This is a genomic window from Ruegeria sp. CF3, assembly GCF_056537365.1.
This window is the reverse complement of the sequence record NZ_JBQFRK010000001.1, coordinates 900,770-1,013,646: the sequence shown is the minus strand read 5'-3', so window position 1 is coordinate 1,013,646 and position 112,877 is coordinate 900,770. Positions and strand designations below refer to the sequence as shown.

Here is a 112,877-nt window from a genome sequence, read left to right as displayed (position 1 = left end):
CCGTATCCTGATCATGGATGAACCCACAGCAGCGCTTGGGCCGCATGAAACTCAGATGGTGGCGGATCTGATCCACCAGCTAAAGGCGCAAGGCATCGGGATATTTCTGATCGATCACGACGTGCATGCCGTCATGGAACTGTGCGACCGCGCATCGGTCATGAAGAACGGAAAACTGGTTGGGACGGTCGATATCTCAGACGTGACTGACGACGATCTTTTGTCGATGATCATTCTCGGCAAGCAGCCAGCACAAAAAGCAGAGTAGGGGGCAGAAATGCCAAGTGGATTTTTTGAAGGGATCGAGAAGGTCCAGTTTGAAGGCGTGGACAGCAAGAACCCGTTGGCCTTTCGTCACTACGACCCGGATGAAATCATTATGGGCAAGCGTATGGAGGACCATCTGCGGTTTGCTGTGGCCTGGTGGCATTCATTCGCGTGGGAGGGCGGAGACCCCTTTGGTGGACCTACGTTCGAACGCCCATGGTATCCTCAGGACGATATGGACCGGGCCCGTCAGAAGGCAGATATTGCGTTCGAATTGTTTGAGCTTTTGGGGCAGCCATTCTTTTGCTGGCACGACGCTGACATCCGGCCCGAACAGGGAAATTTTGTCGATAACCTGCGCACATTGGAAGATATCACCGATTATATCGGTGAAAAGATGCAGGTGTCTGGCACCAAGCTGCTTTGGGGCACGGCCAATATGTTCAGCCATCGTCGCTGGATGTCTGGTGCCAGTACCAATCCTGATCCCGACGTTTTTGCGTTTGCAGCTGCGACAGTGAAATCCTGCATGGATGCGACCCATAAGCTCGGCGGAGAAAACTACGTTCTATGGGGTGGCCGAGAAGGCTATGAAACCCTGTTGAACACGGATTTGAAAACCGAGTTGGACCACATGGGCCGTTTCTTGAACATGGTCGTTGAATACAAACACAAGATTGGGTTCAAAGGAACTATTCTCGTGGAGCCCAAGCCTCAGGAGCCGTCCAAACACCAATACGACTACGACGCCGCGACTTGTATTGGGTTTCTCAGGAAGTACGGGTTGGAGGACGAGGTCAAGTTGAACCTCGAGCAGGGGCATGCGATCCTGGCCGGACACAGTTTCGAGCATGAAATTGCGGTCGCCGCTGCCGAAGGGATGCTTGGCTCGATCGACATGAACCGAAACGATTACCAATCCGGATGGGATACGGACCAGTTCCCGAATAACACGCCAGAGGTTGCTTTGGCATATTACTACATCCTGAAAGCTGGTGGCTTTACAACTGGGGGCACAAATTTTGACGCCAAAATTCGTCGGCAATCGCTTGATGCAAAAGATCTTGTTGCAGCCCATGTCGGCGGAATGGATATTTGTGCACGGGGCTTGAAAGCTGCGGCTGCTATGGTTGAAGACGGTGGCTTGGAGGACGCGCTGACGGAACGGTATTCCGGTTGGAACACTCCGGAAGCAGTTTCTATGTTGGGTAGCAGTCTGGAAGAGATTTCTGCCCGGGTTCTACAGGAAAATACCAACCCGAAACCACAATCTGGGCGTCAGGAGATTCTGGAGAATTATGTGAACAGGTTTGTGTGACCAAGGAAAACTGCAATCGGGGAACTGTCAAAAGAATCTTGTCAGAAGAACTTTGCTTGGGCGGGGTAAGGGTGTTGCGTAGCTTTCGCCCATGACCAGACCTGCATCTTTCAATTACTATAATAACCGGTTCTGAGATCATCCGCTTGACCGTGATGCTGTACATCCGATTTCCGATCTCACTTCGGAATGCCGTAGATCTGTTGCACGAGCGAGGCATCGACCTGAGTCACGAAACCTACTGCTACAGTTGGAACAGGTTCGGTCCGATGTTTGCCTCTGAGATCCGAAGAAAGCGGATGCAACAACTGCGCGCACTCTCGATATGGAAGTGGCACGCCGACGAGATTTTGTGAAGGTGAATGGTAAGAGACATTGCCTCTGGCGGGTTGTTGATCACGAAGGTGAGGTGCTGGAAACCGTTGTCACCAAATGCCGAAACGAGTAGCCGCTTATTTCGGGATCAAGATCAGTGGTTTTGGGACTGGGTAAACAGCCTACTGTATTCAATGCAGTGATCAGTCACCATTTGGTGCGAACAAAGGATTACAGCGGGCATTGACGCTCAGCTATCGTCGGACAAGCGCCAGATGTCTTGCTCTCCAAACCCACGGATTGTTCGCGCGCCGACATTCTCAAGGTCAAACTGATCTTTGAGGACCTGCGCGACTTCGTCCTGGACTGAAATCTGCATCGGGTCAGAGAATTCCTGAAGTCTGGAGGCCAGATTCACAGCCGGACCAAAGATATCGTACACATACTTCTGGATGCCAACGACCGACCCGACGACCGATCCCGTGGCCAGTCCAATTCTGCACCGCCACTGATGCGGATGGCTCAGGTTTCGGCGGGTCAAATAGCGTACGAAACGAATGGCTGTGTTTGCAATTGCCTTGGCGTGATCCGGAGTCGGATCGGGCAGGCCTGCGACGGTGATATATGCGTCTCCAATCGTCTTGATCCGTTCGCAACCGAATTGCTCACCTATGCGATCGAACGCGCTGTAGATATCATTCAGTTCGGTGACCGTGACGCTTGGGTCCTGCGAGGCGACCATATCCGTGAACCCCACGAAATCGAGCATCAGGACGGAGACGGGATCATAGAGTTGTGGCGTGACCACGCCGAAAGTCTTGTACTCTTCGTAGACCGACCGGGGCATCAGATTTAGCAGCAGTTTTTCAACCTGCTCCTTTTCCCGCTTCAACTCGCGGGTGTTCCGTTCCACCATCATCGAATAGGAGTCGATCATGGACTCCAGCTCTTTGATGCGGGTGATGTTCTGACATACCAGAACCAGCACATCGTCATGCGCGACCGTGAAATCGAGTGCGATCACCAGTGTGCGGCGTTTCTTTTTGAACGTGATTTCTGATGTATGTCGCCCGGTGCCGGACAGGCTTGTTTGCACTGTGTCGATATCCAGATCAGGAAAGAGCTGCTGCAATTGGTCTGAAGGGCCATCGGCACTGAACCACTCGTCAAACGTATCATTGCGGAACCCAAACTTCAGCGATTGACGGTCCAGTAGGGCAACGCCCACACCAATCGCGCGAAGGAGCTGTTCATTGATGGCTTCGATGGTCATGATTTATCCAACAATCAAGGGGCGACGTTTACTGAATTCCGCGACAACGATATCGATGTCCTCGGCATCCACGCCGTGTCTTTGCAAAGCGTCACGGAGCACGACCTCCAATTCGTCGAAATGGTCATCGGTAATTTCGAGATGAGAGTGTAACTGGCGCAGTTGATTGTCGGTGTAGGAGGCCGGACCACCAAGGAGCGACGCTATGAACTTGGTCTGATGGTCGACCATGCGGCTCATATCCACGTTGTCGAAGAAGGGTCCAACCTCGTCATTGTCCAGCAGGATGTCATAGAACGAGAACACGATCTTGCTGATCTGTGAAAACCCACCGTATTTTTCATAAAGTGTGCGCTCGGCCATAACAAAATCCCCCTTAAACAAACTAATACCAAGAAAATGGTGGATCGACTACACCGGGTAATCTTCATCGTTCTTTGACGGTTGGGTCAAAGAACGATGAGCCAGTGATTCACGATCTCAGCCACGCTGCATGACAATTTCAGCGTACTCGGATGAGATGCAAAGTGTGTCATTGCCTGAGATATCGAACTTCTCGATCAGGGCCATGATATCGCGCTGCAGCGCCTCTTGTCCCGGTGCGTCCAGTGCATCGAAGGCCTTTTGCATCGGACCATAGAAAGTCCGAAAATACTCTAGGAAGTGTTCGGCTGAACGGTAGCGGAACATGAAGTTCTTGCGTCGGAACGAAACGATGGTGCTGTGCGATCCGAAGGAATCTTCAATCCAGTCCCGGCTGCCCCACAAAGCCGGAGAGCTTACGCCAGCAGGTGGAGGCACATGTTTACCGATTGTTTTGAACAGAAGGCCGATGAAGCTGTCCGGCGTCCAGTTGGCCAGACCAATCTTGCCGCCGCTTTTGACGACCCGTTGCAGCTCTGCTGCTGATTGTTGTTGGTTCGGTGTGAACATCACGCCGAACGTCGAAACCACCGCGTCGCAGGATTGATCATCGAAAGGCAGGTTTTCGGCGTCGGCAACCTTGTAGGTCACGAACAGACCTTCCGCTTTGGCGCGCTGGCTGCTGGCGTCCAGCAGGGCTTCTACATAGTCGGTCGATGTAACATCACAAAAGCGCCGGGCGAAGGCCAGCGTGGCATTACCATTCCCGGCGGCGATATCCAGTACCTTGGAACCGGGCATCAGATCCATGCTTTCAGCCAGTTCTTCACCCGTAATTTGAAGGGTGACACCCACTTTGCTGTAGTCGCCGGAGCCCCAGGCGACGTTTTGCTTTGCTTTGATTGCCGCAAAGTCTGTGGTGGCGTTGATCGATGTTTGAATACCCATGATATTGCTCCTTTTTGATGTGGCAGTGGTTTGATGAAGGCCGCATTGCTAAATGCGGCCCCGGTCAGGCAGCTTGACGTTCTGGCCAGCTGACAGTTTCAACGGGCCGCTCCACATTGGCCACGTGTTCGAAAATCCTTGCGTTGATCCATTCGGGCTGGAAGACCGGCGCCATATGGCCCAGCTCGGGCAGCAACGCGATCCGCGCATTGGGCAAAGCCTTCGCGATCTCGACCGAGACGTGCTGCGCAATCTCAGGTGACTCCAAACCAGTCATTACCAACGTCGGTATTTCAAGCTTGGACAGGTCCTTCAGTTGCCAGGTTTCAGCAAAACCTTTTGCAAAATCAGACATGACTGATGGGATCATCCCAATGAACCGGTCCTGGGCCTGCGCGGGCAGCGAGTTCCAAAACCCCTTCTCGTTCCAGAAATCCAAAAAGTGATGCATACCAGCAGCGGCATCGCCATCCGCTGCTGCGGCGCTCACCACACCCGCGAGAAGCTGGATTTGCCCGAACAGTTTCTTGCTGGCATCATTGCCAGCCTGCAGAAAATGAAAGGCTGCAGGCTCATATACCGTCAGGCTTTTGACAAGATCAGGACGCATCAACGCGACCTTGATGGCGACGCCTCCGCCGTTGGAATGCCCAACCAGATGCACGGGGCGTCCCAGCGCTTCGATTTCGCGGATTACCGGTATGGCAGAAAACGCCGCACCGTTTTGAGAGTTATCTCCAGTCAACGGGCTACGACCGTACCCGGGAAGATCAACAGCGTGAACACTAAAGCGACCTTCCAGATCCGCCGCCAGTTGGATCCATTGCCCACTATTGGACGCCGAAGAATGCAACGCAAAAATAGGTGCGTTAATCATTTCAGTAGTTCTAAAAGAAATAGTCATCGTTCTTACCCAATCGCACTTAAGATGGGCAATAACTGACCTTTCTATGTTTCATTGTGATGTCTGGAAGCGGTGCCAAGTGTTTCAGTTGTTGCTCTGTGAAGCAGGTCACACAACTTGCTATCTGGCTCAAAAACAAACAGGTTTATCGGCCTGTACTTGGCTGAGTTGGCACCTATTGAAACAATTGAAACACGCGATGCTGATTTTGAAATGGCATTGAAACAATGGTATCCTAAAAATTCAGGATGACGATGGGCATGGCGAACGAATTTGAAGAAATCGAGAAGGCGCGGGACCTTCTTCGTGATGCGATCGAATCTCTCAAAGAAGGGTTCGCCCTCTATGATGATGATCGCCGCCTTGTCCTGTTCAATCAACGATATGCCGAGATGAACAAGGGGGTTGCCGACCTGCTGCAACCCGGACTGGACTGGGAAATCCTGATGCGCGAGACGGCGCGCCGGGGAATTTACGCCGAAGCCATCGGCAATGAACAGCAGTGGGTTTCGGACCGGTTGGCTAATGGGGTCGAGTTCATCCAAGACTTTGAGCTGATGGAAACGGATGGGCGCACCTATCTGGTTTCTGTTCATCCCACCAAGTTCGGCGGATTTGTCGTCACGCGTGAGGATATCACCGAACGCAAACAAGCCGAGGTCGAAGAGCGCGACGGGGATCTATTGATCCGAAAGGTGCTGGATGCCAGTTCTGCTATCGTAACTATGGCGCGGATTGGTGATGGTCAGATACTGTATCGCACGCCTGCTGCGCTGCAGATGTTCGGACCTTCCAAATCTGCAAAACAGCATTATCAAAAGCCGGAAGAGCGCGCGGATTTTGTAACCCAGCTTTTGGCCGATGGTCGTGTCGATGACTACAAGCTCGACTTGATTAATGCGGCTGGCAAAACCTTCCCTGCGTCGATTTCGTCTCAATTGATCGATTACAAAGGCGAAGAAGTCATCGTGACCAGCGTGATCGATCTAACCGTCCAGAAAGAGGCTGATGCCTTGATCCGTCAGGTCATGGAGGCTTATCCAGCAGCCATCAACATGACGCATGCCGACACCGGCGAGGTGCTGTTTGCTACGCCCGAGATAAAGGCGCTGTTTGGTGATGCAGAAAGTTCGAAATCCTACTATGCGGATCCGAATGAGCGCGAACGGTACCTGAAAGACCTCCGGCAAGCGGGGGCGCTTAAGGATCGGCGTATGGAGTTCGTCGATGCAAGCGGACGAAAGTTCTGGGGGGCGGATTCTTCACGGCTGATCGAGTTCAATGGTGAAGAAGTAATCGTTTCCAATACCCGCGATCTGACCGATGAATTGGCCATTGAGGCTGAGCTTGAAAAGCAACGAGAGCTGCTGTTCCAGAACGAAAAGATGTCTGCGCTTGGCGAACTACTCGCCGGTGTGGCGCATGAGCTTAACAATCCATTGTCGGTTGTTGTGGGTCATTCGTTGATGTTGAAGGAAGAAATTTCCGACCCCGATCTCGGTGTCAGGATTGAAAAAATCGGCAATGCTGCAGAACGCTGCGCGAAGATTGTAAAGACCTTTCTGGCGATGGCGCGTCAGCAGCCCAGCAAGATCGAGCAGGTTGATGTTCCCAGCCTGATCGAAACAGCTGCGGATGTCGCCGGGTACGGTAGCTCATCAGGTGAAATTCGCATTGAGCAAAGTGTGCCAGCAGACCTGCCTGCAGTTGCCGGGGATGCGGACCAGCTTACGCAAGTCGTCTTGAATCTTATCATCAATGCCGAGCAGGCCATGACCGCATCCGGCATCGGCGACCAGATCATGCTGTCTGCCGAGGTCAAGCCTGCCATCGGAATGGTTGAGATCACGGTTCAGGACAATGGCCCCGGTATCCCCAAAGCCATACGCGCACGTATCTTCGAGCCGTTCTTCACCACAAAAGAAGTGGGTGACGGCACCGGGATTGGGCTTGCTTTCTGTCACCGGATCATTCTGTCCCATGGCGGTCAGATCAGGCTTGATCAGGCCGCAGTGTCCGGCACCTGCTTCCGGATAACTCTGCCCGTCGCAAAGATGCAAAATGATGTGGCTGAAGAAAAACCCGAACCCGCCGCGAATTTTGCCAAGCACCGTGCATTGGTCGTGGATGATGAGGTCGAAGTGGGTGAGATCAATGCCGAGATACTGCGGAAGGACGGCTTTCACGTTGATTTCGTTACCTCAGGGGAAGAGGCGCTCAGGCAACTGCAGTCCGCCAACTACGATGTATTCCTAAGTGATATGAACATGCCCGGTGTTGACGGACGCAAGATTTATGAGGCGCTGGTGGCGCGTTTTCCGAAAATGCTGACCCGGACAGCATACATCACCGGGGACACCATGGGTGAAAGCTCATTGGGACTGCTGAAGGAATCCGGTCTGCCCTATCTGGAAAAACCCGTCTCGCCTTCGGAACTGAGAATACTTGTCGGAAAGCTGCTCGCCGATCAGAAGGATCAAACTGATGAATGACCAGAAAACCCATATCCTGGTTTGCGATGACGAGATCGACGTGCGCGAGATGCTTCAGGAATATCTGAGCAAACGCGGGTACGAGGTTTCTGCAGCCGCTGGCGGAGAAGAGCTCCGGTCTGTCATCTCCTCTCGTGCTGTTGATGTCATGATCATGGATATCAATATGCCAAAGGAAGACGGTCTTTCGATCCTCAGATCGCTTCGTCCTGAAAACACGACGCCCGTGATCATGTTGACTGCAGCAGGCGATGTAGTGGACCGGATCATCGGGCTTGAGATGGGGGCAGATGACTATCTTGGAAAGCCGGTTGATCTTCGGGAACTGGAAGCGCGGATCAAGGCCCTATTACGCCGAGGGGCCATAAACGAAAGTCTGCCCGCAGATGCCTCCGAAGGCAATTTGGCCCTTTTTGGCGACTACACGCTGGATAAAGAGGCAGCCAAACTTCTTGCGCCGGATGGATCCGAGGTCCCGCTAACGGCGATGGAGTATAGTCTGCTCAAGGTGTTTGCTGAAAACAAAGGGCGTGTTTTGAACCGTGATCAGTTGCTAGAACAAGCGCACGACCGGTCCTGGGATCCGTTCGATCGCAGCATTGATATCAGAATATCCAGACTGCGCCGGAAGCTTGAAACCAACCCGGAAAAGCCGGAAATCATCAGAACCGTGCGGGGTATAGGTTATGTCTATGATCCCAAATAGGGTTTGCCGTTCCGGACGAACACATTGCGAGAAGCACCGTGGAAACCAAGCTCGTCACGACCATAATTGCTGACATTTCTGACAGCACTCCGTTCTACGAAGAAATGGGGGACGATCAGGCGCAGCAGTTGATTCAGTTTGAAATCGATCGATTGCGTGAGGTTCTACTAGGGTTTGGCGGAGTTCCTGTGGGGCAGAAAGGCGATGACGTCTTGTCCTATTTCAAGGAACCCGAAGCCGCCGTAAACGCGGTTGTAGAGATGATTCAGAAACCGCCCGGAACATTATTGTCGGTCCACGCGGGTGTTCATCAAGGTCCTGTTGTTATTGGCGATAATGGGATATTTGGCGAAACAGTTAATCTGACCGCACGTTTGGCGGCGGCGGCCAATCCGGGTGAAGCTTGCGTCAGCGAAAGCGTCGCCAAGGATCTAAGCCCCGAAAGTCTCCAGATGCTCACCCCAATCGGATCGCTTCGCCTGAAAGGTGTGAGTGAACCGGTCAAAGCCTATTCAATCGTGGCCTCAACGGACGGGTTAAGCACCGTGATGCATCTGCCGACGCAGACGGCCAGCGGATCTGAGGGCATGCAACAGAATGAAAGCTTTGCGCTCATTCTTTATCACGACGATCATACCTGGCGGTGTCGGGAAGGCGGGGAGCTAACGATCGGCAGATCCAGTCAATGCGATGTCATCCTGCCTGAGCCGTGGGTTTCGCGACTGCATGCGGTACTCAGCATGAAAGGCGGGAAGCTGATGCTGGCGGATCGCAGTTCGTCGGGAACTTACGTACAATTCGAGAATGCGCGTGAAATCCAGCTTAAGCGCGAGAACATAATGCTGGCCGATAGCGGGCTGATATCGCCTGCACTATCAATTTTGCACTCTGATGCGCGCCCATTAGAGTTTGAGGTCGTCCGCCGATAAACGACGTGGCACGCCTGAATTCTGGCTTCTGTGGTGAAAGTCTCAGAAAGAAACTCGCGATTGTGCTAGAATCGGCACCAATTGCGTATTTCAACCAAGATTGGGAGGGAATGATGTCATTGAATACTTCAGGAAACCAGCTTCGTCAGGGCGCTCTGATCCTGGGTGCAGCTACACTCTTGTTTGGTGCTGATGCAACTGCCCAGTCAGCGATGCCCAATGCCTGCCCTGTGGATGGATGTGAGGTGCAGATTGTATCGGTCGCCAAAGAGGGCGACGAACTGCTTGTAAACTACGATGCGAATTTCACTCCGGACGTATCGAAGAACCATTTCCATACATGGTGGGGCGAAAGCTATTCCGTTGAGCAAGTCGGCAGAAATGCCCAAAGCGAATTCAATGCCGTTCAGGGCAGGTGGCATCGGCACGATGATTACCCAAGCTATGTGACGAAGGAGGCGGCCTCGACATCGGCGCGCGAGGGAGGGACGACACTGTGCGTTACTGCTGCCGATAGGGACCACAACATATTGGATGCGACCAAGTATCATTGCGTGGATGTGCAAGAGCACCTCTGAAGCGCCAAGAATATCATGACTTTTCCCGCGTTCATCGGCCGTTACGCTGTTGACCGTGAAATCGCGAGCGGTGGGTTCGCGGCGGTTGTCCTTGCGCGGGATGACGAGTTGGAGGTTCCGGTAACCCTCAAGATTCTGCACGCCAACCTTGCGACCAATGACAAAGTCATCACCCATTTTCTCGAAGAAGCCCGTCTGTTGCGGCGCATTCGATCTCCGCGCGTTGTCTCCGTGCATGACGTGGGGCGTTTGGAGGACGGGCGGCCCTATTTTGTCATGGACTACGCGGATCGCGGCACATTGGCCGACCGACTAAAGCGTCTAAGCCCCGCTGCTTTGGCCAAACGCGAAGGTGTGGAAATACTGATTGATGCAATGGCAGATGGCTTGTCTGCGGTTCACGACGCGAATGTCGTGCATCGGGACGTCAAACCCGCAAATGTCCTTCTGCAACGAGTGAAGCGGTCCAAAGACGATAACAGCACGACGGTTTCTGATGCTTTGGTCGGCCTAGACGAGAGGGTTTTCCTGGCGGATCTCGGTATTGCGAAGGATTTAGCGATCGGTGTGACCGGCGCGACCATGATGGCTGGGACACCGCTCTACCAAGCGCCAGAACAAGCTGAGCACGGGCAACCCGTGACGCCGATGACCGACATCTATTCGGCTAGCGCGCTGATGTGGCATGTCCTGACGGGAAAGGCGCCGCCGCCATTCCATCGCGTTACCGAGTATCTTTCCAGCCTGCCGGAAATGTGGCGCGATTGCATTGAGCACGGGATGGCAATGGACCCGCAGGCGCGTTTTCTGGATATGGTGTCCTGGCGCAGTGCAATGAATGAGGCGTTGGATCGTGACCGGCGAGAGGCCGCATCCGAAGCGGTGACGCAGATATCGGAAAGTAGGGTGGAATGCCCCTACAAAGGGCTCGCCGCGTTCCAGCCAGAGGATTCCGACTATTTCTTTGGACGCGAGGATCTTGTTGAGGAACTTGTGACCCGGCTTCAACAGAGCCGGATATTGGTTCTGGGTGGCTCATCCGGCAGTGGTAAATCATCCGTTCTGCGAGCAGGGCTGCTGCCAGCGATCGCTGCCAACGCGATATCCGGTAGCGAAAACTGGCGCGTTTGTGTTTTTACCCCCGGGCGCGATCCAATGACCGATTTGTACTTTCAACTCATCGGCGACAATTCTCACCTTACGGCTCAGGTCTCGCTCAACGACTTCATCGCCTATCCGAGTGCGGCGCGCCGTTTGGCCACCGCGAATGAAGGAGAGTTGTTGATCTGCATTGATCAGTTCGAAGAACTGTTCACGCTGGTCAAACATGAACGCAGAAGCAAGTTCATCGAAGCCTTGTCAGCTATGACAGACCCCGCAGATAGCCGTGTTCGTATCGTGCTGACAATCCGTGCGGACTTTTATGCATCCTGTGCAGAGATACCGTGGCTTGCGGATCGAATCTCGGAAAACCAGTTTTTGGTTGGGCCGATGACACGGCCCGAGCTGCGCCGCGCAATCAGCGAACCGGCACATGCAGCTGGTTTGCACATGGACAGGTCCCTTATTGATGCGATCGTTGATGAGGCCGGGCGCGAAGCGGGTTCGCTCCCGCTGGTGGCGCATTCTCTGTATGAAACATGGAGCCGACGTAAAGGTGCGGTCATGTCTCTGGACGGCTACCGTCAGTCCGGTGGTGTCACAGGGGCAATCAGCCAGACAGCAGAGACACTTTTTACAGACGTTTTTGACAAAGTTCAGCAAGAGGCAACCCGGCGGCTATTCTTGCGTCTGGTTACGCCCGGCGAGGGGACACCGGACACACGGCGGTTGTTGCCGATCGATGAGATCGAGCGCGACTCGGACCCGGACACAACGCGGCGGGTCGTTGAAGCTTTGACAGATGCGCGGTTGCTGACGCTGGATGACAAAAATGTTCAGATTGCGCATGAGGCGCTGCTGCGTACATGGCCGCGACTTAATTCATGGATCGAAGAAAGCCGCGATGATCTGCGCATGCGTCAGCGTATTCAGCATGATGCTGCAGAGTGGGATGTTGAAAATCGCGAGCCCGATTTACTTTATCGCGGCACAAGGTTGTTGTCGGCTGAAGAATGGTCGGTGAAGAACCAGAATATCCTCGGTGCGTTAGAGCGGGAATTTCTGGGCGCTGCACGAGACGCGCGTGACCAAGCGCAGGCTGCATCCAAGATGCGCCGGCGTCGGCGTCGACGTATCAATCAAGTTGCCGTTGCTGCCCTTGCCTTGCTGGCCATTGGCGCAACGGTTTCGTCTTTCTTGGCTATCCGCGCGTCCAACCTTGCCGAAAGCAACAGACAGATGGCAGTTGCCGCAACAGCTGAAGCCAATGAAAGGTTCGCAAGGGCGCTAGGCGCTGCGGCGAACGGGTTATCGGATACAGATCCCTTGCTTGCCCTGTCACTCAGCGCCGAAGCGATTGTCCGAGCCGAAACTGCCGGTTCGACATCAGAAGCGCGGGCGGCGATGCTGATGGCTCGGCAAAATTTGGGTGAGGGTGGGCTTGTCCCATTGGGCAGCCCGTTTACGGTTGGTGACGCGCAGACGATGGCTATTGATGCATCCGGTACGCGTGTTGCGGTTGGATTGCGTGATGGGCGCATCGTGGTTCATAGGGCTGAATCCGGCGGAGCGGTTATTGCTGAACTGGTGGGGCATTCCGGCGGGATAAGGGATGTTGCATTCTCTCCCGATGGAGAGTTGCTGGTTTCAGCGGCAACGGATGGGGATGTCCGCCTTTGGAATGTTGGTTCGGCCAGATACGGCCCGATCACGACACTGTTTTCTGGCAATGACGTCGCATTTGGCGTGGCCTTTGATTCCACCGGCAAGCGTATCGCGTCGGCGACCGGTGACGGGACCGTTCGCCTCTGGAACGTTTCCAATGGAATGCAAATTGGAGAGCCATTGGCGAAAATGCCGCTGGGCTTCAAAAAGGTCGCGTTTTCGCCCGTTTCAGAAGGACTTGTTGCCGGAAATGTCGATGGTGGCATATTCGGCTGGGTCGACGCAAAGGCTACGCCTGCATTTCCGCCGATACCGGGCGGTCCGCTGGGGCCTGACCCCGATCACCTGTCCTTCAGCCGCGACGGGAGAACATTCGCGGTAGCCCATACGAACGGGAAGGTCACGACGATTGGTTTTCCGGATGGTTCTCCGATTGTTGATCGTTTTTCAGATAGTACCGACATCGTAGCAGCAGCATTTACCGCGCCGGACAATCTGCTGGTAGGGGCAGGGGCAGACGGAACGCTGCGATTGGAAAATTCAAACATGGAACGTGTTGGCGACGTGGTGCAAGCGCACAGTCAGAGGGTTGTGGACCTTGAAGTCGCCCAAAATGCCCCGTTGCTGGCGACTTTGGGCCGGGATCAGCAGGTACGTCTCTGGCGGATTGGAACCGACCCCGGCAGCAAAGACACGCTTGTTTTGCAGAACGGGGCAAAGGCGCTGGGCATCGCTTATACGCCGGATGCAAAGTCTATAGCCATCGGTGACAGTGAGGGGAACATCTGGGTCTGGAAGATGGAGGCTTCCATGAAACCCATGCAGCTGAAGGGGCATGAAAGCCAGGTGTGGGCGATCTCTTTCTCGCTGGATGGCAAAACCATGGTGACTGGTGATCGCGAAGGCGGCTTGAAAATCTGGGACACGGCTGCCATGCGGCTGAAAAATCAACTCGATCTGGGGCAGGCTCCCGTCTGGTCGATCATGCCGGGGTCAGGTCCCGAGGTCTTTGTGGCGACAGGAGATGGAGTGCTGCAAATCGATATCTCAGAGGCTGATTTGGTCAAGAGCTTTGCGCCAGCTGACATTCAGGCAAATCGTGTCGCCGTCTCTGAAGATGGCAGCATGCTGGCAGCGGCCTCGGTGGATGGTAAGGTCTATATTTGGTCGATTGGCGACGGTCAGTTGATCAGAGTGATTGAAGCTGATGACAACACGCTTTGGAGTGTTGCTTTCAGTCGTGATGGCACACAGGCTGCAACTGCTTCCAGCGATGAGGTGGTCAAGGTGTGGGATGTTGAAACCGGCGAAGAGCTTGCCGCTTATGGTGGCCATAAGGGTGGGGCGACAGATGTTGCCTTTTTGGCGGATGAGGCAACCTTGGTGGCAATCGACCGATCTGGGGAACTGCATTGGTGGGATACCGCGACGCACCGTCGGCTCATGCCTGTCGAAAAGATTCATGCAGGCCCGACCTGGCGTATCGCGCTTGCACCTGACGGACATTCTTTTGCGACAACCAGCGAAGCCGGTGATGTTCGGGTTTGGGACAGGTTGAGCTTAGAGATCGCATGTGCGTTGGGCAGTCCAACCTTTGATGAAGGGCGCAGGGTTCAGTATTTGGGAAGCGATGAGCCAACAACGACCTGTGATGCCTTCGCGAATTGATCACATGGCGAGTATTGAAAAGCACGGACGGGCGCTTGGATTTGAAGCGGAACTAAGCAGGCGTGATCAGATTATGGTCGGTTCACAACGAAATCCGGCATGATTTGCGCCTGTGTGATTGCGTCAACGACGTCATGCCCTGCGAAAAAACCGTACCCCGAAATCAAGGCCGAGGCGATTCCGGCAGCATGGGCCCCCAATATGTCGGTATGCAAGCTGTCGCCAACCATAAGCACGCGAGTTTTATCGACCCGGCCAAGTCGCTTGAAAGCCAAGTCAAAAATATTCTCAAATGGTTTGCCGAAGAATTCGGGTACAACGCCGGTTCGGTCGGCAAGACGGTGCGCGAACAGACCGGGTTCGTTTGAAAATCCGTGCTCGCGTGGTGCGACTATGTCCGGATTTCCAACCAATACCGGACGCGGGCGTTTTAGCAGGGCTGCTTCCAAATGGGCCTGACGTGCCTCGGACCAGACGGCTGAGCCGATCATCAGAAACCCCTCAACCGAGTCATAGGGCTCGGGATCGTCATCGAGATAAGTCAGGTTCAAATCTTCCAGGTCGCGAAGGCCGGTGCTGGGTGTTGCCATCAAACCCCAATGCAGCGCGCGTTGACCGCCTAGCTCAGCCAGCAGTGTTGCGCGGCTTGTGATGATATCCTCTGACGCAAAATCATATCCCAGCCGGGCGTATTTCTCGACGAGCGCCGCATGAGGGTGACCAGCTGCATTCGAGACGACCAGAACACGTTTACCCATGGCTTTGAGCTGATCAATCCGCACGGCTGTACCGGGAATCGCAGTCTCGCCGATATTGAGGACACCGAACGCATCCAGAAGGAATACATCGAAGCCTTCAGCAATATCCATCAAAGTGTTCGCATGCTGATAGGATTGAACAGCCGGTTCAGCAGCCGGAAGTCGATGCCGAACGGCCTCGTAGGCGTCGAAAGCCTCTTGGGTCGTGAAGCGGCTCAAATAATTGCCCCTCGTACTTTGGCAGACACCCATTCGCTGATCATGACGGCAATCAGAATGACGATCAGGATAAGGCTGACCTGCGGCCATGCCAGAACGTTCAGCGACGCCGACAACTGCAGCCCGATGCCGCCTGCGCCTACGAGGCCAAGAACCGTAGACTCGCGAATATTGATGTCCCAGCGGAATACGGCGATCCCGGCAAAGGCGGGCAATATTTGCGGGACGATACCATATGCCATGACCTGCCAGCGGGATGCGCCGGTGGCGGTGATGGCTTCGACTTGGGTGTGATCAATTTCCTCGATGGCTTCATAGAGAAGCTTGGCGCAGAAGCCGATCGAACGAATGGCTATGGCGATAACACCTGCGAATACTCCGGGTCCAATGATTGCGATTAACAAAAGCGCCCAGATCAACGAGTTGATCGAGCGGGTTGAGACGATGATCAGTAACGCGATGGGGCGGATGAACACGGCCGATGGCGTGGTGTTGCGGGCGGCCAGAAAGGCGACCGGTACGGCAAGGAACAGCGCAATGATCGTACCAAGTGTGGCGATGTTCAGCGTGTCCCAGATCGGGCGGCCTAACTGCGTGATGTAGTCCCACTTTGGTGGTGTCGCGCGGGTCCAGATATCGTTCGCGATCCGGGGTGCGTCCCACACAAAGAACCATGTCGTCGAGGCCGAGATGATCTGCCAGCAGTAGACAAAGACCGCCACACCCAACAGCCAGCAAAACCAACGCACAAGGCTTTGACCGGTCGTGCGTCTGCGCCAGATTTGCGTACCTTCATGTTCAAGCACTGGCATTACTGGACCCTCGCGCGGATGATACCCGAGAGGTATTCGAGCGCCATGACGATCCCGATGATCAGGATCAGAATGGCTGCCGCAGTGTCATACTCATAGCGGTCAAACGCCGTATTCAGCGTTGCCCCAATGCCGCCGGCCCCCACAAGCCCAAGAATTGCACTTTCGCGAAAGTTGATATCGATCCTGTACATCGACAGCCCGACCAGTCGCGGCATGACCTGTGGCTGCACGCCGTAGTTGATCCATTGCATCCATCGCGCGCCCGAGGCTTTGATCGCCTCGGCCTGCACTTTGTCCATGGCCTCGATGTCTTCAGCCAAGAGCTTGGACAGGAAACCGATAGTGGCGAAGGACAGTGTCAGGAAGCCGGCCAAAGGTCCGAACCCAAAGATGGCAACCAGAAGAATGGCGACGATGATCTCTTGCAGGGCGCGGCTGATCGCAACAATGCCTCGGCAGATCACATAGACCGGGAGAGGCGCAATATTGCGTGCAGCGCCCAGTCCGATCGGGATCGATATCAGGATGCCCACCACCGACGCTGCAACCGTCATCACGATGCTCTCAAGAAGACCGCTCCAGATATCACTCCAGCGCGATATGAAATCCGGGCTTGTGAAAGCAAGGACAAAAGCCCAACCGCGATCCAAGCCTTCATAAACCCGGCCCCAATCCACCTCGATGGTCATAAATGCCGCAATCAGATAGGCGACGAATCCAACGATCAAGGTCCAGCGCAGTAAGGCGTTTTTGACGAAGGCCGGTTTCCGCCAGCCTTTGCCCAGCAGGTCATCAAGTTCGGGATGGCTCATTCCGCGGCCTCGATCTCTTCGTCGTCTTCAACTTTCTCTATGGTCGCTTCCCAGTCTTCTTCGCCATAGATTTCGGTCAACTTGTCAGGCGTAAGCCCAGAGGGGAGGCCGTCAAATACGATTTCACCAAAGCGTAGGCCAACGACGCGCGGTACGAACATTTGCGCAAGGGCCACGTCATGAATGTTGATTATCGCGGCTAATCCGCGTTCCTGACACAGCTCGGTAATCAAGCGCATGATCTGACGGCTGGTTTTTGGGTCCAGTGAGGCGGTCGGTTCATCGACCAGCAGAAGCTTGGGATTTTGGATTAGCGCCCGGCATATTCCAACCCGCTGACGCTGACCACCTGACAGTTCGTCCGCGCGTTTGTCGGCCATATGCAACAGACCCACGCGATCCAGCAGGCGGAATGCTTCATCCACGTCAGACTGGGGGTAACGTCGCAGGAAGCTCCGCCAAAACCCAACATATCCCAGCCGTCCCGACAGTACATTTTCCATGACGGTCAGGCGTTCAACCAGTGCGTATTCCTGAAAGATCATCCCCATTTCACGACGTGCTTTCCGCAGCGCGCCCGAGCCGAGTTTGACTAGGTCCATGTCGTCCAGCAGAACCTCGCCACTTGTGGGTTCAACCAAACGGTTAATGCAGCGGATCATGGTGGATTTGCCAGCACCAGAAGGCCCGATCAGCGCCAGAACCTGGCCCTTTGGCACATCTAGATCGATCGCCTTCAGGGCCTGATCGCCGGTTTTATAAGTTTTTGTAAGCTTTTGAAGCCGCAGCATTTATGCCCCCGGTTCGGGTGGTAACGGGCCCCGCAGGGCCCGTTGGATGTAGTATCGACTACTGGCAGGCGTAGGAAACGCCGTTGGCCGCGTCGATCTTGCGGATGACGTCCCAGAACTCCTGATAGGTCATCTCAAGGAACTGACCTTCATTCGATTTCGAGAACTCGGCCTCAAGCGTCGTTCCCTCCCAGTCGAAGCTGAAGAAGGCATTGCGGATTTTCTCCTGTAGCTCCGGCGTCAGGTTGTACACGGTTCCAAAGCCTGTCGTCGGGAAGGTCTGCGACTTGTAGATCGTGATGACGTCGTCTTCGTTGATAACATCGCGCGAGATCATCCGCGATTTGACCGAATTAGCGATCGAGGCAGCCAGATAGTCCTTGTTTGCGACACCCAGGATCGAGTTGTCGTGTTTGCCCGAATAAACCGGCTCAAAATCGCGTTCGGGAAGCAGATCAAAATCGCTTTTCAGGATCGCCGAGGGCGCTTTGAAGCCCGAGTTCGAAGTAGGAGAAGTAAAGGCCAATTGCTTGCCCTTGATATCCTCAACCTTTTCGATGCCTGAACCGGGATAGGTGATGATCTCCATCTCGTATCCGAAGTTTCCGTCTTTCGACGCCATGATCGTGAAGGGCCTGAATCCGGCGCAGTTCACGGCCAACGGGTTTGAACCGGTATTGAAGCCCGCAATATGCAGACGCCCCGAACGCATGGCCTCAATCTGGGCCGCGTTGTTCTGAACTGGAAAGAAAACAACGTCTTTGCCAGTTTCCGCTTTCAGATGATCAAGAAAGTCTGACCAAGCAGTTTTGTATACGGCAGGGTCTTCAACCGGGGTGTAGGCAAAGATCAGAGTATCAGGATCAATCTGATCGGCAGGATCAGCGGGGATATCCGCGATCAGATCGCCATCGGCATCACAGAACCGCGCATCCAGATCACCGCGCGGGCAGTCTTGCGCCGAAGCCGTGCCCGACAGTGACAAGAGCGCGATTGCGGAAGCTCCGATCAGTAGTTTGATATCAAATTTCATTTCTTCCTCCCAGTCATGCGTGGCTTTTCTGTCCACGGTTTGTCGTTCTTTGTAAGGACTGCTCAGCGACAAGAATCTTCACCCCGGCGTCGTTGATCGCGCCAAGCAAATCCCCTGTTGGTTGGGTATCAGTTACGATTGAATTCAGCCCGTCAAGGTCGCCCACACGGGTCAAACCTTTGCGGTCGAATTTCTCGGACCCGATCAGAAGATGTCGCGTCGCGGCGCGTGCCAGCATCATCCGTTTGACGGTTGCGAAACCGCGCACGGTCTCTGACGGCCCTTCTTCTGACAGGCCGGACGCGCCAATCATGCAGCGATCGACGTTGAAACGAGACAGGAAATCCAGTGTATCTGTCCCGATCGTGGCGGACTCGGCGGTCAGATATTCGCCTGGGCATAGAATGACTTCAACGGGTGCGTGACCAAGGGTCATGGCCACCGGTATCGAATTCGTAATTGCCGTGCAGTGAATGCCCCGATACGCCAACATACGGGCCATCTCGATCGTGGTTGAGCCGGAATCGATCATCACCGTCTCGCCTTCCTGAATCAGGTCAGCTGCGCATTTGCCGATCTTTTCACGCTCATCAAGGCGGGCGTGGGTGCGCTCATCCAGACTTGGATAACGTCCTTGTATCGGGGCAGAGGCACCGCCATGCGCCCGCGAGATCAGCCCATCATCAGCTAGGGCATCAAAATCCCTGCGCACCGTTTCCGCCGAAACATTGAAACGCTGCGCCAATTCGCTGATCCGGACGTGCGGGCGAAGCTTCAATTCCAACAATATCTCACGGCGGCGGTCGGATTTCTTGAACCGACTCTGGCCCTTGTTGGTTTTCTTATCGCGCGTTTCCGCTTTGGGCATCTGGCAATCCGACTCGGTTTCAATCTCACTTTTGTGGCGTTTCAGTCGTTTTGCAACAATTTCTGTTGCAAAGCCCACGATTCATTGTGAGACTTCAAAGAACTGTTTCTATTTCGAGGCGTAGCAATCGAAGTGCACCGGCGTTCTGGATGTAGCCACCTTGTTCAACAGCACGTATGTGTTGCCATTGCCCTTTGCGTAGTGCCAGAGCCAAGAGCGCGCGCATGAGCAAGACCGAATTCACAGATCAGATCGGTGCGCTTCCAGTGCGATGGGACAAGTCCGACAAGCTGCGGGTTCTCATGGTCACTTCGCGTGACCGGGGGCGGTGGGTCATCCCCAAAGGTTGGATGATGGATGGTAAGAAGCCTTGGCATGCCGCTGAAATCGAAGCTTTGGAAGAGGCCGGAGCGGTTGGCTTTATCTCCAAGAAATCGATCGGGTGCTTTCACTATGACAAGCGATACGAGGGTAAAAGCAGCGTGCCTTGCCGCGTAACGCTTTATCCGTTGATTGTGGAACGGCTCAAACGCCGTTGGAAGGAACGCGACGAACGCAAGCGCCACTGGTTCTCACCTGCCAAGGCGGCAAAGCTTGTCGAAGAGAAAGAACTGGCGCGTTTGTTAAAGAGCCTGTCAGATAATCAAGAGACGTTGGCTGTTATCGAAAAATTGCGAAAGGCCGCATGAGGAAGGGCATATAAGAGCCGGGAAATCCGGACGCAGTGAACTTAAAGGGAGAGAAATCAATGAAGAAATTTACATCCACAACGTTGGGATCGCTTATTGCCCTTGCCGCATCGATGTCAGCGGCACAGGCTGACAAGTTGACACTTTATTGTTCTGCGCAAGAGGATTGGTGCCAGCTTATGGCGCGCAGTTTTGAGGACGCGACCGGCATCGACGTTAATATGACCCGTAAATCCTCGGGTGAGACATTTGCTCAGATCCGTGCAGAAAGCTCCAACCCAAAGGGTGACGTTTGGTGGGGCGGAACGGGGGATCCGCATCTGCAGGCCGCAGAAGAGGGCCTGACGATGGAATACATGTCGCCGATGCGTGACCAGCTTCATGATTGGGCGATTTCTCAGGCGGAAAGCGCGGGTAACAAGACCATCGGCATCTATTCAGGTGCGCTTGGTTACGGCTACAATGCCGATCTTGTCGCCGCGAACAACCTTCCCGAACCTGCTTGCTGGAAGGACCTTCTGAAGCCCGAGTACAAGGGGCACGTTCAGATGGCGAACCCGAACTCATCAGGTACGGCCTACACGACCCTGGCCTCGATGGTGCAAATCTTCGGCGAGGACGAAGGATTTGAGTTCATGAAGGGGCTGCATTCGAACATCAACCAATACACCAAGTCAGGCTCGGCACCGATCAAGGCTGCTGGTCGAGGCGAGAATACAATTGGTATCGTTTTCATGCATGACGCAGTAAAGCAGGCGGTATCGGGTTTCCCGATCAAAGTCGTCGCGCCATGTGAAGGTACTGGTTACGAGATCGGTTCGATGTCGATCATCGAAGGCGCGCGCAACGAAGATGAGGCCAAAAAGTTCTATGACTGGGCATTGTCGCCCGAGGCGCAGAACCTCGCCCTTCAGGTAAATGCCTTCCAAGTGCCGTCAAACAAAGGTGCTGAAACTTCGGAAAGCGCGCCTGACATGAGCCAGATCAAGCTGATCGACTATGACTTCAAGAAATACGGCTCGTCGGATGAGCGCAAGCGCTTGCTGCAGAAATGGGACGAAGAGGTTTCGGTACTGCCGCAGTAAATGACTGACGACACGACAAAAACGACCCATCCGGTTCTGATCTTCTGGGTCATCGCCGGGTGGGTCGGATTCTGCCTGCTGCCGTGGTACATGGTTGACGGTGGCCTGTGGTCGTTCGATTGGCTGCTGGACGGCTACCCTTTCGACGAAGATTATGCGCCTGCTGCCTTTCTAATCGGGCAGGGTGAAAAGCTGTGGCTTGCTCCGCTTCTTATTGCACTCCTGCTGCCACTTCTGGTGTTAAGACGCGCCAAATCAGATCCGCTTCATGCGCGCATTCTGATCCTGTCAGGGGCACTGGGCTTCGGCTGGCTGATCGCACAAGGGTTCAGCATCGGAATCCGAGGCTACAATTTCGATTGGCTGGAAGCCTTGTTCGGAGAGCTCGGTGATCGGCAATTCGGCATGGGCTATGGCGCGATGATCTGCGCGTCGAGTTTTCTGTTCCTTCTGACCCAGGGTGTCGCCGCACGTGGGGCGATTAACGGAGACGTCTTCGTGGTCAGCGCCATCGGTGGTGTGATCACCATCGTCACCGCGTTTGTATTCTTTCCTATCGCCAAGATGCTGTTCGCTGCCTTTGTGACGGAAGAGGGCGCGTACTCCATCGCAGTGTTCTTCTCGAAATTCTTTGACGACCGGCTTTGGGGGCTGGGATGTTTCTGGGGCGCACGATGCGGGGCGGCATGGAACTCACTGTTTCTGGCCATCCTCGTCGGCTTCATCACCACTGCGCTCGGCTTGTGCTTTGCGCTTGTCGTGACCCGCTCGGGCTTTCGGTACAAGCGCGCGTTGCGCGCACTGACGGTTCTGCCGATTATCACGCCACCGTTCGTGATCGGCCTAGCGCTGATCCTGCTGTTTGGATTGTCGGGTTCAGTAACGCAGTTCTTTGCCGAATTAATCGGCACCCAACCCACTCGCTGGCTGTATGGCATGCCGGGTGTTCTGATTGCTCAGACTTTGGCATTTACACCCATCGCCTTCCTTGTGCTGATTGGCGTCGTTGAAGGGGTGTCTCCCTCGATGGAAGAAGCGGCCCAGACATTGCGCGCGAATAGATGGCAGACGTTCAAAACCGTGTCCCTACCGTTAATGCGCCCTGGCCTTGCCAATGCTTTCCTTCTGGGCTTCATCGAAAGCATGGCCGATTTCGGCAACCCACTTGTGTTAGGTGGCAATTTCGATGTGCTGTCGACCGAGATTTTCTTTGCAATTGTTGGTGCGCAATATGATCAGGGTCGCGCTGCGGTTCTGGCCATGGTGTTGTTGTTCTTCACGCTTTCTGCCTTTTACGCGCAGCGAGCCTGGCTGGGTAAGAAAAGCTACACCACAGTCACGGGCAAAGGTGACGCTGGCGTACATCCATTGATGCCAACCGGCCTTTCCATCCCGGTGCTAACCGTCGCCCTTGGCTGGGCCGTGTTTACCATCGTCGTCTACGCCATGATCGTCTACGGCAGTGTGGTCGAGCTGTGGGGGGTCAACAATTCCCTGACGTTCAAGCACTACGTAACTGCCTTCTCGGTTCGGTTCGAGGCGGAAGGAATTCGCTGGACAGGGGCCGCATGGGACAGTTTCTGGACCACCATAACAATCGCCGCAATCGCCGCGCCGCTTACGGCTGCAGTTGGGCTCGTGACGGCCTATCTACTAACCCGGCAGAGTTTCGCAGGCAAAGATGCTTTTGAGTTCGGCACCATGCTGTCCTTTGCCATCCCTGGCACGGTGATCGGCGTCAGCTACATTCTCGCCTTCAACGTGCCACCGATCGAGATCACGGGAACCGGTGTCATCCTTGTTGTCAGCTTCATCTTCCGCAATATGCCGGTCGGTGTCCGAGCCGGCATCGCCAGCATGTCGCAACTGGATCGCAGTCTTGACGAGTCATCTCTGACCCTCGGGGCAAATTCGTGGCAGACTTTCCGGCGGATCATCCTACCACTACTGCGCCCGGCAATTCTTGCGGCGCTTGTGTACAGCTTCGTGCGGGCCATGACGGCGATTTCGGCCGTGATCTTTCTGGTCAGCGCGGAATATGACATGGCGACCAGCTATATCATCGGGCGGGTCGAGAATAACGACTATGGTCTCGCCATCGCCTATTCCACCACACTGATCTTTGTGATGCTGTCAGTGGTTGCCCTGATGCAGCTGATCGTGGGTCGGACCAAGATCGGGCGACGAATGACGCAGTCGCGGACCAATGTTTAGGAGAGTTTGACATGAGCCTGCAGTCCAAAGCCGCGCCGGTTCGGTTCGAGTCCGTGACAAAGATGTTCGGCAAGGATGTCGTTGCCGTCGACAATATTGACCTGAATGTCGATGCAGGAAAACTGGTCACGCTGTTGGGCCCGTCAGGCTGCGGCAAGACGACGACGCTGAGGATGATCGCAGGGCTCGAAATGGCCACCTCAGGAAAGATCACCATCGGGGATCGCGATGTGACCAAACTGCCCGCGACGGACCGCGACGTATCCATGGTGTTCCAGTCTTATGCGCTGTTTCCTCATATGAGCGTGCTTGAGAACGTGATGTATGGCCTCACGTTCTCGGGCTTTGCTAAAGACGAGGCCCGCCGCCGCGCGCTGGACGGTTTGGAGCTGGTTGGCCTGAAAGGTTTTGACAGCCGCCTCCCGTCAGAACTGTCTGGCGGACAGCAGCAGCGCGTCGCTGTAGCGCGGGCCTTGGTGTTGGAACCGCAGGTGTTGCTGTTCGATGAACCGCTATCCAACCTTGATGCGAAGTTGCGCCGTCAGGTGCGCGAGGACATTCGGGCCATTCAGCAAGACCTTGGCCTGACCGTCGTCTACGTGACACACGATCAGGAAGAGGCTCTGGCAGTATCGGACGAAATCGTCGTGATGCGGAATGCCGCGATCGCCCAGATTGGCACGCCACGTCAGCTTTATGATGCACCGAACGATCGCTTCGTTGCGGATTTTATTGGCGAGGCCAACCTGTTGGCTTGCCAGATCATCTCTGTCGACGGCGACATGGCCACCATTGAGATCGAAGGCTATCGCCATACCTTGCCTTCCCGCGGCTTGCCTAAAGGGTCTGCGACCGTTGCCATCCGACCCTCCCGGCTTGTGATCGGTGCCGCGCAGGGGGTTGCGGCGACCGTCTCAAAGGCCACCTATGTGGGCGTCCGCATGGAGTACACTCTGACCGGAGCGTTCGGGCAGGTCTTTGCGGTTCATGACGATGTCGATGCTCCGCTTGAGCCGGGTACAGAAGTACGGATGGCCTTCGCCGAGAAAGGTCCGGTCCTTTTGCCCGAATAGATGCCCAATCTTCTGATCATCACGCACCCTGAGGTCATCATCGACCCGAACATCCCTATTCAGGACTGGGGGCTTAGCGCGATAGGTCGCCATCGGGCTGCGGCCTTTGCAGCCAGCGAGATTTTTGCACATGTCACTCACCTATGGGCTAGCACCGAGCAAAAGGCCCGCGAGACTGCCGACATCCTTGCCGCGCCACGAAACCTGCCGACAAAACAAGATGCCGCACTTGGCGAGAATGATCGAAGCGCCACCGGTTTTCTGCCGCGTGACCGGTTCGAAGCTGCCGCTGACGCATTTTTTGCCCACCCCAACACCAGTTTTCGCGGCTGGGAAACTGCCGTTGCCGCCCAGCGGCGGATAAACCAAGCAGTAACTTCAATTATCGAAACGCATGATGGCAGTGACCTCGCCATCGTTACCCATGGGGCCGTCGGGACCCTTCTGTGGTGCTCCTTGTCGGGCCACCCCATTGATCGGAGGTATGATCAGCCCGGGCAAGGCCATTATTGGCAAGCCGATCTAACGGACCTCAAACCGCTGAGCGGATGGCGCTCAATCGACTAGATTGTCAGGCCTGCCATGCGTTCTCAGAGATTTCACGCAAAGTATCAAACACATCCGGAGTACCAGCGATCACCCGACCGCCGTTGCGGATCATTGCGCCTGCGTCCTGATCTTCGACCACGCCGCCTGCTTCCGCAATCATCAATTGACCAGCCAGACAATCCCAGGCGTTCATATGTTCTTCGACATAGCCAAGCAGCCGGCCCGCTGCGACATAGGCCAGTGACAGCGCGCCACTGGCGTTTCTGTGAAACATGGCCCCACGCTCGATCAGGTTCGCGACGATTGGAACAATGTTACGGTTATCCACCCGGTTCGAATAACCCACTGCCACCGTTCCTTGATGCAGCGCAACACCCGAAGCGACCCTCATTGGCGCATCATTCAGTGTTGCCCCGCCTCCGCGCGAGGCTACGAAGGTCTCATTGATATTTGGGTCATGGATTACACCGATCTCGGTATTTTCCTCAGCGACGCCCGCCAGAACGATGGTCCAGGCCGGAATGCCATTGACGAAATTCGTGGTGCCATCGATTGGATCGATCACCCAGTCAAATCCGCTTGAACCTTGTGTTTCACCATGCTCTTCGCCAAATATGCCATCGTTGGGCCAAGCCTCGGCGATCCTCTGGCGGATGAAGGTTTCGACATTCCGGTCTGCCTCGCTGACCCAATCCTGTGCGCCTTTTTGATCGACGATCAAACCGCCTCGGTCGGAGAAATATCTGGAGGCGATTGTGCCAGCTTCCTTGCAGATCGCGATCGCGAAGTCTTTGCGTTCTTTGAGGTAATCCATTGGGAATCCAAATCATATCTGTTGTTGGCCAAAACTGTGCAGGCTTGGTGATGGAATGGCAAATACCAAATGCTGGTGAACTCGGTCCGGGGCAGCCATTGACAGGCGTGCCTTCAACCGCATTTCACGTCTTCAAAACGGGGCGCGCAGGTTTCGTGCTAAACACGATGCTGCAAGAATACGTCGCCGGGAACGATTGTAGCATTGAAGAAAATGGTAGCCCGTAGGGGAATCGAACCCCTCTTTCCAGGTTGAAAACCTGGCGTCCTAACCGATAGACGAACGGGCCATTTAGACCAGACAAGCACAAGTGGTAGCCCGTAGGGGAATCGAACCCCTCTTTCCAGGTTGAAAACCTGGCGTCCTAACCGATAGACGAACGGGCCACGCTGGCTTGTGGAGGGCCTTTTACGGTTTACCTTCCCCCCCCGCAAGACGAAAAACGCAAGGCTGTGAAACTTTTTTGGCCGTTCCTGAGCGGCGTTGAAACGGTTGTCAGACAGCTTCTGCCGCGTCTTCCAGCCGCAGCTGCACGCTCTGTCGTCCGCCCCAGGTATTCACCTCAAGCCGACCCGCGAAATGGAACCGCGCACCGCCGTGATTAGACAGGCGATCCCCCAACGGGCCGTCGAACGCGCCAAAGGCGATGGCATCCAGTCCGCCAGACATTCCATCCGAAAGTGACAGCTTCAAATGTGTTTCGCCCACGCGTTTAGCAAAGCGCACTTGCAGATCAGGCAGCGCATAGCGCGGGGCAGGGGCACCGGCCCCGAAAGGACCCGCTTTCTCTACCTGTTCGATCAGATCGACTGTCGCGGCCCCGGGCATCAGCGCCCCGTCCAGTTTCAAGTCGGCGGGACCGCCTTGGCCTGCACCCTGCTTGGCCAGAAGCTCGGACAGGCGCGACATTGCAGGCTCCAACTGATCACGCATCACCGTGAGACCGGCCGCCATCTTGTGGCCACCACCCTTGACCAGCAGCCCTTCGGCAGCCAGTCGCTGGATCGACGCGCCCAGATCAACGCCCGAGATCGACCTGCCTGAACCTTTGCCCTCATCCCCGTCGAACCCGATCACGATAGCGGGCCGGTTTGCCGACTCTTTCAGCCGCGAAGCAACGATACCTACCACCCCGGGATGCCAACCGTCGCCTGCGGCCCAGACCAGCGGCGCATCCAACCCACGGTCCTCGGCTTGCGCCAAAGCCGCCGCGCGGACCGCGTTTTCGATCTCGCGCCGTTCCGAATTCAGGGCATCCAGCCGCTCGGATAAGGCTTCGGCCTCAGTGATCGAGTCCGTGCTCAGCAGCCGCGCGCCAAGATCAGCCTGACCAATGCGACCGCCAGCATTGACGCGCGGCCCCAGCAGAAACCCCAGATGATAGCTGTTGGGCGCGGTATCCATGCGCGCCACGTCTGACAACGCGACCAAGCCGGGCCTTTGCCTTTGGGTCATCACTTTCAGACCCTGTCGAACCAGCGCCCGGTTGGCGTCGATCAATGGCGCAACATCTGCCACCGTGGCCAGCGCCACCAGATCGAGCATTGCCATCAGATCCGGCCCCTTGGCCCCGGCCTCACGCAACTGACGACCTGCCTCGACCAACATCAGGAACACCACCGCAGCAGCGCAGAGATAGCCTAGATCGCCGCTTTCGTCCTGTCGGTTCGGGTTCACCACGGCGACGCAATCCGGCAGGGTTTCTGCACCCAAATGGTGATCCAAAACGATCACATCCGCACCCTTCGCCGCCGCGATAGGTTCGTGGCTCAGCGTTCCGCAATCCACGCAGATGATCAGGTCATGGCTAGCCGCCAGTTCCTGCATTGCAGGTACATTTGGCCCATAGCCTTCATCAATCCGGTCGGGCACATAAAGCGTCGCGGCAAGCCCCATCTGGCGCAGCCACACCAACAACAACGCAGCCGAACTGCCCCCGTCCACATCATAGTCAGCAAACACTGCGATCTTTTGGCGCTTGCGCACAGCCTGTAGAAACCGGGCTGCAGCGACGTCCATATCTTTCATCGATCGCGGGTCGGGCAGCAGTTCCTTCAACTTGGGTTCCAGGAAACCGGCGGCCTCCATCACCGGTACACCGCGCCGTGCCAAAACCTGACAGACGGCGCGAGGCAGATCTGTCTGCTGCGCCATCATTTCTGCTGACCGCTCGACCTCAATCCCCGGTCCGATCCAGCGTCGCCCCGTCAGAGATTGCTCTACGCCCAGAAATGCCACATCTCACCTCATGCACTAAGGCCGGACCCCTGGGGATCCGGCCTCTTGGTCTTTTATGAATACTCTTGCTGAAGGCGCTGGCGCAAGCCGCTATGCTTCGTTGTGTGGCCACATCGGCGTGCGGTAGGACATCCGCCGCACCGAGCCCGTTTTTGATCGCATGAGCAGCGTCGTTGTTTCAACCCAACCCGGTTCCCGCTTGATGCGCGGCAGCAGTGAACCTCCGGTGACCCCAGTAGCAGCAAAGATTACATCCGCCGTTACCATCTCGTCGCGCGCATAAACACGGTCCAGATCTGTGATGCCCGCCTTGGCCGCCCGGCCACGTTCGTCGTCATTACGGAACAACAGGCGGCCAAAGATCTGACCGCCCATGCATTTCAGCGCGGCTGCGGCAAGCACACCCTCGGGCGCGCCACCTTGACCCATATACATGTCGATGCCGGTCACTTCGCTTTCGGCGCAATGCATCACACCTGCGACGTCGCCATCTGTGATCAGGCGGATCGACGCACCGGTATCGCGGACTTCAGCAATCATCGCTTCGTGGCGAGGACGCTCCAATATGCATACGGTAATATCCGCAGGCTCGCAGCCTTTGGCCTTGGCCAGCGCTTCAACTCGCTCGCGCGGGCTCATGTCCAAGCTTACGACACCTTCGGGAAAGCCCGGACCAATGGCCAGTTTGTCCATGTATACGTCCGGAGCGTGTAGCATTGAGCCGCGCGGGCCCATGGCAATGACGGTCAGCGCGTTGGGCATGTCCTTGGCGGTCAGGGTTGTGCCTTCAAGCGGGTCCAGCGCAATGTCTACGCCCGGGCCGTTACCAGTGCCAACCTCTTCGCCGATATAGAGCATCGGTGCTTCATCACGCTCGCCCTCACCAATGACAACGACACCCTCAATGTCCAGAAGGTTCAGTTGTTCACGCATAGCGTTGACGGCAGCCTGATCGGCAGCTTTCTCATCACCCCGGCCAACCAGAGAGGCGGACGCCAGCGCGGCCTGTTCTGCCACCCGTGCAAGGCCCAGAGACAGCAGGCGGTCGTTGAAATCGATCTTGGCAGCGTTCATCTTCGCATATCCTTTGGTCAGCTAAGGCGTTTTATCCGGCATAGCCTGCGCGCAGCATAGGCCGCAAGGGGTCAGACTTGTTCGATACGCAGGGCGACGGGTTCTCCGGCCACCACATCGGTGGCGCGCAGGCCATCCAGTGCATGGTCCAGCGTCGCCCGCGTGGTTTTGTGGGTCACGATCAGCACGGGCGCTGTGCTTTCTGTGTGCCCATACTGCCGCATCCGGTCGATCGAGACTCCAGCATCGCCCAGAATCGCCGCGACCTTTGCCAGAGCGCCGGGCTTGTCCAGAAGACCGAGCCGCAGATAGTAGGGTGCAGGTAAGCCAGTAACGGCGGAGGCTGCGTCTTGCAGGGTCGTCGCGGGGCGGCCAAATGTCGGTATATGCAGGCCTCGCGCCAGATCGCAGACGTCGCCCATCACTGCGCTGGCGGTGGGGCCTTCGCCAGCACCGGGGCCACGCAGAACGATTTGTTCAACTGCGTCCCCATCCAGCACAACCATGTTTGTTCCGCCTTCCAACTGACCTAGCGGAGAATTGCTCGGCACTAGACAGGGTTGCATCCGCTGTTCCAGTCCGCGCGCCGTTCGCTGTGCTACACCCAACAGCTTGATGCGATACCCCATGTCGTGGGCCTGATGGATGTCATCGAGGCTAATATGCTGAATGCCCTCGATCTCGATCCCATCGAAATTCGGCTTGGTGCCAAAGGCAATCGAAGACAGCAGCGCCAGTTTGTGCGCCGCGTCGATGCCGCCAACATCCAGATTGGGATCAGCTTCAAGATAGCCAAGCTGCGCGCATTCCTCGAACAGGGCGTTATAGCCCAACTCCTGCGATTGCATCCGGGTCAGAATATAGTTGCAGGTACCGTTCATGACGCCCATGACACGCGTGATCTCGTTACCCGCCAGTCCTTCGGTCAGAGATTTGATTACCGGGATACCACCCGCGACAGCCGCTTCGAAGCGAATTACACGCCCTGCGGCCTCAGCCAATTCCGCCAATTCCTGCCCGTGAATCGCCAGCAGCGCCTTGTTTGCGGTGACGACATCCTTGCCACTGGTCAGCGCCGCCTCGACCGAAGCTTTCGCGGGGCCGTTCTCGCCGCCCATCAGTTCGACAAAAACATCGATGTCTTCGCGTTTGGCCAATGCAACGGGATCGGTTTCCCATGCATAATCCGACAGGTTTACGCCACGGTCCTTGCTGGCATCACGGGCCGAAACTGCGGTGATCTCGATGCGACGCCCGGTGCGGGCGTGCAACAAATCGGCATGACGACGCACAATTTTGACCACACCCACGCCAACGGTTCCCAATCCGGCAATTCCAAGCCTCAGCGCCTGTGTCATTCCCTTGGGTCCTTTCTGCTCGCAATACCGCCCGCGATGGCGAAGTGTCCTTTGCGGGCTGCCTTAGCGGGTTCGAGGCAGGGGTGCAATCCGTCTAATCTTTTGGAGCTAGTGGCGTGGCCGAAATCCTAGTTAATCTCGGCATTCTGCAGCGCTTCGGCCTTTTCCGCCAACGCTTCGCTGCGTGCTGTCAGGTCTTCTTCTACCTCTTCCGCTTCGCTGATTGGATCGGTCGGAGGACCGAGGGCGGGATCTAAAGCAACAAGCTTGGGGTAGGGTGCCTTGCGCAATGCGGCGGTTTCGCTGCCTTCCAACTCAGGGATATTTGCGCAGCCGGCGGTGACCAGCACAAAGAGAATGGGCAGCAAAAGCTTCATCGCAGTCCTTCGGGTCGCAGCGTGTATCCCGTCATGCACGTTTTGTCGGAATGGTTCAAGCGGGGTTCTATCTGAACGTCTGTTCAGATACGATCGAAGCATGGCGCGTACACAAGGTTCTCATTCCGATATCACCGGCCCCCGTATTCGCGAGGCCGCACTGGGGCTGTTTGCCCGTCATGGCTATGCTGCGGTTTCAATGCGGCAGATCGCAGGCGAGGTGGGGGTGCAGGCTGGGGCACTCTATAATTACACGCCCGACAAGCAGAGCCTGCTGTTTCGGCTGATGCGCGATCACATGCAGGATCTGATGGCCGCCTATGACGATCTCGACCGGTTTGATAATCCACAAGATGCGTTGCGTCAGTTTGTCGGGTTCCACATCCGTTTTCACCTGCAGCGTCCCGACGAGGTGTTCATCGCTTATATGGAGCTGCGCAATCTGAACCCCGAAAATTTTGCCGAAATCGAGGCCCTGCGCCGCCGCTACGAGGACTCGTTAGAGCATATTCTGCGTAACGGGCAGCAATCGGGTCAATTTTCGGTCTCCGATACCAAGATCGCCACATTAGCGGTGATTGCCATGCTGAATGGTGTGATCACTTGGTATCGCAGCGGTGGCCGCCTGTCGCTGGATGAGGTCGAGCAGGTGTACTGGGACATGGTCCGCAAAGCGGTTACCGCCTGACCAGCCCTTAGTGGGCCGGGCGGATGAACGTTCCGTTCCGCAACTCCCGAAACGCTTGCTGTAATTCTGCCTGCGTATTCATCACGATCGGGCCATGCCACGCCACGGGTTCATCGATCGGAGCGCCCGAGATCAAAAGAAACCGTACACCCTCGGGCCCGGCCTGAACCGTGATTTCGTCTCCGGTCCCGAACCGAACCAACGTCCTGTCTCCTGACATGTCGCGGATGTTGACCTCTTGCCCGGCGACCTCTTTCTCTAGAAGAATTCCAGTTGGCCGAGACGCATCCGCAAAGGCAGCGCTGCCTTCAAAGATATAGGCGAAGGCCCGGCGGTATGTGTCGATCGGAATGGTTTTTTTCACCCCTGCCGGTATGCTGATATCCAGGTATTGCGGATCGGCAGCGATACCGTCCACTGGGCCCGTACGTCCCCAGAATGTACCGACAATCACACGGACCTTTGTCCCATCATCATCGATGATTTCTGGAATATCAGTGCTTTGAACGTCCTGATAGCGCGGGGCGGCCATTTTCTGATCTGATGGCAGATTGCCCCACAGCTGGAACCCATGCATCTGACCGCTGGCCGACCCCTTGGGCATTTCCTGATGTAGGATACCCGACCCGGCGGTCATCCACTGGACATCTCCGGCACCCAGCGTGCCGCTATTGCCCAACGAGTCGCTGTGTTCGACTGTACCGGACAGGACATAAGTGATCGTTTCGATGCCCCGATGCGGATGCCACGGAAAACCGGCCATATAGTCCAATGGGTTGTCATTCCGGAAATCATCGAACAGCAGAAACGGGTCCAGTTCCGACGGGTCCTGAAACCCGAACGCCCGGTGCAGTTTGACGCCCGCGCCTTCCATCGTCGGGACCGCCTTGCGGAATTCCAAAGTTGGTCTGAGTGACATGAAAGCCTCCTGATCCTTTGACCGGAACTTATGCGTCGGCCTGAGGTAGTCAATTTGCGCTGGAACACTGAAGCTGTGCGAAGATGCTCAGACAGGTGACGCGGCGCTGTCCTTTGCGTATCAAAGCGGTTAAAGCGGGCGGACAATCAGGAGAACAATATGCAAGAAGAAGTGCTGGCTACGGTCGCGGCCTCGGCACCGCGGCGCTGGACTGGGGTAGGGATGCTGGTCACGGTCGGGGCGTTGGTCATTTACGTCGCGTTGGCATCGCCGCCTGAGTTAGGCTGGCAGGTCTTCTTACTGGTTTCCGGGGCAGCCGCGTTCTGGTTAGCCCGTCGCATGTGGTACGCGACCGAAGACAAGATCGAGCTGACCCAATCCCAATTGCGCACAGGCTCGGGGCAGGTGATCTGCAATATCGAGGATGTCGAAGGCGTAGACCGGGGCGTGTTCGCATTTAAGCCATCAAATGGCTTCTTGGTAATCACTCATGCACGAAGCTCAAACCAGTGGGCGCCCGGTCTTTGGTGGCGTGTCGGACGAAGGATTGGCATAGGCGGCATGACAGCCGCCGCCGAGACCAAATACATGTCGGAAATGCTGTCGGCGATGCTTGCTGAAAAGAGTTAGACACCCAAGCAAGCAGGGTCGGTATTGACGATCTGGTCGAAAACACGCGGGTGTGTGAAGACCAGATTATCCATTTCAAAGTCAGCAAATTTGAATGCCATCTGGAATGGCGCTTTGTATGTATTGTTGGTTTCGACCAGGATCATTGAGCCGTTATCAGGCATTACCGGAAGCCGTTGTTTGATTTTCACGATCTCTGCGTCGGTCCATTTCTGATATCCGGTGCCCCGCACGCAGGACCATAGAACATCGTGGAGATCGTTATCACCATCATAGGTCAGATAGGTCACACGCATCGAGACCGGTGCTCTGGTATCAACCATGTTTTCCAGAAGGTCGTACATGGTGTTGATATACGCGGCGTTAACATCTTCAGCTTCGCGTGAGAGCACATCCGCAACTGCGTAGGCTCCTTTGATGTTGATCGCGCTTTGGCGATAGCTGTCATAATAGGTGTAAGACGCAAACATTGACCAGAACAGCAGCGGCAATATCAGCATTGCCTCGACCGATAAGGCGCCGTCTTCTCGTTTGAGAAAGCGGTTCAGCAGTGCCTTGGGAAGGTTGCGATTCTCTTTGTTAATTCGAGGCATCGGCCACATCCACTGTTGTGTCAGATGAATCGTCAGGATCAGCTGATGAACCACCAAATGGTTCATGAACAAATACGGTCGTCGCCTGCAGTTCCCATTGGCCGTCGTTGTCCTGCTTCGCAATGCCGCTCAGCATCGAAAGCCCAAAAACAGGTGAAACCTCAAGACAGGCGCGGATAATCATAAGCTCATTTGAAGTCCCTTGTTCAAAAACAACTTCGTCCGGCTTACGAATTGTCTCCGGAGTGTCGACGCAATAGGGGGTTGGATCCAACTGATTGCCGACACGCGGATCAATGGACTTCATCTCGAGCGCAAGGTTTTCCGAGCAATTGGTTATCAGCGCTTCGTCACAGATCATTTTCTTCAGCAGCGCGTGATCCCATTCATCTTCCCCTTCAGGAAGGCGATTAAGCCGAACCTCCCGAATTGTCATATCCAGAGATCGTTCAAGATCGGCATGGTGGAAGGATTGCAATCCCAGATCCATGCCTGAATAAGCGACATACAGGAAGAATGGAAACCAGAAGATAAACTCGATAGACGAGTTTCCATCCTCATTCTTTCGAAATCTCCGAAGCCGATTCCGCAGTGTCTTTGTCATTGGGTCAGCCTCAGGTTTTGAATGGAGGTGCTGATTGAATCGAAGACGCGTTCAATCTGATTGCCGGTCGCTTCATAGTAACGGGCAGGTTTGATCGCGCAGTCTTTCAGCATCTGCTTAACACCGTAGGGTGCCTCAAAAGCGATCGAGAAGATGATGACATTATCTTCTTCAGCTTCTTCGCAGAGATCTACAACATTTGGATTTTTGGTCGAAGGACCAATTTCGGTCGTGGAGTCAGCTGCAAATTCTTCGCCGCGATCCCAGCCATAAGCGTGACGCAACATATTCCGAATTGCGTATTTTTCAGTATGCGCCCAGACATCAGGCCATTCCAGTTCTACTGGATCGGAATCTGTTGAAAGCCCTTCGGAGTCTTCGCGTGTTTGCGATCGATCCATCGAATAGCAGGTGCCGTTGTAGTAATCCGTACAGCGGTAGCGCATATAAGTCCCATTGCCATGGGCATGATCTTGGTATTTGTCGCGGGTCCAGCGCCTGTACGAACTGTCCCGCACAGTTGTGGCGACATTAGGCCAAGCCCAGCGGTCATACTCTTCATCGTAGATAGAATACGTTTCGGCATCTTCATTCCAATAGATGTCCGAGGGGCCGTCATTATAAGGCGGATTCACTTTGTGCTGATAAGTGTTTTCGCCATCCGTCATCAGCACCAGAACCTTGAGGGTGTCCGTGGTCTTGTTAGGGGCTGGCCGAATTGCGAACGAGTCCGGAATTTCTGAACTGTCTGCAATCTGAGCGATCAGCGGTTGGATACTATCGTCAAGCAAAGTTAGACCCCACTTGAGGCCCACATCGATCGAAGTCCAGCCGCTTGCCACAAGATTCTGGATCTGACCTTTCAGAATGTCAGGATCATTCTGGATTACCGTCATCTCTCGCCGATCTGTGGTGGTTTCAAGACGGCACGTATTGCTGGTTACCAACGTGTCGCTGAACCTTTTGTCGCTGGAGCCATTATCCTTGAAATGAAGAGTTTGCGGGACATAATCCCCTTTTGTGATGATGTTTCCTTCGTCGTCCACGATGTCGTAATAGTTGAAATCGGTCGTTGTGTAGTCCGAAGCCTGGAAATCGATGCAATTGGCCCTTTCGTTAGCCCCGATCGTGTTCAAAGCATTCATAAGGTAGTCAGGCACCGACACCTGTTCCGAGTAGGGCACGATTGAGATCGACAATCTACCATCTTCAGATTTCAGGATCATCTCATCGATAAAGTCCTCAGCGGCACTTTTGAGGTTGGTCAGCTTTGTCCCGCGCATCGAACCCGAGACGTCCAGAACCAATGAAATCTCGACGTTACCAATCGATTCTTCGGCGATGCTGGTGGCGGTTGTATCAATGTAATCGACGCCACTCCATTTCATGAAGTGTGTCTCAATGCTCATGTCGGCGCTGGCTTCGACTTTCCGCTTTCCTTCAAGTTCTGCAACCTGAGTCACGGTTCCGTCGTCGTTTGTCGTGCATGTCTCGGGCTCGACCTTGATATTTTTGATGATATTCGTATCGAAACCTTCTTTGCGAATGTAATCATTCACCACGACCCGTGGGCAAAGCTCTTGGTCCAGGTCAGCTGCGGCAAGGACCGCGCGGTCCAGTGCGTATTGTAGCCTTACCCTTTCGCGATCATACCGCATGACGTCGACCGCGAACCCGGCCACGGTGAAGACTATCACGATCAGGAAAAGGGCAAGGATCGTCATCGTGCCTTCTGTCGAAGAAACAAAGTGCCGCAAGTGCCGCGAACAACTGTTTTCGCGGCAGAGACGGTTGAATTGGGCCTTCAAATCAAACTTGCGCATAATTGGTTCCTCGGTCGATCAGACACACTGATGCCAGCACTTCGCAACTTTAATAATTTACCCACGGATCGTGGCGAGATTTGGGCGCAGTGGACACTATGCTGCTCGTTTTTAACGAGATTCAGCTTTATTCCCGGTGTTATTGGTGGTTTTGTTTCGCGCCTTTGGACAATCGCGCGGCTTTCGTTAACGCCCGACTCACCAATGGAGCTGAAAAGTAAAGTTCACAAACTGATGAAAATACGTGCAGTTACTGATTGCGGTATTTGGCAAGCAGTGCGACAAAAAGTCATGACGTATCTCGTCTACCGGCACGGAGGATTTTATGACCGGCATTAAAGAACCCAGCTTTCGTGAGAGTGTTGATTTGATGTTCAACAGAGCGGCGTCTCTGATGGATTTGCCGCCCGGGCTAGAAGAGAAGATACGGGTTTGTAATGCCACCTACACCGTTCGGTTCGGGGTGCGTCTGCGGGGGCAGATCCACACCTTTACCGGATATCGTTCGGTTCATTCGGAACATATGGAGCCGGTAAAGGGTGGCATTCGCTATGCCTTGGCGGTGAACCAGGATGAGGTCGAAGCGCTCGCTGCGCTCATGACTTACAAGTGTGCACTGGTCGAAGCGCCCTTTGGTGGCTCGAAAGGGGGCCTTTGCATTGATCCTCGCCAGTATGAAGAACATGAGATGGAACAGATCACGCGTCGTTTTGCCTATGAGCTGGCAAAGCGCGATCTGATCAACCCCTCACAGAACGTGCCTGCGCCCGATATGGGAACAGGCGAGCGCGAAATGGCGTGGATGGCTGACCAATATGCGCGGATGAATACGACCGATATCAACGCGCGAGCCTGTGTGACAGGTAAACCGCTGAACGCGGGAGGCATCGCGGGCAGGGTCGAAGCAACCGGGCGCGGCATCCAATACGCGTTGCGCGAATTCTTCCGAAACCCGGAAGACGTCAAGAAGGCGAACTTGTCAGGCACGCTGGACGGAAAGCGCGTCGTCGTGCAGGGATTGGGTAACGTGGGCTATCACGCAGCCAAGTTCCTCAGCGAGGAAGACGGGTCGCGTGTGGTCGGCATCATCGAATGGGATGGCGCACTGTACAATCCCGATGGCATCGACGTAGAAGCCGTGCGGCAGTGGATCGTCAAGCATGGCGGCGTGAAGGACTATCCCGACGCCACGCATTCCGCCGAGGGCGGCGCGGTACTTGAAGCCGAGTGTGACATCCTGATTCCGGCGGCGCTGGAGGGGGTAATAAACCTATCCAACGCCGAACGTATTAAGGCACCACTGATCATCGAGGCCGCCAACGGGCCTGTCACGGCGGGTGCTGATGAGATCATGCGCAAGAAAGGCACGGTGATCATTCCTGACATGTATGCAAACGCCGGTGGTGTGACCGTGTCCTATTTTGAATGGGTCAAAAACCTCAGCCACATCCGTTTTGGCCGGATGCAGCGGCGTCAGGAAGAAGCTCGGCATGAGTTGATCGTCAGCGAACTGGAACGGTTGGATCGGTATCTGGGTGACGCTTGGTCGATGTCTCCGGATTTCAAGGCCAAGTACCTAAAGGGCGCTGGCGAGTTGGAGCTGGTGCGTTCTGGTCTCGATGACACGATGCGCATTGCCTATCAGTCGATGAGCGAAGTCTGGCATGATCGCGCAGATGTCGACGATCTGCGCACGGCGGCCTATATCGTTGCGATCGACCGCGTCTCAAAAAGCTATCGCGCCAAGGGCCTCTGAGCGCCCAGACAACAGAAGATTCTTGAGTGGCCAACCATCGGGTTGGCCATTTTTCATTTAGGTCGAAGTCGTCAGAGTGAATGGATTAGTCGCCCAGCGACAAGTTTTCGTCGAAAACAGGAGTGGAACCGGATTCCGGCGTTGTTACTGCTGGGTGAAGTTGGTTTGATGCCGACACACCTGTAGGGAGTTCTGAATGCGTTTCTCCGGCTTACGTGTCCTGAAAGAGGGCCTGACCGGCAACAAAGGCTGGACGCCGCACTGGCGCGAGCCTGAACCGAAATCCGAATATGACGTCGTCATTGTCGGCGGCGGAGGTCATGGGTTGAGCACGGCCTATTATCTGGCCAAGGAACATGGTCTGACCAATATCGCTGTTCTGGAAAAGGGCTATATCGGTGGGGGCAATATCGGGCGCAACACCACCATTGTGCGCGCGAACTATTTTTTGCAGGGCAATTCCGAGTTCTACTCGCACTCATTGAAGCTGTGGGAAGGTCTTGAGCAGGATCTGAACTACAATGTAATGCATTCGCAACGCGGGATCATCAACCTGTTCCATTCGGACGGGCAGCGTGATGCCGCTGCGCGCCGGGGCAACATGATGATCAGTCAGGGTGACGATGCTATCCTGCTCAATCGCGATGAATTGAGGCGGATGGTGCCCTATCTGAATTTCGATGACCTTAGGTTCCCTCTGTATGGCGGTCTCTACCACCCGCGCGGAGGTACAGCGCGACACGATGCCGTGGCCTGGGGCTATGCGCGCGGAGCGGACCAGCGCGGCGTGGATCTGATCCAGAACTGCGAAGTGACCGGTATTGATATCGAGAATGGCGTGGTTCGCGGTGTTCAGACCTCGCGCGGGCCGATCCGGGCCAAGAAGGTGGCGATGGTTGCTGCCGGGCGTTCAGGTCAGGTGGCGGCGATGGCTGGAATGAGGCTGCCGATTGAAAGCCATGTCTTGCAGGCCTTCGTGACCGAAGGTCTGAAGCCCTGCATCGATCATGTGGTGACGTTTGGCATGGGGCATTTCTATATCAGCCAGTCAGATAAGGGCGGGCTGGTTTTTGGCGGTGATCTGGATTTTTACGCCTCCTATGCGGCGCGAGGTAACTTGCCCACCGTCGAAAGCGTGATGGAGGCCGGGATGGCGCTGATGCCGATGATCGGCAAGGCGCGGGTGCTGCGATCCTGGGGCGGGATCATGGATATGTCGCCCGATGGCTCTCCGATCATAGACCGAACGGATATTGATGGGCTCTATCTCAATTGCGGCTGGAACTATGGTGGCTTCAAGGCGGTTCCGGGTTCGGGGAATGTGTTTGCGCATCTGATTGCGACTGATCGGTATCACGAGAATGCCACCGGCTTCCGACTGGATCGTTTCCGCACCGGGCGCGGGATTATCGATGAAGAGGGCAAGGGCTCTCAGCACAATCTGCATTGAGGGGCGCGATGTTGGATTTGGGTATTATTGAAAAGATCAAGAAGGGCGCGCGGCTATGAGGATCACCTGTCCATATTGCGGCGAGCGGGATCGGCGCGAATTCTACTATCGCGGGGCGGCAGTGGATCTGGACCGACCGGCCCCGGATGCCGGTGAGGCGGCTTGGGATGATTTTGTCTACCAACGGGAAAACCCGGCAGGGCCGATACGAGAGCTTTGGTATCACGAAGGCGGGTGCGGTGCATGGATCGTGGTCACACGAAACACGGTCACGCATGAGATGATCGACGCGCAGCCGGCATCGGAGGAGCGGGCATGAGGATCGATGGAAAGGGTCTTATCGATCGTACGCAGTCGATTCCGTTTGTTTTCGATGGTGCCAGCTATAGCGGCTATGCAGGCGACACCCTGACCTCAGCGCTTTTGGCGAATGGCGTGCGACTGATGGGGCGTTCGTTCAAGTACCACCGGCCTAGGGGTGTGCTGAGCGCAGGCAGCGAAGAGCCGAATGCGCTGATGACCTTGGGGGCAGGCGCAGGTCAAGAACCAAATATTCGCGCCACGATGCAAGAGATCTATCCGGGACTTGAAGCGCGCAGCCAGAATCGCTGGCCCAGCCTGAGTGTCGATTTGATGGGGATCAACGATCTGGCTTCCCCGTTCTTGGGCGCGGGTTTTTACTACAAAACGTTCATGTGGCCGAAAAGCTTCTGGGAAAAGCTATACGAGCCGATCATTCGACGTGCCGCCGGATTGGGAGCACTGTCGGGCGAAGACAATGCCGACAAGTACGAAAGCGCTTATGCCTTTTGCGATCTGCTGATTATCGGGGCAGGGCCTGCGGGGCTGATGGCCGCTCTGGTCGCGGGTCGTGCCGGCGCGGACGTCATTCTGGCCGACGAAAACAGTCGCGCGGGTGGGCGTCTGCTGGCCGAGACCTATGAGATCGACGGAAAACCGGGTCCCGATTGGGTTGACGAGGTGCTGGCCGAGTTAGCCGCGATGGACAATGTCCGCATCATGACCCGGACCACTATCGCAGGCGCCTATGACCAAGGTACCTATGCGGCGTTGGAACGCGTTTTTCACCATACGGATCACCGCCCCAACGGGGCGCCGTTGGAAACCTATTGGCGGATCGTGGCCAAGCGGTCAGTTCTGGCGGCAGGCGCGCTGGAGCGCCCGGTCGCATTCCGCAACAATGATCGCCCGGGGATCATGACCGCTGGCGCGGTGCGGGCGTATCTAAACCGATGGGGTGTCAGCCCGGGCCGCAATGTGACGATCTTCGGAAATACTGACGATATCCATCGCACTGCTCGTGATTTGTTGGATGCTGGTGTCCATGTGGCGGCTGTGATCGATAGCCGCCATGACGCGCCCTTGTCTGACGACTACGAGGTTCTACGCGGGGCGCAAGTTTGTAACAGTTCGGGCCGTAAAGGGCTGGAGGCGATTACGGTGCGCCGCGCCAGTGGAGAAGAACGGATACACACGGATTGCCTTGCCATGACAGGGGGCTGGAATCCTTCGGTTCATCTAACGTGTCACATGAATAGCCGCCCGATCTGGAAGCGTGAGATCGAGGCCTTTGTGCCAACGCCGGGGGCCGTGCCGGGCATGGTGACAGCGGGTGCGTGCAACGGATCTTTCTCAACTACAGCCTGCCTTCGTGAAGGGATTGAGGCAGCCAAAGGCGTACTTGGCGATCTTGGCTACAAGGCCACGAAGACTGTGCCACCGCAGGCCGAGGATACGCCATACGAGATCACGCAGCTTTGGGCCGTTCCCGGCAAAGGGCGCGCGTGGCTGGATTTCCAGAACGATGTTACAGTGAAAGACGTCAAACAAGCCGCGACTGAGAATTTCCGGTCAGTCGAGCACATGAAGCGCTATACGACGCAAGGTATGGCGACGGATCAGGGCAAGAATTCGAACGTGGCGGCGTTGGCCATTCTAGCGGACGTCACCGGGCGCGCGATACCCGAAACCGGAACCACGACGTTCCGCCCTCCGTATTCTCCTATCGCCATTGCCGCGCTGGGCGCTGGGGCTGAAGGCAAGGGTTTCAAACCGCAACGCTTTATCACTTCGCACAAAGCGACCGTAGCGCGGAAAGCTCCGTTGGTTGAGGCCGGGCTGTGGTATCGCCCCAGCTATTTCCCAAAGGATGAAGAAACCACGTGGCGGCAATCCTGTGACCGTGAGGTCAACATGGTGCGTCAGGCCGTCGGGGTGTGCGATGTCTCGACGCTTGGCAAGATTGACATACAGGGGCCGGATGCGGGGGCGTTTCTGGACTTCGTTTATACGAACATGTTCTCGACCCTCAAAGTTGGCCGAACGCGATATGGCCTGATGTTGCGTGAGGATGGATTCGTCATGGATGATGGCACCACCGCGCGGCTGGGAGAGACGCATTACCTGATGACCACCACCACAGCAGGTGCTGGCGACGTAATGAAGCATCTGGAGTTCGTTCATCAGGGACTGCGCCCTGATCTGGATGTCTCGTTCATCTCGGTCACCGAACAGTGGGCACAGTTTGCCGTTGCTGGGCCAAAATCGCGTGAATTGTTGAATGGTTTGCTGGGCACACCTCTTGATGAAGAAAGCTGGCCCTTCATGGCTTGTGGGTCGATCTCGGTGCTGGGTGTGCAGGGGCGTTTGTTCCGGATCTCGTTCTCGGGCGAGCATGCATATGAAATCGCCGTGCCTGCGCGCTATGGCGCGACCCTTTTCGATATTTTGACCGAGCGGGCTGAAGCGCTGGGCGGAGGTCTTTATGGGATGGAAGCGCTGAACGTTCTTCGGATCGAAAAGGGCTTTATTACGCATTCCGAGATCCACGGACGGACAACTGCCTATGATATCGGCATGGGCCGAATGGTGTCGCAGAAGAAGGATTGCATCGGCAAAACCATGTCGCAACGTCCGGGGCTTGAAGAGCCGGGGCGCGAGCGGTTGGTCGGGCTCAAACCCATTGGCGAAAGCAAGGAATTGCTGGCGGGCGCGCATCTGTATCGGGAAGAGGCCGAGCCGGTGCGCACCAATGATCAGGGCTATCTGACCTCCGTGTGTTATTCCCCGACGCTGGAAACGATGTTGGGCTTGGGCTTCCTGGCGGACGGGCCTGAGAGGTATGGAGAAATCGTGAAAATGGTCGATCATCTGCGCGGCGTGACAACCCTGTGTGAAGTGGTGAACCCGGTTTTCTTTGACCCCGAAGGAGGGCGCGTCCGTGGATAATCTGACCGCCAAAACACCCTGCGACGGGTTGCTGCCTTTGACCTTCGGCTCTGTAACGCTCAGCGAAGAGGATGCGGGGGCGATCCATTCGATCTCTCCCCTCATGGGTAAGCAAAAGACGCTATCCGAAGCTTTGAAAGCAGCGCATGGGATGGCTTATCCGTCGGCTAACCGCGCGACGGGCAAAGCGGGCGCACGGGCAATCTGGTTCGGCCCGGCGCATGCGATGCTGGTCGGGCCTCTACCAAATGTGGCGCTGGTCGAGAATGCAGCCATCGTGGACCAGTCAGATGCCTGGACTGTGGTCCGGTTAGAGGGCGCCGACGTCGAGGACGTGTTGGCGCGTGTGGTGCCAGTTGATCTGCGTAAGGTGCATTTCAAGCGCGGCCATACCGCCCGTACCCTGCTGTTCCACATGACCGCTTCGATCACGCGCGTTGGTGAGAACGCGTTTCAGATCATGGTCTTCCGTTCCATGGCTGAGACATTGGTTCACGATTTGAAAAGGGCGATGGAAGGCACCGCCGCGCGCGGGTAAGCTGCGCTGAAAGAAACGAATCTTCGGAGATCCCCATGTTGCGTATCGCCATCGTTGCGGCCGTGCTGGCCACGCCAGTGGTTGCACAGGAAACCAAGGAACAGAGCTGCAAGTATCAGGCCGACGTTGTTGCAGCGATACAGAAAGCGCGACTTGACCGGGTCAAGGAACGCGATGTGGCGCAGGCGGTGGCCGACAGTGGTCCTACCTGGCCCGAGAACTACAATGCCGCTGTTCCACTGATCACGCCTTGGGTATATGAGCAAAAGATGCGCGACGTGCGTAAGAAGGATCTCGGAGCTGCGTGGCTGGAGTTGTGTTTACAACAATAATCCACAGTCAGATCATTTCTCTGTGGACAACCGCGCGCCATCCCCTTGGCGCGCGTTTTCATTTCTGGCAGGTTTAACCCATGTCTTTGCCCCCCGGATTTCTGGATGAACTGCGCACGCGCCTCAGCCTGTCTCAGGTTGTTGGGCGTAAGGTCATGTGGGACCAGCGCAAATCCAATCAGGGCAAGGGCGATATGTGGGCGCCTTGCCCCTTTCATCACGAAAAGACCGCCTCGTTCCACGTCGATGACCAAAAGGGATTCTATTATTGCTTTGGCTGCCACGCCAAAGGGGACGCGATCAGTTTTGTGAAAGAGACCGAGAATGTCTCTTTCATAGAAGCCGTGGAAATTCTGGCGCGCGAGGCCGGGATGCCGATGCCCGCACGCGATCCCAGGGCGCAGGAGAAACAGGACCGCCGCTCGCAACTGGCCGAGGTGATGGAGCAGGCGGTGCAGTTTTTCCGCCTGCAACTCAAGACCGGCGCAGGGGCGGGGGCGCGCGACTATCTGGGGCGCCGAGGACTGGATGCACAGGCGGTGGATCGGTGGGAGATCGGGTTCGCGCCGGACGGCTGGCAGGCGTTGTGGGATCATCTGACCGGTAAGAGTGTCTCCGAGGACCTGATCCTTGGGGCCGGGCTGGCGAAACCTTCGAATAAGGGCAAAAAGCCCTATGACACATTCCGCAACCGCATCATGTACCCGATCCGCGACCCGCGCGGGCGGTGCATTGCGTTTGGTGGCCGGGCGATGGATCCCAATGACAACGCCAAATACCTGAACTCGCCCGAGACCGATCTGTTCGACAAAGGCCGCAGCCTCTACAACCATGGCCCCGCACGACAGGCGGCAGGCAAGGGGCAGCCTTTGGTTGTGGCCGAGGGCTATATGGACGTGATCGCTTTGGCAGAGGCCGGGTTTGGCGCGTCGGTTGCGCCATTGGGGACGGCGATCACCGAGCATCAGTTGCAACTACTTTGGCGCATCTCTGACGAGCCGATCATCGCTTTGGATGGCGATACGGCAGGGCTGCGCGCGGCGATGCGGGCGGTCGACTTGGCATTGCCGTTGCTGGAGGCGGGTAAGTCACTGCGCTTTGCGCTAATGCCTGAAGGCAAGGACCCTGACGATTTGCTGCGCGCCGAAGGCGCAGGGGCAGTTCGGTCAGTTCTGGACGGTGCCATTCCGATGGTGAAGCTGCTGTGGCAGCGCGAGACTGAGGGCAAGGTTTTTGATAGCCCAGAACGCAGATCTGCATTGGACAAAGCGCTTTGGGAGAAGATCAAGTTAATCCGAGATAAGTCGATACGAAATCACTATCGGCAGGAGATCCGGGATCTACTTTTTCATTTTTACCGCTCTCAGAAAAAGTTCCCTGCAAAAAATTGGAAATCCAATCGGGATAGGGATCGCAAAACTGCCGGACCTACACAGGGTGCACGCACTTCTTTCTTGGCTGCTAACGACAACAGCGCTGCTATTCGGCTCCGTGAAAGTGTCATTCTTGCAGTTGCTATATTGACGCCTGCTTTGGTGGTGCAGTTCGAAATTCAGATCGACGAAATGACATGCTTGGATCCCGAACTAAATGCCATGAGAGATGTCTTGTTGCGACATGCGGTTGATGATCCGGACAACATTAAAGATCATATTGTCGCAGCTTTGGGACCGGAACCCCTTGAAAACCTGCTGGCCCTTCGCCATGTCGCAGTGATCCCCTGTGTGTACAAACCGGGCGACGTTGAAAAGGCCGAGATGACGCTGGCCGAGGAACTCGCAAAGATCAAAGCGCTCCGGGGGTTGGATGCTGAGATTGCCGAAGCGGCGGAGGAATTGTCTGATCTGGCCGATGAGGCGCTGACATATCGGCTGGCGCAAGCCGCCGAAGAGCGCAACCGTACAAGCCGCAGCCAGAACGAAGACAGGGCCGTTTTCGACATCGCCGACAATGGTGCGCGAATCAACCGCGATGAGAAAGACGCGTTTGAGGCCATCACGTCTGGCATCAAATTCGAACGGAAACATCGATGAAGTGGTGTTTTCGTAAGGCACTGGAAAAGAAAAACGGGTAAACGGGTGGCCGAATCACTTCTACGCGCTAATGATTCGGTTCAAACGAATCACCCATCCCTGCAGGAGCATTGAATGGCCGCCAAGGATACGAACGAAGACCGCAAATCCGACGAGCAGGAACAGGAAATCTCGCTGGACATGAGCCAGGCCCAGGTCAAGAAGATGATCGCCGAGGCTCGCGAGAAAGGTTACATCACGTACGACCAGCTCAATCAGGTTCTGCCGCCTGATCAGGTCAGCTCGGAACAGATCGAAGATGTTATGTCGATGCTGTCCGAGATGGGCATCAACATCATCGAAGATGAAGAAGCCGAAGAAGAAGAAAACAAAGGTTCGACCGAACTGGTCACCACCGAAGGCCCGCGCGAGGTCGCGCTGGCTGGTGCTGCAACCGAAAAGCTGGATCGCACCGATGACCCCGTACGCATGTATCTGCGCGAGATGGGCTCGGTCGAACTGCTGAGCCGCGAGGGCGAGATTGCCATCGCCAAGCGGATTGAAGCCGGCCGGAACACCATGATCGCTGGTCTGTGCGAAAGCCCGCTGACCTTCCAGGCGATCACCATCTGGCATGACGAACTTTTGTCCGAAGACATTCTGCTGCGGGACGTCATCGATCTGGAAACCACTTTCGGCAACCAGATGGATGAAGACGGCGAGGTTGAAGAGCCGGTTGTCGATACCTCATCGGTGCAGGCGGCCAAGCCTGCCAAGGATGAGGGGCCGGAGCTTGACGCTGACGGCAACCCGATTGCCAATGATGATGACGATGATGACGACGATCAGGCCAACATGTCCCTGGCCGCGATGGAAGCAGCGCTGAAGGATCAGGTGCTGACCACGCTGGAACGCATCTCGACCGACTTCGCTATGCTGTCCGAAATGCAGGACAGCCGGATTTCTGCGACGCTGAATGAGGATGGCACTTTCAGCGCGAAGGACGAAGAAACCTATCAGAAGCTGCGCGCTGAGATTGTTGAACTGGTGAATGGTCTTCACCTGCACAACAACCGGATCGAAGCTCTGATCGACCAGCTTTATGGCATCAATCGCCGGATTATGTCACTGGACAGCTCGATGGTGAAGCTGGCTGACCAGGCTCGCATCAACCGTCGCGAGTTCATTGATGCTTATCGTGGGCGCGAGCTGGATCCGAACTGGTTGGCTGAAATGGCTGAAAAGCCGGGTCGGGGTTGGCAGATGTTCATCGAACGCTCGACCGAGAAGGTCGAGGAACTGCGCAACGACATGGCCCAAGTCGGGCAATATGTCGGTCTGGACATCCCTGAATTCCGCCGCATCGTGCAGCAGGTTCAGAAGGGTGAGAAAGAGGCGCGGCAAGCCAAGAAGGAAATGGTCGAGGCCAACCTGCGTCTGGTGATCTCGATTGCCAAAAAGTACACGAACCGCGGCCTGCAATTCCTTGATCTTATTCAGGAAGGTAACATCGGCCTGATGAAGGCGGTGGACAAGTTCGAATACCGCCGGGGCTATAAGTTCTCGACCTATGCAACCTGGTGGATCCGTCAGGCGATCACGCGTTCGATCGCGGATCAGGCGCGCACGATCCGTATCCCGGTGCATATGATCGAAACGATCAACAAGCTGGTCCGGACAGGTCGTCAGATGCTGCACGAAATCGGCCGCGAGCCAACGCCGGAAGAACTGGCCGAAAAGCTGCAAATGCCGCTTGAGAAGGTGCGCAAGGTGATGAAAATCGCCAAAGAGCCGATCAGCCTTGAGACACCAATCGGTGACGAGGAAGACAGCCAGCTGGGCGATTTCATCGAAGACAAGAATGCCGTGCTGCCACTGGACAGCGCCATTCAGGAAAACCTCAAGGAAACCACCACACGGGTTCTGGCCTCTCTCACCCCGCGTGAAGAGCGGGTTCTGCGGATGCGCTTTGGCATCGGCATGAACACCGACCACACGCTGGAAGAGGTCGGTCAGCAGTTCAGCGTGACGCGCGAACGTATCCGCCAGATCGAGGCGAAGGCGCTGCGTAAGCTGAAACACCCGAGTAGGTCGCGTAAATTGCGGTCCTTCCTAGATCAGTAAATCGAAGGGCGCCTCATCCCGAGGCGCTTTTTTCTTTCGCCCGCTCACAATGACTGAACTTCAAATCAAATTGGCGGGAATTCGCAAGGAGTCCGGCGATGCCATCTTTATATCGCCGCTGTCCACTCATGGACAGGCCGGGGCGAGGTGATTGGGCTGATGACCCCCGGCCACTTTTTAGCTTCATGAAAGCGGATGAGAGACACGTTTGCGAAAAGCAGTCGGGGCCTGACCCGTCCAACGTTTGAAGGCGGTGGAAAACGCAGCCTGATCGGAATAACCGAGCGAATACGAGATTTCGGACAGATGCATACCGTTCTTGATGAAGGTCTGCGCCAGGTCACATCGTAAATCTTCAACAATCTCGCGATATGAAGTGCCTTCGTCAGCCAGGCGGCGAGCCAATGTTCGAGGGCTTAGGCCGAGCTGGGAGGCGGCGTCGTCCACCTGTACGATTCCCCCCGGCATCGCATCTGTGATCAACCCTTCGATCTGTGCTCGGGTTTTCTGTCTTGGCGACTGTCTTTCGGCCAGCAGGCGTTCGCCAAATTCAACCAAATGCGCGCGCAGGCTAGGGTCGTAAGTTGGGATCGGTGTTTCCAGCGAGGGCAGCGACAGGATGATTTCCAAGCGTTCGGCCCCGAAGGTAACTGGGAAACCTCCGATTTTCTGGTAGGTGGCTTGGTGTTGCCCAACTGTGTGCTGAAACCGTATCTCAATCGGATTCAGATTCAACTGAGTCAACGCCCGCATCCGGGCGATCGCGCCAAACAGCAGGAACTCGGTCCGCCGATGATAGCGGGAAAAGCTCGGGTCTTTCCAATCGGCCTCAAGCGAGGCAGCGTTACCTGAAAGGCGCAGATTGAAGGCCAGGGCCGGGTCGATAATGCCATGAAACCGCGCCGTATTCTCGATCACCTGCTTCAGATCACGAGAGTACTTGCTGATATAGGCCGTAATGCTGGAAGAAGAACTGAATTCCAGACCCGCCCGTGCGCCAAAGGTGATATCGCCAAGTGCATCGCAGGCGTGTCGGACAAACAGCGCTTCTTTGTGGGCGCTGTACCTTTTGGCAGGCGGTTCAATATCGCTGCGGGTCAATGCGCAGTCACTCAGGACCTGTTCCACCACGGTCGCGCTTGCGTGATCCTCAAGGGTCCGTGTCAGCAATTGAATGCGTGAAATGTCGACGTCCATCACCCAGCCCAAAAAACGCGTTACTGTAATACCGTTACCCTAGCGGCAAACCGTGGCAATGCGCCAGCCTCGGTGCTGATACCCAGGAATTGACCGCAACTCACAAAGATATGGCAGAAATGGCCATGTCCGTAGCCTTGGCCAATAGCTACATGACCGGTGTTGTCGGGTCAGCGCCTTTTGGGGAAAAGGTCAGAGCCTGAGCGAGCGGTCCACCAAGCCGTTTCAACGGGTTCCCCGGCACGCCCCTCTCATTCTTCTGGTCAGTCATGTCGCATTGCTGCGGCGCATTCGACGTGACAGCATCACGGGGAACCTTTTGTTATTTCTTGATCTCTCGTGGCTGATTATCTTTCCATCGATACAGATTTGATCGTCTTCGACGGTGAATGCGTGCTGTGTTCAGGGTTTTTTCACTTCATGTTGCGCCATGATCGAGATCAGAAATTTCTATTTGCAACTGCGCAGTCACCGCTTGGGCAGCAGCTTTATACTCTCCTGAACCTGCCGACAGACGAATTTGAAACCAATTTGGTGATCGTCAAAGGAAAGGTGCACCAAAATCTCGACGCATTTGCCGCTGCGATGCGTGCATTATATGGTCCGTGGCGGGTATTGTCCTTGTGTCGATACCTGCCGAGGTTTCTGAAGAACCCGCTGTACCGGATGATTGCCCGTAACAGATATGCGCTATTTGGGCGGCGGGATGAGTGCCTAGTTCCTGATCCTTCTCTCAGATCGCGGTTTGCCCAAGATGGATTCTGATCGTGATCCATTCCTGCAGGCGCTGGGTATAGATGAAGCTGTGCCTGGATTGGTCAGGGATTTGCACAGCGGGGAAGGTCGCTACTCTGGTCGATGCATCATTCAGCGTGGCGGAGGCGTTTTGGTCGCTCTGGCACTTCGCATCAGGCGATTTCCACCTGCGGGCGAAGATCTGCCGGTTACCCTCACGATCCGAAAGCCTGGCGCATATTGGCAATGGGATCGAGATTTCGCAGGCCACAAAACGCGCTCGCAGATCAGTTTTGATCCGCTTCGTGGCTGGGTTCGGGAACAGATCGGCGGGCTGACGATATGGCTGCAGCCAGTGCGAACCGATAAGGGGCTGACCATTGAGATCCGCCGCCTCGCTTTGTTTGGCATTCCGTGCCCGGGGTTTCTTTTACCACGTTCCGGATCGACCGAGGCCGAGGATACACAATCGCGATTTCGCTTTGACATTTCGGCGACAGCACCGGGATTGGGACACCTGATCCGCTATCAGGGATGGTTAGAGCCTGTTCACGAACCACGTGGGTCAAGCTGACATGATCGTTAGTTCGCTTTGCTGACGATGGCGACGCACTAGTCTATATTTCACATGGAAACAGGAAGATGGACACGATGAAACAGACAATACTTTGCGCATTTGCAGCACTGCTTATGACCAGCTCTGCGGGCGTTGTCGATGCAGCGCCGAACGGTTATCGAACGGAACCGATGAGCGGCACAGACTTTGAGGTCATTCCAAGGACACGTCAGGATACTGATGGATATTGGTGCGCCGCTGCTGATTTTGCCCGCCGGAAATTGGGTGCTGGGTGGCAGCAACAAATCTACGTTCTGCGCGGCTACGGCCCCAGCGTGACAACGGGACGCCGGACGGCGGTACAGTTCACACTGAAACAACCCGCCAATGTCCCGCAGAAAGGCAGCTTTTCGGTCACAGCCGGGTTCCAGCCGGGTGACAGCATGTCGGTACAGGGCGCAAATGCACGGTGCGGCGTCCGTCCGTTTATCAATTGACCTGCGATGCAGACAGAATTCTCGATTCAGACACAGGGCGTGGGGCTCTATGAGATTACCGCCCCTTTGCGCAGTTGGCTGAGGCCGGTTTCGGACGGTTTGCTGACGCTCTTTGTGCGCCACACTTCTTGTTCGCTGCTTATTCAGGAAAACGCCGACCCCGAGGTGCAGACTGATCTGCGCGCATTCTTTGAACGGCTGGTGCCGCAATCGGATCATCCGTCGATGGCTTATCTGCGCCACACCTATGAGGGGCCGGACGACATGCCCGCCCATATCAAGGCCGCGATGATGCCTGTTTCGCTGTCGATACCAGTATCAGGTGGGGTGCCTGCGCTGGGCACATGGCAAGGGATATATCTGTTTGAACACCGCAACGCGCCGCATGAAAGAAAGGTCGCTGCGCATTTTGGGTGACGCTTTATATTGGGGTGGAAAATTCCGACTACCCAAACCCTAGAGGCTGTCCTATAGTTGTGGATAAGTAAGCCGCAGCGCTTACAAAAAGTGGCCAGCTAGGGACGAGGAGACGGCGGATGCGCTGCCCGTTTTGCGGAAATATCGATACTCAGGTCAAAGATTCACGCCCGGCAGAGGATCACGTCGCGATCCGTAGACGGCGGTTCTGCCCGGCCTGCGGCGGACGGTTCACCACCTATGAACGCGTGCAACTGCGTGATCTGGTCGTCATCAAAACCAACGGTAAGCGCGAAGACTTCGACCGCGACAAGCTGGAACGCTCGATCCGTATTTCGATGCAGAAGCGGCCCATTGATCCCGATCGGATTGATCAGATGATCTCCGGTATCGTGCGCCGTCTTGAAAGCATGGGGGAAACCGATATCCCTTCGAATAAAATCGGTGAAATTGTAATGGAAGCGCTGGCCCGGATTGATACGGTCGCATATGTTCGCTTTGCGAGTGTGTACAAGAATTTCCAGGCGGCCGATGATTTCGAGGAGTTTGTCCACGAGTTGCGCCCGCCGCAACCTTCGACGGATGAGTGAGCGATACAGATAAGCGATATATGGCGCTGGCCCTGTCATTGGGGCGGCGCGGCCAAGGCACCTGCTGGCCGAATCCGTCCGTCGGGTGTGTCGTCGTGCGCGATGAACGCATCGTTGGTCGCGGCTGGACGCAGCCCGGGGGTCGTCCGCATGCAGAACCTATGGCTCTGACGCAGGCGGGTAAGGCCGCGCGAGGTGCCACCGCCTATGTCTCGCTTGAACCCTGTTCACACTACGGAAAGACGCCGCCCTGTGCCGAGGCATTGATTGAGGCCGGTGTTGCCCGTGTGGTTTCAGCGATCGAAGACAGCGATCCTCGGGTCGCTGGGCAAGGGTTTGCCATGTTGCGCGAGGCCGGGATTGAGGTCACCACCGGCGTTCTGGCGGAACAGGCAGTACGCGACCACGCAGGGTTTTTCCTGAAAACCGAGCAGGGCCGCCCGTTTGTGACTTTGAAACTGGCCAGTAGCTTTGATGGACGGATTGCAACGGAAACCGGGCACAGTCAGTGGATCACAGGTCCAAATGCTCGCCGCGCGGTGCATGCGATGCGTGCGCGCCACGATGCGGTGATGGTTGGGGCAGGGACAGCGCGCGCCGATGACCCGTCGCTGACGGTTCGTGATCTGGGCGTGCAGCATCAGCCGGTGCGCGTGGTGGTCTCGCGACATCTGGATTTGCCCTTGATGGGGCAACTTGCGCGAACCGCGTCCGATATCCCTGTCTGGCTCTGTCACGGCCCCCATCCAGACCCCGAGCGTGCGCGTGCGTGGGAGGGGTTGGGTGCCCGTCTGATTCCTTGTGCGCTGGATGGTCATCACGTGGATGCGGCTGATCTGTTGCAGCAGCTTGGGCAGGCCGGATTGACGCGTGTCTTTTGCGAAGGCGGATCAGCATTGGCCGCATCTTTGCTAAAGGGCGATCTGGTCGATGAGTTGGTCGGTTTTACAGCGGGGCTGACCATCGGGGCCGAAGGTCTGTCCGCGATCGGCGCACTGAGGCTTGATACTCTGGATACTGCCCCCCGATTTGATCTGATCGAAACACAGGTCGTTGGCGGCGATATCCTACATCGCTGGGCGCGCGTGACGCACTAGCCTTCAGCGCCACCAATGCGCATGCGTCGCCAGTGCGCCCTGAAATTTGGACAAGATGCGATTTACGGGTCCGGTAGGGGATGGCGTACCTTGCGCAAGCCGTTCAACCGCGATTTCTACAGGGCAGGCCTGCCCCGTCTGTGGGTCGAAATAGCGCGGGTAGTCGATCAGGGTTGCGTGCACCAATCCCATCAACGAAGGCCGCGCGCCACGTCGCGCAGGCACTGCCCCCAGATCCGTTGTCAGCCCCCAACCGGCGTAGAACGGTGCGCCGAGTGTGGTGACCCGGACGCCGCGCAGCAAAGCCTCGAACCCCAGCAGAGAGGTCATAGTCCAGACTTCATCCACCTGTCCAAGCAGGGTGGCAGGATCGGTGCCTTCTACAATGACATCGGCCAGATCAGTTTCGATTTTGCCGTCGCGCAGACCAGCTTCGACATCCGGATGAGGTTTATAGATCAACACAGCGTCGGGATTGGCCTCGCGCGCCGCGCGCAGCAGATCGAGATTGGTGCGGATATTGCTTGTTCCCAGCCGGATCGAGGCGTCATCTTCAACCTGACCTGGCACTAGAACGCGACGCCCCTTCGGTAGGTCCGGGGCGGGGTGGCCGATGTTGTACTTGCTTAGGCCCTCGGTCAGCAGCCGGGCTGTCAGCCGCTCGGCGCGGAGCCTCTGATCAGGGCGCAAGGTTTCGCGCGTGGTGATCCATTCCTCCAGGCGGCTGGGATGCGTTGGATCGTAGTAGATGCCGATATCATCGGTCACCAGCGACAGCGGTGGAACCAGCTCCGCGCCCAACCCGCGGGATCGTAAAAAGCCATCCTCAATCCGGGTTGCATTCAGCGTCTCACCGGCTCGGCTGGCCCAGACCATATGGGGTTGTTTGGTGTTCTCTGGCTGCTCGGCCACGAAACGCACCTTATGGTGCTGGCCGAAAATGCGTTGCAGGTGGCGGCGTTTCCATACCCGCATCCCGGAGGCGGTCCAGCCTTTGTGGTCCTGCCGCCAAGCTCGGGTTTGCGCCTCAAGCGTATCGAGCACGCATTCCAATTCGCACAGGCGATCATGGTAGGGATCATACCAACGCGGATACAAGATCATCGCAGCTGCAAAAAGCTGCGCCCGTGTAAGATTCCGTTGGCGACGGAGCAGGGGGGCATCATCCTGCGTTAGCCCCCACCCAGCGTAGAATGGTTGCCCGAACACGCGTGGTTTGTGCCCGGCCAATATCGCCTCAAATCCCATCTGCGAGGACAGCGTGTAAACCCCGATGGCCCCTTCAAGCAGCGACCATGGACTTATGGGGCTGTCGAGGATCGATATTCTGTCACTCAGATCCTGATCGGAAAAGTATCCCTTGCGGTGGCCTGCCGTGGTTTCGGGGTGGCTTTTGATGAGGATGCGTGCGCCGGGGTTTTCCTCTTGCGCGATTACCAGCATCTCGCGGAACCGTGCATAGTCGCCGTTGCTTGCGGTGACGGCAGCATCTCCCTGCGTCTGGTCGATCACTAGAACGTAGCCAGGATCGGGAGGCGTCAGATCAAGGTCAAAGGCCGAGTATTTGCTCAGATGCAGCTCTCGGATGCGCGCGATTGCGCCTCGCGCGCGATCCAGCAGGGCGGTGTCATCCAGCGGATGCGTGGCTAACAGAGTTTCCAGATCCGAAGGCACACTCGGATCAAAATGCAGACCCGATCGATCCAACAACAGACCCATGGGTGCCTCACCGCTTCGTCCAGGGTGCAGAGACCGCAGGAACGCGTCTTCGACCCTCAGGACGGGCACATCGCGTTTCTGCGCGATACCCATGCCTCGATGGGCTGTCGGGCTGTTGCCCCAGACCCCGACCAGATCGTCTGGCTGTGGCAGACCAAGCCGGATGTCATACCCGGCCAGAGACAATATACGACGCAGCCGCGACTGTGACAGGAACCCACCGTTGTAAACAAAAAGCCGGGAGCGTTCGCCCCCGGCCGTGTTCTCCGATTCAGAGAGCATTCATCAGTTACCCGTAAGCGTCGCCACATTCGCAAATGGCGTCAGACCTCCAGCAATCAGCGAGACAGATTTGCTCCACTGTGCATATGGGGCCTCGGTGACGTATATCGTGTCATCGTCTCGGATCACGAAATCGCGGGCGATGAACAGGCCATTGGGCGCGGTCAGGTTCAGCAAATAGATCATGCGCTGATCACCCTGTAGCTCGGGACGTCCCATGACATTGCGCGCCACATCCTGCCGTTCCTCACGCAGAACAAAAATACCGGTCGGGTCTGAAGATAGCGGCTGTAGGCCTCCGACCTGTGCCAGCGCCTCAAGGGCAGATAAGTCCTGACTTTCAAAGGCCACGCGGGACTGTCCACCGGTCGAGCCCAGCGCGATGTATGAGCGGCTGTCCTGTTCGACCAGAATGCGATCGCCGCCGCGCAGGGCGATATCGGTTTCCGGGTTGCGGAACAGATCGTCGTACCAGATGGTTCCTCTTTGCTTGCCCCTGATCACAGTGACCAATGCGATATCGGATGCAACTGCCACCCCGCCTGCTTGCGCGAGCATGGTCGACAACGAGCCAGTCGGTCGCTCAATCGGATAGATTCCCGGCGCGCCGATAGTTCCGGTCAGAGAAACGGTCGACCCATCACCCGGAGTACGCGACACCTGGACTTGCGGATCCGGAGTCTGTTCTTCCAGCTTCGAGGAAATCAACGTGCGGAGCTGCTCAGGCGTATTGCCCGCTGCACGCAGCCGACCGGCATAAGGGACAAATATGTAACCTTCGCTGTCGACCTGCACCTGATCCAGAACGGTTGCGCCACCGGCTGCGGAACTTAGCAACCCATCCTCGACATTTTCCCAGATGCTGAGACTCAGAATATCGCCGGGGCGTACGGTATCGGATGCGACGCTTTGCGCGCTGCGGAAAGACTTCGAAAACCCGTATTGCGGAATCACCGATGTGGCCCGCGCAACACGGTCGTCGACCTCAACTACAAAGGCGTTACCCCCGTTTTCGACTGACCCGGCTAGAATTTCGTTTTTGTTCGGTCCGGATTTGGGAAGCTGGCATGCTGCCAGCAGGCCAAGGGTCGCCACAAGGGAAACCCCCCGGATCCATCGGGTAGGAAAGCGCTGCACTGCCGATTTACCTCAATCGTCTTTGTTTTGGGAAGGTTACCCGCATCGCTTCGAAACATCCAGCAGCAGGTTGCCCGCGATCATTCAACAACGCGCAACTGTGGCGTTGTGGCCTCTTTATCGGAGAGTAACCCTTGATAGGGGTCCTGAGCCGATAGCATCATGTCAGCCGCCCGCCGCAGCAATTGACGACGCCCTTGGTGAGAATAGAACCCCCCGGGGACTTGGCAGGTTTCCAGAAGAAATTGGCGATAGGCCCGATAGGCCTTGCCGCCCGGGGCATCTGGCTGGGCAAAGAATGCCTCAATCGATTGCCGAGATACGAATTCGGGCTTGTCATAAACCGACTGCCCAAAAATCCGCAAAGGAATGCCACGCCACAGAACCTGCTGGCCTGCCGTGGAATTCACCGTCACGGCGGATTTTGCATCGTCTAGCAACCTGGCCAGCTTACCACCGGGCACATAGTGAATTCGGTTTGTGATGCCGTGCTGTGCTGCAAGCTGGCGCGCCCACAGCCGCAGCGGCTCACGGTGGTTCTCAAGCGGATGTTCCTTGATGACAAGGTGGTGATGCGCAGGGGCGCCTTTGGCGAATCCGGCGATCACTTGTTCGAGAAACTCGGACATACCGGAAAAATCCGAGTGGTATTGCACCGAACTGTCATGGCCCAATTGAAGCAACACAAGATGGTACGGAAAACCGCTCCACCTGACCTGTGCTGTGGCCCAACCCCGCTGTAGCCTGTGAATGGGCATCAGACTCAGACGTTTGAAGTACAAACGAAACTCTTTCGAAACCGGCAGCTCTCGATGTGGTCGGAATTTCTGATATCTGCGGTTCAGAAACAGCACAAACCAGTGATAGAGCGCACCGTAAAAGATGTGCTGGCGCATATCCCCCCAATGGGAAGGCGGTGGGGATGCATGCCCTTCGGACTGTTCCAGCGCCGTCTGCATCTGCGCCACATCCAGTTCCATCAGGCGTGAGTTTCCGTTCGACCCGTTTCGTTCATAGGTCACCCACCAAGGGCGCAGGTAGCCTTCTTCAAACACATGAACCGTGATCCCGTGTGCTTTGGCAATCTCAACTGCTCGTGCATGCACGGGCCGGGTGTCGCCATAGAGCACGATATCGGTCACATCATAGTGGGTGAGCAATTCGCTTAAGGTCTCCGGCCAATCATCTGGCGCGCCGCGATATGGAATGTAACTGGATTTGTCGCCCCAGAAAGCCTGATCGCCCGCGTTGAAGCCGACTCGCCAGACCTGAGCACCCGCAGCCCGCAGCATCCGACCAAGCGCGTTAAAGAACGGACCATGCGGTCCCTGTAGAAACAGGAACACACGCTGGTCGGGGCAAGTGGTCAAGGGTGCCATGCAATCTGCTCGTCTAGTGGCCTTGTGGTGCGTTTGTATAAAATTATGCCTCTTTGTCGTTTTCACGGCAAGGCAGGGCTTGCCGGTAGAGCTGCGTGCCTTTACCTCGGCTATTGAAGCTAGGTTCAGAGGGTTAATGATATGTTCACAGGGATTGTCACCGATATTGGCACCGTTACCGAACTGGACCAGCAGGGCGACCTGCGGGCACGGATCAAGACAAGTTATGAAACGGCGGGCATTGATATTGGCGCTTCAATCGCAAGTGATGGCGTCTGCCTAACCGTCATCGCGTTGGGCGATGATTGGTATGATGTGCAGATCAGCGCTGAGACGGTTTCGAAAACCAATCTGGACAGTTGGCAGGTGGGCAAGCGCGTCAATCTAGAACGTGCCTTGAAAGTCGGGGATGAATTGGGAGGGCACATCGTCTCGGGCCACGTGGATGGCGTGGCAGAGGTGGTCTCTGTGATAGACGAGGGTGACAGCACGCGGGTGACATTGCGGGCGCCGGCCAATCTGGCCCGGTTTATCGCTCCGAAAGGGTCCGTCGCGCTGAACGGCACATCGCTGACGGTTAATGATGTGGACGGGTGTGACTTTGGTATCAACTTCATTCCCCACACCAAAGAGGTCACCACATGGGGTGACGTCTCGGTTGGTGATCGCGTGAACCTTGAGATCGATACTCTGGCCCGATACGTCGCGCGACTGGCCGAGATGTCCTGACCTTCAGGTGGAAGGTCCAAATTTGGCCGTCAGCCTCTTGGACAGCCACCAGAAGCATGAAGCCAGCAGGATTGAGACATACCCGTCGATGGCGTAGTGCCAGGCGAGGTGAACCGAGCCTAATAAGATGATGAAGGCAAACACCGACAGCGCCCAGCCGAGCCAGCGCGAATAGGTGAAGCCGTAGAACGCCAGAAGCACGGTAGAGGCAACATGCATGCTGGGCATCGCCGAGACTCCGCCTGCTAGCCCATTATTCCGATAACCATCCAACAGCATTTCATGCACATTCAGCGCCCAGACCGGGCTGATTTCGTGTGATTTGCGTAACAGCTCCATCTGCGGAACGAAGTCAGAGCCAAGATTGAAGGGTTCGTAGTAAACGGGACCAACCGAGGCAAAGATGGTTGCAATCACATTGCCGCCTACAAACCAGCACAGTGCAAACGCTACCAGAAAAACGGTGCTGCGGTTCGGGTCACTGCGGTCCAGACAGGCGACGCAAACCGCGATGTAAATCATGGGAAACCAGATGTGATAGGCGCCATTCACCGCTGTGGTTACGATCGGGGATCCCAAAATGGGCCATAGCAAGGTCCACGGATCGACGCCGCCGTGCAGAAACCGGTCCCATTGCACAAATTGCTCATCCCAGAGCGTCGGGTTCACAGCATGTATTTCGTTCTTCAGGAAGGTATAGGTCAGGATAAGTGCGACGATGCTGAGAAAGCAGATAACCGCATCGGTCGCTTTTTCAACATCTGCCATCTTGGATCGCAGATCTTGCAACATCCATTGAATTGGCTTTTTGGGTCGCACGACGAACATGGCAACGCCAAGTCGCCAAAGTACGAAATTTGCGAACATGAAACCAAGCAGACGAACTGAGATGACAATCAGGGAAGAGGTCGAAAAATCCCAATATGACCGTCCTACATAGATGCTAACGGCAATGGCATAGACCATCTGCAGTGCAATGAGTGATAGCAGCAGCCTGTTTCGCCGAAGGGCGCTTACACGCACGAAATTTGCAGCGGGCAGATCAGCGGTCTTAGACACTGGGCTCAAATTCTCGTCTAGCTAGGACATTATACAATGACTGGTGCCCAGGATATCAGGCGATCCAAGGGCCCAATTGGGGCAATTTGTGGACAAAGTTCACGCAACTGGCCTAAAGGTTCAACTATTGGCAACAATGCTCAGAAAAGGCCTAAGTCAAAACTGGCGCATAGGATTGGTAAACTGAGTTGGCACCAGATTTCATCGCTGGCCCTATAGCGCTGGGCATATCAATCTATCTCGCAGTGCTTACAGGCTGGTCTTTGCGTCCACTCTGGTCTATCCCGCCATTCAAACCCGTTGTGCGAAAGGCTGCCCTATGAGTTTTGAAACCCCCGGACCGGTAGAGGCCCAATTGCGCGAGGCGATCAGTCCGATTGAAGAGATCATCGAAGAGGCCCGTAAAGGCCGGATGTACATTCTTGTGGATCATGAGGACCGCGAGAATGAGGGTGATTTGGTGATCGCGGCTGAGTTCGCTGACGCAGAGGCGATCAATTTCATGGCGACCCATGGGCGCGGGTTGATCTGCCTGCCGATGACAGCGGAACGGATCGACAGTCTGGGCCTGCCGATGATGGCGGTGAACAACTCGTCGCGTCATGAGACAGCCTTCACCGTGTCGATAGAAGCCCGCGAGGGAGTTTCGACGGGAATATCGGCCGCTGATCGCGCGCTGACTGTGGCGACGGCAATCAATGAGCAGAACACAATGGCGCATATCGCGACACCTGGCCATATCTTCCCGCTGCGCGCAAAAAGGGGCGGGGTACTGGTGCGGGCGGGGCACACCGAGGCCGCCGTTGATATCTCGCGTCTGGCCGGGCTGAACCCCTCGGGCGTGATCTGCGAGATCATGAAGCCCGATGGCACAATGGCGCGCCTGCCTGATCTGGTCGCCTTCGCCAAAGAGCATGACATGAAGATCGGCACGATCAGTGATCTGATCGCCTATCGCTCGCGTAACGACAATCTGGTGGTTGAAACTTCGCGCGAGACAGTGAATTCCGAATACGGTGGCGAATGGGAGATGCGGATTTTCACCGACCAGACCCACGGTATCGAACACGTTGTCATGATCAAGGGCGACATCACAACGCCCGAGCCGGTCCTGACCCGGACCCACGCCCTGCATGAAGCGCCCGATATTCTGGGTCTCGGCCCGAAATCGTCACGAGAGCTGCCCCGCGCGATGGAAAAGATCGCCGAAGAGGGGCGCGGCGTCGTTTGCCTTTTCCGTCAGCCGCGAAATTCGCTGTATGCCGCAGACGACGAAGGCCCGCGCACGATCAAGCAAACCGGTCTGGGTGCGCAGATCCTGTCCAAGATGGGTATTCAGGAACTGGTGTTGCTGACAGACTCGCCTGAAACCGTGTATCTGGGGCTCGACGCGTTTGGACTGTCAATCGTCGGCACCCGCTCGATCCTCAAGGAAGACTGATAATGGCTGAAAAAGACAAACATGGCATTCTGCCGACTCCCAGCTTCGACAAGCCGGTGAAACTGCTGCTGGTGGTGGCTCCGTTCTACCGTGCCATCGCCGACAACATGGTCGCTGGTGCCAAGGCCGAGATCGAGGCCGCAGGCGGCACCTGCGACGTGGTCGAAGTGCCCGGTGCGCTGGAAATCCCGACCACAATCGCCATGGCCGACCGTCAGTGCAACTACGACGGCTATGTCGCGTTGGGCTGTGTCATTCGGGGCGAGACGACGCATTATGAAACCGTCTGCAACGACTCTAGCCGTGCAATCCAGTTGATGGGCCTGCAGGGCCTGCTGATCGGCAATGGCATCCTGACTGTCGAAAACGACGAACAGGCCGAGGTACGTGCAAACCCCGAAAAGATGAATAAAGGCGGTGGAGCGGCGGCTGCGGCCTTGCATCTGATCGCGCTCAGCCGTAAGTGGGGCTCTTCCAAAAAGGGCGTGGGCTTCAAGCCACCGTCCGAGTCCATCCTTGTGGCGGGCGACAGCAACGGACCCACGACAGCATGACCCAGACAGACGCGCCGAAACCGGCCAACCAGAAACGCCTTATGAAATCCGCCGCCCGGCTTTATGCCGTGCAGGCGCTGTTCCAGATGGAGCAGTCGGGCCAGACGACTGAACAGGTTGTGAATGAGTTTCTGGATCATCGGTTTGGCGCGGTCTACGAGGGGGATGAGATGCTGGATGGCGATATTAGTGTCTTCCGTAAGTTGGTGGATGACGCCGTGAACTATCAGGCCACCATCGACCAGATGACCGATCGTGCATTGGTCGCCAAATGGCCCATTGCGCGCATCGATCCGACCCTGCGCGCTGTGTTTCGCGCGGCCGGGGCTGAGTTGACCCAGAGCGACACGCCGCCAAAGGTCGTGATCACCGAATTCGTCGATGTCGCACGTGCGTTCTTCCCGGAAGGCAAAGAGCCCAAATTCGTGAACGCTGTGTTGGATCACATGGCGCGCGAAGCCCAGCCCGAGGCGTTCTGACGCCTTTACCGCGACCCTGCATGCGCTAGACTCACCATCATAGCGCAAGGAGGTTCGCCATGCCCAAACTGGTCCGTCTCTACATTACGCAAGTCGTCTGGGGCTTTGTGATCTCGGCCGTCTTTGTCGGGGTGCTGCTGGCGCTCAACGTGGCCAATCTACGGCATCTGATCACCAGTTCGGAAATTGGTCTGATCGCGTTGGCCATGATCTGGTTCATGAACGGGATCGTCTTTGCGGGTGTGCAGTTCGCCTATGCGATCATGAGCATGGCTGAGAAGCCGAACAAACCACGTGGTGGAACACCGATTGCTCATGGTTTGAAGCCTGCGCCGATCAAACAGGAAGTGCGCGCAGGGCGCTGATTTATTAGGTAAATATGTGGCGGGACCACCAGTCAACCGTGCGGTTTGATTCCCGAGGACCTGTATGTACAGGTGGGCGCCAGGTAATCAGGCCAGGACCTGAACAGAGCCAGCCCCCTCGGAATTGCTTAAGGCCACCAGAATGCTACCTGTCACAAGAAGGGCAGAACCCGCCACGGGCCTAAGTAGGGCCTGAAGCAGGTTCGCACAAGGGGTTAAGCATCAACAGTTTCGTGCAATGCGGTGCGCATCTTGCCGAAATGTTCATCCCATCCGTCATCCAGCGAAAGGATCAGGCCAAAGGCGTCAGCCCCTTGAGGTAAGCCCTCGTGCAGCAGTCCAAGGCGTGTACCGCCGGCGACGGGTTCCAGCGTCCACTTGACCACACTTTCGGCGCCGCCCATCGGTTTAATGGTGAATGTATATTCAAGATACTCTGGACGTCTCGCTTCACGCACTTCACCCCAAATCAGAAGGTCGCCACTGGTCGTCCCGAACATCTCAAGCTTTTGTCCAGCAGCAAGGGGACGTTCGGGTTTGTGAAACCACTCGGCCAGCCGGTCGGGATCAGTCAAATAGTCCCAAACGATTTCTGGTGTAGCGCGGAGAAAGATTGTTTTCTGCAAAACTGCGTCTGTCATTTCTTATTCCCTTCGATAGCTTTCTTCAGATTTGCGAGGCGACCATCCCAGAACCGGTCGAAGTAGCTGAGCCAGTCCAGAACCGGAGCCATTCCTTTGGGTTCAAGGCGATTGATGCGTTCGCGTCCACGAGCTTCGACGGTGATCAATCCTCCGTCGGACAAAACGGTCAGATGCTTTTTGACGGCCGCGCGAGTCATGTCGAAACGTTCGGTTAGTTGAGCGATCGTCATATCCTGCGCTGCCAGCATCTGAACGATGTCGCGGCGGGTCGGGTCCGCCAGAGCGCGAAATGCGTTTTGGGTCTGTGTATTCATCGGGCACCTCTTATTGGATACCATTTGGTTTCATATTATTGCGATACCAAATGGTACTATGTCAAGCTGCTTGATTTTTGTTCATGAATTGTTCACATTCTCGGAATGACACTAACTATGCAGCCTGGACAGAAGCTGGCCCGTGGTGTTTCGCGTCACTTGTTGACCCACGGCTATGTTTCGATTGAAGAATTTGTCCCCACCCGAGGGTTGCGTGTCGATGTGATGGGGCTGGGCCCCAAGGGTGAGATATGGGTGGTCGAGTGTAAATCCAGCCGCGCCGATTATCAGTCGGATTCCAAATGGCAGGGCTATCTTGACTGGTGTGACCGATTCTTTTGGGCGGTTGATACGGATTTCCCGACCGAGCTTCTGCCTGCGGAAACAGGCTTGATCATCGCTGATGCCTATGATGCCGAAATCATCCGTATGGGGCCAGAAAGCAAGCTAGCCCCGGCGCGGCGCAAAAAGATGGTTCAGAAATTCGCGATGGATTCTGCACGTCGGTTGCAGGCTTTGCGCGACCCCAGGGTTTAGCTTTTGATGGCGCGCGCGGCTTGGGCTGCGGCGCGGATTTCCTCGGCGATTTCTTCGGCCTCTTCGGGGTCGAAATCCATAGGAATCTCAATACCGGCACCTTCAATGAACAGCCGCACCATACCATGATCGGTGGGGCCGATCTGCAGGTTCGCTTCGATATCGCGTTCGGTATTGATGCTCATGTTCGCCTCCGGGAAATGCGCTTTGGTGCTAACGCGCGATGGGTTGAGAATCAAGCCGACTATGGGTTCAGATAGGGCATGGAGACGGCAACGCTCAGACCTTTCCGCGCCGAGGATGCGCCGTGGCTGGTAGAACAGCATGACGTGCTCTATTCCCGCGACGAGGGGTTTGATGACAGTTTCGGCCCGCTGGTTGCCCGCATTCTGACGGGATTCATCGCGGATCATGATCCAACTTGCGAACAAGGCTGGATCGCCGAGTGCGACGGGGATCGTTTGGGTAGTATTTTCTGTGTCAGGCTGGATGATCAAACCGCCAAGCTGCGGTTGTTTCTGCTGCTGCCCGAGGCTCGTGGACAGGGGCTGGGCAAGCGGCTACTGACCGCCTGCATGGGTTTCGCCCGCGACGCAGGATATCGCCAGATGGTGCTGTGGACCCATGAGAGTCACGCCGCCGCTTGCGGGCTGTATCGTGCGTTTGGGTGGGAGCTTGTCGACAGCAAGCCGGTGCATTCCTTCGGTGTCGATCTGGTCGAACAAAGCTGGCGAATTCAGCTTTAATTCCCTTGCAATCCCCGTACGTCTTCGCTAAATCGCCCCTCACAAGTGCCGCCTTAGCTCAGTTGGTTAGAGCGCTGGATTGTGGATCCAGAGGTCCCCTGTTCAAGCCAGGGAGGCGGTACCATCTCCCAAAACCCAAGAACGGTTTGCCGGTTGCAGGTCTTTCTGTATACCCGGTACTTGGCGAAAGCTGCGTTCCGATGACATGAGCAAGATATGCCGGATAAGAAACCTGTAGACATCCGTAGAAGTGCGAGACTGTCTGTTGCACCGATGATGGATTGGACCGACAAGAATTGCCGGTTTCTGCATCGTTTGCTGAGTTCTGAGACCTTGCTTTATACTGAAATGGTCACAGCGCCTGCTTTGGTGCGCGGCGGCGCACTGCATCTGCTGGACTTTAATCCTCAGGAGCACCCGGTTGCGTTGCAGCTAGGGGGTTCTGACCCGCAGGAATTGGCGCAGGCGGCCAAGCTGGGCGCGGAAGCCGGATATGACGAGATCAACTTGAATTGTGGGTGTCCGTCTGACCGTGTGCAATCAGGGACATTCGGTGCGGTATTGATGCGCGCACCAGAAAAGGTCGCGGAATGCGTTGCGGCGATGCGCGAGGCGGTGAAGCTCGAAGTCACGGTGAAATGCCGTATCGGTGTTGACGAACAGGAACCTTCAGAAGTGCTACCTGCTTTCCTCGACCAGATTCGCAAGGCCGGTTGTCAGCGGGTGACGATCCATGCGCGCAAAGCTTGGTTGCAGGGGTTAAGCCCCAAAGAAAACAGGGATATTCCACCGTTGGACTATGGTCTTGTGCACCGGATGAAGGCTGATTTTTCGGACATGCACATCTCGATCAATGGTGGCATTACGTCGCTTGCTCAGGCGCAACAGCATCTGGAGGATGGGCTTGATGGTGTCATGATCGGTCGTGCCGCCTATCACCAACCGACAGATATTTTGGCGGCTGCGGACCCGTTGATCTTTGGAACGGGCAGCGTCGCGGATCCCATTGAAGTGGTGCAAAATATGCTGCCCTATGTCGAGGCGCATCTTGTCGACGGTGGTCGATTGCACCAGATCACGCGGCATATGCTGGGCCTGTTCGCGGGGCGTCCCGGTGCGCGGGGATGGCGGCGGATGCTCTCCGAAGGTGCTGTGCGCGAGAATGCCGGCCCAGAAGTGATCCTGCAGGCTCTGGACTCTGTTGCTGCGCTATCGCAGGTGGAACAGGTAGGCTAAGACGGCTTCGAGCCGCTATGGGGGAATGATGCCCGAGACGATGTTGCTGGCCCAGATGCTGGGCCTTTTGCTTGTGATCGGCGCTTTGGCCGGGGTGTTGGCTGGACTTTTGGGCGTTGGCGGTGGAATCGTTCTGGTGCCCGCGTTTTTCTATGCGTTTCAGACACTTGGATATGGCGGGCCTCAGCTGATGCAGCTATGCCTCGCAACTTCGCTGGCGACGATCATTGTAACGTCGATCCGATCGGTTCTTAGCCATAACAAGAAAGGCGCGGTGGATTGGGGCATCCTGCGCGGCTGGGGGCCAGGCATAGCGGTGGGTGCGGTGATCGGTGTTCTGGTGGCTTCAGCTCTGAGGACAGAGTTTTTGCAGGCGCTGTTCGGCATGCTTGGTATGGTTATCGGCATCTATCTTGGATTGGGTAAATCCGAGTGGCGGTTGGGGGATGCGATGCCCAAAGGATTGCGCCGCGCCGCGCTTTCCCCTTCGGTAGGGTTTCTGTCGGTACTGATGGGAATTGGCGGGGGCAGTTTCGGCGTTCCATTGATGAGCCTTTATAACACTCCGATCCACCGGGCGGTTGCGACCGCAGCGGGCTTTGGCGTGATCATCGCTGTACCGTCGGTGCTTGGTTTTTTGTTTCTCAACATCGCTCCGGAGCATCGCCCGCCGCTGACCATTGGCGCGGTCAATCTGGTGGCTTTCGGTATCGTCGTTGCGATGACTATGATCACCGCCCCGTGGGGCGTTAAGCTGGCGCATGCGATGGATCCGAAGCCGCTCAGGCGGGTCTTCGCGGTATTCCTTACCCTGGTTGCTCTGAATATGCTGAGAAAGGCGTTGGGGTGGTAGCGTCGTTTTACGAGCTAGGTTGGGTAAAGTTTCCTTATGATGGAGCGTTGGCGGATTGGGTGGCGCACGCTCTTCCCACTGCGCGTGCGTCCGTCAGCGATCCGGCTCATGCAGCTTGGCACGATTGCGATGGCACGTGGTTCATTGGCGTTGATGCACTGGACAATGATGCGCAGGGCAGGGTCGCGGGTTCGCCTGCACTGGCGGGCGCGGCCATCGAACTGGCACACCAGCAGTTTGGATCGATTGATCTGCACAAAGGGCAGGTGTCGGTAATATATCCGGGCTACCCTCAACCCCGGCGTGGCGAAAGCGAGGCTGCGGCGCGGTATCGTGCGCGGCGAGATGCGGCGCATGTGGACGGGCTCAAGCCAGCTGGCCCTGATCGACGACGGCGGGTGGATGAACCTCATGCCTGGATATTGGGTATCCCACTTACCGAGGCTAGTGTGGACGCAGCACCAATGGTGCTGTGGGAGGGAAGCCACAAAATCCTCGGCGATGCTTTTCGGGCCGCGATGAAGAAGGTGCCGCGGCATGAATTGAGCGAGGCCGATATCACAGATGTCTATCAGGCTGCGCGTCGCGAAGTGTTCGAGACCTGTCCGCGCCTCGAGCTACCGGCGCGCCCGGGCGAAGCCTATCTGTTGCACCGCCACTGTCTGCATGGTGTTGCACCATGGGGTCCGAATGCCAGCGCTGGACCGGATGGACGGATGATCGCCTATTTCCGCCCTCAGTTGCCTGGTGGTGTAGCGCAATGGCTCGAATCCCCGTAACCTCCTGCCATTGTTTGGCTTTGGAGAGTTGGTTCGATGATTACGGTTCACACGAATGCAGATGGTGCCCTTATTGAGGTCGAGCTTTCGGGCGAGGTCACTAGCGCAGATTACGCGAGCACGCTTGTTCCCGCTATTGAGGCCGCATTGGAAGAGCACGACGCCATACGTCTGCTGGCGATCGTTGGGTCCGAGTTCAAGGGATATGATCTGGGTGCCGCATGGTCCGATACCAAGTTGGGGCTCAGCCATTGGCGCGGATTCGACCGGATTGGCGTTGTGGCGGACCAGGGATGGGTGCAAACAAGCGTCCGCCTGGCTGCCCCGATCCTGCCTTGCCCGGTGCACGTTTTTGGAATGGATGAGGTGGAGGAAGCGCGTCGCTGGATGCGCGAATCTCTCGGGGCGATCCACGTGACGGATCTGGGCGGACCTTGCGTGCAGATCCGCCTGATGGGCAAACTGGATTCACAGGAATACGGTCAGGCTCAAACCGATCTTGATGCGCTGTTGCGCGAACGTGACGGGTTTCGCCTGTTGATCGATCTGCGCGAGTTCGATGGTTGGCAGGGTCTGACTGCAATGGCAGCCCATTTCAGACTGGCGGCTGGTCATATTGGGATGCTGGATCGTGCAGCGATTGTCGGTGACAAGACATGGCAAAAAATGGCGCAACGCATGGCCAGCCATGTTCTGGGAACGCGGACCCAGTATTTCCCGGCGGAGGAATACGAGAATGCAATAACCTGGCTTGCGACTGGCTAAATGCTCTAAAAACGGTTCAGAAACAATGCCTTGTAATCATAGGCATTGTTCTTTTTTGCGTTGACGTTACGGAATGCAACTTTAAGTTAGCGCTATTATTGACTGGTTGGTCAAATAACTTAAAAAGTCCTTACCTGTCCCGGATTTAGAGGGAGAGGCAACAAGCTGTTTCGCGTCGCTGTGGGCCACCACTCACTCAAACACAGCTTCCGGACTCTTCCCCCCTCGGTGTTCGGAACGGTCCCGCAGTGGCGCGTCGTTTATTACATATTGGAAGAGCAATGATTTTTCGCTCAGTACTAAAACGCATTCTTTCGAAGGACACTCCCGAACAGGTTGAAAGCCACGAGTTGGAAGTTGAGTTGCGCCCGCGACCTGCCAAGACGACAACCCAGAACGAGCTGGTTAAACTGTTCGGTTCTGAATTGCGGGATCACGAATCTCTGAGTGATCTTAAGCCTACGCGGAGACCAAAATACTAGGCTTGCGGATCAGGACCCTTGCAGCCGGGCGGCACGGCCACCACGGCGCTTTGCCAGACGGGGTTTGCGTTCCGGCAGATCCTGCATGATTTCGGCCCGTTCGGTGCTGTCCATCTTTGACCAGCGCGTGATCTCGTCAATGGTGCGGTAGCAGCCGGTGCAGATACGTTCGGTCGGGTGAACGACGCAGATTTGGATGCAAGGGCTTTCGACCTCGTCCCGTTTCCAAACCATATTCGTCATGGGCGTTTTCCGATCCGTCAAAGAAAGCGCAGTCTGTCCAGCGCGCCTTGCAGAATATAGCCTGCTGCGACGTGATCAATAACCTGTCCGCGACGTTTTCGTGTCGTATCCGCCTCAAGCAGTGCTTTTTCTGCCGCAACGGTGCTTAGTCGTTCGTCCCAGAAACCGATGGGCAGATCGGTCAAACGGGTCATGTTTCGTGCGAAGGCGCGGGTTGACTGGCAGCGCGGCCCTTCGCTGCCATCCATGTTGCGCGGCAGTCCGAGGATAATGCCGCCGATCTCACGCTCGGTCACAATCTCGATCAAACGCGCGGAATCCAGTGTGAATTTCTTGCGTCGTACCGTCTCAAGCGGGGTGGCCACGCCGCGCATCCGGTCCGAGACGGAAACGCCGATGGTCTTTTCTCCCAGATCCAGCCCCATCAGGGCTGACATTGGGGGCAGGGATGCTGCGAAGTCTTCGAACGCGTCGTGGATCATTGAGCGATTCCGGCCTGCAGCGCGGCAGCGTCGATCATCTCCAACGCTTCGGCGTTACCCGCAAATACTTCCTTGGCTTCGTTCCTGATTTTGATGGCGCGTTGGCCTTCGCCCAGCACGCCCAAGGCGGCAATCAGGCGAGCCCACTCCTCGGGTGTCCCGCCCTCGGTCGCAAGGCGGTCCGAAAGGCCATCGACCATGCCGCGGATCATTTCTTGTCGTTCCTCTGGCGACATCTCGGCGGCAGCATTTACATCGTCCTGGCTGGGGCCGGATGCAGCAGAAAAGTCGGGTGTGTTAAACACGCCTGCGCGGAATGCCAATTCATCGATCTGTGACCGGATGGCATTCGCCCATGGCGCGCCGGCGGGGGCGTCATTCAGAGTTTCGACCCAAACGCGATAAGCCATATCAGGCCGCCCGGTCTGTGCCAGCATCTGCCCCCAATAATACCGGGCAGGACCCAAGCGCTGATTGCGCTCAAGCGCCTGTCGCAAGGCGGCTTCCGCTTCCGGTGAGACGTAGCCGCCAGCGGCCAAAATCATCATCTCTGCCTGATCCGAATAGGCCTGAGCCGACGCGTTGTCACCCGACAGTTCGATCACACGGGTTTGTGCCTCATACCCTGCTTTGAAGTTCCCCGCGTTGGTTTCATGCTGTGCCAGCAGGGTATGGCCTTGCAGATCATCGGGGCGTTCGGCCACAGTTTCGCGCAGCCGGTTCAGCAAAGTTGCATAGCTTTCGTCCAGCGGAGGCGTCTGGAGCGGTGTGGCAATGCCCTCGGCCTCAGCCTGGCTGGGTCGATTTTCGCGCAGGTCTTCTGCCATTTCCAGACGAACTGAAAGGGGCATGTCAGGGAAACCGGCAGCACCCAACTGGCGATACATCGCCAACCCGCCACCAACCAGAACGGCGGCCATGGCGAGGAACGCAATTATGGTAACCAAGCGTGATGGCCCGGTGCCTTTGTCTTCATTGCGCATCTGCGCGTCTGCAGCCAGGATACGGCGCGAGATTTCCGTGCGTACACGTTCAGCATCAGCTTTCGCGATCACGCCGCGCGCCAAGTCTTTGTCAACGCCTGCTAGCTGTTCACGATAGACCCGCAGATCATAAGCAGCTGTCGGGCCGGTGCCGCGACGACCGCGCAGCATCGTGTAACCCAGGAAAATCGCGATCAGCAGCGCGATCAAGAAGATGAGAACCCAGAACGGCATGGTCCCTCCAAAATGGTTGCCCTGACTTAGACCTGTCGGCGCATGGAAAAAAGGGACAAATAGCCGCGAAGGGCGCTCATGTCGCAATAGTGCATTATTGCGGCGTTGCGCGGCAGGGTTAAAATGTACGGGCACGGCATACCTGCGCCCAATCATCGAAGACCGGACGGATTCGCACATGAAACACTACTCAGCCTTTGCTGTAGCGCGCGAAGCGCTGCGCTATCACACCGGATGGGAGCGCGCATGGCGTTCGCCGGAGCCTAAGAAGCGCTATGACGTCATTATCGTCGGGGCCGGCGGTCACGGTTTGGCAACAGCCTACTATCTTGGCAAGAACTACGGCATCCAGAACGTCGCCGTAATAGAAAAAGGCTGGTTGGGCGGTGGCAACACCGGTCGGAACACGACCATCATCCGATCGAACTATCTGCAGGACCCGTCAGCGGCGATTTACGAAAAGGCGCGCGGTCTCTACGAAGATCTGAGCCAGGAACTGAACTATAACATCATGTTCAGTCCGCGTGGCGTAATCATGCTGGCGCAGACCCAGCACGAGATTCGCGGCTATCAGCGTACTGCGCATGCGAATGCGCTGCAGGGGGTTCAGACCGAGTGGATTGGGCCCGAGCGCGTGAAAGAGCTGGTGCCGATCATTAATCTTGAAGGTCCGCGCTATCCGGTTCTGGGCGGGCTTTGGCAGGAACGTGGTGGGACCGCGCGCCATGATGCGGTGGCATGGGGCTATGCCCGTGCATGCTCGGCCATGGGTATGGACATTATCCAGAGATGCGAAGTCACCGGCGTCCGGTCCGAAAACGGTCGTGTTGTCGGGGTCGATACCACAAAAGGTGCCATCGATTGTGACAAGCTGGGCATCGTGGTTGCGGGGCATTCTGGCCAGTTGGCTGAGATGGCGGGCTTCCGTCTGCCACTGGAAGCCGTTGCACTGCAGGCGTTGGTGTCCGAGCCGATCAAACCCTGTATGGATGTCGTTGTGATGGCGAACACCGTACACGGCTACATGTCTCAGTCCGACAAGGGCGAGATGGTGATTGGTGGTGGCACGGACGGGTTCAACAACTATACCCAGCGCGGCAGCTTCCATCATATCGAAGAAACGGTACGCGCATTGGTCGAAACTTTCCCGATGATCTCGCGCCTGAAAATGCTGCGCCAGTGGGGCGGTATTGTGGATATGACCGGCGACCGTTCACCCATCCTGTCAAAAACACCGCTTAATGGCTGCTTTATCAACGCGGGCTGGGGCACCGGCGGCTTCAAGGCCATTCCGGGATCGGGCTGGGGAATGGCTCAGCTGATGGCCACGGGGCATTCACCACTGACCGAAGCCTTCTCGCTGGATCGTTTCAAAGAAGGCCGCTTCATCGACGAAAGCGTCGCGGCCGGGGTGGCGCACTGATGAAGATTTTTCGTCGAAAAATCTCGCACGCCCGTCACGCAGAATTTGCAGGCAGATACGTCTCGCCTGCTGCCAAGAGGATGATCACATGCTGATCTTGAAATGCCCTTATTGCGGCGTCGAAGCCGAAGAAACTGAACTGGCTGCAGGTGGCGAGGCGCATTTGAAGCGTTATGGCCCGGGCTCGTCAGATGATGAGTTCCACGACTACCTGTTCATGCGCGAAAACCCCAAGGGCGTTCATTTCGAACGCTGGCGCCATGCCAATGGGTGCGGCAAGTGGTTCCACGCCGCGCGCTGTACGAACACGCTTGAGGTCTTTGGCACCTATCCGGCGCAGACAACCGAGCCGCCCCAAGAGATCAAGGACGCCATCACCGCCAAGCGTCCCGGCTGGACGTGGAGAGAGTACAAATGATCTGTACAGCCATCCAAAATACCGCCTGCGAAAGGTCCGCATCATGAGCACCCGTCTCGCAAAACATGGCCGTTTGATTGATCGGTCGAAAAAGGTCAACTTCACCTTCAACGGCACCTCGATGCAGGGCTACGAGGGCGATACGCTCGCGTCTGCCTTGCTGGCAAATGATCAGATGATGATGGGCCGGTCGTTCAAGTATCACCGCCCGCGCGGCGTGGTCGCTAGTGGCGCGGAAGAGCCAAACGCTCTGGTCGGTCTGGGTGAGGGCAACCGGTTTGAGCCGAACCAGCGCGCCACCACGACAGAGCTGTTCAATGGTCTGACATCCGCATCACAGAACCACTGGCCGAACCTCGAGTTCGACATCGGCGCGATCAATACGCATCTGTCGCGGTTTCTGCCAGCCGGATTCTATTACAAGATGTTCATCCATCCGAAACCGTTCTGGAAACATGTTTACGAGCCGTTTATTCGCCAGTCGGCGGGTTTGGGCAAAGCGCCCGACAAGGACAACCGTGACGCGGACACATACGAGCATTTTTACGCCTTCACCGATGTCTTGGTGATTGGTGGTGGTATCGCGGGTTTGCAGGCCGCCAAGGTGGCAGCCCAAACCGGTGCCAAGGTGATGCTGATCGAGCAGACTGCGCACTGGGGTGGTCGCGCTCCGGTTGATGGCGGAACCATCAATGGCGAGCCTGTGGATAAGTTCGTGGAACAATTGGTTTCCGATCTCGAAACAATGGACAACGTCACCATGCGCAATCGCTGCATGGGTGCGGGGGTCTATGACCACGGTTATGTACTGGGTTATGAGCGACTGACAGACCACAAGCCGGGTGTTCAGGGGCCGCGTCACCGCCTGTGGCGCATTCGTGCGAAACAGGTCGTGACCGCGACCGGTGCGATTGAGCGTCCGCTGTCATTCGCAGGCAATGATGTGCCTGGTGTCATGCTGGCCTCGGCCATGCGCGACTATGTGGTCAACTGGGGCGTGACGCCGGGCGAGCGTGTGATTGTCGCCACCAACAATGATGACGCCTACCGGACTGCAATTACCTTGAAACAGGCCGGTGTCGATGTCCTGCGCGTGGTTGATGCGCGCGACACCGCCGGACCTCTGGCCGAAGAGGCGCGTCAGCTGGGTATCCGCGTCGATCCGGGCAAGGCGATCGCAAAGGTCAAAGGCGGCAAGCGGGTCAAGAAAGTTGCGATCTGCAATCAAGAGGGGATCGGAGGCGCCCGGGAAGAGGTCGAATGCGATGCGATTGCCATGTCAGGTGGCTGGTCTCCGGTCGTGCATATGTGGTCGCATTGCGGCGGTAAGCTGATCTGGGACGAGGCGAACGCGCATTTCCGCCCCGATCCTTCACGTCCTCCGCTGGGGGCAGACGGTGAAGGTTTTGTTCTGGCGGCAGGGGCTTCGAACGGCCCGCTGGCCCTGGGGGATGTCCTGAAGGATGCAGATACTGCCGGCAAAGCGGCAGCGAAGGCGGCCGGGTTCTCCGCGAAGCGCACCAAAGCGCCAGTTGGTGAGACTACGGCCGAGGCCCCAATGGCCGCTGTCTGGCTCATGCCTTCTAATGCCGAGATTGATCTGCGCATGAAATCGTGGCTGGACTTCCAGAACGACGTCAAGGTCTCGGACGTGCAACTGGCTGCGCGCGAGGGCTATGAAAGTGTCGAGCACACCAAGCGTTACACCACGCTGGGCATGGCAACGGATCAGGGTAAGTTGAGTAATATCAACGGTCTGGCAATCCTTGCTGATGCGCTGGATTCGGAGATCCCGAAGGTCGGTACCACCACCTTCCGCCCGCCATATACTCCAATCTCGATGGCTTCGATTGGTGGTGAAGCGCGTGGTGAGGTGTTCCAGCCGATCCGTCAAACGCCGATGCATAACTGGCACGATAAGAACGGGGCCGATTGGGAGCCGGTCGGCCATTGGCGTCGAACCTATGCCTATGTGCGACCCGGAGAATCCGTGCATGATGCGGTGAATCGCGAGGTTAAAAACACCCGCGAAAACCTCGGGCTGTTGGACGCTTCGACCCTCGGCAAGCTGATCGTCAAAGGCCCCGACGCAGGCAAGTTCTTGGACATGATGTACACCAACATGATGTCCACGCTGAAGGTCGGCAAATGCCGCTATGGCCTGATGTGTTCCGAGAATGGCTTCCTGATCGACGACGGCGTTGTTGCCCGCATCGATGAGGACACGTGGCTGTGCCACACCACCACCGGCGGGGCCGAGCGTATCCATGGCCACATGGAAGAATGGCTGCAGACCGAGTGGTGGGACTGGAAAGTCTACGTCGCGAACGTCACCGAGCAATATGCGCAGGTCGCCGTGGTAGGTCCGAACGCCCGCAAGGTACTTGAGAAGCTGGGCGGCATGGATCTGTCGAAAGAGGCGCTGCCCTTCATGGAATGGCGCGATGGCAAGATCGGCGCGTTCGACGCGCGGGCCTACCGTATCTCGTTCTCGGGTGAGCTGTCCTATGAGATCGCGGTCCCTGCAAGCCAAGGTCAGGCGTTCTGGGACGCTCTGATCGAGGCAGGGCAGGAGTTCGGAGTGATGCCATACGGCACCGAATGTCTGCATATTCTGCGTGCCGAGAAAGGCTTTATCATGATCGGCGATGAGACCGACGGCACCGTGATCCCGCAGGATCTGGGGCTGCACTGGGCGCTGTCCAAAAAGAAAGAGGATTACCTCGGAAAACGCGCCCATTCGCGGACCCATATGGCCGATCCTGAGCGCTGGAAACTGGTTGGTCTTGAGACTGTGGATGGATCGGTTCTACCGGACGGTGCCTATGCGGTGGGCGAGGGCGTGAATGCGAACGGTCAGCGCAACATGATCGGTCGCGTAACTTCGACCTACTACTCGGCCAATCTGGGTAAAGGCATCGCCATGGGCCTGATCAAACACGGCCCCGACCGGATGGGCGAAGTGGTCGAGTTCCCGGGCACTGACGGCAAAACCTACAAGGCCAAGATCGTGGACCCGATCTTCTATGACAAGGACGGGGAGAAGCAGAATGTCTGAACCCATCAGCGCACTGAACCACGCCTCATATGATGGCATCGCCAAGATCGAGGAATGCGGCCTACAGGGCATGATCACACTGCGCGGTGATCTGTCGGATAAGGTACTGGCTAAGGTTGTCAAAGACGCCACCGGGCAGAAAGTGCCCGGTCAGCGTGAAGCGTTTGTGAATGGCGACACCGGTGTTTGCTGGATGTCCACCGACGAATTGCTGGTGCTTGTGCCTTATGCCGAGGTCGAGGCCAAACTCGCCGCGATGACCAACGCGCTAAGTGGTACGCACGCACTGGCGGTCAACGTCTCCGACGCGCGGGCCGTATTCCGCGTTTCGGGCGCGAACGCGCGCGAGGTATTGGGCAAGCTGGCTCCGGTTGAGCTGTCGGCCGAGGCATTCCAACCCGGCCAGATCCGCCGTTCGCGTTTGGCGCAAGTGGCAGGTGCCTTCTGGATGGACGACGCTGAGACTTTCCGCATCGTCTGCTTCCGCTCTGCGGCGGACTATGCGTTCAAATTGCTGAAGGTTGCGGCGCAGCCCGGCAGCGAGGTCGGGGTTTATTAAGCCCTGATCGCCTGATGATATGTGGGTGAGGGGGCTTTGCCCCCTCGGCCTGCGGCCTCACTCCCAAGGTATTTCTGTCGAGATGAAGGCCGGATCTCTGGTTCGGGTGTCAGGGGTTCTCGCTGAACAGGAATGTCGGGAATTGAGTGAGTGCACGCTTGCCCGTGAGGGCTGACTTGCCGGTTTCGCCTGTGTGTGGGTCGTGGCAATGGCTATAGAAAGCCAGGTCTTCTGATAGTTTTTTCATGGCCGCGCTGCGGTTGTCTGCGCTCAGATAAGGTGCGTGCGTTGAGAGAAACAGCGCAGGGTTATCTTTTTCTAACCAAGGCAGCATAGAAGGCAGGACCGAAAATTCAGCGCCTTCGATATCCATTTTGACCAAAGAGACATCAGTCAGGTCGACGGACTCAGAAAATTGATCCCAACCGATGGTAAGTGCGTCGGTGCCATGGCTTCCTTCGTGGAGCAATGATGACGTTGAATCGCCTGCCTCTCCGTGCGCTGAAGCCATTCGTGTCACTCCAAACCCATCTGACAAGGCGATGCTGAAGGCTGATACGTTTCGGATGTCGTTCAGCTCTAGGTTCCAGACCAGATGGCGGTAAGCCACTGGGTCAGGCTCAAAACACCACACATGGCGAGCGCGGCGCGCGGCATAGAGGACCGTGGGGCCGATCCATGCACCGATATCAAGATAGTCCTGTTCGGGCGACAGATATTGGTCCAGCACCGAAAATGTCTCGGGTTCCCACTCCCCGGCTGATACCTTGCGCCAGAATTTCGAGTGGTAGGGGTCCAGGCGAAAGGGTTCACCGTTCAAGTTGCCCGCATAGTATCCGCGGGCGCGATAGAACATTTTGTGCGCCTGTGTCAGCATCGCGGACCTCCGGGTTTTTGTGTTGCGGCCCTTGACCTGCGGCGGCTGTCAAAGCATTTAACCTTTGGAACCGCAACATTCATTTTCAACAGGGGGCCGAGATGGCTTTTGAACTTCCTGATCTTCCTTATGCACATGACGCGCTGGCAGCCAAGGGTATGTCCGCGGAAACGCTGGAATATCACCATGACCTGCACCACAAGGCCTATGTCGACAACGGCAATAAGCTGATCGCCGGCACCGAGTGGGACGGCAAGTCACTGGAAGAGATCATCGTTGGCACATACGACGCAAATGCTGTCGCGCAGAACGGTATCTTCAACAACATCAGCCAGCTGTGGAACCACAACCAGTTCTGGGAGATGATGGGCCCCGGTGGCAACGCGATGCCCGGTGAGCTGGAGAAGGCTCTGACCGAGAGCTTTGGTTCGGTTGACGAATTCAAGTCGCAGTTCAGCGCTGCCGGTGCCGGTCAGTTTGGTTCCGGCTGGGCGTGGCTGGTCAAGAATGCCGACGGTTCGTTGGCAGTGACGAAAACTGAAAACGGCGTGAACCCGCTGTGCTTCGGTCAAACCGCACTGCTTGGTTGTGATGTGTGGGAGCACTCGTATTACATCGATTTCCGCAACAAGCGTCCGGCCTACCTGTCGAACTTCCTCGACAACCTGGTGAACTGGGAAAACGTTGCCTCGCGGATGTGATTTCCACTTGGTAGAACTTAATGAATGGCCCGCTGGCAGTGATGCTGGCGGGCTTTTTGTTATGAATTGATGGGTGGCCGGTAAAAACCTGCCGGTACGTCAACTTTCATTATCCCACCTATTGTGCACGGCCTTTCAGCACCTACGTAAAGTAGGCGGAGGGAGAGTACCGCCAATCAACCATAAACCTATCAAAATGCGAGCGAAACACCAACGCCGCATCGTTAAACAGGTGTGTCTAAGGGACAGGCGAAGGCCAACCTAAGCGATACAGGAGATCACGAATGGCTGCACTTGAACAGGGAACATGGGTTATCATCGCCGATGGGGAAAAAGCGCTGGTGATGGAGAATATCACGGACGCACAGGACCCCAACTTGGTCGTCGTGTCGGTCGAAGAACAGGACGCAGCACCGACAAAGCCAAGTGACAGGGCAGGGCGGCGACCCGATACGGGACCGAACCAGAAATCTGCAGTTGAAGAGGAGACATGGAAGTCCCACGCAAAATCTCTGTTCGTTCAGGATGTGGCGAACCTTCTGAATCGCAAGGGGCTGAAAGGGGCCTATAAACGATTGGTGTTGGTTGCCAGTCCGCATGTTCTGGGCCTGTTGCGCCGTCGGCTGCACAGTGAAGTGTTGGCAAAGGTGGTGGCCGAGGTTGACAAAACACTCACAAACCACCCTTTGCACAAGGTCGAACGGATACTGAAGACCCGATTGGCAAAACCTGCCTAAACGAATGCCGACAATCGGGCGGCTTGCGCCGCCCGATTGCCAGTTTTTTAGTTCAGTAATTTGCGAAGCGCGGACATGGTCGCATCCGGTGTGTCGACCCAGGTGATGAATTCTGCCAGAGAACCATCTGCAAACCCCTGACCGATCAGTTGATCCAGCAGCGTGTGCAGCGTGTCCCAGTACCCGTCAACATTCATCACCAGAATGGGTTTGTCATGAAGCCCCAGTTGCCGCCATGTCAGTGCTTCGAAAAGTTCGTCCAATGATCCGGGGCCGCCGGGCAGGACAACTACGGCATCCGCGTTCATGATCATCACTTTTTTACGCTCGTGCATCGTCTCGGTCACGATGAACCGGGTAAGGTCGGTCTTGCCGACCTCGCGCTGAAGCAAGTGCACCGGGATCACCCCAAATGTATCGCCGCCGGACGATTGTGCCGCCCGCGCGACCTCGCCCATAAGACCCACATCTCCGGCCCCGTAGACCAGCCGCCAGCCTTCGTTGGCCAACAAGGTTCCAAAGCTGTGGGCAGCGGCGGAGTAGGCAGGATTCACACCATTGCGTGACCCGCAATACACACAGACGGATTTCTGGGACATAGGTAGGGCTCTCTGCTCTTGTGTTAGGGGTTTTGACCCCTGATAGCGGGATTGATAGGTTGGCTCAACCGCTCCATGAAATGCGCGCCAAACTGGGCATTTCCCGGGCGGAGTGAAAGGAAAAGAATGAACGCCAAATCGGGAAGCGGAGGTTCTGGTACCTTCATATGGGGGCTGGTTGCCGGGATCGTTGTGGTGCTCGTTGCGGGCGGGTTGTACCTGTCCGGTCTGTTCGGCGGGCCGGAACAGCAGGCTGAGCAGGAAGCGACTGAAACATCCGAGCCGATTGCGGAGGTCGCCGAGCCGGAAACCCAGCCAGCGGAGGCGCAGCCCGAAAGCCAGGCGGCGGAAGCCGGCGAATCTGTTGCTGAAGACACACCGCCCGAGATTTCCGATCAAACTCCGGATAGCGAAGAAGCGGATGTTCCGGTTTTGGCCGCGCCGGTTCTGGATCAGATATTCGTTGAGTCCGATGGAAACGCGGTACTGTCCGGCAATGCCGAACCGGGGTCCGAGGTCAGTGTTCTGCTGGACGGTGAGACTGTTCACAGCTTCACCGTCGATGACAGCGGCCAGTTCGCCGAGTTTGTATCGATCCCGTTTGCAGACGACGCTCGCGGGCTTTTTCTTGAGACCCGGAGAGGCGAAGACACCAGCCGTTCAGATGATTATCTGATCGCGGCGCTGCCCGAACCGGCCCCACCGGCCGTGTCGGAGCCCGCTGCCGATGAGCCGGTCGAAGAGGTTGCCGAGGCACAGACGACGGATACGGAAACAACCGATCAGCAAGCAGCCAACCAAGTTGAAACCGAAGAGAATGAACCAGAAGTTGCAGGTGCCGCAACGCCACCTGTGAATGAGACCGCGCCCGCGACTGAAACTCAGCCGGAATCAGGCGACGCGCCTGACCAGCAGGTTGCGATCCTGCGCTCGGGCGAAGAAGGGGTTGAACTTTTGCAAGCACCCACTGTTCAGGATACGCCGCCAGAGCAGATTGCCCTGGACACGATTGGCTATTCGGACGCGGGTGATGTGGAATTGACCGGGCGGGCGCAGGATGGATCGGCCGTACGCTTGTATCTGGACAACCAGCTTGTGGCCGACATTGCACCGGCGACTGACGGGCAATGGCGCGGCGAGGTCGAGGGCATTGACCCCGGAGTGTACACTCTGAGGGTGGATGAGGTTGCCCCTGATGGCACTGTGGTCAGCAGGCTTGAGACGCCGTTCAAACGCGAACCCGTCGAGGTCCTGCGCGCGACCGAAACCACCAATCCGGGTGAGGCCTCAACCGACGCTCCGGCGATCCGCTCGGTCACGGTTCAAAAGGGTGATACGCTTTGGGCGATCTCGCGCGACCGGTTTGGTGACGGTGTGCTGTACGTCAAACTTTTCGAGGCCAACAAAGATTCGATCCGTGATCCTGACCTGATCTATCCAGGGCAGATTTTCACCATTCCTGAATAAACATGACCACTGGCCCAACTGGGCCAGGGCAATTCTCTGACCGCAGTTAAGGTACGTGATGAGACAACCATCCGCGATCAAAACCGACACGGACGAGCATCGTTCGGGCTGGCGAACCATCCGCAAGGTTTCGCCCTATCTTTGGCCCGAGGACGAGCCATGGGTGAAACGGCGTGTCATTTTGGCGATGGCGATGCTGGTGCTGGCCAAGCTGATCGCTGTGTATACTCCCATCCTGTACAAAGGTGCCGTGGATGGTTTGGCGGGCGAAGGTGTACCGCCGCTTGCGTTGGGTGCGATCGGATTGACCGTTGCCTATGGTGTGGCCCGCATGATGACTGTTGGCTTCCAGCAATTGCGGGATGCGTTCTTTGCGCCGGTTGGGCAACGCGCGCTGCGAGCGCTGGCGCTTGAGACGTTCCAGCACATTCACCAGCTCTCGATGCGCTATCACGTGACCCGGCGCACGGGCGGTCTCAGCCGGATAATCGAGCGGGGCGTGAAAGGCGTTGAGTTTCTGTTGCGGTTTCTGCTGTTTTCAATCGGGCCGCTGATCCTGGAATTGCTTCTGGTGTCGATCATCCTGCTTTGGTTATTCGACGTCTGGTATCTGGTCGTCGTCGCGGTGACGATTGCGCTTTACATATGGTTCACCTTTGCGGTGACCGAGTGGCGCGTGAAGCTGCGGCGCGAGATGAACGATCAGGATACCGAGGCCAACCAGCGCGCCATCGACAGCCTGCTGAACTTCGAAACAGTCAAGTATTTCAATGCCGAAACCCGCGAAGCCGAACGGTATGATGTTTCGATGAAAGGTTACGCCAAGGCCGCGCTGAAGACGGCCTATTCGCTGGCATTCCTGAATTTTGGCCAGTCGTTCCTGATCACATGCGGCCTGATTGGCGTGATGGTTCTGGCTGCAATGGGCGTGCAGAAGGGCGCGCTGACCGTCGGCGATTTCGTGATGGTTAATGCTTATATGATCCAGATAACCGTACCGCTGAATTTTCTTGGCACGGTGTACCGCGAAATTCGTCAGTCACTGGTGGATATGGGGCAGATGTTTGATCTGTTGGAACAGCCAGCAGAAGTGATGGACAAACCCTGCGCCCCGAACCTGAAGGTAAATGGTGGGGAGGTCACGCTTGAAGATGTCCGCTTTGGATACGAGCCTGATCGCGAAATCCTCAAGGGCGTTTCCTTGGCCGTACCAGCCGGTCAGACCGTTGCGATTGTCGGCGCCACCGGGTCTGGGAAATCCACAATCGGGCGGCTCCTGTTTCGGTTCTACGATGTCACCGGCGGGTCGCTGAAAATCGACGGGCAGGATGTGCGCGATGTTAGCCAGTCAAGCCTGCATGCCTCGATCGGCGTCGTTCCGCAGGATACGGTCCTGTTCAATGACACGATCCGATACAATATCGCTTATGGGCGTGAAGGCGCGACCCAGCAGGATGTAGAGGCCGCCGCCAAATCCGCGCAGATTCATGATTTCATCGTCAGCCTGCCAGAAGGGTACGATACCAAGGTCGGCGAACGCGGCCTGAAACTATCAGGCGGTGAAAAGCAACGTGTCGGCATCGCCCGAACCTTGCTAAAAAACCCGCCGATCCTGTTGTTGGACGAGGCGACCTCGGCCTTGGATACGGATACCGAGCAGGACATCAAAGATGCTTTGGCCCGAGCGGGTGAGGGGCGGACGGTGATCACCATCGCACACCGCCTTAGCACCATTGCCGAGGCCGATCGGATCGTCGTTCTGGAACGTGGTGAGATCATTGAGCAGGGCACGCATGATGAGCTGCTCAGCCGCGAAGGGCGATATGCCCAGCTATGGAACCGTCAACAGGCCGACAGCGAAGCGGCCTAGGCCCGACAGCCTTGACTGCCAATGTTTGTGCGGATCGGTTTGAAAAGAAAATCGGCTGCTGTGGTACGGTTTCCGTTTGACGCGGACCCGCCACCGCGACACTTTGCAGACCGAAACACAGACAAGGAAAAACTTCATGAAAATGCGAGCAGCAGCAGCGTTGACTGCAACACTGTTGATGGCCACTTCGGGGGCAGCCGAGGATCTGGAATTCTTGATTATCAACGAAACCAGCTATGACCTGGTTGAGTTCAACGTGTCTCCGGCCTCGTCCGGTAGCTGGGAAGGCAACCTGCTTGAGAGTGGTTATCTGGGCGCGGATTACGAAGTAGACGTCCTTATTGCGGACGGGCTGACCACCTGTGTCTATGACATCCGTGGTATTTTCAGCGACGGAGAATCGATTGAAGATTATGGTCTGAACCTGTGCGATCTGGGCGAATACGCGTTCGTCGAGTAACGGCCATGCCAGAAACGAAAAGGCGAGCCCGAAGGCTCGCCTTTTTTTATTCCGCCGCCTTCAACGGTGTTGTTGGAGGATGATCAGGGCGGTCGTCCTGAGCGCTCTGATCAGGGGCAGCTTTGTCCTGTTCATCGGTCCAGATCATTTCGGCTGCTTGCACATCTCTCGCGCTTTGGCCGATTGCCATGTCCTGCGCGATTTGGCTGGATCGGCCCGCCGTGGCGCGTGCCAGCGCCTTACCCAGCCATACCGCGTAAGTTGTGACCCACACCCGTAGCGCCAGGAATGAAGGCGTGACGATCAGCGTCAACACCGTGGCGGTACCCAAGCCAAAGACCACCGCCGTGGCCAGCTGTTTCCACCACAGTGCCGTGGGGCTGTCGATCGAATACCCTCCGCCGATGAAATCCAGCGACAGGCCGAACATCATCGGGGTCAGACCCGCCATTGTTGTCAGCGTAGTCAGCAGAACCGGACGGATGCGCGCCTCAGCCGTGCGGACAATTGCATCAATGCGAGACATATAGCCGCTATATTCCTGATAGGTGTCGATCAGAACAATGTTGTTGTTCACCACGATACCGGCCAACGCCACGATCCCGGTCCCGGTCATGATGATTGAGAACGGTTGTTGCATTACCATCATGCCCAGCAACACGCCGGTCGTAGACAGAACCACGGCCAGCAGCACCAGCACCGAATTGTAGAACGAGTTGAACTGCGCCAGCAGGATCACAAACATCAGACCCAGTGCTGCCAGGAATGCGCTGGACAGGAACGCCTGGCTTTCAGCCTGATCCTCCTGATCGCCGGTCCACTCCCAAGTGATGGTGCGACCAAAAGGATCGGTTTCCAGCCACTCGGTCAGCACGGCAATTCGTTCGTTCGGATTGATCAGGGCAAACCGAGCGTCACCGCTTTCGATGGCGGACCGCACTTCACCCACGTTCTCGGCACCCGTTAGTTGAACGAGTTCGAACTCTGCCCCGTCCGCGCTGGTAATCGTGCTGCCAGTTGGTGTGGCACCTTCACCAATCGCGCGCACGGTTGCCAAACGCAGCTCTGCACCGTCAGGACCGGTGGTCACGATCTTGCTCAGCCCAGGCTCGACATCCGCTTTAACGTCATAGTAGCGCTGTTGATCCGCGCGATTGATCTCGGCGAGCTTAGCCACGGGTTTGCGGGTGACGAAGTTCGACAGGGGGACCAACCCGTCCGGTGTGCGAACTTTCAGCGTATCCAGCGTTGACAGGACGCGATCCTGATCAGGTAGGCGGACGCGGATTTCTACCTCTTCATCGGTTGAATCCGGTCGCATTTCACCCAGCAAGATGCCACGCGTCACAAGCTGTACCATCGCGCCAACGGTTGCGACGTCCGCGCCGAATCGACCCGCCTTGGCCACGTCCACGTCGATCTGCCAGTCGATGCCGGGCAGGGGCAGGGTGTCCTCGATCTTGATCAAGCCGGGTGTGGTGTCAAAGGCTTCTCGTGCTGTGACGGTCGCGGCCGTCAGATCCTCCCAGCTATCGCCTTTTATGCGCAGATGAACGGGCTTGGCGGAAGCGGGACCTTGTTCCAGCGCCTGAAGATCAACGATAAAGCCAGGAAGGGTTGCCAGCTCTGCGGTTAGTTCGTCCAGAACAAAATTGCCGTCATATTCCGCCGCGACTTCTTCCTTTGCAAAGCCAAGTAGACCTGCAATCGGTCCCCAGAACCAACCGGTAATCTGTTCAGAGCTGATTGGGCGATCTTCCCAAGGAATGAGCTCGAACTGGACGCGACCAATTGTGTCGGCGGGGGCTTCTGCACCGCCATTGTTCTGATTGAGCCCGCCTTCGCCCGCAAAGGCAAATACGTTGATCACCGCCGGGTGTTCGCTGATCACGCGCTCGGCCTCAAGAACCATTTCGTCCTTTTCAGCCAGAGACAGGTTGCCGCGTGCCCGGACATAGGCCGTGGCCTGTTCCGGTTCGCTTTCCACGAAGAATTCAACACCGCGAGAGTTTTGCGGGAATATGATGAATGCGACCCAGAACACCGCCGCAAAGACGACTGCGATGGACACCACCGGCATGACCGGATTGCCGACCAAGAACTTGATCACATAACCGAAGGGCGTGTGCTCTTTAGCGGTATGAACATGTTCATCCGGGGCGCGTTCGATCTTGGCAGCACTCAGCGTGACCGACCCAGCAAAGGCGCCGAACAGAAACAGCAGCACGCCAGCAATTGAACCGCCGGGCAGCAGATAGTTAGGGTTCAAAACCTGCATCGCGCCGAGGAAGATCATATATAGTGAAGGCGGTACCAGAAGCACTCGCAGCCACCAAGGCGTGCGGGCTCGCAGCCAGTTCGAGCTGCGCTCGAAACTGCGGCTCATACGGCCCGAGACACCGCCCACGACCGGCAGGTAGATCAGTGCCACAATCAGCGAGGCCGACAGAACGAAGATCAGCGTGATGGGCAGCATCTTCATGAACTCGCCGGGGATACCGGGCCAGAACAACATCGGAAGAAATGCACACAGTGTAGTGGCCGTCGATGAAACAATCGGCCAGAACATCCGTTGCGCCGCCTCGACATAGGCGTGCATCGGACCAACGCCTTCTTTAATGCGCTTGTCGGCATATTCCACAACAACGATGGCGCCATCGACCAGCATGCCCACGGCAAGGATCAGGCCAAACATCACCATATTCGAGATGGTGACCCCGATCATCGCGAGGAAGGCGAAGCACAACAGAAACGAGGTTGGAATGGCAAAACCCACCAACAACGCGGCGCGTGTTCCCAACGAAGCCAGCACCACGATCATCACGAGCGCGACGGCGGTCAGAACCGATCCTTCAAGCTGGCGCACCATTGAATCGACGATGCGGCTTTGGTCGTTCGAGGTGCCCACATCAACAGCGGCCTGCAGCTCGGCTGGCCACTTGATCTGTTCTTCGGCGACAGTGGCTTTGATCAGCGCAACGGTGTCGATCAGATTGAAGCCTTTGCGCTTGACCACCTGCAGCGCGACGGTGGGTTCGCCGTTGAACCGGGCCGTGCCCGCGCGGTCTTCAAACGTATAGTTGATTTCGGCCAGTTCGCCTAAGGTGACTACGCGGTCTCCGTTGACCTTTACGGGCAGGCCATAGACGTCCTGAGCAGTCTTAAATGACGACGGGATCTTGACCGAGAACGTGCCCTGTTCGGTCTCGACCTCACCTGCAGCGATCAGTTGGTTGTTGTTTTGCACAACGTTGATCAGTTCGGCGGCCGTGACGTTGTAGGCCTCAAGCCGCAGCGGGTCGATCACGACCTCAAGCATTTCATCGCGGTTTCCGGCAATGCCAGCTTCCAGCACTGCGTCCAACGCCTCAAGTTCGTCCTGCAGATCTTTGGCAACGCGCGCCATTGTACGCTCTGGTACCGGGCCGGTCAGGTTAACGATGACGATGGGAAACTCAGAGAAGTTGACCTCGGTAATCGTGTATTGCTCAGCCCCATCAGGGAAATCAGCCTGCGCGGTGTTCATGGCATCGCGAACATCCGCGATGGTGGCGGATTTGTCCCAACCGAACTCGAACTCCAGCAGAATACCTGCGTAGCCCTCGGCGGCGGTGGCCGTCATCGTGTCCAACCCGTCGAGATCGGCCATCTCGGTTTCCATCGGCCTGATCAGCAGGCTTTCGCTGTCCTCGGCTGAAATCCCTGGAAACTGCACCGACACGAAGAGCATCGGGATATCGATGTCGGGTTCACCCTCTTTTGGGAGCCCGACATAAGCATACCCGCCGATAACCAGCGAAATCGCGATGAAAGCCAGCACCATTCTGGCACGGCTTGCGGCCCAACTGACGATACCCGTCATTGCGATACTTCCCTGTATGTCGGCGCGACCGTCACACCACGTGTGACGAATTCCTGCCCGATCACGATGATATCAGCAGTTTCCGGCAGGCCACCAACCCATACACCATCAGCGGTGTCACGCAGAAGGCGGATCGGAACAAAATCAACGACATTGTCGGCTACCACGGTGCGAACACCAAGCTCACCTTCATTGTTCAAGGTCAGTGCGGATTGGGGCAGCAGATGTGCCTTGACCCCTTCGGCCGCGATCTGAATGTTGGCGGTTTGGCCGTCACGGATCAGCAGTTCCGGGTTTGGCACTGTGATCTCGACCTCGAATGTCCGCGTGGTTTCATCGGCCGAACGGCTGAGGAAGGTCACGCGCCCCTCGACCTGCAGACCCGTAACCAACTGCGCAGTTGCCATCGATCCGACAATGATCCGATTCACTTCTGATTCAGGCACAAAACCCACCAGCTTGATCGGGTCGAGCTGGATGACGGTTGCGCAGAGCGAGCCGGGCTGCATCAGGCTGCCCAATTCCGCAGTATCACTTTCAAGCAGACCCTTGAACGGTGCGCTGATGGTCAGGCGATCAATCTCGCGCTGGGCGGCTGCTACTGCTGCGGTGGCGGCTTCAATCCCGGCTTGCGTAGCTTCCAGACCGGCCTCGGCGGATTTGATTCCGGCCTCGGCAGTGCTCATTTCGGCTTCGCTTGAGATACGGCGCGTTTCTGATCCAAACCCGGTTTCCGACAGCTTGCGGGCTGCTTTCAGATTGATTTCGGCTTCAGCCAAACGGGCGTGAGCTTCTTCCAGGCGCGCTTCGGCCTCGGGAACGCGGCTTTCGGCCTCAAGCTTGGCTGCCATGGCTTCGGCCAGGCTCGCGGGCCGGGTTCCGGGGTCAAGCTCGCACAGCAGATCTCCTGCTTCGACAAAAGCTCCTTTGCGCTTGGGCTCGGACAGGACTGTCGAAATGGTTTCGGCAAGGACCTCGACCTGGCGGTTTGCCTTGGTCTGACCCCGTAATTGAACGGCGCTGCCGATCTCGCGCGCAGTCGAGCGCAGCACGACAACGCCGATCGAGTCCGGTGATTGCACCGATTCCGAGGCCTCGGTCGCGGTCTCGGATGGCTCGTCTCCGCGACCTGCAAACGCAAACAGCGCGTCGCGCTCGAAAACAAGAAAATACAACGCAACAATAACCAAAATGGCGTTAACGAATGAAATCAATCGCATGCGGTAGAATCTCCAGATCTGTTCGCGCGGTCGGCTTTAGCCGCTATCCCTTAAAATGGGGCTGTGGCCATGTCTTTTCCATACTGAACTGAATAGTTCGGTTTAGTTTTTTACGCAAGGGTCACCCACATGGTGGCAAATGTATGAATTCGGGCACTTGGCTTGGCCTGATCGCCGGGGTATGACATGGCGCTAGAAAACCGGACACTTAAGCCTGGGGGCAGGGATGAGCGACGCCGACAGTTTTATTGAAGAGGTCACCGAAGAGGTGCGCCGCGATCGCATGTACCTTCTTTTGCGCCGTTGGGGCTGGGTCGGTGTGCTGGCTGTCGTGGCCATTGTCGGGGGCGCTGCGTTCAACGAATACCGAAAAGCACGTGATACCAACCAGGCCGAGGCTCTGGGTGATGCGATTCTGTCGGCGCTGGCTGAAAACGGATCGGCCGAACGGGCACAAAGCCTGCAGGCGATCAATGCTGCGTCTGTCGGCGGTGACGCGGTTTTGAACATGTTGCTGTCCGCCTCTCAGGCCGAGGCCGGATCGGCGCAAGATGCGGTGAACAGTCTGAACGCGATCGCCACGCAGGGGGATTTGCCTGAAATCTATCGCGCGATTGCAAGTTTCAAGGCATTGCTACTGCAAACTGACACGATGCCAGTGGCGGATCGTCGTCAACAGTTCGAAGCGCTGGCCATACCTGGTGCTCCTTTGCGTCTGCTCGCCGAAGAACAATTGGCCCTGATCGATGTGGCCGAGGGCAATACGCAAGCCGCTTTGGACCGTTTGCAGGCGTTGCGCCAGGACGCCGAGGCCAGCGTCGATCTGCAACAGCGCGCGGCTCAACTGATCGTCGCGCTTGGGGGCGAACCCGAGCCCGTGGCGAACCAGCAGGGTTAACCGGCAGCGAAACGGAACATCACAGGCGAGTTTGTAGATTATGCTATCACGTTATTTCTCAGGCTTCGGATTGCCGGTTGCGGCAGCCGCGCTCACCGTTCTCAGCGCCTGTCAGGAACCCGAAGTCATTCTGCCGGGTGAGCGTGAGGATATTCGTGCCTCCATCGACAACGAAACCGTTGAAACCCGTGGCGCCAAACCGATCAGTATTCCGGCTCAAAGCCGCAACGCCAACTGGTCGCAAAGCGCGGGAACACCCGCCTTCCGCACTACAAACGCAGCGCTGAGTGCCACACCGCAGCGTATTTGGTCTGCTAACATTGGGTCCGGCGATAGCCGAAAACAGCGGATCACCGCAGACCCTGTTGTTGCTGGTGGCCTGATATATACGCTCGATTCCGGGGCAATTGTCTCGGCTGTTACGCCCCAAGGGCAGGTCGCCTGGAGCACAAACCTTATCCCGCCGAATGAAAAGGACGGGGATGCCACAGGCGGAGGGCTCGCCTATGCCGACGGTGTGCTTTATGTCTCGTCGGGTTTCGGTAGGTTGACCGCGCTCGATGCGAAATCCGGGGCGCAAAGGTGGCAGAAACGTCTGAATGCAACTGGCAGCGGTGCTCCTTTGGTTAGCGGCGGCATACTCTATCTGGTGGCCGGGGACGAAACCGGTTGGGCGGTGAATACCAAGGATGGGCGGATCATCTGGCAAATCGAAGGCACGCCGAGCGTCGGCAACGTTCTGGGTGCACCTGCTCCCGTGATTGCCTCGGACCTGTCAGTCTTTGCCTTTGGATCGGGTGATGTCGCGGCAACATTCCGCCGGGGCGGTATTTTACGCTGGAACGCGTCCGTTGCAGGCGGGCGTCGGGGCCGAGCGGCAGCTCAGATCGTGGATGTGACCGCCGGGCCCATGGTGTCGGGTAGTTCGGTCATAATCGGCAACCATTCGGGGCGCACGGTCTCGTTCGACGGGAATTCGGGTGAGCGGAACTGGACAGCACCGGAGGGGGCCGTTGACACAGTCTGGCCGGCGGGGAACAGTGTTTTCCTGATCAGTGATCGCAGCCAGTTGGTACGGTTGGATGCAGCCGATGGCTCGACTGTCTGGGCCATCGATCTGCCGGGCTTTGTCAAGAACAAGCCGGGCCGCCGGGGTCCGATCTTTGCCCATTACGGCCCGATCATGGCCGGTGGACGCCTTGTCGTGGCTTCGAACGACGGCTATCTGCGCTTCTTCAATCCCGTCGACGGAGCGCTGGTGCATCAGGTCGAAGTGCCGGGTGGCGCGACCACGGCACCGGTTGTGGCGGGTCAGACGCTGTATGTTGTGTCGACCAAGGGCGAACTGCACGCTTTCCGTTGACGACAAGATGCGTTAAAGGGCGCATCTTGAGTCTTGAAAGTTGAATATCATGTCGCTGACCCTCGCCATCGTGGGGCGCCCGAATGTGGGCAAATCCACTCTGTTCAATCGCCTTGTGGGCAAACGCCTGGCTTTGGTCGACGACCAGCCCGGCGTGACGCGTGACCTGCGCGAAGGTGAAGGGCGGCTGGGCGATCTGCGTTTTACCGTGATCGACACGGCGGGTCTTGAGGACGCAACCGATGACAGCTTGCAAGGTCGGATGCGCCGCCTTACCGAGCGTGCAGTGGACATGGCCGATGTCTGCCTGTTCATGATTGACGCGCGGGTGGGCTTGACGCCCACGGACGAAATGTTCGCCGAGATTCTGCGTAAGCGCTCCAAACACGTGATCCTGGCAGCGAACAAGGCCGAAGGGAACGCGGCTGATGCGGGCGTGCTTGAAGCATACAACCTAGGCCTTGGCGAGCCGGTGCGTCTGTCGGGCGAACATGGCGAGGGGATGACGGACCTCTATGCGCAATTGATGCCACTGGCTGACGCGGCTGAAGAGGCGCGCATAGAAGAGACGCCGCAAACCGATATCGAGCTGGACGAAGACGGGGAAGGCGAAGCCCCGCTGATCACCGCTGACAAACCCCTGCAAGTCGCTGTAGTTGGTCGTCCGAATGCCGGTAAATCCACCCTGATCAACAAGATCATCGGCGAGGATCGACTGCTGACCGGCCCCGAGGCCGGGATCACGCGCGACGCGATCAGCTTGCGGATCGACTGGGCCGACCCTGATGGGGACAGCACCCCGATGCGGATTTTTGATACCGCCGGGATGCGGAAGAAGGCCAAGGTGCAGGAGAAGCTTGAGAAACTCTCGGTTTCCGACGGGCTGCGCGCAGTCAAGTTTGCCGAGGTCGTCGTCGTGTTGCTGGATGCGGCTATCCCATTCGAGCAACAGGACCTGCGCATTGCCGATCTGGCCGAACGTGAGGGTCGTGCTGTGGTCGTCGCCGTCAACAAATGGGACATCGAAGAAGACAAACAGGAAAAGCTGCGCGATCTGAAAGAATCCTTCGAACGTCTGCTGCCGCAGTTGCGTGGAGCGCCGCTGATCACAGTCTCCGCTAAAACAGGCCGCGGTTTGGAACGTTTGCGCGCCGCGATATTGCGTGCCCATGACGTGTGGAACCGCCGCGTGCCGACCGCTGCGCTGAACCGTTGGCTGACCGCCATGCTGGAACAGCACCCGCCGCCAGCCCCGCAGGGGCGCCGGATCAAGCTGCGGTATATGACGCAGGCCAAGACCCGCCCGCCCGGGTTTGTGGTCATGTGCTCGCACCCTGACAAGATGCCTGACAGCTATTCGCGTTATCTGGTCAACGGCCTGCGCGAGGATTTTGATATGCCGGGCACCCCTATCCGCCTGACTTTGCGCGGGCAAGGGGACAAGAACCCCTACAAAGGGCGGCGCAAGAAAAACGCAGGCGCACTGGCCAAGCATCTCAAGGGACGGGCGTAACTGCGCTAATTTCCAGCATTTTCAGAGAGGGGGCGTGACAGCCCCGTTTCTGCGCGCTAGCATTCAAGCGCGTGCATTTGTTTTGCACGTGCTGCTTGTTTGCGGGATTTCCGCACTTAATTTCGAATTTGTGATTGGTCGACCTCCGTGGGGAGCGGGCGTGATGGATCTGAGAGAATATACAAGACAATACGCGGTGCAGGACAACAAGCTTGCCGCGCTCAGTTATTTCGGAACATTCGCGGTGTATTTCGCATCGCTTACATTGGCGATCACCTATGTCGACCGCTGGTACATCATGATCCCGGCGGGGATCGTTTTTGCCTTCTCTGCCGTGCGTCTCTATGTCCTGCAGCATGATTGCGGGCACCATTCGTTGTTCGAGACGCGCGAGCAGAACGAATGGGCTGGCCATGGGTTATCGCCCTTCACATTTGCCCCGTTCGAGGTGATGAAGCAGAACCACAATCTGCATCACGCCGGAATCGGCAACCTCGAGCATCGCGAGACCGGTGAAATCCACACCATGACGCTGCGCGAATGGAACGAGGCGGATTGGAAAAAGCGTTTGTTTTACCGACTGTATCGGAATCCCTTCATTCTAGTGCCGGTTGGCGCGCTGTTCACATACTTCATCCGCTATCGCTGGCCAAAGAACACCGTGCGGTTCGGTGTGATGGGCGTGGTGCTGCACAACCTCTCGATTGTTGTGTTTTTGGGACTGCTGTATTTGATCGCCGGTGCCACCGGCATTCTGGTCTGGCTGGTGTTTTCGCTGCTGGGCGGGATGCTTGGGGTGTTCCTGGTGTATTTGCAGCACAATTTCGAAGATACCTACTGGGATCGCCGCCCCGAGCTGGATCCAAAGCTGGCTGCGTTGGAGGGGTCCTCGGCGCTGGATTTCGGCTGGTGGTTCGATAATGCGGTGGCCTGCATCACATTGCATGACATCCACCATTTCAATGCCCGCATCCCATCTTACCGGCTGCGCGCGTGCCACTATAACCTGCCGCCAGAATATACACCGCGACGGATCAAGTTTCCCGAGGCAGTGGCAGCGCTGAATCTGAAACTATGGGATGAAGACGCCAAAAGACTTGTCCCATTTCCCAGCCGAACTGCAGGCCATCGCCTGGCCGAAAGCGGGTAACCTCCTATCTAATTCTTGAATTGGCGCTCTCTCAGGAACGTATGTGCTGTGCATTTACAATCTGGGGGAGTTAACGAAAGGAAACGAAATGACCGCAGTTACTGAGGTGCGTGGCGTAGGGCCAGCGCTTGCTAAGGCATTGAATGCAAAGGGCTACAAAACAGCAGAAGCCATTGCCAAGGCCAAACCGGAAGATCTGTCCGGCACCCCGCGCGTCGGTTCCACCCGCGCAGCTAAGCTGATCGCGGCTGCGAAAGAAGTCGTCGGTGCCAAGCCCAAGCCCGCGCGTCGCGCTGCTACCCGCAAGCCTGCAGAGCGGAAATCGGCTGTGCAGCGCGCGACAGCCAAAAGCAATGCGGCTGCGAACAAGGCCGAGGCCGAGCGTAAGGCGGCAAAGGAGCGCGCGGCGGCAGAACAGGCCGCTGCCGAGGCCAAGGCAAAGAAAAAGGCGAAAGCCAAGGCCAAGGCTGAAAAGGCGGCCAAGAAGAAGTCTGAAATGGAGGCGGTGTTTTCCAAAGCCAAGGAAAAGGTCAAGGAAAAGGCCAAGAAGGGTAAGAAAAACAAGAAGCCCAAAAAAGACGTTAAGAAAAAGGACGCCAAAAAGAAGGACGATAAGAAGAAGTCCGACAAGAAGCCCGGAAAGAAGAAAGATAAGAAAAAGGCGAAGAAGTGATACTTCTCCGCCTTATCCGATCGGGAACCGGCGCCTGAATGCGCCGGTTTTTTTAAGTCAGCGTGCCGTTGGTTTGAAGGGTTAGCTTGCCGCCCAGATAGGGTGCCAGAACCTCGGGCAGGGTGACCGTCCCATCCGTGTTCTGACCATTTTCCAACACAGCTATCAGGCAGCGCCCCACGGCCAGGCCCGAACCATTCAGGGTATGGACATATTCTGGCTTTCCCCCGGCCTCGGGCCGGAAGCGCGCATTCATGCGGCGCGCCTGAAAATCCCCGCATGTCGAGACCGAGCTGATCTCGCGATAAGTGTTCTGGCCCGGCAGCCACGCCTCGATGTCGTAAGTGCGTCGTGCACCAAAGCCCATGTCGCCGGTGCACAAGATCACGGTGCGATAGGGGATGCCCAGCTTTTCGAGAATGCCTTCGGCGCAGCGCAGCATACGTTTCTGTTCATCATCCGACTTGTCCGGATGGGTGACCGAGACCATCTCGACCTTTTCGAACTGGTGCTGCCGCAGCATCCCGCGTGTGTCCTTGCCCGCCGATCCAGCCTCGGACCGGAAGCACAGGGAATGGGCGGTATAGCGGCGGGGAAGATAGCTTTCCTCGATCATCGTGTCGTTGACGATGTTGGTCAGTGAAACCTCGGAAGTCGGGATCAGCCACCAGCCTTCGCGGGTTTGATAGCTGTCCTCGCCAAACTTCGGCAACTGGCCGGTGCCCTGCATCATTTCCGAGAGAACCAGAACCGGGCCGTTGACCTCGGTCAGCCCGTTCTCATTGATATGCGTGTCCAGCATGAACTGCGCCAAAGCGCGGTGGATGCGAGCGACGCCGCCCGACAGCAGCACAAAGCGCGAGCCGGAGAGTTTGGCAGCCGTCTCAAAATCCATGCCATTCTGAACGGCATCGATTTCAAAATGCTCTTTCGGCGCGAAATCCAATTCGCGTGGTGTGCCCCAGCGGTTGATTTCGACATTGTCGTTCTCATCCGCGCCTTCGGGCACATCCTCGGCGGGCAGGTTCGCGATGCGGATCAGCTGGTCGGCCAGCAGAGCGTCCAGATCCTTGGCCTCGGTCTGCATCCGGGCCACTTCGGCCTTTTTCTCGGCGACCAGAGCGCGCAGGCGTTCGAATTCAGCTTCATCCCCGCGCCCTTTGGCAGCGCCAACCTCTTTGGAGGCCTTGTTCTGCTCGGCCTGCGCTGTCTCAGCAGCCAGAATCTTGGCGCGGCGGCTTTCGTCCAGCCTCAGCAAGTCTGACGACACCGGCGCGTCCCCACGGCGCGCAAGGGCGGCGTCGAAGGCGGCTGGGTTTTCGCGTATGGCGCGGATGTCGTGCATGGTTCAGATCCTTAACTGCGTGAATCACTGAATCCGCTTATGCACCATCTGAATGGCAGGGTGTAGCACCGGTTACGACTTATCCGCGTCCTCATGTGTTTCATGTGCCAGATGGCCATCCCACTCTTCGGCTGGGATCTTCGGCTCGGGCGGGTCGGCCATGTACGAAGGTGTCATGATCTGCACGTTATTCTCATTGAACACGGCCACGATGTTGCGATGTAAGTCCGAGCGGATTTTCGGGATGATACTGCCCCGAGTGGTATAACCATTGATCTGATAGTTGATCGCGTAATCGGCCAATGCGGTCCATAAAACAAAGGGTTCGGGCTTGGCCTTGATTCCCTTGGTGCGATGGGCTGCCTCGATCAGCATCGCTTCGATCTTTTCGGGCGGCTCTTCATAGCCAATCCCGACGGTCGTATGCAGCAGCAACCCGCTACCGTCTGTTCTTTTTGAGAAATTCACCACGTCCGAATTCATCAATTGGGCGTTCGGGATCGAGATCAGTTCATTCTTGATGGACTTCAGATGCGTCTCCATCAACTTGATCTGCACCACATCGCCAATATGGTCCCCGATCTGGATCCGATCCCCAATCGAGGTTGAGCGGCGATAGATCACGAAGAGCCCCGCCAGCATGTTCGACACGACCGAGTTTGCGCCCAGCGACAGCATGGCACCAACCAGAATCGTCAGCCCCTGAAACGCCGCCGAATCTGATCCGGGGATGTAAGGGACAGCAAAGACCAGAGCGATCAGGATAACGACGACGCGGGCGATGTTGAAGGTCGGGTTCACCCAGTGGCTTTCAAAATCGCCCATGTCAAAGGTTCCCGCCTCGACGGCGTCAAAGAACACACGCATGCCCCGGATAATATACAGCGTTATCCATGCGATCAGTATCAACATGATCAGGTTTGGGATGTAGCTGAGGATTCCTTTGAAGATCAGCAGGACCGGCTCGGTCAAGTAGGTCAGCAGGAGTTGCGCGAAATAGCGCGTCTCGGCAAAGGCAAGCAGAACGAAGGAGAGGTAGTAGTAGAAGCCGAGGAAAAAGATCACCAGCAGGACAAAATTCAGAGCATACCGGATCAACGCGGCGATGGCCTCGGCCTGAACACTTTTGGCGGTCGCGGTTTCGACATCCTTGAGGTAACGCTTGACCAGTTTCAGCGTACGGCGGCGAATGCGCCGGTGCAGCCACAGGATAACGACGACAAAAAGCGCGAATCCAGCTGTCCATGCTAAGGCTTCGATGGCACCCGAAACACGCGCCTGTTCGGTGCGGTTTGCGCGATAGCTTTCAATGGATTGTTTAATAGCGTCGCCGTGCAACAAACTGAGAACGTTCAAGTCCATCTGCTCAAGCTCGGAATCGGCATCGGTCACGATCGAAACTTGAACACCATCGGCAAAGATTCGAATGCCGAACTCTGAGTCCTCGAAGGTTATAGAGACCTGCTCGGCGTCTGAGGCCTCGGCGATTTCGATTATCTTGTTCTGTACACCCGCGGCCCGTTCCGGTGCGGGCAGTGCGCTGGAGCCGCGCAGGTGAAACAAGGTGTCGCCGTCAACGATAACCGGAGCCTGAAAAATCTCTGACTCAGTGTCTTCTATAGCAGGCTCTTCGCTAGTGGCGTTCTGTGCCCATACGGGCGACGCCAGAAGACCTAAACAGGCTGTCACGAGCATCAGGCGAACAAACGCGCCAAGGGTCTGGATTGATTGAATCATTAGGCCTCCTGCCACAGGACTATATCTGACTGGAAGGGTCTGCCTAGAACATATCTGCAACGTCCGGCAGCAAACCTTTGAACCCGATGGTCGAAATGGGGCCAGGTTTGCTTGCAAACCCATGTTTCAAAGCATAGGTTCCCGCAAACTTTGCAGAGAGCTCTCTGCATCATCAGAACAAAGGAATATCCCATGGAAGGTGGCGCAATCGCCCAGTTTCTCCCGCTGATCCTGATCTTCGCGATTATGTATTTTCTGCTGATCCGTCCGCAGCAGAAAAAGATGAAGGAACATCAGGCCATGGTCGAAGCCGTGCGCCGGGGCGATCAGGTTGTCACCCAAGGCGGGCTGATCGGCAAGGTGTCGAAGGTCAAGGAAGGCGATAACGAGATCGAAGTCGAGATCGCCGAGGGCGTTAAGGTTCGCGTGGTGAAATCGACCATCGCTCAGGTTCTGAACAAGACCGAACCTGCGAAGTAACTTCGCGCGACAATTCCTTGAAAAGGCAGGGTAATGCTGCAAATTGATTCCTGGAAGCGGGTTCTGATCTGGTCGGTCTGTGTGATCGGTCTGTTCCTTGCCCTGCCGAATGCGTTTTATACGCGCGTAGAACAATCTAACGATGCCAAGGCTGCGATTGAGCTGGGCATTGATACACCTGAAATGCAGGCCGAGGCCGCGCAATGGCCGAACTGGCTGCCGTCGTCTCTGGTCAATCTCGGGCTCGACTTGCGCGGCGGCGCGCATTTGCTTGCCGAGGTCAAGGTTGATGATGTCTACGAATCCCGGATGGAGGCGATGTGGCCCGAAATCCGCGACGCGCTGCGTGATGAACGCGCGACGGTCGGCACGATCCGCCGTCAGGATTCGGCGCCTGACGAGATTCGCGTGCGCATCAGCCAACCCGAGGGCATGTCCCGCGCATTAGAGGTTGTGCGCGGTCTAGCCCGACAGGTGCAGACGCTGACCGGGGCAGGGGCAACAGATATAGAGGCCCGCGCTGAGGGGGACACTATCGTTGTCCAACTGTCCGAGGCCGAAAAGCTTGCTTCGGATGACCGCACCGTGCGCCAGTCCCTTGAGATCATCCGCCGTCGGATCGACGAGGTTGGCACACGCGAACCAACGATCCAGCGTCAGGGCGCTGATCGTATCCTGATACAGGTGCCCGGCATCGGCAGCGCCGGGGAGCTCAAAGAGATTATCGGCACGACGGCACAGTTGACGTTCAATCCTGTCGTTGGGCGCGGGACTGACCCGGATGCCATTCCGGGCGTTGGTGAGAAGCTTGTGCCATCGATCGATGAAGATGGTGTGTACTACACTCTGGACGCCGCACCCGTCGTGACCGGTGAAGAATTGGTCGACGCGCAGCCATCCTTCGACCAGAACGGCCGCCCTGCGGTCAGCTTCCGGTTCAACACCTCTGGCGCGCGCAAATTCGGCGATTACACGCTAGAAAACATTGGCGCACCCTTTGCTATCGTCCTGGATGACGAGGTGATCTCGGCCCCTGTAATCCAAAGCCATATCCCAGGTGGTTCGGGCATCATCACTGGCAACTTCACAGTTGAAGAAAGCACCAATTTGGCCGTTCTGCTGCGCGCAGGTGCCTTGCCTGCAGGTCTGGACTTCCTCGAAGAGCGCACCATCGGCCCTGAGCTGGGTCAGGACAGTATCGACGCAGGCAAAGTCGCGACAATCGTGGCCTTTGTCGCCGTGTTGGTATTCATGGCTCTAAGCTACGGCCTGTTCGGCATCTTCGCCAATATTGCGCTGATCCTGAACGTGGGGCTTTTGTTTGGCCTGCTCTCACTGATCGGCGCCACGCTGACCTTGCCCGGGATCGCGGGTATCGTGCTGACCGTCGGCATGGCAGTTGACGCCAACGTGCTGATCTTCGAGCGTATCCGCGAGGAACTGAAATCTGCCAAAGGTCCGGCGCGTGCCATCGAGCTGGGATACGAAAAAGCGCTTTCGGCCATTCTGGACGCAAACGTGACCACATTCATTACCGCAACCATCCTGTTTGCCATGGGCAGTGGTCCCGTGCGCGGCTTCTCCATTACGCTTGGTCTGGGTATTCTGACCTCGGTCTTCACCGCGATCTTTGTGACGCGTCTGATGATCGTGATGTGGTTCGAACGCCGCCGTCCGAAAACGATCGAGGTTTGACATGAGACTGAAACTCGTACCCCAAAACACCTCGTTCGATTTCTTTAGCCGTTGGAAGGTCTGGCTGGGCATCTCGGGTTTGATGATGGTGATCGCATTCACGTCATTCCTGCTGCAAGGGCTGAACTTCGGCATCGACTTTCGCGGCGGCACCACGATCCGGACCCAAAGCGCGCAAGAGATCGACGTCGGCGCCTATCGCGACGCCATCGCGCCGCTAGAGCTTGGCGATGTGACTATCACCGAGATTTTTGATCCCACCTTTGGCGAGGATGAAAACGTCGCGATGATCCGCATTCAGGCACAGGACGGGGCCGAAGCGGTGGCGGCCGCAACCGTCACAGCCGTCGAAGAAGCGCTGACCGTTGCCGCGCCGGATATCCAGTTCGTCTCGGTAGAATCGGTTGGCCCCAAGGTTTCGGGTGAGTTGATCCAGACCGCGGTCATTGCGGTCGCCTTGGCGATTGGCGCAGTGCTTGTCTATATCTGGCTCAGGTTCGAATGGCAGTTCGCACTCGGGGCGGTCGCCGCGTTGGTGCATGACGTGATCCTGACAATCGGCATCTTCTCGGAACTACAAATCCGTTTTGACCTGGCGATCATCGCCGCTCTACTGACTATCGTCGGCTATTCGCTGAACGACACCGTGGTCGTCTTCGACCGGGTTCGCGAAAACCTGCGGAAGTACAAGAAGAAAGACCTCAAAGAGGTGCTGAACATCTCGATCAACGAAACGCTCAGCCGGACGGTGATGACCTCTGTGACCACGCTGCTGGCGCTGATCTCGCTCTATGTACTGGGCGGAGACGTGATCCGAGGCTTTGTCTTCGCGATGATCTGGGGCGTGATCGTCGGGACCTATTCGTCGGTCTTCGTGGCCTCGACCATCCTGCTGTGGCTGGGGGTCAAGCGCGACTGGTCGAAGCCGTCGAATACGGCGGGCAACCAGTTTGCCAACATTGATGCCTGAGTATTTCGGCCAGACCCCAACCGGTCTGGCCGTTATTATTTTCGCCGCCTTTGTTGGGGGCATCGTGCGCGGGTTCTCCGGCTTTGGGACTGCCCTGATCTTCCTGCCCATCGCCAGCCCGTATCTTGGCCCCTTCGGTGCCATCATCGCGCTGACGGTCATGGACATATTTGGCCCGATCCCGAACCTGCGCCGCGCAGGGACGGTTGTTGACAAGGCAGATCTGATGCGCCTTTTGGTCGGGTGCGCGCTACTTCTACCGGTTGGCTTATGGCTGCTAACCCGGACCGATCCCGAAGTGTTTCGCTATATCGTCAGCCTGATTTCATTGTCGATGCTGGCCGTTCTGGTTTTTGGTCTGCGCTACCGGGGAGCGGTATCGCGTGGCATGGTTGCTGCGATCGGCGGGGCTGCAGGGCTACTGGGCGGGGTAGCCGGGATACCGGGGCCTGCTGTCATCCTGTTTTATATGTCACGGCCCTTACCGGTTGAGATCATCCGCGCGACGATCCTACTGTTCCTGTTTGCTTTCGATTTGCTGATCCTTGGATATCTCGGTGGGATGGGGCGTCTTTCGATCGCGAGCATCGGATTGGGCCTTGCGCTTGCGGTTCCCAACATCGCGGGCAACTGGCTGGGGGGCTGGATGTTCCGACCCGAGTACGAGAACCTCTACCGCGCCGCAGCCTATCTGGTGATTGCAACAGCGGCCTTGTCCGGCCTGCCGCTTTGGGGCTAGAACCCTGCACATGCGCCTGAACGAGATCACATATACAAATGCTCAGCCGGTTGATGGCTATGGCCCCGGGTTCTTTCGGATAGGCGGGGAGGTTCATGATGGGGCAGTCCTGACCGGCCCCACCGGTACATCGGCTTGGGCGGGTTACCCCGACGCCCAGACCCTGCTGGCCTTGTCCGAACATGTCGATGTTCTGTTCATCGGTACGGGCAAAGAACTGACCCACATCCCAGCCGACTTGCGCACCACATTGGAAGAGGCAGGTCTGGGTGTCGAAATCATGAACTCTCCGGCGGCCTGCCGCACCTACAACGTGCTGCTTTCCGAAGGCCGCCGCGTTGCGCTTGCGCTGATCCCGGTCTGAGGATCTGTTCTTGCTCTGGCTAAAAATATCCTGGGGAGTGTGAGGGGCTGGCCCCTCACTGCGACCCGACCAGCCGCTCTGCGGCAATTCCGACCTTTTGCCCACACGCACAATCCGCTAAGCGGGCTTCATGACTTTAAAGGTAACCGATCTGGCCATCGCACGCGGCGGAGTTCCCGTGCTCGAAGGGCTGAGCTTCTCGCTTGAGGCAGGAAGGGCGCTGATCCTGCGGGGGCCGAATGGAATCGGAAAGACAACATTACTGCGTACGCTTGCGGGCCTGCAACCGCCGCTGGCAGGGCAAATCGACGGGGCAGAAGAACAGATCGCATACGCGTCCCATTCCGACGGGTTAAAACCGACCCTGACCGTTGTCGAAAACCTCAACTTCTGGGCGTCGGTCTTTGGCACCCGTGATATCCAGCACGCCCTTGATGCGTTTGAGCTGAACGAGTTGGCTGACCGCCATGCGGGCAACCTTTCGGCGGGGCAGAAACGGCGTCTGGGATTGGCGCGTATGTTGGTTACTGGCCGCCCGATCTGGATGCTGGACGAGCCGACGGTCTCGCTGGATCGTCACGCCGTGCAGATGTTTGCGGATGCGGTGCGCGCGCATCTGGGGCAGGGTGGTTCGGCCCTGATCGCGACCCATATTGATCTTGGCTTGGACGGAGAGGTTCTGGACGTTGGCCCCAACAAGGCCAAGCCCAAGCCCATCGACGATTTCGACGGAGGTTTCTTGTGATCGCCTTATTGCTGCGTGATCTGAAATTGGCCTTCCGTGCGGGGGGTGGCTTTGGTCTCGGTCTTGCTTTCTTCCTGATCGTCACCGTTCTGGTGCCATTCTCGGTTGGCCCGCAATCTTCGCTGCTTTCGACCATCGCTCCGGGCGTTCTTTGGCTTGGCGCGCTTTTGGCGTGTCTGCTGTCACTTGATCGCCTTCTGGCGCTGGATTGGGAAGACGGCTCGCTTGATCTGCTCGCGACCGCGCCGCTTCCGTTGGAATCGGTTGTTACCGTCAAAGCGCTAGCCCATTGGCTAACCACCGGATTGCCGCTGGTTCTGGCCGCGCCGTTCCTAGGCGTGTTGCTAAACCTGCCTGTACCCGGGTTTTCGTGGCTAGTGATCTCACTGCTCCTCGGTACTCCGGCGATGAGCGTTATCGGCACCTTTGGCGCGGCCCTTACTGTTGGTCTAAAACGGGGCGGTCTGCTACTGTCGCTTCTGGTTTTGCCGCTCTACGTGCCGACTTTGATCTTCGGAGCCGAGGTCGCCCGACGCGGTGCGACAGGCATGGAGACGCAAACGCCCCTGCTAATGCTGGCAGGGATTACCGCCGCAACGGTCGCACTTTTACCCTTTGCCAGCGCAGCGGTACTGCGCATCAATCTTAGGTGATGGCCACAAAGCTTGACTGAGGTCAATTGAGAACCACGCCGACTCGGACTAGATAGAGCCCATGACAATCGCAGCCAAAGCCAATGCCCTTTGGGAATACGCCAACCCGCGTAAGTTCCTCGCGACCAGCGAACGGGTCCTTCCGTTCTTCTGGATCAGCTCAGGTCTTTGTCTGGTCGTCGGATTGATCTGGGGCTTTTTCTTCACCCCGGATGACTACAAGCAAGGCTCGACCGTAAAGATCATCTATTTGCATGTGCCCGCCGCGTTGATGGCGATCAATTGCTGGCTGATGATGCTGGCAACTTCGCTGGTCTGGTTGGTGCGTCGCCACCATGTCAGTGCGCTGGCTGCCCGTGCCGCTGCGCCCATTGGCATCGTGATGACGCTGATCGCATTGGCCACCGGAGCGATCTGGGGGCAGCCCATGTGGGGGACATGGTGGGCCTGGGACCCGCGCCTGACATCGTTCCTGATCCTGTTCCTGTTCTATCTAGGTTATGTCGCGCTTTGGGAAGCGATCGAAGATCCGGATACAGCGGCGGACCTGACCTCGGTCCTTTGCCTTGTGGGTTCTGTCTTTGCGTTCCTCAGCCGGTATGCGGTGAACTTCTGGAATCAGGGGCTGCATCAGGGGGCTTCGGTGATGCGCGCCGGGGCGATCACAGGCACGGATACTGAGGAGAAGGTAAGCAATATCTACTTCTATCCACTGCTGCTCTGCATCATCGGCTTTGTACTGCTGTTCATTGCGCTGGTCTTCTATCGTACGGGCACAGAAATTCGCGCCCGCCGGACCAAGGCGCTTATGGCGCGTGAAAGGGTGAGCGGATGATCCCTGATCTTGGAAAATATGCCGATACCGTCTTGTGGTCCTATGTCGTATCAATCGGACTTCTGATCGCATTGGTGGGTTTCAGCGTGATCCGGGGCCGTAAGGTACGGGCCGAGATGGAGAAGGTTGAACAAAGGATGTCACGCAATGGCTAAGATTTCGCCCCTGATGATCGCGCCTCCGCTGATTTTCGGCGCCTTCGCTGTGCTCGCGGGCATCGGCATGTTCCGTGACGACCCCAACGCCTTGCCCTCAGCGCGCGAGGGTCAGCCAGCGCCGCCGGTTGTACTGACCGAGTTCGCGGGCAAACCGGGCTTCGATGATGCCACATTGCGTGATGGCGAGGTCAAGCTGGTCAACTACTGGGCCAGTTGGTGTGCACCATGCCGCGTCGAACACCCCAATCTGCAGGCTCTGTCTGACGAAGGTATCCCCGTCTATGGTATCAACTACAAAGATCAACTGGACAACGCCGAAGGATTTCTTGCTGAACTGGGCGATCCCTATGCCGGTATCGGTCGGGATGAACAGGGCCGAATGGGGCTGGACTGGGGCGTCTACGGTGTGCCCGAAACCTATGTGATCGACGGTGAGGGCACGATCATCCTGCGCTGGGCTGGTCCGGTCACTCAGCGGGTGATCGAAAGCACGATCCGCCCAGCGCTTGAGAAAGCCGCAGGTGGCTCATAAGCGATAGCCACCGGTGACGCCCAGAACCTCACCAGTGATGAAGGATGCGGCATCGGACGCCAGAAACCTGACGACTTTGGCGATATCCTCGGGCTTTCCCGCGCGACCTAAAGCGGTTTCTTTGATAAACAGCGCGGTCAACTCCTCAGACCGGGGCGCTTCGGGGATGTTGATCGCACCCGGCGCGACTGCATTAACGCGTATCCCCTTTGGCCCAAGCTCCTTTGCCATGGCATGGGTCCATAGATTCAGGGCGGCCTTGCTTGCCCCATAGGTCACCGCATCTCGAGGCGGTAAGACCGCGTTCATGGATGAGATACTGACGATTGAGGCGTCGCGTTTCAGATGTGGTAGCGCAGCAGCCAACAATGCGGCGGGGGCCAGCAGGTTCAAATCCAGAATGGCGCGGTGGTCCTCGGCCCGAAATTCCTCTTTGGGGGTAGATTTCACAAGGCCGGCATTGTTGACGATCACATCCAGCCGTCCAAACCTCTCGATCACCTGCGAAATCACGCTAGCCGGCTGGTCGGGCGCAGATAGATCAGAGCGTATGGCCAGAACATCCCCACCCAGTAGCTCGGGCGTGGGTTTACTCGACAACCAAGTAAACGCGACGCGGTGATCACGGCTGAGGTCTTCGACGATTGCACGCCCAATTCCGCGTGCACCGCCGGTTATCAATGCGACTTTGTCCATAATCGTAGGAAATCGGTAAAACGGCTGGGATTCAAGCCGTTACTTACGGACCAAAATCCAGATCAGCGCGCCGATGAATGCAAAAGTGGTCAGATTCATAAGCGTATCCGTCAGATCACCGATCAGCATGGCTCAGCCCCTCTTCTCGTAGCCCTCGGAACAGGCAGACCATCAGCAGAACCGAGATGAACACAAAGGGCAGCGCCCCGAGTGAGATCAGGACTTTGACCGATTCCACCGAACCCGACAGGATCATCGCGACACTCAACAAGCCCAGCAATGCACCCCAGATCAGCCGCACGCGCGGGGGCGGGTTTTCATCCCCCTGGGACGAGAATGTACCCAGCACAAAGGCCGCGCTTACAACGCTGGTTACGATGAACAGAAACGCCGCTGCTACGGTTGCAAGTATTGTGATCTGCGATAAGGGCAAACGGTCGAGCAGGGCGAAGGTCACACGCTCGATGTTTGTTTGCGTATAGGCCAGCAGTTCTCCGGCACCGTTGAGCGCCTCGAACAGACCGATGCCGCCGAAGGCACCGAACCAAAGGATCGAGAACAGTGTGGGCGCAAAGAGTACTCCGATCACGAATTCCCGGATCGTGCGACCGCGAGAGATACGCGCGACAAACACACCAACAAAAGGTCCCCAGGCGATCCACCAGACCATATAGGTGAGGGTCCAGTCGCTGAACCATTTGGTGACGTCATCGCCGAAGAAGGTGAAGGTCTGAAAGCCCCGAGGGATGACATTGGTGACGTAATCGCCGAACCCTTGAACCACGGTATTCAATAGATACTCGGTGGGGCCGAGGACCACTGTATAGGCCACAAGGCAGATCGCGATCAGCATTGCCGCATTTGACAAGCGCGCCATGCCTTGGCCAAGGTCGATCAACAGAGCAGGGATGTAGGCTGCGACCATCGCCAGGAAAACAACGCCGATCAGAAGGGCACCAACCGTTTCCCGGCCACCCAGAACCGCAATCCCGTCCGCAACCTGGAACACGCCCATGGCCATTGAACCGCCAACACCGATAGAGATTGCAACAATGGCCATGAAATCCGACAGCCACCCGACCCGCTCGGCCCAGCGTTCTCCTGGGAATAGGCTTTTGATCGGTGCACTGACCATCATGCCTGTCCCGCGCCGAAAGCTGAAATAAGCAATGGTCAGCGCGGTCGAACCGTAAATCGCCCATGCGTGCAGGCCCCAATGGAAGTTTGTTGCCAGCATGGCCTGCTGCGCGGCGACATAGTCGGGTGCCATGCCCGAGATGAAGTTGAAATGGGTCAAGGGCTCGGCGACCGCCCAGAACAGCAGTCCAACGCCCATTCCTGCGGAGAACAGCATTGAGATCCAGGTGGCGGTCGAGAACTCGGGCTCTTCATCATCCCGGCCCAGACGGATTTTGCCATATGGCGAAAAGGCCAGAACTAAACACCCGATCAACATGCCTGAGGCCGCGAGCATCACGAACCAACCGCGACTGTGGAAGGTTTGTTGCACGATGATATTGGCCCAAGTCACCAAGCTTTCGATATCGACGACGCCCCAGATCCCGATCACGGCGATGACGCTAAGCGAGCAAACCAATAGGGCGTTGGGCTTTTTCATGGTGATGAAATTCCGAAGACTGTCTTGCTCAACAGTTTCAGATTTTTGAATAAATGGCCAGAAAACAAAACCCCCGGCGCAGGGCCGGGGGCTGAGGTTGGATATCAACCTGCTGATTTATGACGCTTTTGCGAGATTGCGCAGCACGTATTGCAGCACACCGCCGTTTTCGATGTATTCGATCTCGGGCGCGGTATCGATGCGGCACTTCAGGGTGATCGTCTTTTCGGTACCATCTCCGTAAATGATGGTGCAGGGCACTTCCTGCAAGGGCTCAACTGAATCCAACCCGTGGATCGATACGGTCTCATCACCTTTCAGACCCAGTGTCTTGCGGGTATCACCATCGGTGAATTCGAACGGTATGACGCCCATGCCCACCAAGTTTGAACGGTGGATGCGCTCAAAACTCTCGGCGATCACTGCCTTGACGCCAAGCAGAGCTGTGCCCTTGGCCGCCCAGTCACGTGACGAACCTGCACCGTACTGTTCGCCGCCAAAGACGACCAGCGGGGTGCCTTGCTCCTGATAGGCCATCGATGCTTCGTAGACCGAGGTTTGTTCACCATCCGGGCCTTTTGTATAACCGCCTTCGACGCCATCCAGCATCTCGTTCTTGACGCGGATATTGGCGAAGGTGCCGCGCATCATGATCTCGTGGTTGCCACGGCGTGAGCCATACGAGTTGAATTCGCGCGGCTGAACCTGACGATCGGTCAGATACTTCCCGGCAGGTGTCGTTGTCGCAAACGAACCGGCGGGCGAGATATGGTCGGTGGTGATCATGTCACCCAGGATCAGCAGAACCTTTGCACCATCGATATTCGAGATTGTGCCCGGCTCAGGCCCCATGCCTTGGAAATAGGGAGGGTTTTGAATGTAGGTTGACGTCGGTGGCCAATCATAGGTTTCCTGTTGTGGAACCTCGACCTCCTGCCATTTCTCGTCGCCTTTGAAGACATCGGCATATTTCGACTGGAACGCCTCGCGGGTCACGGTTGCCTCAACCAATTCGGCGATTTCGCTTTGGGTCGGCCAGATGTCTTTCATGTAGACATCGTTGCCGGCCTGATCCTGTCCAATCGGTTCCGAGGTCAGGTCGATGTCCAACGTACCAGCCAAAGCATAAACCACCACCAGCGGCGGTGAAGCCAGATAGTTGGCGCGCACGTCGGGCGAGATGCGGCCTTCAAAGTTGCGGTTGCCTGACAGCACCGAAGTGGCAACAAGATCGCCTTCGGCAATCGCTTCGCTGATTTCCCTTTGGATCGGACCCGAGTTGCCAATACAGGTGGTGCAGCCATAGCCAACTAGGTTGAAGCCGATCTTGTCCAGATCTTCCTGCAGACCCGCAGCCTCCAAGTAGGCGGACACAACCTGCGAGCCGGGCGCCAATGAGGTCTTTACCCACGGTTTGCGATCCAATCCCAGCGCGGCGGCTTTACGTGCAACGAGGCCCGCGCCGATCATCACATACGGGTTCGACGTGTTGGTGCAGGAGGTGATCGAAGCGATCACGACTTTGCCCGATTCCATGCCGTAGTTTTCGCCTTTGACCTCTATTTGTTTGCCCATCGGGCGTTTGAAGGTCTCGGCCATTTCCTTGGTGAATGCGGCCTTGGCGTCGGTTAGTGCGACATAATCCTGCGGCCGTTTCGGGCCCGAGATCGCAGGAACAATTGTGCCCATATCCAGCGACAGAGTGTCGGTGTAGATCGGCGCGTAATCGGCATCGCGCCAGAAGCCGTTTTCCTTGGCGTAGGCCTCGACCAATGCGATGCGGTCTTCGTCGCGTCCAGTATTGCGCATATAGCGCAAGGTCTCGCCGTCAATCGGGAAGAAACCACAGGTCGCGCCGTATTCGGGGGCCATGTTGGCGATGGTTGCGCGATCGGCCAAGGGCAAGCGGTCCAGACCTTCGCCGAAGAACTCAACGAATTTACCAACCACGCCTTTCTCGCGCAGCATCTCGACGACTTTCAGGACAAGGTCAGTTCCCGTTGTGCCTTCGACCATCGAACCGGTCAGTTCAAAACCCACAACCTCGGGGATCAGCATCGAGATCGGTTGACCCAGCATCGCGGCTTCGGCCTCGATTCCGCCAACGCCCCAACCCAGAACGGCCATGCCGTTGACCATGGTGGTGTGGCTGTCAGTACCAACAAGTGTATCGGGATAAGCGACTTCTTCGCCGCTTTGGTCCGTGTCTGTCCAGACGGTCTGCGCCAGGTATTCCAGGTTTACTTGGTGGCAGATTCCGGTGCCGGGAGGCACGACGCGGAAATTGTTGAACGCGTTCTGACCCCATTTCAGGAACTGATAGCGTTCCATGTTGCGCTCATATTCGCGGTCCACGTTCATCTGAAACGCGCGTGGGTTGCCGAACTCATCAATCATGACCGAGTGGTCGATGACCAGATCGACCGGGTTCAGCGGGTTGATCTTTTGCGCGTCCCCACCAAGGCCCTTGATGCCGTCGCGCATCGCTGCCAGATCCACCACGGCCGGAACTCCGGTAAAGTCTTGCATCAGAACCCGGGCAGGGCGATAGGCAATCTCACGTGGGTTCTTGCCACCGTTGGCACCCCATTCGGCAAAGGCTTTGATGTCATCGACGGAAACCGAGAACCCGTCATCTTCGAACCGCAGCATGTTTTCCAGAACCACTTTCAACGCGGCAGGCAGATTCGAAAAATCGCCTAAGCCTGCTTCTTGCGCGGCTGGAATCGAATAATAGGAAATGGATTTGCCATTCACGTTCAGGCTGCGGCGTGTCTTGGCGGTGTCCTGTCCGACCTTGATGGGCATCTGTGGCCTCCCTCTCAAATGACTTGGAATACGGGCTTCGCTAAGGGTTATCTGCATTACCACACCAGTTGTTTCAAGGTGAAACGGGCAGTTTGGGTGGTTTTTTGTATACCATTGCACACATTTTGTCGAAAGCTTGTGTCTGAGGTCTCAAGAAACCTTGATTGGCAGTTTATTCGGTTCCGACTTAAACCTTTCAGGCAATCATCCTCTATCGAGAGAAAACATGCTCAGATCAGTCGCTGCGACCGCGTTTGTTTCACTCTTTCTTGCTGCCCCGGCTCAGGCGCAGGATGACCCGGTGGTGGTCGAACTGTTCACCTCGCAGGGGTGCTCGTCCTGCCCGCCAGCAGACCGGATCATGCATGAATTGGCCAAGCGGGATGATGTAATCGGTCTGGCGTTGCATGTGGATTATTGGGACTACATTGGCTGGAAAGATGAATACGCCAATCCCGACCACACCGATCGTCAGCGCGCCTATGCACGTGAAGGCGGGAGGACGATGATCTACACGCCGCAGATGGTTGTGAATGGGCAGCAGGATGTGGTTGGGGCCAAGTCAATTGAACTGAACCGGCTAGTCGATGCACACCTGACTGCGCCGCCGGAGGCCGAGGTCAGTGCCACGCGTACCGCGAACGAAGTATCCATGAATGTCGTTCCGATCGAGTTACCAGACGACGAAACCTATGATGTTCGGATTGTGCAGTATTCGCCGATGCGTCGCACCTCGATCCGGCGTGGCGAATTGGCCGGACATGATCTGGATTATGCAAACGTGGTCGAGAATTGGCAGATTGCCGGTCGCTGGGATGGCCAAACACCGCAGAGTTTCACCGCAACATTGTCATCGGAATTGCCTGCCGTTGTTCTGATCCAGCGCAGTGGCCATGGTCCGATCGTGGCCGCAGCGCGGGTTAAGTGATCAGGGCATATCCTTTGGCTGGACCCCCAGTCCCCTCCAGGACTTCCAGCGCCGATGAATCCAGAACCATTGTCCCATGTGCTGACGCACCATCGCTTCCAGGTCGTCATTGGTGAACTGGGTCATGGTTTTGGCATCAGTATGCGGGACCGGGTCGTGCAGGACGATCTCAAAATCGATCCCGTTGGGTTGGCGCACTGCATAGCAGGGGATCAGCACAGCCTTGTATTTGATCGCAAGTTCCGCGTTCAGCACCGAGGTGACGGCGGGTTTGCCGAAAAAGGTCAGCTCCTCACCACCATGCGCATGCAGGTCGGATACAATGGCAATGATGCCTCCGCTTTTCAGTGAACGGACCATTTCGACCATACCTCGGCGGCCCTGTTCGAACATGGGCGACCCGGTCTGATAGAATGCCTCGACATACATGTCGTTGAAATATGGATTTGCCATGCGGCGATAGAGGCTGCCGATGGGTTTACCGCTACGCGCCTGCAGCGCGACCCGCGCGGCCAGATAGTGCCCGAAATGCGCAGTGATCATCATCACTGGACGCCCTTCCGCCACGGCGGCATCAAATGCTTCGACACCCGAGCCCGATACTTTGGCCTTGCTTTGTCGCTCGATGAAACCGTCGGCTGAAAAATGCTCCATGATCGCGCGCCCGGCATTGTCAGGCACGGCGCGGCAGATGCGTTTGACCTCGGCCTCGGGCAGGTCTGGGCAGGTGAGTTTCAGGTTGCGGCGCACGCGGGTTCGAAAGCCGACAATGGGGGCAAGCCAGCGCACAATCGCGCCCATCGCTCCGATGCGGCGCTCATATGGCAGCAGGCGCATGCCGCGGATTACGCCGGTCAGAAACAGGTTGGCGACGTAGTATTTTCCAAGCTCAAATCGGCTTAGTTCCGACTTTTCGACGGGCATGGGGAGAGACACCTGAGCGTTGTGAACTGCGCGACGAGACATACAGGCCCCATCGTGCGATCACAAGTGGTCGCGCCTTGCCGGACTATTCTGCATTCTCCTCAGCCTCGACCAGTGCGATCGCGCCCTCGTCCAAAAGCGCGCGGATGGCTGCAACGATCTGCGACATCGCTTCTTCACTGTCGGATTGTTTGACCTTGCCACGTTCGGCCATTTCTTCCCGTAAGTTGTCCGCCATGCGAGAGGACATGTTGGCTAGGAAGAACTCGACCGTGGCAAGGTCTTCGTCGCTATTGGCTCCGGCCAACGCCGTGATGAGAACGGGTTGATCCACACCGCGCAGAATCGCTGGAACATCGCGGGGTTGGATGCGCGAGGGCACATGCGAAAAGATGAAGATCGATTGCCGGACGGTATCCGCAAAATCGGCGTCTTCTTCGTCCAACGCAGTCAGCAAACCATTACGCGTCGCCGCGGCTGACTGGTTGAGGATCGCGCCCACACGCTCACCCGGCCCATCCCGAAAGGCGGGCTCGGGGCGTTGATCCAGCTGAGCGGCCAAGGACCATCCGATCCGCTCAACCGCCTCGGGCGTCACGTTGGCCGTTTTCGAGACTGCATAAGTTATCCGTCGCGCTGTGGGGCCGGGCAGGTGGCCCAACAACTGGGCAGCCTTGGCGGTTTCGAGTTTCGAAAGCATAACGGCGGCGACTTCTGTGCTTTCAGCTTTGGCCATTTCGGCCAGATCTTCTGAGGGTACTTCGCGCAAACGCTGCCATGGGTCACCGATCTGCCTCACGCCAGCTACCTTGCGCAGCCGGGCGGCGGTGGCTGGGGCGATCTTGCCGTTCACCGCGTCCAGAGCACCGGCTAGCCCATGGGGAAATGCAAGCCCTACGCCATCCAGCGCATCGGCAAATTCCTGTGCGACGGCGGCCAACGTTACCCGGTCAACCAACCCCATCTGTCCAAGTTGGTGGGTAAGTTGTTCCTGCAGTGAATCGGGAAGCTCTTCCAACGGGATATCCGCCCCCTCGTTCAGCAGCAGCCGAACCACAACCGCGGCTTTCTCTCGGTTGCTGAGGGCGCGCGGCACAACACGTGGCGCATCATCGTCTTGTTCAACGACCGGGGTTTGCGTGCCCGGCGTCATCTGCACCATTAGGTTCGTGTCCTGCATCTGCCTGCAATGCCTCATTCGCGTTGCAGGCAGAATATAGAGAGTCGGGTAAAGAAACCCTGAAACTCAGTAGCTATATGTCAGCCCTGTTCTGATCGCTTCGCGCAGCGATGTCTCAGCCCATGTGCCTTCGCCACCACGCGCCTTGATCTCGCGCCATTGTGCGATGGCCAACTCGGTCTTGCCCTGGGTAACAAATCCCTGACCCATGTAGCTGCGGGCGAGGATGTTGTCGGGGTTGGATTCAATTGCTTTCTGGTAAAATGCGTCAGCCAGTTTCAGCTCACCCATCTTGCGATAGGTGAACCCCCAATAGGTCTGCACCCGATCATCATCTTGATCCATGATACGCAGAATGCCCTGAGCATTTTCGTACTGCCCGTTGTAAGCCAACTCGCGCACGGCATCATACAGTTGGTCTTCGGTGAAATTTGTCTTGTTGGGTTTGACGCAGCGCCCGGCTGCCTCGTCATAAACGCGGCCAAACAGGCATTTCTTGGTGGTGTTGGTGGGCTTGGGCGGGCTGCTGTCCCCACCACCCGCAGCAATGGCCATGGGCGCGAAGGTAAAGGCCTGAAGAGCGATGGCCGAGGCTAGTACAAGACGCATTTTCCTACTCCGTTGTCAAAGAGACTTGTTACAATCATAGCTTGATCTTCAAAAAAGCTAACGATTGACTGATCGCTTTTATTCACAAGCAGGAAATAAAAATGTCAGCTATTGACGATTTTCATGCAGCTTTGGCTTTCGCTGTCCCAAATTGTGCCTTCAGCACAGGATTGGGTTTGCTTGGTGTTACCGTTACAGGCAAATCCGGCGGTGCCCGCACAGATAAGAGCAATTGCGCATAGAGCAGTTCGTAGCATCGAGTTTTCCTTTCGCGGAAACTGTGCCAACAGATTAACCGATTTTTGCCAATCTGGCAAAGACACAAGGCCCGGCTGCATTGAGCAAGCCGGGCCAAGTTTTTAGCACTGTTTGAGTTTGAATTATTCGCCGAATACGCGGGCGAAAATCGTATCTACATGTTTGGTATGGTAGCCGAGATCGAATTTCTCTTCGATTTCTTTCGGGCTCAG

General features: G+C 56.8%; 108 protein-coding genes, 3 tRNA genes and 1 pseudogene (2 of these 112 running past the window's edge). 67 read left to right on the top strand and 45 right to left on the bottom strand.

The features are described from left to right. The 3 genes and pseudogenes from ACR0KC_RS05125 to ACR0KC_RS05115 form a co-directional block, all read left to right on the top strand. Window positions 1-268: the final stretch of an ATP-binding cassette domain-containing protein gene (locus ACR0KC_RS05125; RefSeq protein WP_170403439.1), read on the top strand. The gene continues 536 nt to the left of window position 1, outside the view; only the last 268 of its 804 coding nucleotides appear in the window; its start codon lies off the left edge, out of view; its stop codon occupies window positions 266-268. Between the two features lie 9 nt (window positions 269-277). Beyond that, the gene (gene xylA / locus ACR0KC_RS05120; RefSeq protein WP_480771558.1) at window positions 278-1,585 is read left to right on the top strand and encodes a xylose isomerase; all 1,308 of its coding nucleotides are present in this window, start codon (window positions 278-280) and stop codon (window positions 1,583-1,585) included. A gap of 101 nt (window positions 1,586-1,686) precedes the next feature. Next, window positions 1,687-2,027, top strand: a pseudogene (locus tag ACR0KC_RS05115) (DDE-type integrase/transposase/recombinase); the annotation flags it as partial. Window positions 2,028-2,150: 123 nt separating this feature from the next. Here the strand turns inward: ACR0KC_RS05115 and ACR0KC_RS05110 are convergent. From ACR0KC_RS05110 to ACR0KC_RS05095, 4 genes are all read right to left on the bottom strand, one after another. Next, window positions 2,151-3,173: an adenylate/guanylate cyclase domain-containing protein gene (locus ACR0KC_RS05110; protein ID WP_170396212.1), complete on the bottom strand. Its 1,023-nt coding sequence runs from the start codon at window positions 3,171-3,173 to the stop codon at window positions 2,151-2,153. Between the two features lie 3 nt (window positions 3,174-3,176). Continuing rightward, entirely contained in the window at window positions 3,177-3,536 is a 360-nt protein-coding gene (locus ACR0KC_RS05105) for a group I truncated hemoglobin (protein ID WP_170396214.1), read from the bottom strand. 117 nt (window positions 3,537-3,653) lie between these two features. Then, window positions 3,654-4,484: a class I SAM-dependent methyltransferase gene (locus ACR0KC_RS05100; protein ID WP_480771557.1), complete on the bottom strand. Its 831-nt coding sequence runs from the start codon at window positions 4,482-4,484 to the stop codon at window positions 3,654-3,656. Between the two features lie 64 nt (window positions 4,485-4,548). Then, window positions 4,549-5,361 (bottom strand): alpha/beta fold hydrolase, encoded by an 813-nt coding sequence (locus ACR0KC_RS05095; protein ID WP_480771556.1) that lies wholly within the window; start codon window positions 5,359-5,361, stop codon window positions 4,549-4,551. A 287-nt stretch (window positions 5,362-5,648) separates the two neighbouring features. Here ACR0KC_RS05095 and ACR0KC_RS05090 point away from each other — a divergent pair, with 287 nt between their 5' ends. The 5 genes from ACR0KC_RS05090 (at window position 5,649) to ACR0KC_RS05070 (ending at window position 14,527) form a co-directional block, all read left to right on the top strand. Beyond that, entirely contained in the window at window positions 5,649-7,880 is a 2,232-nt protein-coding gene (locus tag ACR0KC_RS05090) for an ATP-binding protein (RefSeq protein WP_480771555.1), read from the top strand. Further along, complete coding sequence (locus tag ACR0KC_RS05085; protein WP_170396223.1) at window positions 7,873-8,586, top strand: response regulator; 714 nt, start codon at window positions 7,873-7,875, stop codon at window positions 8,584-8,586. Before ACR0KC_RS05090 ends, ACR0KC_RS05085 begins: the two co-directional genes overlap by 8 nt. Before the next feature lie 38 nt (window positions 8,587-8,624). Further along, complete coding sequence (locus ACR0KC_RS05080) at window positions 8,625-9,515, top strand: adenylate/guanylate cyclase domain-containing protein (RefSeq protein WP_170403417.1); 891 nt, start codon at window positions 8,625-8,627, stop codon at window positions 9,513-9,515. A gap of 113 nt (window positions 9,516-9,628) precedes the next feature. Beyond that, window positions 9,629-10,093, top strand: coding sequence for a hypothetical protein (locus ACR0KC_RS05075; protein WP_170396227.1), 465 nt, complete (start codon window positions 9,629-9,631; stop codon window positions 10,091-10,093). A gap of 15 nt (window positions 10,094-10,108) precedes the next feature. Next, window positions 10,109-14,527 (top strand): WD40 repeat domain-containing serine/threonine protein kinase, encoded by a 4,419-nt coding sequence (locus ACR0KC_RS05070; protein WP_480705249.1) that lies wholly within the window; start codon window positions 10,109-10,111, stop codon window positions 14,525-14,527. 71 nt (window positions 14,528-14,598) lie between these two features. On the opposite strand, the gene ACR0KC_RS05065 is transcribed toward ACR0KC_RS05070, so the two are convergent. The 6 genes from ACR0KC_RS05065 to ACR0KC_RS05040 are packed head-to-tail and all read right to left on the bottom strand — an operon-like array spanning window position 14,599 to window position 19,823. Next, complete coding sequence (locus ACR0KC_RS05065; protein ID WP_480705247.1) at window positions 14,599-15,537, bottom strand: HAD-IIA family hydrolase; 939 nt, start codon at window positions 15,535-15,537, stop codon at window positions 14,599-14,601. Beyond that, window positions 15,501-16,316 carry a phosphonate ABC transporter, permease protein PhnE gene (gene phnE, locus ACR0KC_RS05060; RefSeq protein ID WP_170396234.1) on the bottom strand — a complete coding sequence of 272 codons (816 nt, stop codon included), beginning with the start codon at window positions 16,314-16,316 and terminating at the stop codon, window positions 15,501-15,503. The genes ACR0KC_RS05065 and phnE (ACR0KC_RS05060) overlap by 37 nt, the downstream gene beginning before the upstream one ends. After that, window positions 16,316-17,131, bottom strand: coding sequence for a phosphonate ABC transporter, permease protein PhnE (gene phnE / locus ACR0KC_RS05055; protein ID WP_170403405.1), 816 nt, complete (start codon window positions 17,129-17,131; stop codon window positions 16,316-16,318). Before phnE (ACR0KC_RS05055) ends, phnE (ACR0KC_RS05060) begins: the two co-directional genes overlap by 1 nt. Beyond that, complete coding sequence (gene phnC / locus ACR0KC_RS05050; protein WP_480705245.1) at window positions 17,128-17,922, bottom strand: phosphonate ABC transporter ATP-binding protein; 795 nt, start codon at window positions 17,920-17,922, stop codon at window positions 17,128-17,130. Before phnC ends, phnE (ACR0KC_RS05055) begins: the two co-directional genes overlap by 4 nt. Window positions 17,923-17,980: 58 nt before the next feature. Beyond that, the gene (gene phnD, locus ACR0KC_RS05045; protein WP_170396240.1) at window positions 17,981-18,955 is read right to left on the bottom strand and encodes a phosphate/phosphite/phosphonate ABC transporter substrate-binding protein; all 975 of its coding nucleotides are present in this window, start codon (window positions 18,953-18,955) and stop codon (window positions 17,981-17,983) included. Window positions 18,956-18,968: 13 nt separating this feature from the next. Continuing rightward, window positions 18,969-19,823 carry a DeoR/GlpR family DNA-binding transcription regulator gene (locus ACR0KC_RS05040; RefSeq protein ID WP_170422365.1) on the bottom strand — a complete coding sequence of 285 codons (855 nt, stop codon included), beginning with the start codon at window positions 19,821-19,823 and terminating at the stop codon, window positions 18,969-18,971. Window positions 19,824-20,047: 224 nt separating this feature from the next. Here ACR0KC_RS05040 and ACR0KC_RS05035 point away from each other — a divergent pair, with 224 nt between their 5' ends. Genes ACR0KC_RS05035 through ACR0KC_RS05015 form a run of 5 tightly spaced genes read left to right on the top strand, consistent with a single transcriptional unit; the run spans window position 20,048 to window position 25,451 of the window. After that, the gene (locus ACR0KC_RS05035) at window positions 20,048-20,512 is read left to right on the top strand and encodes an NUDIX hydrolase (protein WP_170396245.1); all 465 of its coding nucleotides are present in this window, start codon (window positions 20,048-20,050) and stop codon (window positions 20,510-20,512) included. A gap of 59 nt (window positions 20,513-20,571) precedes the next feature. Beyond that, entirely contained in the window at window positions 20,572-21,597 is a 1,026-nt protein-coding gene (locus tag ACR0KC_RS05030; RefSeq protein WP_170422361.1) for an ABC transporter substrate-binding protein, read from the top strand. Next, window positions 21,598-23,811: an ABC transporter permease gene (locus ACR0KC_RS05025; protein ID WP_480705243.1), complete on the top strand. Its 2,214-nt coding sequence runs from the start codon at window positions 21,598-21,600 to the stop codon at window positions 23,809-23,811. Window positions 23,812-23,822: 11 nt separating this feature from the next. Beyond that, window positions 23,823-24,884 carry an ABC transporter ATP-binding protein gene (locus tag ACR0KC_RS05020; protein WP_480771554.1) on the top strand — a complete coding sequence of 354 codons (1,062 nt, stop codon included), beginning with the start codon at window positions 23,823-23,825 and terminating at the stop codon, window positions 24,882-24,884. Further along, on the top strand, window positions 24,885-25,451 hold the full coding sequence (locus ACR0KC_RS05015) for a histidine phosphatase family protein (protein WP_170403387.1): 567 nt from the start codon (window positions 24,885-24,887) through the stop codon (window positions 25,449-25,451). Window positions 25,452-25,455: 4 nt separating this feature from the next. Here the strand turns inward: ACR0KC_RS05015 and ACR0KC_RS05010 are convergent, their stop codons facing one another. The 7 genes from ACR0KC_RS05010 to ACR0KC_RS04980 all read right to left on the bottom strand — a co-directional run bounded on the left by ACR0KC_RS05010 (window position 25,456) and on the right by ACR0KC_RS04980 (window position 31,294). Next, on the bottom strand, window positions 25,456-26,247 hold the full coding sequence (locus ACR0KC_RS05010; protein WP_170612481.1) for an inositol monophosphatase family protein: 792 nt from the start codon (window positions 26,245-26,247) through the stop codon (window positions 25,456-25,458). A 214-nt stretch (window positions 26,248-26,461) separates the two neighbouring features. Further along, window positions 26,462-26,536 (bottom strand) — tRNA-Glu (locus ACR0KC_RS05005). Window positions 26,537-26,558: 22 nt separating this feature from the next. Then, window positions 26,559-26,633: transfer RNA gene (locus tag ACR0KC_RS05000), tRNA-Glu, on the bottom strand. A gap of 109 nt (window positions 26,634-26,742) precedes the next feature. Further along, the gene (recJ, locus tag ACR0KC_RS04995) at window positions 26,743-28,485 is read right to left on the bottom strand and encodes a single-stranded-DNA-specific exonuclease RecJ (RefSeq protein ID WP_223117848.1); all 1,743 of its coding nucleotides are present in this window, start codon (window positions 28,483-28,485) and stop codon (window positions 26,743-26,745) included. Between the two features lie 90 nt (window positions 28,486-28,575). Next, the gene (gene glpX, locus ACR0KC_RS04990; RefSeq protein WP_170422349.1) at window positions 28,576-29,559 is read right to left on the bottom strand and encodes a class II fructose-bisphosphatase; all 984 of its coding nucleotides are present in this window, start codon (window positions 29,557-29,559) and stop codon (window positions 28,576-28,578) included. A gap of 71 nt (window positions 29,560-29,630) precedes the next feature. After that, entirely contained in the window at window positions 29,631-30,917 is a 1,287-nt protein-coding gene (locus tag ACR0KC_RS04985; RefSeq protein WP_170734741.1) for a homoserine dehydrogenase, read from the bottom strand. 128 nt (window positions 30,918-31,045) lie between these two features. Beyond that, window positions 31,046-31,294, bottom strand: coding sequence for a hypothetical protein (locus ACR0KC_RS04980; RefSeq protein WP_480771553.1), 249 nt, complete (start codon window positions 31,292-31,294; stop codon window positions 31,046-31,048). A gap of 100 nt (window positions 31,295-31,394) precedes the next feature. Here ACR0KC_RS04980 and ACR0KC_RS04975 point away from each other — a divergent pair, with 100 nt between their 5' ends. Next, on the top strand, window positions 31,395-31,982 hold the full coding sequence (locus tag ACR0KC_RS04975; protein WP_170512799.1) for a TetR/AcrR family transcriptional regulator: 588 nt from the start codon (window positions 31,395-31,397) through the stop codon (window positions 31,980-31,982). 7 nt (window positions 31,983-31,989) lie between these two features. Here ACR0KC_RS04975 and ACR0KC_RS04970 read toward each other — a convergent pair whose 3' ends face one another. Beyond that, entirely contained in the window at window positions 31,990-32,901 is a 912-nt protein-coding gene (locus ACR0KC_RS04970; RefSeq protein WP_170734763.1) for a pirin family protein, read from the bottom strand. 159 nt (window positions 32,902-33,060) lie between these two features. Between ACR0KC_RS04970 and ACR0KC_RS04965 the strand changes: the two genes are divergently transcribed. After that, window positions 33,061-33,531: a hypothetical protein gene (locus ACR0KC_RS04965; protein ID WP_480771552.1), complete on the top strand. Its 471-nt coding sequence runs from the start codon at window positions 33,061-33,063 to the stop codon at window positions 33,529-33,531. Here the strand turns inward: ACR0KC_RS04965 and ACR0KC_RS04960 are convergent. From ACR0KC_RS04960 to ACR0KC_RS04950, 3 genes are read right to left on the bottom strand one after another with little or no spacing between them, the layout of a single operon-like run. Continuing rightward, window positions 33,528-34,124, bottom strand: a complete 597-nt coding sequence (locus ACR0KC_RS04960) for a hypothetical protein (protein WP_170396270.1) — start codon at window positions 34,122-34,124, stop codon at window positions 33,528-33,530. The two genes, ACR0KC_RS04965 and ACR0KC_RS04960, sit on opposite strands and share 4 nt — an antisense overlap. Then, window positions 34,111-34,728, bottom strand: coding sequence for a TadE/TadG family type IV pilus assembly protein (locus ACR0KC_RS04955; protein WP_170396272.1), 618 nt, complete (start codon window positions 34,726-34,728; stop codon window positions 34,111-34,113). Before ACR0KC_RS04955 ends, ACR0KC_RS04960 begins: the two co-directional genes overlap by 14 nt. Then, window positions 34,725-36,452, bottom strand: coding sequence for a pilus assembly protein TadG-related protein (locus ACR0KC_RS04950; protein ID WP_255612046.1), 1,728 nt, complete (start codon window positions 36,450-36,452; stop codon window positions 34,725-34,727). Before ACR0KC_RS04950 ends, ACR0KC_RS04955 begins: the two co-directional genes overlap by 4 nt. Before the next feature lie 129 nt (window positions 36,453-36,581). Here ACR0KC_RS04950 and ACR0KC_RS04945 point away from each other — a divergent pair, with 129 nt between their 5' ends. The 9 genes from ACR0KC_RS04945 to rpoD all read left to right on the top strand — a co-directional run bounded on the left by ACR0KC_RS04945 (window position 36,582) and on the right by rpoD (window position 48,012). After that, window positions 36,582-36,890, top strand: a complete 309-nt coding sequence (locus ACR0KC_RS04945) for a hypothetical protein (protein WP_170396276.1) — start codon at window positions 36,582-36,584, stop codon at window positions 36,888-36,890. Then, window positions 36,877-38,307: a Glu/Leu/Phe/Val family dehydrogenase gene (locus ACR0KC_RS04940; protein ID WP_170396277.1), complete on the top strand. Its 1,431-nt coding sequence runs from the start codon at window positions 36,877-36,879 to the stop codon at window positions 38,305-38,307. The genes ACR0KC_RS04945 and ACR0KC_RS04940 overlap by 14 nt, the downstream gene beginning before the upstream one ends. Before the next feature lie 196 nt (window positions 38,308-38,503). Continuing rightward, a complete protein-coding gene (locus ACR0KC_RS04935; RefSeq protein WP_480561317.1) occupies window positions 38,504-39,757 on the top strand; it encodes a sarcosine oxidase subunit beta family protein in 1,254 nt (417 codons plus the stop codon). A 55-nt stretch (window positions 39,758-39,812) separates the two neighbouring features. After that, entirely contained in the window at window positions 39,813-40,076 is a 264-nt protein-coding gene (locus tag ACR0KC_RS04930) for a sarcosine oxidase subunit delta (protein ID WP_480705233.1), read from the top strand. Continuing rightward, window positions 40,073-43,006 (top strand): sarcosine oxidase subunit alpha family protein, encoded by a 2,934-nt coding sequence (locus ACR0KC_RS04925; RefSeq protein ID WP_480771551.1) that lies wholly within the window; start codon window positions 40,073-40,075, stop codon window positions 43,004-43,006. The genes ACR0KC_RS04930 and ACR0KC_RS04925 overlap by 4 nt, the downstream gene beginning before the upstream one ends. Then, window positions 42,999-43,544 carry a sarcosine oxidase subunit gamma family protein gene (locus ACR0KC_RS04920; protein WP_170800246.1) on the top strand — a complete coding sequence of 182 codons (546 nt, stop codon included), beginning with the start codon at window positions 42,999-43,001 and terminating at the stop codon, window positions 43,542-43,544. The genes ACR0KC_RS04925 and ACR0KC_RS04920 overlap by 8 nt, the downstream gene beginning before the upstream one ends. 35 nt (window positions 43,545-43,579) lie before the next feature. After that, a complete protein-coding gene (locus tag ACR0KC_RS04915; protein WP_170396287.1) occupies window positions 43,580-43,876 on the top strand; it encodes a hypothetical protein in 297 nt (98 codons plus the stop codon). 80 nt (window positions 43,877-43,956) lie between these two features. After that, on the top strand, window positions 43,957-45,909 hold the full coding sequence (dnaG, locus tag ACR0KC_RS04910; protein WP_480589934.1) for a DNA primase: 1,953 nt from the start codon (window positions 43,957-43,959) through the stop codon (window positions 45,907-45,909). A 114-nt stretch (window positions 45,910-46,023) separates the two neighbouring features. Beyond that, entirely contained in the window at window positions 46,024-48,012 is a 1,989-nt protein-coding gene (rpoD, locus tag ACR0KC_RS04905) for an RNA polymerase sigma factor RpoD (RefSeq protein ID WP_170396291.1), read from the top strand. 183 nt (window positions 48,013-48,195) lie between these two features. Here rpoD and ACR0KC_RS04900 read toward each other — a convergent pair whose 3' ends face one another. After that, the gene (locus tag ACR0KC_RS04900; protein WP_170396293.1) at window positions 48,196-49,209 is read right to left on the bottom strand and encodes a helix-turn-helix domain-containing protein; all 1,014 of its coding nucleotides are present in this window, start codon (window positions 49,207-49,209) and stop codon (window positions 48,196-48,198) included. Between the two features lie 339 nt (window positions 49,210-49,548). Between ACR0KC_RS04900 and ACR0KC_RS04895 the strand changes: the two genes are divergently transcribed. From ACR0KC_RS04895 to ribD, 6 genes are all read left to right on the top strand, one after another. Then, on the top strand, window positions 49,549-49,974 hold the full coding sequence (locus tag ACR0KC_RS04895; protein WP_223117854.1) for a thiol-disulfide oxidoreductase DCC family protein: 426 nt from the start codon (window positions 49,549-49,551) through the stop codon (window positions 49,972-49,974). Beyond that, window positions 49,964-50,518, top strand: coding sequence for a DUF4166 domain-containing protein (locus ACR0KC_RS04890; RefSeq protein ID WP_223117855.1), 555 nt, complete (start codon window positions 49,964-49,966; stop codon window positions 50,516-50,518). Before ACR0KC_RS04895 ends, ACR0KC_RS04890 begins: the two co-directional genes overlap by 11 nt. A 77-nt stretch (window positions 50,519-50,595) precedes the next feature. After that, window positions 50,596-50,997, top strand: coding sequence for a hypothetical protein (locus tag ACR0KC_RS04885; RefSeq protein WP_255612048.1), 402 nt, complete (start codon window positions 50,596-50,598; stop codon window positions 50,995-50,997). Between the two features lie 6 nt (window positions 50,998-51,003). Then, window positions 51,004-51,414: a secondary thiamine-phosphate synthase enzyme YjbQ gene (locus ACR0KC_RS04880; protein WP_170466332.1), complete on the top strand. Its 411-nt coding sequence runs from the start codon at window positions 51,004-51,006 to the stop codon at window positions 51,412-51,414. Between the two features lie 119 nt (window positions 51,415-51,533). Next, window positions 51,534-52,004, top strand: a complete 471-nt coding sequence (gene nrdR / locus ACR0KC_RS04875) for a transcriptional regulator NrdR (protein ID WP_039534475.1) — start codon at window positions 51,534-51,536, stop codon at window positions 52,002-52,004. After that, window positions 52,001-53,101, top strand: a complete 1,101-nt coding sequence (ribD, locus tag ACR0KC_RS04870) for a bifunctional diaminohydroxyphosphoribosylaminopyrimidine deaminase/5-amino-6-(5-phosphoribosylamino)uracil reductase RibD (protein WP_480771550.1) — start codon at window positions 52,001-52,003, stop codon at window positions 53,099-53,101. Before nrdR ends, ribD begins: the two co-directional genes overlap by 4 nt. Before the next feature lie 3 nt (window positions 53,102-53,104). Here ribD and ACR0KC_RS04865 read toward each other — a convergent pair whose 3' ends face one another. The 3 genes from ACR0KC_RS04865 to ACR0KC_RS04855 all read right to left on the bottom strand — a co-directional run bounded on the left by ACR0KC_RS04865 (window position 53,105) and on the right by ACR0KC_RS04855 (window position 57,618). Continuing rightward, entirely contained in the window at window positions 53,105-55,102 is a 1,998-nt protein-coding gene (locus ACR0KC_RS04865) for a capsular polysaccharide biosynthesis protein (RefSeq protein WP_480771549.1), read from the bottom strand. Between the two features lie 3 nt (window positions 55,103-55,105). Next, window positions 55,106-56,239, bottom strand: coding sequence for a polysaccharide biosynthesis/export family protein (locus ACR0KC_RS04860; RefSeq protein WP_170396306.1), 1,134 nt, complete (start codon window positions 56,237-56,239; stop codon window positions 55,106-55,108). A gap of 80 nt (window positions 56,240-56,319) precedes the next feature. Next, window positions 56,320-57,618: a capsule biosynthesis protein gene (locus ACR0KC_RS04855; protein ID WP_480771548.1), complete on the bottom strand. Its 1,299-nt coding sequence runs from the start codon at window positions 57,616-57,618 to the stop codon at window positions 56,320-56,322. 141 nt (window positions 57,619-57,759) lie between these two features. Between ACR0KC_RS04855 and ACR0KC_RS04850 the strand changes: the two genes are divergently transcribed. Continuing rightward, on the top strand, window positions 57,760-58,347 hold the full coding sequence (locus ACR0KC_RS04850) for a riboflavin synthase (RefSeq protein WP_170396310.1): 588 nt from the start codon (window positions 57,760-57,762) through the stop codon (window positions 58,345-58,347). Between the two features lie 3 nt (window positions 58,348-58,350). Here ACR0KC_RS04850 and ACR0KC_RS04845 read toward each other — a convergent pair whose 3' ends face one another. Then, the gene (locus tag ACR0KC_RS04845) at window positions 58,351-59,406 is read right to left on the bottom strand and encodes a phosphatase PAP2 family protein (RefSeq protein WP_480771547.1); all 1,056 of its coding nucleotides are present in this window, start codon (window positions 59,404-59,406) and stop codon (window positions 58,351-58,353) included. Between the two features lie 319 nt (window positions 59,407-59,725). Between ACR0KC_RS04845 and ribB the strand changes: the two genes are divergently transcribed. The 4 genes from ribB to ACR0KC_RS04825 are packed head-to-tail and all read left to right on the top strand — an operon-like array spanning window position 59,726 to window position 62,245. Continuing rightward, on the top strand, window positions 59,726-60,847 hold the full coding sequence (gene ribB, locus ACR0KC_RS04840; RefSeq protein ID WP_170800266.1) for a 3,4-dihydroxy-2-butanone-4-phosphate synthase: 1,122 nt from the start codon (window positions 59,726-59,728) through the stop codon (window positions 60,845-60,847). A 2-nt stretch (window positions 60,848-60,849) separates the two neighbouring features. Continuing rightward, window positions 60,850-61,401 (top strand): 6,7-dimethyl-8-ribityllumazine synthase, encoded by a 552-nt coding sequence (locus ACR0KC_RS04835; protein WP_170396313.1) that lies wholly within the window; start codon window positions 60,850-60,852, stop codon window positions 61,399-61,401. Next, on the top strand, window positions 61,398-61,880 hold the full coding sequence (gene nusB / locus ACR0KC_RS04830) for a transcription antitermination factor NusB (protein WP_170396315.1): 483 nt from the start codon (window positions 61,398-61,400) through the stop codon (window positions 61,878-61,880). The genes ACR0KC_RS04835 and nusB overlap by 4 nt, the downstream gene beginning before the upstream one ends. A gap of 59 nt (window positions 61,881-61,939) precedes the next feature. Further along, a complete protein-coding gene (locus ACR0KC_RS04825; RefSeq protein WP_480771546.1) occupies window positions 61,940-62,245 on the top strand; it encodes a hypothetical protein in 306 nt (101 codons plus the stop codon). Window positions 62,246-62,460: 215 nt separating this feature from the next. Here ACR0KC_RS04825 and ACR0KC_RS04820 read toward each other — a convergent pair whose 3' ends face one another. Further along, entirely contained in the window at window positions 62,461-62,886 is a 426-nt protein-coding gene (locus ACR0KC_RS04820; RefSeq protein WP_170396319.1) for an SRPBCC family protein, read from the bottom strand. Beyond that, the gene (locus ACR0KC_RS04815) at window positions 62,883-63,203 is read right to left on the bottom strand and encodes an ArsR/SmtB family transcription factor (protein WP_480771545.1); all 321 of its coding nucleotides are present in this window, start codon (window positions 63,201-63,203) and stop codon (window positions 62,883-62,885) included. Before ACR0KC_RS04815 ends, ACR0KC_RS04820 begins: the two co-directional genes overlap by 4 nt. A 105-nt stretch (window positions 63,204-63,308) precedes the next feature. On the opposite strand from ACR0KC_RS04815, the gene ACR0KC_RS04810 reads away from it, so the two are divergent. Continuing rightward, a complete protein-coding gene (locus ACR0KC_RS04810; RefSeq protein WP_480752738.1) occupies window positions 63,309-63,740 on the top strand; it encodes an MmcB family DNA repair protein in 432 nt (143 codons plus the stop codon). On the opposite strand, the gene ACR0KC_RS04805 is transcribed toward ACR0KC_RS04810, so the two are convergent. After that, the gene (locus tag ACR0KC_RS04805; RefSeq protein ID WP_170396325.1) at window positions 63,737-63,925 is read right to left on the bottom strand and encodes a DUF6324 family protein; all 189 of its coding nucleotides are present in this window, start codon (window positions 63,923-63,925) and stop codon (window positions 63,737-63,739) included. The two genes, ACR0KC_RS04810 and ACR0KC_RS04805, sit on opposite strands and share 4 nt — an antisense overlap. A gap of 78 nt (window positions 63,926-64,003) precedes the next feature. Between ACR0KC_RS04805 and ACR0KC_RS04800 the strand changes: the two genes are divergently transcribed. The 6 genes from ACR0KC_RS04800 (at window position 64,004) to ACR0KC_RS04775 (ending at window position 68,119) form a co-directional block, all read left to right on the top strand. Continuing rightward, window positions 64,004-64,486 carry an N-acetyltransferase family protein gene (locus tag ACR0KC_RS04800; RefSeq protein WP_480570329.1) on the top strand — a complete coding sequence of 161 codons (483 nt, stop codon included), beginning with the start codon at window positions 64,004-64,006 and terminating at the stop codon, window positions 64,484-64,486. 47 nt (window positions 64,487-64,533) lie between these two features. Next, window positions 64,534-64,610 (top strand) — tRNA-His (locus ACR0KC_RS04795). 92 nt (window positions 64,611-64,702) lie between these two features. Beyond that, window positions 64,703-65,722 carry a tRNA dihydrouridine(20/20a) synthase DusA gene (dusA, locus tag ACR0KC_RS04790; protein WP_480752740.1) on the top strand — a complete coding sequence of 340 codons (1,020 nt, stop codon included), beginning with the start codon at window positions 64,703-64,705 and terminating at the stop codon, window positions 65,720-65,722. A 28-nt stretch (window positions 65,723-65,750) separates the two neighbouring features. Next, on the top strand, window positions 65,751-66,575 hold the full coding sequence (locus ACR0KC_RS04785; protein WP_170511906.1) for a sulfite exporter TauE/SafE family protein: 825 nt from the start codon (window positions 65,751-65,753) through the stop codon (window positions 66,573-66,575). Further along, complete coding sequence (locus tag ACR0KC_RS04780; protein WP_170612435.1) at window positions 66,569-67,354, top strand: hypothetical protein; 786 nt, start codon at window positions 66,569-66,571, stop codon at window positions 67,352-67,354. Before ACR0KC_RS04785 ends, ACR0KC_RS04780 begins: the two co-directional genes overlap by 7 nt. Before the next feature lie 36 nt (window positions 67,355-67,390). Further along, window positions 67,391-68,119: a SpoIIAA family protein gene (locus tag ACR0KC_RS04775; RefSeq protein WP_170466341.1), complete on the top strand. Its 729-nt coding sequence runs from the start codon at window positions 67,391-67,393 to the stop codon at window positions 68,117-68,119. 491 nt (window positions 68,120-68,610) lie between these two features. On the opposite strand, the gene ACR0KC_RS04770 is transcribed toward ACR0KC_RS04775, so the two are convergent. From ACR0KC_RS04770 to ccmI, 3 genes are read right to left on the bottom strand one after another with little or no spacing between them, the layout of a single operon-like run. Then, a complete protein-coding gene (locus tag ACR0KC_RS04770; RefSeq protein WP_170396339.1) occupies window positions 68,611-68,844 on the bottom strand; it encodes a DUF1289 domain-containing protein in 234 nt (77 codons plus the stop codon). Window positions 68,845-68,861: 17 nt separating this feature from the next. Beyond that, window positions 68,862-69,326, bottom strand: coding sequence for a Holliday junction resolvase RuvX (gene ruvX, locus ACR0KC_RS04765; RefSeq protein ID WP_170403288.1), 465 nt, complete (start codon window positions 69,324-69,326; stop codon window positions 68,862-68,864). Beyond that, the gene (ccmI, locus tag ACR0KC_RS04760; RefSeq protein ID WP_170466350.1) at window positions 69,323-70,543 is read right to left on the bottom strand and encodes a c-type cytochrome biogenesis protein CcmI; all 1,221 of its coding nucleotides are present in this window, start codon (window positions 70,541-70,543) and stop codon (window positions 69,323-69,325) included. Before ccmI ends, ruvX begins: the two co-directional genes overlap by 4 nt. A gap of 178 nt (window positions 70,544-70,721) precedes the next feature. On the opposite strand from ccmI, the gene ACR0KC_RS04755 reads away from it, so the two are divergent. The 4 genes from ACR0KC_RS04755 (at window position 70,722) to ACR0KC_RS04740 (ending at window position 76,001) form a co-directional block, all read left to right on the top strand. Continuing rightward, window positions 70,722-71,966: a sarcosine oxidase subunit beta family protein gene (locus ACR0KC_RS04755; RefSeq protein WP_170396345.1), complete on the top strand. Its 1,245-nt coding sequence runs from the start codon at window positions 70,722-70,724 to the stop codon at window positions 71,964-71,966. An 88-nt stretch (window positions 71,967-72,054) separates the two neighbouring features. After that, the gene (locus tag ACR0KC_RS04750; protein WP_170396347.1) at window positions 72,055-72,384 is read left to right on the top strand and encodes a sarcosine oxidase subunit delta; all 330 of its coding nucleotides are present in this window, start codon (window positions 72,055-72,057) and stop codon (window positions 72,382-72,384) included. Between the two features lie 43 nt (window positions 72,385-72,427). Further along, the gene (locus tag ACR0KC_RS04745) at window positions 72,428-75,442 is read left to right on the top strand and encodes a sarcosine oxidase subunit alpha family protein (RefSeq protein WP_480791089.1); all 3,015 of its coding nucleotides are present in this window, start codon (window positions 72,428-72,430) and stop codon (window positions 75,440-75,442) included. Beyond that, window positions 75,435-76,001: a sarcosine oxidase subunit gamma family protein gene (locus ACR0KC_RS04740; RefSeq protein ID WP_170396351.1), complete on the top strand. Its 567-nt coding sequence runs from the start codon at window positions 75,435-75,437 to the stop codon at window positions 75,999-76,001. Before ACR0KC_RS04745 ends, ACR0KC_RS04740 begins: the two co-directional genes overlap by 8 nt. 109 nt (window positions 76,002-76,110) lie before the next feature. Here ACR0KC_RS04740 and ACR0KC_RS04735 read toward each other — a convergent pair whose 3' ends face one another. Beyond that, entirely contained in the window at window positions 76,111-76,878 is a 768-nt protein-coding gene (locus ACR0KC_RS04735; RefSeq protein WP_480771543.1) for an FkbM family methyltransferase, read from the bottom strand. Window positions 76,879-76,979: 101 nt separating this feature from the next. Between ACR0KC_RS04735 and ACR0KC_RS04730 the strand changes: the two genes are divergently transcribed. Both ACR0KC_RS04730 and ACR0KC_RS04725 read left to right on the top strand, forming a co-directional pair. Further along, window positions 76,980-77,579 carry a superoxide dismutase gene (locus ACR0KC_RS04730; protein WP_113789565.1) on the top strand — a complete coding sequence of 200 codons (600 nt, stop codon included), beginning with the start codon at window positions 76,980-76,982 and terminating at the stop codon, window positions 77,577-77,579. A gap of 284 nt (window positions 77,580-77,863) precedes the next feature. Continuing rightward, complete coding sequence (locus ACR0KC_RS04725) at window positions 77,864-78,316, top strand: baeRF12 domain-containing protein (protein ID WP_170396355.1); 453 nt, start codon at window positions 77,864-77,866, stop codon at window positions 78,314-78,316. A gap of 47 nt (window positions 78,317-78,363) precedes the next feature. Here the strand turns inward: ACR0KC_RS04725 and ACR0KC_RS04720 are convergent, their stop codons facing one another. Then, window positions 78,364-78,915 (bottom strand): LOG family protein, encoded by a 552-nt coding sequence (locus ACR0KC_RS04720; RefSeq protein ID WP_170422288.1) that lies wholly within the window; start codon window positions 78,913-78,915, stop codon window positions 78,364-78,366. A gap of 126 nt (window positions 78,916-79,041) precedes the next feature. Between ACR0KC_RS04720 and ACR0KC_RS04715 the strand changes: the two genes are divergently transcribed. The 3 genes from ACR0KC_RS04715 to ACR0KC_RS04705 all read left to right on the top strand — a co-directional run bounded on the left by ACR0KC_RS04715 (window position 79,042) and on the right by ACR0KC_RS04705 (window position 82,712). Continuing rightward, window positions 79,042-80,382, top strand: a complete 1,341-nt coding sequence (locus ACR0KC_RS04715; protein ID WP_170396359.1) for a LysM peptidoglycan-binding domain-containing protein — start codon at window positions 79,042-79,044, stop codon at window positions 80,380-80,382. A 58-nt stretch (window positions 80,383-80,440) separates the two neighbouring features. Beyond that, entirely contained in the window at window positions 80,441-82,252 is a 1,812-nt protein-coding gene (locus ACR0KC_RS04710; protein ID WP_480705191.1) for an ABCB family ABC transporter ATP-binding protein/permease, read from the top strand. A gap of 136 nt (window positions 82,253-82,388) precedes the next feature. Continuing rightward, window positions 82,389-82,712 (top strand): hypothetical protein, encoded by a 324-nt coding sequence (locus tag ACR0KC_RS04705; protein WP_480771542.1) that lies wholly within the window; start codon window positions 82,389-82,391, stop codon window positions 82,710-82,712. Window positions 82,713-82,758: 46 nt separating this feature from the next. On the opposite strand, the gene ACR0KC_RS04700 is transcribed toward ACR0KC_RS04705, so the two are convergent. Then, window positions 82,759-86,574, bottom strand: a complete 3,816-nt coding sequence (locus ACR0KC_RS04700; protein ID WP_480705187.1) for an efflux RND transporter permease subunit — start codon at window positions 86,572-86,574, stop codon at window positions 82,759-82,761. Then, window positions 86,571-87,794 (bottom strand): efflux RND transporter periplasmic adaptor subunit, encoded by a 1,224-nt coding sequence (locus tag ACR0KC_RS04695; RefSeq protein ID WP_170403249.1) that lies wholly within the window; start codon window positions 87,792-87,794, stop codon window positions 86,571-86,573. The genes ACR0KC_RS04700 and ACR0KC_RS04695 overlap by 4 nt, the downstream gene beginning before the upstream one ends. Window positions 87,795-88,020: 226 nt before the next feature. Between ACR0KC_RS04695 and ACR0KC_RS04690 the strand changes: the two genes are divergently transcribed. The 5 genes from ACR0KC_RS04690 to ACR0KC_RS04670 all read left to right on the top strand — a co-directional run bounded on the left by ACR0KC_RS04690 (window position 88,021) and on the right by ACR0KC_RS04670 (window position 93,391). Then, complete coding sequence (locus ACR0KC_RS04690; protein WP_480771541.1) at window positions 88,021-88,692, top strand: hypothetical protein; 672 nt, start codon at window positions 88,021-88,023, stop codon at window positions 88,690-88,692. 40 nt (window positions 88,693-88,732) lie between these two features. Next, window positions 88,733-90,055, top strand: a complete 1,323-nt coding sequence (locus ACR0KC_RS04685; RefSeq protein WP_480561334.1) for a PQQ-like beta-propeller repeat protein — start codon at window positions 88,733-88,735, stop codon at window positions 90,053-90,055. 49 nt (window positions 90,056-90,104) lie between these two features. Then, window positions 90,105-91,568, top strand: coding sequence for a ribosome biogenesis GTPase Der (der, locus tag ACR0KC_RS04680; protein ID WP_480438684.1), 1,464 nt, complete (start codon window positions 90,105-90,107; stop codon window positions 91,566-91,568). 163 nt (window positions 91,569-91,731) lie between these two features. Further along, window positions 91,732-92,718, top strand: coding sequence for a fatty acid desaturase (locus tag ACR0KC_RS04675; RefSeq protein ID WP_170396376.1), 987 nt, complete (start codon window positions 91,732-91,734; stop codon window positions 92,716-92,718). A gap of 88 nt (window positions 92,719-92,806) precedes the next feature. Continuing rightward, the gene (locus ACR0KC_RS04670; RefSeq protein ID WP_480705185.1) at window positions 92,807-93,391 is read left to right on the top strand and encodes a helix-hairpin-helix domain-containing protein; all 585 of its coding nucleotides are present in this window, start codon (window positions 92,807-92,809) and stop codon (window positions 93,389-93,391) included. A gap of 52 nt (window positions 93,392-93,443) precedes the next feature. Here ACR0KC_RS04670 and serS read toward each other — a convergent pair whose 3' ends face one another. Together serS and ACR0KC_RS04660 are read right to left on the bottom strand one after the other, a co-directional pair. Next, window positions 93,444-94,736 (bottom strand): serine--tRNA ligase, encoded by a 1,293-nt coding sequence (gene serS, locus ACR0KC_RS04665; protein WP_170422274.1) that lies wholly within the window; start codon window positions 94,734-94,736, stop codon window positions 93,444-93,446. A gap of 72 nt (window positions 94,737-94,808) precedes the next feature. Beyond that, a complete protein-coding gene (locus ACR0KC_RS04660) occupies window positions 94,809-96,473 on the bottom strand; it encodes a mechanosensitive ion channel domain-containing protein (RefSeq protein ID WP_170512878.1) in 1,665 nt (554 codons plus the stop codon). Window positions 96,474-96,665: 192 nt separating this feature from the next. Here ACR0KC_RS04660 and yajC point away from each other — a divergent pair, with 192 nt between their 5' ends. The 10 genes from yajC to ACR0KC_RS04610 all read left to right on the top strand — a co-directional run bounded on the left by yajC (window position 96,666) and on the right by ACR0KC_RS04610 (window position 103,644). After that, window positions 96,666-96,953: a preprotein translocase subunit YajC gene (yajC, locus tag ACR0KC_RS04655; RefSeq protein WP_155151194.1), complete on the top strand. Its 288-nt coding sequence runs from the start codon at window positions 96,666-96,668 to the stop codon at window positions 96,951-96,953. Window positions 96,954-96,986: 33 nt separating this feature from the next. Beyond that, window positions 96,987-98,648 (top strand): protein translocase subunit SecD, encoded by a 1,662-nt coding sequence (secD, locus tag ACR0KC_RS04650; protein ID WP_170403231.1) that lies wholly within the window; start codon window positions 96,987-96,989, stop codon window positions 98,646-98,648. A 1-nt stretch (window position 98,649) separates the two neighbouring features. Continuing rightward, window positions 98,650-99,618, top strand: coding sequence for a protein translocase subunit SecF (gene secF, locus ACR0KC_RS04645; RefSeq protein WP_170396385.1), 969 nt, complete (start codon window positions 98,650-98,652; stop codon window positions 99,616-99,618). Then, window positions 99,599-100,357, top strand: coding sequence for a TSUP family transporter (locus ACR0KC_RS04640; protein ID WP_480771540.1), 759 nt, complete (start codon window positions 99,599-99,601; stop codon window positions 100,355-100,357). The genes secF and ACR0KC_RS04640 overlap by 20 nt, the downstream gene beginning before the upstream one ends. Before the next feature lie 10 nt (window positions 100,358-100,367). Further along, window positions 100,368-100,721 (top strand): Mth938-like domain-containing protein, encoded by a 354-nt coding sequence (locus tag ACR0KC_RS04635; RefSeq protein WP_480705181.1) that lies wholly within the window; start codon window positions 100,368-100,370, stop codon window positions 100,719-100,721. Window positions 100,722-100,851: 130 nt separating this feature from the next. Next, window positions 100,852-101,466, top strand: a complete 615-nt coding sequence (gene ccmA, locus ACR0KC_RS04630; protein ID WP_480705179.1) for a heme ABC exporter ATP-binding protein CcmA — start codon at window positions 100,852-100,854, stop codon at window positions 101,464-101,466. Beyond that, on the top strand, window positions 101,463-102,119 hold the full coding sequence (gene ccmB, locus ACR0KC_RS04625; protein WP_170396393.1) for a heme exporter protein CcmB: 657 nt from the start codon (window positions 101,463-101,465) through the stop codon (window positions 102,117-102,119). The genes ccmA and ccmB overlap by 4 nt, the downstream gene beginning before the upstream one ends. A gap of 61 nt (window positions 102,120-102,180) precedes the next feature. Next, the gene (locus ACR0KC_RS04620; protein WP_170396395.1) at window positions 102,181-102,954 is read left to right on the top strand and encodes a heme ABC transporter permease; all 774 of its coding nucleotides are present in this window, start codon (window positions 102,181-102,183) and stop codon (window positions 102,952-102,954) included. Next, window positions 102,951-103,109: a heme exporter protein CcmD gene (gene ccmD / locus ACR0KC_RS04615; RefSeq protein WP_010442050.1), complete on the top strand. Its 159-nt coding sequence runs from the start codon at window positions 102,951-102,953 to the stop codon at window positions 103,107-103,109. The genes ACR0KC_RS04620 and ccmD overlap by 4 nt, the downstream gene beginning before the upstream one ends. Next, window positions 103,102-103,644 carry a DsbE family thiol:disulfide interchange protein gene (locus tag ACR0KC_RS04610; protein WP_170396396.1) on the top strand — a complete coding sequence of 181 codons (543 nt, stop codon included), beginning with the start codon at window positions 103,102-103,104 and terminating at the stop codon, window positions 103,642-103,644. Before ccmD ends, ACR0KC_RS04610 begins: the two co-directional genes overlap by 8 nt. Here the strand turns inward: ACR0KC_RS04610 and ACR0KC_RS04605 are convergent. From ACR0KC_RS04605 to acnA, 3 genes are all read right to left on the bottom strand, one after another. Further along, on the bottom strand, window positions 103,639-104,340 hold the full coding sequence (locus ACR0KC_RS04605) for an SDR family NAD(P)-dependent oxidoreductase (protein ID WP_480705177.1): 702 nt from the start codon (window positions 104,338-104,340) through the stop codon (window positions 103,639-103,641). The two genes, ACR0KC_RS04610 and ACR0KC_RS04605, sit on opposite strands and share 6 nt — an antisense overlap. A gap of 115 nt (window positions 104,341-104,455) precedes the next feature. Beyond that, window positions 104,456-105,958 (bottom strand): BCCT family transporter, encoded by a 1,503-nt coding sequence (locus tag ACR0KC_RS04600; RefSeq protein ID WP_480705175.1) that lies wholly within the window; start codon window positions 105,956-105,958, stop codon window positions 104,456-104,458. A gap of 117 nt (window positions 105,959-106,075) precedes the next feature. Further along, window positions 106,076-108,766 (bottom strand): aconitate hydratase AcnA, encoded by a 2,691-nt coding sequence (gene acnA, locus ACR0KC_RS04595; protein WP_170396402.1) that lies wholly within the window; start codon window positions 108,764-108,766, stop codon window positions 106,076-106,078. Window positions 108,767-108,992: 226 nt separating this feature from the next. Between acnA and ACR0KC_RS04590 the strand changes: the two genes are divergently transcribed. Next, window positions 108,993-109,694 carry a DUF1223 domain-containing protein gene (locus tag ACR0KC_RS04590; RefSeq protein WP_170663707.1) on the top strand — a complete coding sequence of 234 codons (702 nt, stop codon included), beginning with the start codon at window positions 108,993-108,995 and terminating at the stop codon, window positions 109,692-109,694. Here ACR0KC_RS04590 and ACR0KC_RS04585 read toward each other — a convergent pair whose 3' ends face one another. The 4 genes from ACR0KC_RS04585 to purB form a co-directional block, all read right to left on the bottom strand. Further along, window positions 109,695-110,618: a lysophospholipid acyltransferase family protein gene (locus ACR0KC_RS04585; protein WP_170396406.1), complete on the bottom strand. Its 924-nt coding sequence runs from the start codon at window positions 110,616-110,618 to the stop codon at window positions 109,695-109,697. 85 nt (window positions 110,619-110,703) lie between these two features. Continuing rightward, window positions 110,704-111,780 carry a FliG C-terminal domain-containing protein gene (locus ACR0KC_RS04580; protein ID WP_170396958.1) on the bottom strand — a complete coding sequence of 359 codons (1,077 nt, stop codon included), beginning with the start codon at window positions 111,778-111,780 and terminating at the stop codon, window positions 110,704-110,706. An 84-nt stretch (window positions 111,781-111,864) separates the two neighbouring features. Beyond that, entirely contained in the window at window positions 111,865-112,407 is a 543-nt protein-coding gene (locus ACR0KC_RS04575; protein WP_170396408.1) for a tetratricopeptide repeat protein, read from the bottom strand. Window positions 112,408-112,787: 380 nt separating this feature from the next. After that, a protein-coding gene (gene purB / locus ACR0KC_RS04570; protein WP_170396410.1) for an adenylosuccinate lyase crosses the window boundary here: on the bottom strand, window positions 112,788-112,877 show its 3' portion. It continues 1,215 nt past the right edge of the window; the window shows 90 of its 1,305 coding nt (coding positions 1,216-1,305); its start codon lies off the right edge, out of view; the stop codon is at window positions 112,788-112,790.

Excerpts from the sequence above, each read along its gene's own strand:
- secF (WP_170396385.1), top strand. The coding sequence starts at position 98,650 with ATGAGACTGAAACTCGTACCCCAAAACACCTCGTTCGATTTCTTTAGC.
- ACR0KC_RS04605 (WP_480705177.1), bottom strand. The coding sequence starts at position 104,340 with ATGGACAAAGTCGCATTGATAACCGGCGGTGCACGCGGAATTGGGCGT.
- phnD (WP_170396240.1), bottom strand. The coding sequence starts at position 18,955 with ATGAAATTTGATATCAAACTACTGATCGGAGCTTCCGCAATCGCGCTC.
- ACR0KC_RS04965 (WP_480771552.1), top strand. The coding sequence starts at position 33,061 with ATGCAAGAAGAAGTGCTGGCTACGGTCGCGGCCTCGGCACCGCGGCGC.
- ACR0KC_RS04960 (WP_170396270.1), bottom strand. The coding sequence starts at position 34,124 with ATGCCTCGAATTAACAAAGAGAATCGCAACCTTCCCAAGGCACTGCTG.
- ACR0KC_RS04720 (WP_170422288.1), bottom strand. The coding sequence starts at position 78,915 with ATGTCCCAGAAATCCGTCTGTGTGTATTGCGGGTCACGCAATGGTGTG.
- ACR0KC_RS04690 (WP_480771541.1), top strand. The coding sequence starts at position 88,021 with ATGAGCGACGCCGACAGTTTTATTGAAGAGGTCACCGAAGAGGTGCGC.
- ACR0KC_RS05105 (WP_170396214.1), bottom strand. The coding sequence starts at position 3,536 with ATGGCCGAGCGCACACTTTATGAAAAATACGGTGGGTTTTCACAGATC.
- ACR0KC_RS04985 (WP_170734741.1), bottom strand. The coding sequence starts at position 30,917 with ATGACACAGGCGCTGAGGCTTGGAATTGCCGGATTGGGAACCGTTGGC.
- ACR0KC_RS05110 (WP_170396212.1), bottom strand. The coding sequence starts at position 3,173 with ATGACCATCGAAGCCATCAATGAACAGCTCCTTCGCGCGATTGGTGTG.
- ACR0KC_RS04930 (WP_480705233.1), top strand. The coding sequence starts at position 39,813 with ATGAGGATCACCTGTCCATATTGCGGCGAGCGGGATCGGCGCGAATTC.
- acnA (WP_170396402.1), bottom strand. The coding sequence starts at position 108,766 with ATGCCCATCAAGGTCGGACAGGACACCGCCAAGACACGCCGCAGCCTG.
- ACR0KC_RS04880 (WP_170466332.1), top strand. The coding sequence starts at position 51,004 with ATGCAGACAGAATTCTCGATTCAGACACAGGGCGTGGGGCTCTATGAG.
- ACR0KC_RS04590 (WP_170663707.1), top strand. The coding sequence starts at position 108,993 with ATGCTCAGATCAGTCGCTGCGACCGCGTTTGTTTCACTCTTTCTTGCT.
- ACR0KC_RS05015 (WP_170403387.1), top strand. The coding sequence starts at position 24,885 with ATGCCCAATCTTCTGATCATCACGCACCCTGAGGTCATCATCGACCCG.
- ribB (WP_170800266.1), top strand. The coding sequence starts at position 59,726 with ATGAGTTTTGAAACCCCCGGACCGGTAGAGGCCCAATTGCGCGAGGCG.
- ACR0KC_RS04915 (WP_170396287.1), top strand. The coding sequence starts at position 43,580 with ATGTTGCGTATCGCCATCGTTGCGGCCGTGCTGGCCACGCCAGTGGTT.
- xylA (WP_480771558.1), top strand. The coding sequence starts at position 278 with ATGCCAAGTGGATTTTTTGAAGGGATCGAGAAGGTCCAGTTTGAAGGC.
- ACR0KC_RS04770 (WP_170396339.1), bottom strand. The coding sequence starts at position 68,844 with ATGACGAATATGGTTTGGAAACGGGACGAGGTCGAAAGCCCTTGCATC.
- ACR0KC_RS04745 (WP_480791089.1), top strand. The coding sequence starts at position 72,428 with ATGAGCACCCGTCTCGCAAAACATGGCCGTTTGATTGATCGGTCGAAA.
- ACR0KC_RS05095 (WP_480771556.1), bottom strand. The coding sequence starts at position 5,361 with ATGATTAACGCACCTATTTTTGCGTTGCATTCTTCGGCGTCCAATAGT.
- ACR0KC_RS05075 (WP_170396227.1), top strand. The coding sequence starts at position 9,629 with ATGTCATTGAATACTTCAGGAAACCAGCTTCGTCAGGGCGCTCTGATC.
- ACR0KC_RS04945 (WP_170396276.1), top strand. The coding sequence starts at position 36,582 with ATGCCAGCACTTCGCAACTTTAATAATTTACCCACGGATCGTGGCGAG.
- ACR0KC_RS04685 (WP_480561334.1), top strand. The coding sequence starts at position 88,733 with ATGCTATCACGTTATTTCTCAGGCTTCGGATTGCCGGTTGCGGCAGCC.
- ACR0KC_RS04695 (WP_170403249.1), bottom strand. The coding sequence starts at position 87,794 with ATGCGATTGATTTCATTCGTTAACGCCATTTTGGTTATTGTTGCGTTG.
- phnE (WP_170396234.1), bottom strand. The coding sequence starts at position 16,316 with ATGCCAGTGCTTGAACATGAAGGTACGCAAATCTGGCGCAGACGCACG.
- ACR0KC_RS04835 (WP_170396313.1), top strand. The coding sequence starts at position 60,850 with ATGGCTGAAAAAGACAAACATGGCATTCTGCCGACTCCCAGCTTCGAC.
- secD (WP_170403231.1), top strand. The coding sequence starts at position 96,987 with ATGCTGCAAATTGATTCCTGGAAGCGGGTTCTGATCTGGTCGGTCTGT.
- ACR0KC_RS04900 (WP_170396293.1), bottom strand. The coding sequence starts at position 49,209 with ATGGACGTCGACATTTCACGCATTCAATTGCTGACACGGACCCTTGAG.
- ACR0KC_RS04620 (WP_170396395.1), top strand. The coding sequence starts at position 102,181 with ATGACAATCGCAGCCAAAGCCAATGCCCTTTGGGAATACGCCAACCCG.
- ACR0KC_RS05065 (WP_480705247.1), bottom strand. The coding sequence starts at position 15,537 with ATGGGTGTCTGCCAAAGTACGAGGGGCAATTATTTGAGCCGCTTCACG.
- ACR0KC_RS05070 (WP_480705249.1), top strand. The coding sequence starts at position 10,109 with ATGACTTTTCCCGCGTTCATCGGCCGTTACGCTGTTGACCGTGAAATC.
- ACR0KC_RS04785 (WP_170511906.1), top strand. The coding sequence starts at position 65,751 with ATGCCCGAGACGATGTTGCTGGCCCAGATGCTGGGCCTTTTGCTTGTG.
- ACR0KC_RS04890 (WP_223117855.1), top strand. The coding sequence starts at position 49,964 with ATGGATTCTGATCGTGATCCATTCCTGCAGGCGCTGGGTATAGATGAA.
- ACR0KC_RS04865 (WP_480771549.1), bottom strand. The coding sequence starts at position 55,102 with ATGCTCTCTGAATCGGAGAACACGGCCGGGGGCGAACGCTCCCGGCTT.
- ACR0KC_RS04970 (WP_170734763.1), bottom strand. The coding sequence starts at position 32,901 with ATGTCACTCAGACCAACTTTGGAATTCCGCAAGGCGGTCCCGACGATG.
- ACR0KC_RS04805 (WP_170396325.1), bottom strand. The coding sequence starts at position 63,925 with ATGAGCATCAATACCGAACGCGATATCGAAGCGAACCTGCAGATCGGC.
- ACR0KC_RS05040 (WP_170422365.1), bottom strand. The coding sequence starts at position 19,823 with ATGCCCAAAGCGGAAACGCGCGATAAGAAAACCAACAAGGGCCAGAGT.
- ACR0KC_RS04740 (WP_170396351.1), top strand. The coding sequence starts at position 75,435 with ATGTCTGAACCCATCAGCGCACTGAACCACGCCTCATATGATGGCATC.
- ACR0KC_RS04810 (WP_480752738.1), top strand. The coding sequence starts at position 63,309 with ATGACACTAACTATGCAGCCTGGACAGAAGCTGGCCCGTGGTGTTTCG.
- ACR0KC_RS04585 (WP_170396406.1), bottom strand. The coding sequence starts at position 110,618 with ATGCCCGTCGAAAAGTCGGAACTAAGCCGATTTGAGCTTGGAAAATAC.
- ACR0KC_RS04725 (WP_170396355.1), top strand. The coding sequence starts at position 77,864 with ATGGCTGCACTTGAACAGGGAACATGGGTTATCATCGCCGATGGGGAA.
- ACR0KC_RS04820 (WP_170396319.1), bottom strand. The coding sequence starts at position 62,886 with ATGACAGACGCAGTTTTGCAGAAAACAATCTTTCTCCGCGCTACACCA.
- ACR0KC_RS04815 (WP_480771545.1), bottom strand. The coding sequence starts at position 63,203 with ATGAATACACAGACCCAAAACGCATTTCGCGCTCTGGCGGACCCGACC.
- ACR0KC_RS04775 (WP_170466341.1), top strand. The coding sequence starts at position 67,391 with ATGATTACGGTTCACACGAATGCAGATGGTGCCCTTATTGAGGTCGAG.
- nusB (WP_170396315.1), top strand. The coding sequence starts at position 61,398 with ATGACCCAGACAGACGCGCCGAAACCGGCCAACCAGAAACGCCTTATG.
- ACR0KC_RS04735 (WP_480771543.1), bottom strand. The coding sequence starts at position 76,878 with ATGCTGACACAGGCGCACAAAATGTTCTATCGCGCCCGCGGATACTAT.
- ACR0KC_RS04635 (WP_480705181.1), top strand. The coding sequence starts at position 100,368 with ATGCGCCTGAACGAGATCACATATACAAATGCTCAGCCGGTTGATGGC.
- ACR0KC_RS04825 (WP_480771546.1), top strand. The coding sequence starts at position 61,940 with ATGCCCAAACTGGTCCGTCTCTACATTACGCAAGTCGTCTGGGGCTTT.
- ccmD (WP_010442050.1), top strand. The coding sequence starts at position 102,951 with ATGATCCCTGATCTTGGAAAATATGCCGATACCGTCTTGTGGTCCTAT.
- serS (WP_170422274.1), bottom strand. The coding sequence starts at position 94,736 with ATGCACGACATCCGCGCCATACGCGAAAACCCAGCCGCCTTCGACGCC.
- ACR0KC_RS05085 (WP_170396223.1), top strand. The coding sequence starts at position 7,873 with ATGAATGACCAGAAAACCCATATCCTGGTTTGCGATGACGAGATCGAC.
- ACR0KC_RS04855 (WP_480771548.1), bottom strand. The coding sequence starts at position 57,618 with ATGGCACCCTTGACCACTTGCCCCGACCAGCGTGTGTTCCTGTTTCTA.
- ACR0KC_RS04670 (WP_480705185.1), top strand. The coding sequence starts at position 92,807 with ATGACCGCAGTTACTGAGGTGCGTGGCGTAGGGCCAGCGCTTGCTAAG.
- ACR0KC_RS05030 (WP_170422361.1), top strand. The coding sequence starts at position 20,572 with ATGAAGAAATTTACATCCACAACGTTGGGATCGCTTATTGCCCTTGCC.
- dnaG (WP_480589934.1), top strand. The coding sequence starts at position 43,957 with ATGTCTTTGCCCCCCGGATTTCTGGATGAACTGCGCACGCGCCTCAGC.
- phnE (WP_170403405.1), bottom strand. The coding sequence starts at position 17,131 with ATGAGCCATCCCGAACTTGATGACCTGCTGGGCAAAGGCTGGCGGAAA.
- ACR0KC_RS04715 (WP_170396359.1), top strand. The coding sequence starts at position 79,042 with ATGAACGCCAAATCGGGAAGCGGAGGTTCTGGTACCTTCATATGGGGG.
- ACR0KC_RS04730 (WP_113789565.1), top strand. The coding sequence starts at position 76,980 with ATGGCTTTTGAACTTCCTGATCTTCCTTATGCACATGACGCGCTGGCA.
- der (WP_480438684.1), top strand. The coding sequence starts at position 90,105 with ATGTCGCTGACCCTCGCCATCGTGGGGCGCCCGAATGTGGGCAAATCC.
- ACR0KC_RS04950 (WP_255612046.1), bottom strand. The coding sequence starts at position 36,452 with ATGACGATCCTTGCCCTTTTCCTGATCGTGATAGTCTTCACCGTGGCC.
- ACR0KC_RS04575 (WP_170396408.1), bottom strand. The coding sequence starts at position 112,407 with ATGCGTCTTGTACTAGCCTCGGCCATCGCTCTTCAGGCCTTTACCTTC.
- ACR0KC_RS04660 (WP_170512878.1), bottom strand. The coding sequence starts at position 96,473 with ATGATTCAATCAATCCAGACCCTTGGCGCGTTTGTTCGCCTGATGCTC.
- ACR0KC_RS04975 (WP_170512799.1), top strand. The coding sequence starts at position 31,395 with ATGGCGCGTACACAAGGTTCTCATTCCGATATCACCGGCCCCCGTATT.
- ACR0KC_RS04675 (WP_170396376.1), top strand. The coding sequence starts at position 91,732 with ATGGATCTGAGAGAATATACAAGACAATACGCGGTGCAGGACAACAAG.
- nrdR (WP_039534475.1), top strand. The coding sequence starts at position 51,534 with ATGCGCTGCCCGTTTTGCGGAAATATCGATACTCAGGTCAAAGATTCA.
- ACR0KC_RS04580 (WP_170396958.1), bottom strand. The coding sequence starts at position 111,780 with ATGGTGCAGATGACGCCGGGCACGCAAACCCCGGTCGTTGAACAAGAC.
- ACR0KC_RS04710 (WP_480705191.1), top strand. The coding sequence starts at position 80,441 with ATGAGACAACCATCCGCGATCAAAACCGACACGGACGAGCATCGTTCG.
- rpoD (WP_170396291.1), top strand. The coding sequence starts at position 46,024 with ATGGCCGCCAAGGATACGAACGAAGACCGCAAATCCGACGAGCAGGAA.
- ACR0KC_RS04935 (WP_480561317.1), top strand. The coding sequence starts at position 38,504 with ATGCGTTTCTCCGGCTTACGTGTCCTGAAAGAGGGCCTGACCGGCAAC.
- ACR0KC_RS04885 (WP_255612048.1), top strand. The coding sequence starts at position 50,596 with ATGAAACAGACAATACTTTGCGCATTTGCAGCACTGCTTATGACCAGC.
- ACR0KC_RS04980 (WP_480771553.1), bottom strand. The coding sequence starts at position 31,294 with ATGAAGCTTTTGCTGCCCATTCTCTTTGTGCTGGTCACCGCCGGCTGC.
- ACR0KC_RS04955 (WP_170396272.1), bottom strand. The coding sequence starts at position 34,728 with ATGACAAAGACACTGCGGAATCGGCTTCGGAGATTTCGAAAGAATGAG.
- ACR0KC_RS04610 (WP_170396396.1), top strand. The coding sequence starts at position 103,102 with ATGGCTAAGATTTCGCCCCTGATGATCGCGCCTCCGCTGATTTTCGGC.
- ACR0KC_RS04705 (WP_480771542.1), top strand. The coding sequence starts at position 82,389 with ATGAAAATGCGAGCAGCAGCAGCGTTGACTGCAACACTGTTGATGGCC.
- ccmA (WP_480705179.1), top strand. The coding sequence starts at position 100,852 with ATGACTTTAAAGGTAACCGATCTGGCCATCGCACGCGGCGGAGTTCCC.
- ACR0KC_RS05010 (WP_170612481.1), bottom strand. The coding sequence starts at position 26,247 with ATGGATTACCTCAAAGAACGCAAAGACTTCGCGATCGCGATCTGCAAG.
- ACR0KC_RS04800 (WP_480570329.1), top strand. The coding sequence starts at position 64,004 with ATGGAGACGGCAACGCTCAGACCTTTCCGCGCCGAGGATGCGCCGTGG.
- ACR0KC_RS05020 (WP_480771554.1), top strand. The coding sequence starts at position 23,823 with ATGAGCCTGCAGTCCAAAGCCGCGCCGGTTCGGTTCGAGTCCGTGACA.
- dusA (WP_480752740.1), top strand. The coding sequence starts at position 64,703 with ATGCCGGATAAGAAACCTGTAGACATCCGTAGAAGTGCGAGACTGTCT.
- ACR0KC_RS05025 (WP_480705243.1), top strand. The coding sequence starts at position 21,598 with ATGACTGACGACACGACAAAAACGACCCATCCGGTTCTGATCTTCTGG.
- glpX (WP_170422349.1), bottom strand. The coding sequence starts at position 29,559 with ATGAACGCTGCCAAGATCGATTTCAACGACCGCCTGCTGTCTCTGGGC.
- phnC (WP_480705245.1), bottom strand. The coding sequence starts at position 17,922 with ATGCTGCGGCTTCAAAAGCTTACAAAAACTTATAAAACCGGCGATCAG.
- ACR0KC_RS04850 (WP_170396310.1), top strand. The coding sequence starts at position 57,760 with ATGTTCACAGGGATTGTCACCGATATTGGCACCGTTACCGAACTGGAC.
- ruvX (WP_170403288.1), bottom strand. The coding sequence starts at position 69,326 with ATGATCCACGACGCGTTCGAAGACTTCGCAGCATCCCTGCCCCCAATG.
- yajC (WP_155151194.1), top strand. The coding sequence starts at position 96,666 with ATGGAAGGTGGCGCAATCGCCCAGTTTCTCCCGCTGATCCTGATCTTC.
- ccmI (WP_170466350.1), bottom strand. The coding sequence starts at position 70,543 with ATGCCGTTCTGGGTTCTCATCTTCTTGATCGCGCTGCTGATCGCGATT.
- ACR0KC_RS04755 (WP_170396345.1), top strand. The coding sequence starts at position 70,722 with ATGAAACACTACTCAGCCTTTGCTGTAGCGCGCGAAGCGCTGCGCTAT.
- ACR0KC_RS04700 (WP_480705187.1), bottom strand. The coding sequence starts at position 86,574 with ATGACGGGTATCGTCAGTTGGGCCGCAAGCCGTGCCAGAATGGTGCTG.
- ACR0KC_RS04925 (WP_480771551.1), top strand. The coding sequence starts at position 40,073 with ATGAGGATCGATGGAAAGGGTCTTATCGATCGTACGCAGTCGATTCCG.
- ACR0KC_RS04600 (WP_480705175.1), bottom strand. The coding sequence starts at position 105,958 with ATGAAAAAGCCCAACGCCCTATTGGTTTGCTCGCTTAGCGTCATCGCC.
- ACR0KC_RS05035 (WP_170396245.1), top strand. The coding sequence starts at position 20,048 with ATGAGCAAGACCGAATTCACAGATCAGATCGGTGCGCTTCCAGTGCGA.
- ACR0KC_RS04750 (WP_170396347.1), top strand. The coding sequence starts at position 72,055 with ATGCTGATCTTGAAATGCCCTTATTGCGGCGTCGAAGCCGAAGAAACT.
- ACR0KC_RS05090 (WP_480771555.1), top strand. The coding sequence starts at position 5,649 with ATGGCGAACGAATTTGAAGAAATCGAGAAGGCGCGGGACCTTCTTCGT.
- ACR0KC_RS05100 (WP_480771557.1), bottom strand. The coding sequence starts at position 4,484 with ATGGGTATTCAAACATCGATCAACGCCACCACAGACTTTGCGGCAATC.
- ACR0KC_RS04940 (WP_170396277.1), top strand. The coding sequence starts at position 36,877 with ATGACCGGCATTAAAGAACCCAGCTTTCGTGAGAGTGTTGATTTGATG.